The organism is Aeromonas sp. sif0611 (genome assembly GCF_019218845.1).
GTDB classification, from domain to species: Bacteria; Pseudomonadota; Gammaproteobacteria; order Enterobacterales; family Aeromonadaceae; genus Aeromonas; species Aeromonas media.
The window spans coordinates 112243-225269 of the sequence record NZ_JAHUWU010000006.1 but is presented as its reverse complement, the minus strand read 5'-3'; the positions used below and the strand labels follow the sequence as shown (position 1 = coordinate 225269).

At 60.9% G+C, this 113027-nt stretch carries 109 protein-coding genes and 7 tRNA genes (1 of these 116 running past the window's edge); 52 read left to right on the top strand and 64 right to left on the bottom strand.

Features of this window, described 5'->3' with window-relative positions:
* Both KW824_RS15830 and brnQ read left to right on the top strand, forming a co-directional pair.
* Positions 1 to 256, top strand: the 3' end of a protein-coding gene (locus KW824_RS15830) for a tRNA1(Val) (adenine(37)-N6)-methyltransferase (protein ID WP_218410284.1). Its footprint begins 455 nt before the window's first position; the window shows 256 of its 711 coding nt (coding positions 456-711); the start codon falls outside the window, past its left edge; its stop codon occupies positions 254 to 256.
* Positions 257 to 492: 236 nt separating this feature from the next.
* Complete coding sequence (gene brnQ, locus KW824_RS15825; protein ID WP_042649820.1) at positions 493 to 1755, top strand: branched-chain amino acid transport system II carrier protein; 1263 nt, start codon at positions 493 to 495, stop codon at positions 1753 to 1755.
* 88 nt (positions 1756 to 1843) lie between these two features.
* Here brnQ and KW824_RS15820 read toward each other — a convergent pair whose 3' ends face one another.
* The 3 genes from KW824_RS15820 to zur are packed head-to-tail and all read right to left on the bottom strand — an operon-like array spanning position 1844 to position 2986.
* Positions 1844 to 2071, bottom strand: a complete 228-nt coding sequence (locus tag KW824_RS15820; protein ID WP_218410283.1) for a hypothetical protein — start codon at positions 2069 to 2071, stop codon at positions 1844 to 1846.
* Between the two features lie 5 nt (positions 2072 to 2076).
* Complete coding sequence (locus tag KW824_RS15815; RefSeq protein WP_005332255.1) at positions 2077 to 2538, bottom strand: chemotaxis protein CheX; 462 nt, start codon at positions 2536 to 2538, stop codon at positions 2077 to 2079.
* Positions 2528 to 2986, bottom strand: coding sequence for a zinc uptake transcriptional repressor Zur (gene zur, locus KW824_RS15810; protein WP_041206428.1), 459 nt, complete (start codon positions 2984 to 2986; stop codon positions 2528 to 2530). Before zur ends, KW824_RS15815 begins: the two co-directional genes overlap by 11 nt.
* A gap of 136 nt (positions 2987 to 3122) precedes the next feature.
* On the opposite strand from zur, the gene dusA reads away from it, so the two are divergent.
* The gene (gene dusA, locus KW824_RS15805; protein ID WP_218410282.1) at positions 3123 to 4109 is read left to right on the top strand and encodes a tRNA dihydrouridine(20/20a) synthase DusA; all 987 of its coding nucleotides are present in this window, start codon (positions 3123 to 3125) and stop codon (positions 4107 to 4109) included.
* 2 nt (positions 4110 to 4111) lie between these two features.
* Entirely contained in the window at positions 4112 to 4261 is a 150-nt protein-coding gene (locus KW824_RS15800; RefSeq protein ID WP_005332250.1) for a hypothetical protein, read from the top strand.
* Positions 4262 to 4336: 75 nt separating this feature from the next.
* On the opposite strand, the gene KW824_RS15795 is transcribed toward KW824_RS15800, so the two are convergent.
* Together KW824_RS15795 and hupA are read right to left on the bottom strand one after the other, a co-directional pair.
* The gene (locus KW824_RS15795; protein ID WP_005332247.1) at positions 4337 to 4762 is read right to left on the bottom strand and encodes a hypothetical protein; all 426 of its coding nucleotides are present in this window, start codon (positions 4760 to 4762) and stop codon (positions 4337 to 4339) included.
* Positions 4763 to 4875: 113 nt separating this feature from the next.
* Positions 4876 to 5148, bottom strand: coding sequence for a nucleoid-associated protein HU-alpha (hupA, locus tag KW824_RS15790; protein ID WP_005305063.1), 273 nt, complete (start codon positions 5146 to 5148; stop codon positions 4876 to 4878).
* A 338-nt stretch (positions 5149 to 5486) separates the two neighbouring features.
* On the opposite strand from hupA, the gene KW824_RS15785 reads away from it, so the two are divergent.
* Together KW824_RS15785 and KW824_RS15780 are read left to right on the top strand one after the other, a co-directional pair.
* Entirely contained in the window at positions 5487 to 5969 is a 483-nt protein-coding gene (locus KW824_RS15785; RefSeq protein WP_041206431.1) for an Rsd/AlgQ family anti-sigma factor, read from the top strand.
* A 102-nt stretch (positions 5970 to 6071) separates the two neighbouring features.
* The gene (locus tag KW824_RS15780) at positions 6072 to 6455 is read left to right on the top strand and encodes a PilZ domain-containing protein (protein WP_041207087.1); all 384 of its coding nucleotides are present in this window, start codon (positions 6072 to 6074) and stop codon (positions 6453 to 6455) included.
* A 57-nt stretch (positions 6456 to 6512) separates the two neighbouring features.
* On the opposite strand, the gene radA is transcribed toward KW824_RS15780, so the two are convergent.
* Positions 6513 to 7877, bottom strand: a complete 1365-nt coding sequence (gene radA, locus KW824_RS15775; RefSeq protein WP_043128928.1) for a DNA repair protein RadA — start codon at positions 7875 to 7877, stop codon at positions 6513 to 6515.
* A 100-nt stretch (positions 7878 to 7977) separates the two neighbouring features.
* Between radA and KW824_RS15770 the strand changes: the two genes are divergently transcribed.
* A complete protein-coding gene (locus KW824_RS15770) occupies positions 7978 to 10344 on the top strand; it encodes a PilZ domain-containing protein (RefSeq protein WP_218410281.1) in 2367 nt (788 codons plus the stop codon).
* A 58-nt stretch (positions 10345 to 10402) separates the two neighbouring features.
* On the opposite strand, the gene KW824_RS15765 is transcribed toward KW824_RS15770, so the two are convergent.
* Positions 10403 to 11308, bottom strand: a complete 906-nt coding sequence (locus tag KW824_RS15765) for an alpha/beta fold hydrolase (RefSeq protein WP_218410280.1) — start codon at positions 11306 to 11308, stop codon at positions 10403 to 10405.
* 28 nt (positions 11309 to 11336) lie between these two features.
* Positions 11337 to 12341 carry a phosphoserine phosphatase SerB gene (gene serB, locus KW824_RS15760; protein ID WP_218410279.1) on the bottom strand — a complete coding sequence of 335 codons (1005 nt, stop codon included), beginning with the start codon at positions 12339 to 12341 and terminating at the stop codon, positions 11337 to 11339.
* Between the two features lie 126 nt (positions 12342 to 12467).
* Between serB and KW824_RS15755 the strand changes: the two genes are divergently transcribed.
* The 3 genes from KW824_RS15755 (at position 12468) to KW824_RS15745 (ending at position 16227) form a co-directional block, all read left to right on the top strand.
* A complete protein-coding gene (locus KW824_RS15755; protein ID WP_041207088.1) occupies positions 12468 to 13106 on the top strand; it encodes an AhpA/YtjB family protein in 639 nt (212 codons plus the stop codon).
* A gap of 506 nt (positions 13107 to 13612) precedes the next feature.
* Entirely contained in the window at positions 13613 to 15286 is a 1674-nt protein-coding gene (locus KW824_RS15750) for a DUF3300 domain-containing protein (protein ID WP_218410278.1), read from the top strand.
* Complete coding sequence (locus KW824_RS15745; RefSeq protein WP_182786654.1) at positions 15286 to 16227, top strand: DUF2950 domain-containing protein; 942 nt, start codon at positions 15286 to 15288, stop codon at positions 16225 to 16227. The genes KW824_RS15750 and KW824_RS15745 overlap by 1 nt, the downstream gene beginning before the upstream one ends.
* 353 nt (positions 16228 to 16580) lie before the next feature.
* Here KW824_RS15745 and deoD read toward each other — a convergent pair whose 3' ends face one another.
* The 7 genes from deoD to KW824_RS15710 form a co-directional block, all read right to left on the bottom strand.
* Entirely contained in the window at positions 16581 to 17294 is a 714-nt protein-coding gene (gene deoD, locus KW824_RS15740; RefSeq protein WP_005332225.1) for a purine-nucleoside phosphorylase, read from the bottom strand.
* A gap of 77 nt (positions 17295 to 17371) precedes the next feature.
* Positions 17372 to 18580: a phosphopentomutase gene (locus KW824_RS15735; RefSeq protein ID WP_218410277.1), complete on the bottom strand. Its 1209-nt coding sequence runs from the start codon at positions 18578 to 18580 to the stop codon at positions 17372 to 17374.
* 14 nt (positions 18581 to 18594) lie between these two features.
* On the bottom strand, positions 18595 to 19926 hold the full coding sequence (gene deoA, locus KW824_RS15730; RefSeq protein ID WP_218410276.1) for a thymidine phosphorylase: 1332 nt from the start codon (positions 19924 to 19926) through the stop codon (positions 18595 to 18597).
* A gap of 109 nt (positions 19927 to 20035) precedes the next feature.
* Complete coding sequence (gene deoC / locus KW824_RS15725; RefSeq protein ID WP_017411234.1) at positions 20036 to 20809, bottom strand: deoxyribose-phosphate aldolase; 774 nt, start codon at positions 20807 to 20809, stop codon at positions 20036 to 20038.
* Positions 20810 to 21199: 390 nt separating this feature from the next.
* Entirely contained in the window at positions 21200 to 21370 is a 171-nt protein-coding gene (locus KW824_RS15720) for a XapX domain-containing protein (protein ID WP_005332215.1), read from the bottom strand.
* Positions 21371 to 21493: 123 nt separating this feature from the next.
* Positions 21494 to 22768 (bottom strand): NupC/NupG family nucleoside CNT transporter, encoded by a 1275-nt coding sequence (locus tag KW824_RS15715; RefSeq protein WP_042649780.1) that lies wholly within the window; start codon positions 22766 to 22768, stop codon positions 21494 to 21496.
* Positions 22769 to 22977: 209 nt separating this feature from the next.
* Positions 22978 to 23769, bottom strand: coding sequence for a TatD family hydrolase (locus KW824_RS15710; RefSeq protein ID WP_218410275.1), 792 nt, complete (start codon positions 23767 to 23769; stop codon positions 22978 to 22980).
* Between the two features lie 40 nt (positions 23770 to 23809).
* On the opposite strand from KW824_RS15710, the gene tppF reads away from it, so the two are divergent.
* Positions 23810 to 24415, top strand: a complete 606-nt coding sequence (tppF, locus tag KW824_RS15705) for a type IVa pilus pseudopilin TppF (protein WP_218410274.1) — start codon at positions 23810 to 23812, stop codon at positions 24413 to 24415.
* A gap of 224 nt (positions 24416 to 24639) precedes the next feature.
* Here tppF and KW824_RS15695 read toward each other — a convergent pair whose 3' ends face one another.
* The 4 genes from KW824_RS15695 to KW824_RS15680 form a co-directional block, all read right to left on the bottom strand.
* The gene (locus KW824_RS15695; protein ID WP_218410296.1) at positions 24640 to 25149 is read right to left on the bottom strand and encodes a GNAT family N-acetyltransferase; all 510 of its coding nucleotides are present in this window, start codon (positions 25147 to 25149) and stop codon (positions 24640 to 24642) included.
* A 122-nt stretch (positions 25150 to 25271) separates the two neighbouring features.
* A complete protein-coding gene (gene rlmD / locus KW824_RS15690) occupies positions 25272 to 26624 on the bottom strand; it encodes a 23S rRNA (uracil(1939)-C(5))-methyltransferase RlmD (RefSeq protein ID WP_218410272.1) in 1353 nt (450 codons plus the stop codon).
* A 234-nt stretch (positions 26625 to 26858) separates the two neighbouring features.
* Positions 26859 to 28286 (bottom strand): ammonium transporter, encoded by a 1428-nt coding sequence (gene amt / locus KW824_RS15685; RefSeq protein ID WP_043128917.1) that lies wholly within the window; start codon positions 28284 to 28286, stop codon positions 26859 to 26861.
* A 982-nt stretch (positions 28287 to 29268) separates the two neighbouring features.
* Positions 29269 to 29353 (bottom strand) — tRNA-Leu (locus KW824_RS15680).
* A gap of 142 nt (positions 29354 to 29495) precedes the next feature.
* On the opposite strand from KW824_RS15680, the gene KW824_RS15675 reads away from it, so the two are divergent.
* A complete protein-coding gene (locus KW824_RS15675; RefSeq protein ID WP_218410271.1) occupies positions 29496 to 30014 on the top strand; it encodes an RDD family protein in 519 nt (172 codons plus the stop codon).
* A gap of 83 nt (positions 30015 to 30097) precedes the next feature.
* On the opposite strand, the gene lptG is transcribed toward KW824_RS15675, so the two are convergent.
* Both lptG and lptF read right to left on the bottom strand, forming a co-directional pair.
* Entirely contained in the window at positions 30098 to 31168 is a 1071-nt protein-coding gene (gene lptG / locus KW824_RS15670) for an LPS export ABC transporter permease LptG (protein WP_041206454.1), read from the bottom strand.
* A 25-nt stretch (positions 31169 to 31193) separates the two neighbouring features.
* Entirely contained in the window at positions 31194 to 32306 is a 1113-nt protein-coding gene (gene lptF / locus KW824_RS15665) for an LPS export ABC transporter permease LptF (protein WP_005332438.1), read from the bottom strand.
* A gap of 172 nt (positions 32307 to 32478) precedes the next feature.
* On the opposite strand from lptF, the gene pepA reads away from it, so the two are divergent.
* The 6 genes from pepA (at position 32479) to pbpG (ending at position 40704) form a co-directional block, all read left to right on the top strand.
* A complete protein-coding gene (gene pepA / locus KW824_RS15660; RefSeq protein WP_025325630.1) occupies positions 32479 to 33990 on the top strand; it encodes a leucyl aminopeptidase in 1512 nt (503 codons plus the stop codon).
* A gap of 156 nt (positions 33991 to 34146) precedes the next feature.
* Positions 34147 to 34602, top strand: coding sequence for a DNA polymerase III subunit chi (locus KW824_RS15655; protein ID WP_041206456.1), 456 nt, complete (start codon positions 34147 to 34149; stop codon positions 34600 to 34602).
* 65 nt (positions 34603 to 34667) lie between these two features.
* Positions 34668 to 37520 (top strand): valine--tRNA ligase, encoded by a 2853-nt coding sequence (locus KW824_RS15650; protein WP_218410270.1) that lies wholly within the window; start codon positions 34668 to 34670, stop codon positions 37518 to 37520.
* Positions 37521 to 37763: 243 nt separating this feature from the next.
* Positions 37764 to 39056: a hemolysin family protein gene (locus tag KW824_RS15645; RefSeq protein WP_043128915.1), complete on the top strand. Its 1293-nt coding sequence runs from the start codon at positions 37764 to 37766 to the stop codon at positions 39054 to 39056.
* Positions 39057 to 39074: 18 nt separating this feature from the next.
* Positions 39075 to 39740 (top strand): DedA family protein, encoded by a 666-nt coding sequence (locus KW824_RS15640; RefSeq protein WP_005332433.1) that lies wholly within the window; start codon positions 39075 to 39077, stop codon positions 39738 to 39740.
* Positions 39741 to 39876: 136 nt separating this feature from the next.
* A complete protein-coding gene (gene pbpG, locus KW824_RS15635; protein WP_218410269.1) occupies positions 39877 to 40704 on the top strand; it encodes a D-alanyl-D-alanine endopeptidase in 828 nt (275 codons plus the stop codon).
* A 366-nt stretch (positions 40705 to 41070) separates the two neighbouring features.
* Here pbpG and KW824_RS15630 read toward each other — a convergent pair.
* From KW824_RS15630 to pncC, 12 genes are all read right to left on the bottom strand, one after another.
* Positions 41071 to 41147, bottom strand: a tRNA-Arg gene (locus KW824_RS15630).
* A gap of 25 nt (positions 41148 to 41172) precedes the next feature.
* Positions 41173 to 41249, bottom strand: a tRNA-Arg gene (locus tag KW824_RS15625).
* A 25-nt stretch (positions 41250 to 41274) separates the two neighbouring features.
* Positions 41275 to 41351, bottom strand: a tRNA-Arg gene (locus KW824_RS15620).
* Between the two features lie 26 nt (positions 41352 to 41377).
* Positions 41378 to 41454: transfer RNA gene (locus tag KW824_RS15615), tRNA-Arg, on the bottom strand.
* A gap of 98 nt (positions 41455 to 41552) precedes the next feature.
* Positions 41553 to 41629, bottom strand: a tRNA-Arg gene (locus KW824_RS15610).
* A 4-nt stretch (positions 41630 to 41633) separates the two neighbouring features.
* Positions 41634 to 41726, bottom strand: a tRNA-Ser gene (locus tag KW824_RS15605).
* A gap of 213 nt (positions 41727 to 41939) precedes the next feature.
* The gene (gene csrA, locus KW824_RS15600; RefSeq protein WP_005315760.1) at positions 41940 to 42128 is read right to left on the bottom strand and encodes a carbon storage regulator CsrA; all 189 of its coding nucleotides are present in this window, start codon (positions 42126 to 42128) and stop codon (positions 41940 to 41942) included.
* 93 nt (positions 42129 to 42221) lie between these two features.
* The gene (locus tag KW824_RS15595; protein WP_005332431.1) at positions 42222 to 43469 is read right to left on the bottom strand and encodes an aspartate kinase; all 1248 of its coding nucleotides are present in this window, start codon (positions 43467 to 43469) and stop codon (positions 42222 to 42224) included.
* Between the two features lie 16 nt (positions 43470 to 43485).
* Positions 43486 to 46110: an alanine--tRNA ligase gene (alaS, locus tag KW824_RS15590; protein WP_218410268.1), complete on the bottom strand. Its 2625-nt coding sequence runs from the start codon at positions 46108 to 46110 to the stop codon at positions 43486 to 43488.
* Positions 46111 to 46390: 280 nt separating this feature from the next.
* Positions 46391 to 46891 carry a regulatory protein RecX gene (locus KW824_RS15585; protein WP_218410295.1) on the bottom strand — a complete coding sequence of 167 codons (501 nt, stop codon included), beginning with the start codon at positions 46889 to 46891 and terminating at the stop codon, positions 46391 to 46393.
* 40 nt (positions 46892 to 46931) lie between these two features.
* Positions 46932 to 47993: a recombinase RecA gene (recA, locus tag KW824_RS15580; RefSeq protein WP_005324574.1), complete on the bottom strand. Its 1062-nt coding sequence runs from the start codon at positions 47991 to 47993 to the stop codon at positions 46932 to 46934.
* Positions 47994 to 48073: 80 nt separating this feature from the next.
* On the bottom strand, positions 48074 to 48565 hold the full coding sequence (gene pncC / locus KW824_RS15575; RefSeq protein WP_041207091.1) for a nicotinamide-nucleotide amidase: 492 nt from the start codon (positions 48563 to 48565) through the stop codon (positions 48074 to 48076).
* 245 nt (positions 48566 to 48810) lie between these two features.
* Here pncC and KW824_RS15570 point away from each other — a divergent pair, with 245 nt between their 5' ends.
* Together KW824_RS15570 and mutS are read left to right on the top strand one after the other, a co-directional pair.
* Complete coding sequence (locus tag KW824_RS15570) at positions 48811 to 49218, top strand: Spy/CpxP family protein refolding chaperone (RefSeq protein WP_042649970.1); 408 nt, start codon at positions 48811 to 48813, stop codon at positions 49216 to 49218.
* 257 nt (positions 49219 to 49475) lie between these two features.
* Complete coding sequence (mutS, locus tag KW824_RS15565; protein WP_218410267.1) at positions 49476 to 52046, top strand: DNA mismatch repair protein MutS; 2571 nt, start codon at positions 49476 to 49478, stop codon at positions 52044 to 52046.
* Positions 52047 to 52121: 75 nt separating this feature from the next.
* On the opposite strand, the gene KW824_RS15560 is transcribed toward mutS, so the two are convergent.
* Together KW824_RS15560 and KW824_RS15555 are read right to left on the bottom strand one after the other, a co-directional pair.
* Positions 52122 to 53720 (bottom strand): BCCT family transporter, encoded by a 1599-nt coding sequence (locus tag KW824_RS15560; RefSeq protein ID WP_171272729.1) that lies wholly within the window; start codon positions 53718 to 53720, stop codon positions 52122 to 52124.
* Positions 53721 to 53729: 9 nt separating this feature from the next.
* Positions 53730 to 54257 carry a hypothetical protein gene (locus KW824_RS15555; RefSeq protein ID WP_025325616.1) on the bottom strand — a complete coding sequence of 176 codons (528 nt, stop codon included), beginning with the start codon at positions 54255 to 54257 and terminating at the stop codon, positions 53730 to 53732.
* A gap of 163 nt (positions 54258 to 54420) precedes the next feature.
* On the opposite strand from KW824_RS15555, the gene KW824_RS15550 reads away from it, so the two are divergent.
* Positions 54421 to 54900 carry a MarR family winged helix-turn-helix transcriptional regulator gene (locus KW824_RS15550; protein WP_041207092.1) on the top strand — a complete coding sequence of 160 codons (480 nt, stop codon included), beginning with the start codon at positions 54421 to 54423 and terminating at the stop codon, positions 54898 to 54900.
* A 65-nt stretch (positions 54901 to 54965) separates the two neighbouring features.
* Here KW824_RS15550 and KW824_RS15545 read toward each other — a convergent pair whose 3' ends face one another.
* Complete coding sequence (locus KW824_RS15545) at positions 54966 to 55547, bottom strand: YjaG family protein (RefSeq protein WP_042649972.1); 582 nt, start codon at positions 55545 to 55547, stop codon at positions 54966 to 54968.
* A gap of 161 nt (positions 55548 to 55708) precedes the next feature.
* Here KW824_RS15545 and KW824_RS15540 point away from each other — a divergent pair, with 161 nt between their 5' ends.
* Positions 55709 to 56653 (top strand): D-2-hydroxyacid dehydrogenase, encoded by a 945-nt coding sequence (locus tag KW824_RS15540; protein ID WP_005324551.1) that lies wholly within the window; start codon positions 55709 to 55711, stop codon positions 56651 to 56653.
* 66 nt (positions 56654 to 56719) lie between these two features.
* On the opposite strand, the gene mepM is transcribed toward KW824_RS15540, so the two are convergent.
* Entirely contained in the window at positions 56720 to 58057 is a 1338-nt protein-coding gene (mepM, locus tag KW824_RS15535) for a murein DD-endopeptidase MepM (protein ID WP_042649974.1), read from the bottom strand.
* A gap of 270 nt (positions 58058 to 58327) precedes the next feature.
* Here mepM and KW824_RS15530 point away from each other — a divergent pair, with 270 nt between their 5' ends.
* Both KW824_RS15530 and KW824_RS15525 read left to right on the top strand, forming a co-directional pair.
* The gene (locus KW824_RS15530) at positions 58328 to 59626 is read left to right on the top strand and encodes a LapD/MoxY N-terminal periplasmic domain-containing protein (protein ID WP_218410266.1); all 1299 of its coding nucleotides are present in this window, start codon (positions 58328 to 58330) and stop codon (positions 59624 to 59626) included.
* The gene (locus KW824_RS15525) at positions 59623 to 60564 is read left to right on the top strand and encodes a TAXI family TRAP transporter solute-binding subunit (protein ID WP_218410265.1); all 942 of its coding nucleotides are present in this window, start codon (positions 59623 to 59625) and stop codon (positions 60562 to 60564) included. The genes KW824_RS15530 and KW824_RS15525 overlap by 4 nt, the downstream gene beginning before the upstream one ends.
* Here the strand turns inward: KW824_RS15525 and KW824_RS15520 are convergent.
* Both KW824_RS15520 and znuA read right to left on the bottom strand, forming a co-directional pair.
* Positions 60559 to 61233 (bottom strand): transglutaminase-like cysteine peptidase, encoded by a 675-nt coding sequence (locus tag KW824_RS15520; RefSeq protein WP_041206463.1) that lies wholly within the window; start codon positions 61231 to 61233, stop codon positions 60559 to 60561. The two genes, KW824_RS15525 and KW824_RS15520, sit on opposite strands and share 6 nt — an antisense overlap.
* A gap of 77 nt (positions 61234 to 61310) precedes the next feature.
* Positions 61311 to 62234 carry a zinc ABC transporter substrate-binding protein ZnuA gene (gene znuA, locus KW824_RS15515; protein WP_218410264.1) on the bottom strand — a complete coding sequence of 308 codons (924 nt, stop codon included), beginning with the start codon at positions 62232 to 62234 and terminating at the stop codon, positions 61311 to 61313.
* A gap of 94 nt (positions 62235 to 62328) precedes the next feature.
* On the opposite strand from znuA, the gene znuC reads away from it, so the two are divergent.
* Positions 62329 to 63093 (top strand): zinc ABC transporter ATP-binding protein ZnuC, encoded by a 765-nt coding sequence (gene znuC / locus KW824_RS15510; protein ID WP_171272732.1) that lies wholly within the window; start codon positions 62329 to 62331, stop codon positions 63091 to 63093.
* A gap of 20 nt (positions 63094 to 63113) precedes the next feature.
* Complete coding sequence (znuB, locus tag KW824_RS15505; protein ID WP_005331063.1) at positions 63114 to 63893, top strand: zinc ABC transporter permease subunit ZnuB; 780 nt, start codon at positions 63114 to 63116, stop codon at positions 63891 to 63893.
* Between the two features lie 107 nt (positions 63894 to 64000).
* Here znuB and KW824_RS15500 read toward each other — a convergent pair whose 3' ends face one another.
* The gene (locus KW824_RS15500; RefSeq protein WP_043133046.1) at positions 64001 to 64918 is read right to left on the bottom strand and encodes a LysR substrate-binding domain-containing protein; all 918 of its coding nucleotides are present in this window, start codon (positions 64916 to 64918) and stop codon (positions 64001 to 64003) included.
* Between the two features lie 91 nt (positions 64919 to 65009).
* On the opposite strand from KW824_RS15500, the gene KW824_RS15495 reads away from it, so the two are divergent.
* A complete protein-coding gene (locus tag KW824_RS15495; protein ID WP_171275368.1) occupies positions 65010 to 65867 on the top strand; it encodes a DMT family transporter in 858 nt (285 codons plus the stop codon).
* Here KW824_RS15495 and KW824_RS15490 read toward each other — a convergent pair.
* Positions 65838 to 66449 carry a uracil-DNA glycosylase family protein gene (locus KW824_RS15490; RefSeq protein ID WP_218410294.1) on the bottom strand — a complete coding sequence of 204 codons (612 nt, stop codon included), beginning with the start codon at positions 66447 to 66449 and terminating at the stop codon, positions 65838 to 65840. The genes KW824_RS15495 and KW824_RS15490 overlap by 30 nt on opposite strands.
* Positions 66450 to 66551: 102 nt before the next feature.
* Between KW824_RS15490 and rarD the strand changes: the two genes are divergently transcribed.
* Both rarD and KW824_RS15480 read left to right on the top strand, forming a co-directional pair.
* Positions 66552 to 67445 (top strand): EamA family transporter RarD, encoded by an 894-nt coding sequence (rarD, locus tag KW824_RS15485; RefSeq protein WP_218410263.1) that lies wholly within the window; start codon positions 66552 to 66554, stop codon positions 67443 to 67445.
* A complete protein-coding gene (locus KW824_RS15480; protein WP_218410262.1) occupies positions 67442 to 67786 on the top strand; it encodes a GIY-YIG nuclease family protein in 345 nt (114 codons plus the stop codon). The genes rarD and KW824_RS15480 overlap by 4 nt, the downstream gene beginning before the upstream one ends.
* A gap of 70 nt (positions 67787 to 67856) precedes the next feature.
* Here KW824_RS15480 and pspG read toward each other — a convergent pair whose 3' ends face one another.
* From pspG to KW824_RS15460, 4 genes are all read right to left on the bottom strand, one after another.
* Positions 67857 to 68075 carry an envelope stress response protein PspG gene (gene pspG / locus KW824_RS15475; RefSeq protein ID WP_005331057.1) on the bottom strand — a complete coding sequence of 73 codons (219 nt, stop codon included), beginning with the start codon at positions 68073 to 68075 and terminating at the stop codon, positions 67857 to 67859.
* Between the two features lie 48 nt (positions 68076 to 68123).
* Positions 68124 to 68330, bottom strand: coding sequence for a PspC domain-containing protein (locus KW824_RS15470; protein ID WP_042649985.1), 207 nt, complete (start codon positions 68328 to 68330; stop codon positions 68124 to 68126).
* A gap of 2 nt (positions 68331 to 68332) precedes the next feature.
* Positions 68333 to 68995 (bottom strand): phage shock protein PspA, encoded by a 663-nt coding sequence (gene pspA, locus KW824_RS15465; RefSeq protein WP_218410261.1) that lies wholly within the window; start codon positions 68993 to 68995, stop codon positions 68333 to 68335.
* 207 nt (positions 68996 to 69202) lie between these two features.
* On the bottom strand, positions 69203 to 69931 hold the full coding sequence (locus KW824_RS15460; RefSeq protein WP_042649987.1) for a 1-acylglycerol-3-phosphate O-acyltransferase: 729 nt from the start codon (positions 69929 to 69931) through the stop codon (positions 69203 to 69205).
* A 176-nt stretch (positions 69932 to 70107) separates the two neighbouring features.
* Between KW824_RS15460 and KW824_RS15455 the strand changes: the two genes are divergently transcribed.
* Genes KW824_RS15455 through KW824_RS15440 form a run of 4 tightly spaced genes read left to right on the top strand, consistent with a single transcriptional unit; the run spans position 70108 to position 73837 of the window.
* Positions 70108 to 70485 carry a hypothetical protein gene (locus KW824_RS15455; protein WP_043132532.1) on the top strand — a complete coding sequence of 126 codons (378 nt, stop codon included), beginning with the start codon at positions 70108 to 70110 and terminating at the stop codon, positions 70483 to 70485.
* Between the two features lie 50 nt (positions 70486 to 70535).
* Positions 70536 to 72578, top strand: a complete 2043-nt coding sequence (locus KW824_RS15450; RefSeq protein ID WP_218410260.1) for a protein-disulfide reductase DsbD — start codon at positions 70536 to 70538, stop codon at positions 72576 to 72578.
* Positions 72575 to 73306, top strand: coding sequence for a DsbA family protein (locus KW824_RS15445; RefSeq protein ID WP_171272739.1), 732 nt, complete (start codon positions 72575 to 72577; stop codon positions 73304 to 73306). The genes KW824_RS15450 and KW824_RS15445 overlap by 4 nt, the downstream gene beginning before the upstream one ends.
* Positions 73307 to 73309: 3 nt before the next feature.
* Positions 73310 to 73837 (top strand): protein disulfide oxidoreductase, encoded by a 528-nt coding sequence (locus KW824_RS15440; protein ID WP_042649991.1) that lies wholly within the window; start codon positions 73310 to 73312, stop codon positions 73835 to 73837.
* 85 nt (positions 73838 to 73922) lie between these two features.
* On the opposite strand, the gene KW824_RS15435 is transcribed toward KW824_RS15440, so the two are convergent.
* Positions 73923 to 74342, bottom strand: a complete 420-nt coding sequence (locus tag KW824_RS15435) for an EF-hand domain-containing protein (protein WP_218410259.1) — start codon at positions 74340 to 74342, stop codon at positions 73923 to 73925.
* Between the two features lie 361 nt (positions 74343 to 74703).
* Between KW824_RS15435 and KW824_RS15430 the strand changes: the two genes are divergently transcribed.
* Genes KW824_RS15430 through KW824_RS15415 form a run of 4 tightly spaced genes read left to right on the top strand, consistent with a single transcriptional unit; the run spans position 74704 to position 77216 of the window.
* Positions 74704 to 74988 (top strand): DnaJ domain-containing protein, encoded by a 285-nt coding sequence (locus KW824_RS15430; protein WP_025325592.1) that lies wholly within the window; start codon positions 74704 to 74706, stop codon positions 74986 to 74988.
* Between the two features lie 7 nt (positions 74989 to 74995).
* A complete protein-coding gene (locus KW824_RS15425; protein WP_218410258.1) occupies positions 74996 to 75526 on the top strand; it encodes a hypothetical protein in 531 nt (176 codons plus the stop codon).
* A gap of 12 nt (positions 75527 to 75538) precedes the next feature.
* Positions 75539 to 76303, top strand: a complete 765-nt coding sequence (locus KW824_RS15420) for a hypothetical protein (RefSeq protein ID WP_171272741.1) — start codon at positions 75539 to 75541, stop codon at positions 76301 to 76303.
* Positions 76304 to 76313: 10 nt separating this feature from the next.
* Entirely contained in the window at positions 76314 to 77216 is a 903-nt protein-coding gene (locus KW824_RS15415) for a hypothetical protein (protein ID WP_218410257.1), read from the top strand.
* A 251-nt stretch (positions 77217 to 77467) separates the two neighbouring features.
* Here KW824_RS15415 and KW824_RS15410 read toward each other — a convergent pair whose 3' ends face one another.
* The 3 genes from KW824_RS15410 to KW824_RS15400 are packed head-to-tail and all read right to left on the bottom strand — an operon-like array spanning position 77468 to position 79502.
* A complete protein-coding gene (locus KW824_RS15410; protein WP_268433699.1) occupies positions 77468 to 78031 on the bottom strand; it encodes a histidine phosphatase family protein in 564 nt (187 codons plus the stop codon).
* A gap of 4 nt (positions 78032 to 78035) precedes the next feature.
* Entirely contained in the window at positions 78036 to 79079 is a 1044-nt protein-coding gene (locus KW824_RS15405; RefSeq protein WP_218410256.1) for an SDR family oxidoreductase, read from the bottom strand.
* A 3-nt stretch (positions 79080 to 79082) separates the two neighbouring features.
* Positions 79083 to 79502, bottom strand: a complete 420-nt coding sequence (locus KW824_RS15400) for an ester cyclase (RefSeq protein WP_042649997.1) — start codon at positions 79500 to 79502, stop codon at positions 79083 to 79085.
* A 116-nt stretch (positions 79503 to 79618) separates the two neighbouring features.
* Here KW824_RS15400 and KW824_RS15395 point away from each other — a divergent pair, with 116 nt between their 5' ends.
* The 3 genes from KW824_RS15395 to KW824_RS15385 all read left to right on the top strand — a co-directional run bounded on the left by KW824_RS15395 (position 79619) and on the right by KW824_RS15385 (position 81598).
* A complete protein-coding gene (locus tag KW824_RS15395; protein WP_218410255.1) occupies positions 79619 to 80524 on the top strand; it encodes a LysR family transcriptional regulator in 906 nt (301 codons plus the stop codon).
* 386 nt (positions 80525 to 80910) lie between these two features.
* Positions 80911 to 81162: a hypothetical protein gene (locus tag KW824_RS15390; RefSeq protein WP_218410292.1), complete on the top strand. Its 252-nt coding sequence runs from the start codon at positions 80911 to 80913 to the stop codon at positions 81160 to 81162.
* Between the two features lie 61 nt (positions 81163 to 81223).
* Positions 81224 to 81598 (top strand): hypothetical protein, encoded by a 375-nt coding sequence (locus tag KW824_RS15385; protein ID WP_218410254.1) that lies wholly within the window; start codon positions 81224 to 81226, stop codon positions 81596 to 81598.
* Positions 81599 to 81707: 109 nt separating this feature from the next.
* Here KW824_RS15385 and KW824_RS15380 read toward each other — a convergent pair whose 3' ends face one another.
* Entirely contained in the window at positions 81708 to 81920 is a 213-nt protein-coding gene (locus tag KW824_RS15380; protein WP_218410253.1) for a hypothetical protein, read from the bottom strand.
* Positions 81921 to 82271: 351 nt separating this feature from the next.
* On the opposite strand from KW824_RS15380, the gene KW824_RS15375 reads away from it, so the two are divergent.
* On the top strand, positions 82272 to 83846 hold the full coding sequence (locus tag KW824_RS15375) for a DUF262 domain-containing protein (RefSeq protein ID WP_218410252.1): 1575 nt from the start codon (positions 82272 to 82274) through the stop codon (positions 83844 to 83846).
* A 58-nt stretch (positions 83847 to 83904) separates the two neighbouring features.
* On the opposite strand, the gene parC is transcribed toward KW824_RS15375, so the two are convergent.
* From parC to nudF, 8 genes are all read right to left on the bottom strand, one after another.
* Positions 83905 to 86199, bottom strand: a complete 2295-nt coding sequence (gene parC, locus KW824_RS15370; protein ID WP_218410251.1) for a DNA topoisomerase IV subunit A — start codon at positions 86197 to 86199, stop codon at positions 83905 to 83907.
* A gap of 81 nt (positions 86200 to 86280) precedes the next feature.
* A complete protein-coding gene (gene parE / locus KW824_RS15365; RefSeq protein ID WP_218410250.1) occupies positions 86281 to 88176 on the bottom strand; it encodes a DNA topoisomerase IV subunit B in 1896 nt (631 codons plus the stop codon).
* Positions 88177 to 88315: 139 nt separating this feature from the next.
* On the bottom strand, positions 88316 to 88711 hold the full coding sequence (locus tag KW824_RS15360; RefSeq protein WP_042649409.1) for a GFA family protein: 396 nt from the start codon (positions 88709 to 88711) through the stop codon (positions 88316 to 88318).
* 38 nt (positions 88712 to 88749) lie between these two features.
* Positions 88750 to 89373, bottom strand: a complete 624-nt coding sequence (locus KW824_RS15355; RefSeq protein ID WP_218410249.1) for an NUDIX hydrolase — start codon at positions 89371 to 89373, stop codon at positions 88750 to 88752.
* A gap of 2 nt (positions 89374 to 89375) precedes the next feature.
* A complete protein-coding gene (locus KW824_RS15350; protein ID WP_218410248.1) occupies positions 89376 to 89963 on the bottom strand; it encodes a YqiA/YcfP family alpha/beta fold hydrolase in 588 nt (195 codons plus the stop codon).
* Between the two features lie 13 nt (positions 89964 to 89976).
* Positions 89977 to 90795, bottom strand: coding sequence for a 3',5'-cyclic-AMP phosphodiesterase (cpdA, locus tag KW824_RS15345; protein ID WP_218410247.1), 819 nt, complete (start codon positions 90793 to 90795; stop codon positions 89977 to 89979).
* A gap of 28 nt (positions 90796 to 90823) precedes the next feature.
* Entirely contained in the window at positions 90824 to 91270 is a 447-nt protein-coding gene (locus tag KW824_RS15340; protein WP_041206485.1) for a DUF1249 domain-containing protein, read from the bottom strand.
* 51 nt (positions 91271 to 91321) lie between these two features.
* Positions 91322 to 91963 carry an ADP-ribose diphosphatase gene (gene nudF, locus KW824_RS15335; RefSeq protein WP_025325572.1) on the bottom strand — a complete coding sequence of 214 codons (642 nt, stop codon included), beginning with the start codon at positions 91961 to 91963 and terminating at the stop codon, positions 91322 to 91324.
* A 305-nt stretch (positions 91964 to 92268) separates the two neighbouring features.
* Here nudF and tolC point away from each other — a divergent pair, with 305 nt between their 5' ends.
* Positions 92269 to 93594: an outer membrane channel protein TolC gene (gene tolC, locus KW824_RS15330; RefSeq protein WP_042649405.1), complete on the top strand. Its 1326-nt coding sequence runs from the start codon at positions 92269 to 92271 to the stop codon at positions 93592 to 93594.
* Between the two features lie 99 nt (positions 93595 to 93693).
* Here the strand turns inward: tolC and hldE are convergent, their stop codons facing one another.
* On the bottom strand, positions 93694 to 95121 hold the full coding sequence (gene hldE / locus KW824_RS15325) for a bifunctional D-glycero-beta-D-manno-heptose-7-phosphate kinase/D-glycero-beta-D-manno-heptose 1-phosphate adenylyltransferase HldE (protein ID WP_218410246.1): 1428 nt from the start codon (positions 95119 to 95121) through the stop codon (positions 93694 to 93696).
* A 253-nt stretch (positions 95122 to 95374) separates the two neighbouring features.
* On the opposite strand from hldE, the gene lpxL reads away from it, so the two are divergent.
* Complete coding sequence (gene lpxL, locus KW824_RS15320; protein ID WP_218410245.1) at positions 95375 to 96298, top strand: LpxL/LpxP family Kdo(2)-lipid IV(A) lauroyl/palmitoleoyl acyltransferase; 924 nt, start codon at positions 95375 to 95377, stop codon at positions 96296 to 96298.
* A 134-nt stretch (positions 96299 to 96432) separates the two neighbouring features.
* Here the strand turns inward: lpxL and KW824_RS15315 are convergent, their stop codons facing one another.
* The 3 genes from KW824_RS15315 to KW824_RS15305 form a co-directional block, all read right to left on the bottom strand.
* On the bottom strand, positions 96433 to 98412 hold the full coding sequence (locus KW824_RS15315) for a bifunctional 2',3'-cyclic-nucleotide 2'-phosphodiesterase/3'-nucleotidase (RefSeq protein WP_218410291.1): 1980 nt from the start codon (positions 98410 to 98412) through the stop codon (positions 96433 to 96435).
* Between the two features lie 127 nt (positions 98413 to 98539).
* A complete protein-coding gene (gene lysE, locus KW824_RS15310; RefSeq protein WP_005324974.1) occupies positions 98540 to 99160 on the bottom strand; it encodes an L-lysine exporter in 621 nt (206 codons plus the stop codon).
* A gap of 262 nt (positions 99161 to 99422) precedes the next feature.
* Complete coding sequence (locus tag KW824_RS15305; protein ID WP_043132567.1) at positions 99423 to 100205, bottom strand: LuxR family transcriptional regulator; 783 nt, start codon at positions 100203 to 100205, stop codon at positions 99423 to 99425.
* Between the two features lie 64 nt (positions 100206 to 100269).
* On the opposite strand from KW824_RS15305, the gene KW824_RS15300 reads away from it, so the two are divergent.
* The 8 genes from KW824_RS15300 to KW824_RS15265 all read left to right on the top strand — a co-directional run bounded on the left by KW824_RS15300 (position 100270) and on the right by KW824_RS15265 (position 110786).
* Positions 100270 to 100896, top strand: coding sequence for an acyl-homoserine-lactone synthase (locus KW824_RS15300; RefSeq protein WP_139751750.1), 627 nt, complete (start codon positions 100270 to 100272; stop codon positions 100894 to 100896).
* 243 nt (positions 100897 to 101139) lie between these two features.
* Positions 101140 to 102039 (top strand): LysR family transcriptional regulator ArgP, encoded by a 900-nt coding sequence (locus KW824_RS15295; protein ID WP_218410244.1) that lies wholly within the window; start codon positions 101140 to 101142, stop codon positions 102037 to 102039.
* A gap of 86 nt (positions 102040 to 102125) precedes the next feature.
* Entirely contained in the window at positions 102126 to 104141 is a 2016-nt protein-coding gene (locus tag KW824_RS15290) for an exoribonuclease II (RefSeq protein WP_218410243.1), read from the top strand.
* 637 nt (positions 104142 to 104778) lie between these two features.
* A complete protein-coding gene (locus KW824_RS15285; RefSeq protein ID WP_218410242.1) occupies positions 104779 to 106707 on the top strand; it encodes a PTS mannitol transporter subunit IICBA in 1929 nt (642 codons plus the stop codon).
* A 37-nt stretch (positions 106708 to 106744) separates the two neighbouring features.
* Positions 106745 to 107890 carry a mannitol-1-phosphate 5-dehydrogenase gene (locus KW824_RS15280; RefSeq protein ID WP_218410241.1) on the top strand — a complete coding sequence of 382 codons (1146 nt, stop codon included), beginning with the start codon at positions 106745 to 106747 and terminating at the stop codon, positions 107888 to 107890.
* Between the two features lie 116 nt (positions 107891 to 108006).
* Entirely contained in the window at positions 108007 to 108528 is a 522-nt protein-coding gene (locus tag KW824_RS15275) for an MltR family transcriptional regulator (RefSeq protein WP_005332927.1), read from the top strand.
* A 132-nt stretch (positions 108529 to 108660) separates the two neighbouring features.
* Entirely contained in the window at positions 108661 to 110448 is a 1788-nt protein-coding gene (locus KW824_RS15270) for a sodium:proton antiporter (RefSeq protein WP_218410240.1), read from the top strand.
* 89 nt (positions 110449 to 110537) lie between these two features.
* On the top strand, positions 110538 to 110786 hold the full coding sequence (locus KW824_RS15265) for a hypothetical protein (protein ID WP_005332929.1): 249 nt from the start codon (positions 110538 to 110540) through the stop codon (positions 110784 to 110786).
* Positions 110787 to 110825: 39 nt separating this feature from the next.
* Here KW824_RS15265 and KW824_RS15260 read toward each other — a convergent pair whose 3' ends face one another.
* Positions 110826 to 111344, bottom strand: coding sequence for a mechanosensitive ion channel domain-containing protein (locus tag KW824_RS15260; protein WP_043132579.1), 519 nt, complete (start codon positions 111342 to 111344; stop codon positions 110826 to 110828).
* A 9-nt stretch (positions 111345 to 111353) separates the two neighbouring features.
* A complete protein-coding gene (zntB, locus tag KW824_RS15255; RefSeq protein ID WP_042649396.1) occupies positions 111354 to 112319 on the bottom strand; it encodes a zinc transporter ZntB in 966 nt (321 codons plus the stop codon).
* A 140-nt stretch (positions 112320 to 112459) separates the two neighbouring features.
* Here zntB and KW824_RS15250 point away from each other — a divergent pair, with 140 nt between their 5' ends.
* Complete coding sequence (locus KW824_RS15250; RefSeq protein WP_005332933.1) at positions 112460 to 112912, top strand: YaiI/YqxD family protein; 453 nt, start codon at positions 112460 to 112462, stop codon at positions 112910 to 112912.
* The last annotated feature ends 115 nt before the right edge of the window (positions 112913 to 113027 follow it).

Sequence of the window (113027 nt, the reverse complement as noted above, 5' to 3'; positions counted from 1 at the left end):
GGATGGACGGCTGGCACTGGTGCTGCCGACCGCCATGGCAGATGAAATTTTATGCATCTCGGCAGATTATGATCTGTACAGCCTTTGTTATACAGCTGTTATCACCAGGGAGGGGAAAGAGGCAAATCGCGTTTTATTGCTACTTGGCAGAGGATTAAGCAGGTGTGAGCAGGGTGAAATTGTGATCCATTCTACTGCTGGAGGCTATTCCGACAGATACATCCAACTAACCCACCCCTTCTATTTGAAGATGTAAATTTCGCCTTGAACTATTTTTTCACATCATTATGCTGACTATCAAACGAGCGCCCGCTCAAGACCAGCTCAAACCACTGGTGGCGATGAAAAAAGCAGCGGGGCTCCTTTTTTTTACCCCTGAACAACGCCGGTCACTGACCAATAAAAAACTATAACAAGCAATAGTTTACAAGACAGACGAGGTTGAACTTGACGAAATCACTCACATTGTCCGATGTACTCGGATTGGGCTTCATGACCTTCGCCTTCTATCTGGGCGCAGGCAACATCATCTTCCCGCCCCTGGCCGGTTACATGGCGGGTGAACACCTCTCCCTGGCCATGCTGGGCTTCCTGGTGACCGCCGTGGGCCTGCCCCTCATCACCATTCTCGCCGTCGCCAAGGCCGGTAATGGCTGGGCCGGCATGACCAAGTTGCTGCCCACCGGCATCGCCACCGCGCTGGCCGTCGCCATCTACATCATCATAGGCCCGGCCTTTGCCGCCCCCCGTACCGGCCTGGTAGCCTACGAGATGGGTCTCAAGCCCTTCCTCGGTGACATGGGTCAATCCGGACTGGCCGCCTACACCGTGGTCTTCTTCGGCGTGGCCATTCTGGTCTCCCTCAATCAGGGCAAGCTGATGGATGCCATCGGCAAATACCTGACCCCGGTACTGATGCTGCTGCTGCTGACTCTGGCCATCGGCGTCTTCGTCGCACCCCAGGGCTCCATGCCCGCCGCGTCAGGCGACTATCAGCACAGCCCCCTGGTGAAAGGGATCCTGGAAGGCTACAACACCATGGACACCCTGGCGTCCCTGATGTTTGGCGCCCTGATCGTCGATCTGCTGCGCAAGAAAGGCATCCACGACTACCAGAGCCAGTTCAAGTACCTGGCCATCGCGGGCATCATATCCGCCATCGGCCTGTCCGTGGTCTATGTCTCCCTGTTCCAGCTGGGTAACACCGCCGGCGGGGTCGCCACCGACATCAGCAATGGCGGCGCCATCGTCAACGCCTATGTCCTGAGCCTGTTCGGCCAGCCGGGTCAGTTCATTCTGGCAGCCATCATCACTCTGGCCTGTTTCACCACGGCCGTGGGCCTTATCTCCGCCTGCTCCGACTTCTTCCACAATCTCACCGGTATGAGCTACCAGAAGCTGGTCGTACTGCTGGGGGCCGTCTGTGCCGTGGTGGCCAACGTCGGTCTGAGCCAGCTCATCAGTCTCTCCATCCCGGTGCTGGTCGCCATCTATCCGGTTGCCGTGGCGCTGGTGCTGGTTACCTTCCTGAAGAGCTACTTCGGACGTCCTCGTCTGGTATTCCGCTCCGTCCTGCTGGTTGCCTTCCTGTTCGGCTGCCTGGACGGTCTGGGTGCGGCCGGCATGAAGATGGATGCGTTCGCCTTCCTGCCGCTGTTCGACAAGGGCCTGGCCTGGTTGCTGCCCACCCTGCTGGCCTGCGGCCTGGGCACCATGGTACGTGGTGGTGACAAGCTGGCTGCCGAAGCCGCCTGATCGTCACCCCAACAACATAAAAGAAGAGGCCAGCATTTGCTGGCCTCTTTCATTTGTGCAACGAGTGCATTGCAAGGTGGTTTCGTGTTCAGAGCACGGATGCCGGCTTGGGTTTGCCTGCCAGGCCGTACCAGTGGCTCTCGACCTGACCGGCATGCCAGCGCAGGGTGCCCCAGGGCTGCTCGCCCTGCCAGCGCGGGAAGTTGATCTGCACGCTGTTGTCTTCGTACTTGTAGAGGGAGGTGCTGATCTCGATATCCGACAGGATAAGCAGCACTCCCCCCCCGATGACACTCCATTTCAGCATCTTCCACATGGCGGTTACTCGAAGCAGATCTCTATGGTGGCGCGGCCATACTCGGAATCGAACGGCATCATGATCTTGGCACCATCGGCCCTGTGGGTAATGGTGTGGTTGGGGCCGGAGACGATGATGGGAGTCGCCATGTCGAACTCATAGCCCTTCTCCCCCAGCATGCGCTTGGCGCCGCCGGTCACCATGTTGGTGATCTCGCCCACCATGTCGGTCACCTCTTCATTGATGGTGGCCGGCGCCTCCCCCAGCATGCGGCGCATGATCTCCAGCGCCAGCCCCTTCTCGAAGCTGATGGAGAGCGACCCCCGGGTCTGTGGACCCACCATGCCGATGAGGCCGGAGACATCCCCCCGCGCCAGCTCATCCGTCTTGCGCTTGGGAGCACCGGGTTTGAGTTCCATCTGTGCCATGGTGGAGAGCACGTTGAGCAAAGAGAGCAGGAACGGGTTTACGAAATCAGCCTTCATCTTCACTTCCTACGGTGTCGGAGCAACGAGCACATTGGCCATGAGCCTCTATGGTCTTGTTGGTAATAGTAAAACCATGCAGATGAGCCTGCTCGGAAAAGGCGCTGTCGATGGCTGGATCATGCAGCTCCACCACCTCTTTGCAACGATCGCAGATCAGCAGTTGCATGGGATGGGCATGGTCAAAGTGACAGCAGAAGATGAAGGCATTGAGCGACTCCACCTTGTGAGCAAATCCCTGCTCGAGCAGAAAGTCGAGTGCCCGGTAGACGGTGGGGGGCTTGGCATGGGCCTCGGTCTGCTGCAACTGGGCCAGCAGATCATAGGCGCTGATGGCATTGCCATGGGCGGCAAGCAGCCGGAACACCTGGCGCCGGGTCGGGGTGAAACGGATGCCCCGCTGGTCGCAGAGACGTTCCGCTCGTTGTAGAAGTAGGTCTTGATTCATGATCACGCAGATACCCTGTCAATTAGCCGGATACTATCACAGGGCCTCGCTGGCGCGGCGACAAAATTCATTTTCTGAGGCTGTCTCACGTTGTGGTAGAATCCGGCCCCTTCTTTTGCCAACCCGGATGATTTTTATGCAGGCGCAGCGCTTCTCCATCGCCCCCATGCTGGACTGGACCGATCGGCATTGCCGTTATTTTCACCGTCTGATGACCCGCCAGACCCTGCTCTATACCGAGATGGTGACCACCGGCGCCATCATCCACGGCAAGGGAGATTATCTGGGCTACAGCGAGCAGGAACACCCGCTCGCCCTGCAGCTCGGTGGCAGCAACCCGGCGGATCTGGCCCGCTGTGCGAAGCTGGCCGAAGAGCGTGGCTATGACGAGATCAACCTCAACGTGGGTTGCCCGTCGGATCGCGTCCAGAATGGCCGCTTCGGCGCCTGTCTGATGGGGGAGCCCGCCCTAGTGGCCGATTGCGTCAAGGCGATGCGCGACGTGGTGAACATTCCGGTGACGGTCAAGACCCGTATCGGCATCGACGAGCAGGACTCCTACGAATTCTTGCAGGCCTTCATCGAGCAGGTGCGCGATGCCGGCTGCGAGACCTTTATCGTTCACGCCCGCAAGGCCTGGCTGAGTGGCCTGAGCCCGAAAGAGAACCGCGAGATCCCGCCGCTCGACTACCCGCGCGTCTATCAGGTCAAGCAGGACTATCCCGAGCTGACCATCGCCCTCAACGGCGGGGTCAATTCTCTCGAGCAGACCCTCGAACATCTGCAGCAGGTGGACGGGGTCATGATGGGGCGCGAGGCGTACCAGAACCCCTACCTCCTGGCCGAGGTCGACAACCGGGTATTCGGTCTGGGTGGCGAGGTGCCGAGCCCCCACGAGGTGGTGCGCATGATGCTGCCCTACATGGAGCTGGAGCTGGCCAAGGGCAACTACCTCTCCCACATGACCCGCCACATGCTGGGCCTGTTCCAGAACATGCAGGGAGCCCGTGCCTGGCGCCGTCACCTGAGCGAGAATGCCTGCAAACCGGGTGCAGGCATCCAGGTGGTGCTGGACGCCATGGCCAAGGTGCCGGAATTCGTCAGCGCCGAGTCGGTGGAGTAACCATGTATCGCTTCACCGGTTCCTGGCTGCACAAGGCGCTGGTACGCCTCTGCGCCGGCCTGCTCGCCATCCTCGGCATCAAGCTCAGCGTCTTCTATTTCATCGGGCTGCTGATCGTGCTTGGCCTGCACAGGGAGCAGTTGCTCGGCTGATCCCGCCAGCCACTCAGGCAAGAAAAAGCCGGAACAGCGATGTTCCGGCTTTTTTATCTGGATGATGGCGCCCGTTCACTCCTCCAGCGCCACAAACTGCAACTCCGGAGGGGAGGAGGTCAGCACGTCGGCGCAGTAATCCCAGGTCGAGATGCGATAGTGCTGCAAGTCTTCGTCCAGGTGCAGGCCATCGGACTCCTGATGGAACCAGCTGGCGAAACGGGACGGCGTGATCAGCTGGATCTGCTCCTCGATGACGTGGCTGTCCCGCCCTTCCGCCAGATCGCAATCTTCCATCACCCGCACGGCGAAGATATGGCGGAAACTGACCCGGCACAGCGGCTGCGGCGGCAGATCGATACTGCGGGCGCGGCCCAACATGACGGTCAGGGTGTCACTCCAGATATCCTGATGCAGTTCGGCCACAACCAGGCCGGGGGGAAGTTGGCGGGAGGGTGCCCAAGGCACGGCCACCTGCCGGATGGCATTCTTCTGTTCCATATCCACCTCACTACAGCGCATGCCATATCCTGAGTGTATCTGAAACAAATTTTAACGAAGATGGCAAGAAAAAACCCGGCATAAGCCGGGTTTCATTTGATTACTTTACGCGATTACTTGACGGCGTCTTTCAGCGCCTTGCCTGCCACAAAGGACGGCACATTGGCGGCTGCAATCTGGATCTCTTTGCCAGTCTGCGGGTTGCGACCGGTGCGGCCCGCGCGATGGTTGACCTTGAAGGTACCAAAACCCACCAACTGAACGGCATCGCCCTCTTTCAGGCTCTGGGTAATACCATTGATGATCTCTTCCAGAGCGACTTTGGCCTGAGCTTTGCTCAGGTCTGCTTTGGCGGCAATTGCATCGACAAGTTGAGCTTTGTTCATAACATTTCCTTTATGATCGGGCATTTAGCACCGGGCCACTCTATTCAAAAAAAAACACTCAGGCAAAGGCTTTATCAGCCGGATTGGCTTGAATGCTGGGGTTTTCATCAAGATCTGCGGAAATAGTCACATATCTCGTCCCCGCACCCTCCTGACTGGCGACACGGGACGAGAAACCGACGGAGACTTGTATGCAAACCCCCGCCTGATGTAACAATATCCCCACACTCCTATTGACGGTCAACAGGATTTTCCCTAGTTATAGGAGTGTCGTCAGTCGATGAGAATGACCGAAGGCCTGCAGCCATCGCGCTTCATGCCATGCCCATGGAGGGACTATGTTAACTGAACTGGAACAAACCAAGCGCGCGCTGGCAGGCAAGCACAGGGCAATCGATGACTGGCTGGATGCCAGGCAGGCATTGCTGGTCGAATACATGCGGCTGGCCGGGCTCATGCCCACCAAGTCCAAGCAGCGCTCCCTTCCCGGTCACGTCGAACTTCAGCGCTTCTGCGAGCAACTGGTCGACTACGTCAGCGCCGGTCATTTCGAGATCTACAACCACGTGGTCACCGCCTTCGAGCAAGCCAGCGGTGACAAGCTGGAGTTGGCCAAACGCATCTATCCCCATATTCGTGCCTGCACCGAGTTTGCCCTGGAGTTCAACGACAAATACAGCAATGCCGACGAGGCCCAGCTGTTGCAGCTCGATGAGGATCTGAATCAGCTGGGGCCCGTGCTGGAGGACAGGTTCAAGCAGGAAGACAGGCTGGTCAAGGCACTTCAGGTGGTCGAATCCCTCAGTCAACAGCGGGTCTGATGTCCAATATCGGAGCCAGTTCAACATCCTGATGCGCCGGCTACATTACACTCTGGGGCATGGATGGTTAGCACTGTGCTCGCACGCAGACCGGAGATGAACATGGCCGAGCGCCGCCACTTTACACGAGTCTTCTATTTGACCGCCGCCAAACTGACGCAGGGAGTACACCAGTGGCACACCCAACTGGTAGATGTATCCCTGCAGGGCGCCCTGCTGTTGAGGCCCGAGGATTGGGTCGGCAGCGATGACAAGGAGTACGAGATCTGCTTCATGCTCGGCGGCAGTGACATCGAGATCAGGATGCAAGTGGAGCTAACTCATGAGGCCAGCAAGAAGCTGGGCTTCTACTGCCACCACATCGACATCGACAGCGCCACCCACCTCAAGCGGATGATGGAGTTGAACATCGGGGAAGAGCAGCTGCTGTATCGCGAGCTGGAGCAGTTGCTGCAAGAACACAAGGAACACAATCCTCCCACCTGACTCACCATCGGTGAAAAAGGAGCGTCATACGCTCCTTTTTTGTTCTCTTTTGCGCTGTTACAAGGCCTCCAGGGCATCGGACAGCTTCTTGACCGGCACCACCTCCATCCCCTCGATGGGATGCTTGGGTGCGTTGGCATGAGGCACTATGGCACGGCGGAAACCGTGCTTGGCCGCCTCCTGCAACCGCTCCTGGCCAGAGGGTACAGGTCGGATCTCGCCAGACAGCCCCACCTCGCCGAATACCACCAGATCCTTGGGCAGGGCCTGATCCCGGAAGCTGGAGACCATGGCCAGCAACAGCGCCAGATCCGCACTGGTCTCCTCGACCTTGACCCCGCCAACCACATTGATGAAGACATCCTGATCCGCCATCTGCAACCCGCCGTGACGGTGCAGTACCGCCAGCAGCATGGCGAGACGGTTATGATCCATGCCCACCGCCACCCGGCGCGGATTGGAGAGCTGGGAGTAATCCACCAGCGCCTGCAACTCCACCAGCAGGGGGCGCGTCCCCTCCCAGATCACCATGACGATGGAGCCGGGTGCCTGCTCCTCGCCACGGCTCAGGAAGATGGCGGAGGGATTGCTCACCTCTTTCATCCCCTGCCCCGTCATGGCGAAGACACCGAGTTCGTTGACCGCACCGAAGCGGTTCTTGTGGGAGCGCAGGGTCCGAAAGCGCGAGTCGTGGGCACCGTCCAACAGCACGGAGCAGTCGACACAGTGCTCCAGCACCTTGGGACCGGCCAGGGTCCCGTCCTTGGTGACATGGCCCACCATGAAGATGGCGACATGATTCTGCTTGGCATAGCGGGTGAGCAGGGCCGCAGATTCGCGCACCTGGGAGACGGAGCCGGGGGATGACTGCACATCCGCCACATGCATCACCTGGATCGAGTCGATGACCATGATCTGCGGCTGCTCCTGCTGGGCAATGATGCAGATCTGCTCCACGCTGGTTTCCGACAGCATGCGCAGCTTGTCGGTGGGCAAGCCCAGCCGGCCGGCCCGCATCGCCACCTGTTGCAGCGACTCCTCCCCGGTCACATACAGGGTCTTCATCCGCTGTGCCAGACCACACATGGTCTGCAGCAGCAGGGTCGATTTGCCTGCCCCCGGGTTGCCACCAATGAGGATCGCCGAGCCCGGCACCACACCGCCGCCGAGCACCCGGTCCAGCTCCTTGAAGCCCGAACTGAAGCGGGGGATCTCGGTGGTCGCGACCTCGGCCAGGGTTTGCACCTGGCTGCCGATGGCACCGGCATAACCGGTGTAGCGGGCACTCTTTCCCGGTGTCGTGACGCCCAACCGGACCTCGGTGATGGTGTTCCACTCCTTGCACTCGCTGCATTGGCCTTGCCAGCGGGAGAAGTCGGCGCCACATTCGGAACAAACATAGGCGGTTTTGTTTTTGGCCATGGATAACTCGGGGACAGGATGAATTCCTGCTTGATATACTGGTTTGCGACCGACAGATCAAACCCAGAATCGGAAAAGTGACTTTCCGCGGCAGGAATACATGGATTCAGAACAACCACTCCACCTGATAGAACAACTGGTCCCCCTGCTCCGGGAAAAGGACTTCGACGAGATCTTCAACCGCCTGACCCAGAACGAGAATACCAACGGCCGTTTCCTGCTGAAGATGGAGCTCAAGCGCAAGTGCACTCCCTGCCGGCGCGTGATCGACATGCGCAACGAACTGGGGCCCCTCTGTCAGGTGCACGAGTTTGAGGGTGTCACCCACTTCATGCCCGCCGAGGCCATCGAGCAGTTCCAGTCCCAGTGCTACCTCTACCGGGACAGCTACACCCTGGGGGTCTACGAGGCGTTGCAAGCCTGGTGCAAACTCAATCAGGGGCGCAGCGAGAGCCTCTCCTTGCCCGTCAGCCCGTTCCGCCCCTTCGATGTCAATGCCATTCCCTTCGCCAGCCACTACGGCCGGCAGGAGGAGCGGATGCACTTCAGCTCACCCATGGTGCTCAAGCTGGCGAGCGGAGAGAAGCTGCAGGCCAAGAGTTCGGACATCTCTCTCGGCGGGATCCGGGTCTTGGTCCCCTATCTGCCCGACTACCAGACCGGCGATCACATCGAGGTCTTCTTCACCGGCCTGGAACGCGAGCACCCCACCCCCATGCTGCGCCAGTCGATCGACTATCAGATCCTGGGGAAGGAGCAGAAAGAGGGAAAATTCTGGCTGCGGCTGGTGAAGAGTGACGATCATCCCGCCTTCGATGCGTTCCTGCGCGATTTCATCGAGCGCAACCGCAGCCGCTATCGGGTCAGCGTCGACTACCTGCTGTCGGCTGCCATCATCAAGGGGTACGAACAGTTCTACCTGCCGCGCATGACCGGAATGCCGCTCTTCTTCGGCCAGGGTGCAACCCCTGGCCTCGAGATCGCCCTGCGTACCGAGAACAACCAGCACATCCTCGAGTACTGGCGCGACGCCAAGAACCGCGACATGCTCGCCAGCCTCTTCACGCCAGCGCGCATGCCGTCACTGTTGCCCGCCAAAGGGGGGCTTCGCGAAACCCTGATCTACAGCTTCACCCACTCGGTGCGCAGCCACCTCTACTTCTTCTCCGCTACCCGGGAAGAGCTTGAGCAGAGCGGGCTGACTGCCCTGTTCTTTCAGATAGGTGCCCGCCGCCCCAGCTGGCGTGTCTACAAATTCAGCCTGGAGGCCTGCACCCTGGCCGAGGCCGATCTCGACAGCCAGCCGGGAGGGGCGCACCAGTTGCAGGACATGTTGCTGCGCGAGCGGCTCGGCCAGCTGGGCTATGTGGGCATGCTGCAGGAGATCGGGCTCGACAACCAGCGCGGCGAGTTCTGGTTCGACAGCAGTCAGACGCACAACGCCAACGCCTTGCAACGCTTCGGCCACGACATCCATGCGATCCCCTTCGAGATAGAGACGCTGCACTATGTGCAACTGCGCAAGGAGGCCCGCTACGTCCACAAGACGGCGATCGTGATCCGCCACCAGGATCGCGCCTGGCTCGGCTGGACCCGCGACATCTCGACCCACGGCATGCAGATAGAGCTGGAGGAGCCGTTCTCTGGCGAGAAGGGGGACATCATCCAGGTCGCCCTGCCCCGCCTGCAGGATCTCGCCAAGAACATGGATCTGCAGCACCTCCCCTATCGGCTGGTCAGCCTCAACCTGAGTCGTACCGTGCTGCACCTGTGCATCGAGGGGACGGCAGAGCGCCACATCGGCCACCAGTTTTTCAGCCTGCTGATCGAGAGCAACCAGAACAAGCTCAAACCCACCAAGGAGCACAAACGCTATCGTGGCATGGCAAGGGCACTGCGCAACCTCTATACCCACCACCTGTTCAATACCCCTGTCTATGTGAACAAGCTCAACGGGCCACCCCGCCCCGCCGCGCTGGGGCTGGCGCCCAGACAGCGCAGCCTCGCCGGCCTGTTGCAGGCTTGCGCCGAACAAGAGAAACACCTGAACCTCTACCCCCTGTTCCAGGGAACGCTGCTCAAGACCCTGCTGCTCAACCCCCTGCGCACCATAGAGCGGGAAGACAAGCCGGAAGAGGAAGAGGTCTACATCGCCGGATTGCACACCAAGGGTGGCACTCCCCTGTTTCGCAGCCAGCTTGCCAGCAGTTTTGCATCGGTTGAGCAAAAGCGCCGTTTCATCGAGTTGGCTCGGCAGCAGGGTGAGTTCTATTCGGTGCTGGTCGGCATCTCCCGCACCGGCCGCCCCGACACCAGCTTCATCGCGGGCGAGCTGGACTACATCGCCAAGTTCGCCATTCACAAGGCCAAGAAACTGGAGGAAGAGCTGTGGAGCGTGGTGGGGGTGGGCGAGCTGACCGACACCACAGAGGCCACCCTGTTCCGGCTCGGCATCCCGGCGCTCTGACCCTGGCGGGACGAGCGCCATCCATGACAAGGGCGGCCATGTGGCCGCCCTTGTCATGTCAGGCCGCCTGCGGGTTGCGCAGCCAGGCCAGGATCTCGGGGAAGTGATCCTCCTGGGCCTGGGGGGCCGTCAGCATGTTGATGTGGTCGTAGTCGAGCCGGTTGCCGTTGTCCCGGCCGAGGCTGGTATGACGCGCGGCGGAGCCCATCTCGTCGCTGAAGCGGCGCACGTCGGTCGGGTGACCCAGCACCTTGTCCGCCTTGGCCGAGATCATCCAGAGCGGCGGCCAGTTGACCCTGGCTGCGGCCTCCCCGTAGGCGAAGCCATCGTGGGGATCCTGCCAGGGCCCGCATTTCACCCAGGGGATGGTCTCCTGCAGGTAACGCAAGGGTTCATCGTCCGCCCCAATCCGCAACCGGCGCGCGGCCAGAAAACCGCGGTTTCGTGCCAACCAGGGTGCCAGCCGGTTCCAGATTAGATCCACCTTCAACCAGCGCTCGGGGTTCTGTACCGAGACCCCCCGCTTGGTGCCGAAAAACACCAGACTGGCTATCTGGTCGGCCAGCTCCGGGAAGCGCACCAGGGTCGAGGCCATGATGACCCCGCCCCAGGAGTGGGCCATCCAGTGCACCCTGGCGCCGGCATGACGAGCAGCGACCCAATGTTGCAGGGCCGGCAGATCCTCGGTGATCAGCTCATGCTGGCCGTGGCCAGCCCGCTCGGCGATGGCCGGCGTGCTCTGGCCCCGCCCGCGCAGATCCGCCACATACACCTGATAACCGTGCCGCGCCAGGAAACAGGCCAGCCCCTTGCCGGATTCGGTGTAGAAGATGCGTCCGTTCTCGATGGCGCCGTGCACCATCAGGATGGGATCGGCATGCACGGCGACACCGGGCTGAATATGGCGCACATGCAGCCGATGCTCGCCACAGGGGACAAACAGGGATTGTTGCAACAGTTCCATCTTGTTCTTTGCTCCTCCTTGAACGGGTTCAACACCAGCGCCGGTCGCGGCAGGCCAGCGCGCCGAGCAGGCAGAGCACCCCTTCCAGATCATGGTGATTGAGGGTGGCGGCCGCCTGGGCACGTACCAATGGCTTGGCGTGGATGGCAATGCCGAGCCCGGCCACCCCCATCATCTTGAGATCGTTGGCGCCATCGCCGACCGCCACCGTCTGGGCTACGGGGAGCTCATGCTGCCGCGCCAGTTGCTGCAGCACCTCGGCCTTGACGGCGGCATCTACGATGCGCCCGCTCACCTTGCCGGTCAGCAGGCCTCCCTCCACCGCCAGCTCGTTGGCAAAGATGGCGTCCAGCCCGAGCGCCTGCTGTAGTTCGCCGGCGAAACGGGTAAAGCCGCCCGAGGCAATCGCCACTGTCCAGCCCGCCTGCTTGAGGGTGTCGACCATCAGCTGCAAGCCGGGCATCCAGGGCATGGCGGCCGCCACCTCATCGAGGATGGCGACAGGGGCACCCTCCAGCAGGGCGACCCGGTTGCGCAGGCTGTCGGCAAACTCCAGCTTGCCCTGCATGGCCGCCGCCGTCACGGCCGCCACCTGCTCCCCCACCCCGGCCAGACGGGCTATCTCGTCGATGCACTCGATCCGGATCGCGGTGGAATCCATGTCCATCACTAGCAGCCCGGGGAGCGCCAGGGTGGGCAAGGTGGCGAGATGGCAGGCATCTATGTCCCACTCCTGCCCCTTGAGGGCCAGCACCAGCTCGGGGGAGAAACGGCTGGCGCCGAGCAGCAGCAGGGGCACACCGGCCTGCTCCCCCACGGGATAGAGGCTGGCCTCGACCCCATGGTCTGCCAGCAGCGTCGCCACCTGTGTCAGGTGGCGGGCACCTAGCGCCTTGCCAAACAGCACCAGCCAGGCGCCGTCATGGGCACTGGCCGCGGGCAGCAGGGCCTCGGGGGTGAGCTGCCAGCAGGGAGCACCGCACAGAGCCTGGGACCAGTCGTGCGGGGAGCGGGGGAGTTGGGACAACAACATAAGAGAGACGCCTTCCTTGGAGATCATGGGGTTCATCATGCGGGCCCAGAGTAGCGTATTGCTTTTTGTACAGGCAAGCGCCAAGATCCCCCACCATTGTTCATTCACCGCAAGAGGCTCAGCGCTGTGCGTCATCTCCCCATCAAACGTGTTATCAGCCTGGCAGCAGGGATCCTGCTCGCCCTCTGGGTGCTGGCGCTGATGATCCACATGCAGGGAGCAAGCCAGGCCGCATTGCACAGCGCGGCGCGGGACAGAGCCCAGGCGCTGGTCGCCTACGCCGCCCGGGACATGCGGCGCTGGATCAAGGAGGACAAGGAGAGCGAGCTGGAGCGGCTGGCACAGGATCTCGCCGCCGAACCCGAGATCCTCGATGTCACACTTTATGATGCCCGTGGTATCCCGCTCGCCCAATCGGATCAAGCGGTACCTCTGGACAGCCTGCTGCCCATCGGCACCGACAACAAGTCACTGCCGGAGCAGGGCAAGGGGCGCACACAGTTCGTGCAGGAGATCCAGGAGGGTAACCTGACCCTGGGCTACCTGAGGATCACGTTGGAGGAGCAGACGCTGATCGCCGCGCAAGACACCCACCTCAAGGTGAGTCAGGAGAAACAGCGGCTGATGCTGCTGGTGATGCTGCTTGCCGGCCTGCTCATCTCCTACGGGGTGCGCCGCAACTACATGCGGGTACGCAAGCACAAGAAGAGATCGGTGCAGAGCCAGGCCTCCGCCGATCACGCCCCGCCGCCCGGCATCGAATAAGGCGCAGTTCGCAAAACGCGTTGCTCATGTTATTCCCCCCCAGCTGTTCGAGCTTCTGATCGAACAGAGTATCGAGACACTTGGCATCGCGTCATCGCTGAGGCGCTCGTTAACGAAGTGACGATCCACGATCACTTCATGCCGCAGTTGCTTGAGCAGCCTATCCAGCCATTTTCGCTGTATCGACATCCAACTGTGCTGCGCCTAGTTCTTCTCCATCCCCAAGTGCATTGATTGAATCTCGAGCCCACCGAAGGCGGTATCCCATAGCCCTTAACTTCTCAGGTCTGCCCACCTGACTTTGGTGACATCCTGGGGTTCAGGCGTAGCGTGAGACTGAAGCAAACGAATTTTTCACCCCTTTCCAGCCGGTTTGGGGTGTGATCTCGATTAGTGGTTTATGTTTTCGGTATGAGACGCCCGCATTGAATGCAATGAGAGACAACATTTGTAGACATCTTCAGGCAAGAGGCGCATCAGCCACTCCAGCAGAAGGAAACAAGGTCATGAAGCAACCCCTATTTCGCCATGGCGTGTTGGCGGCCGTGATTGCCCTCGGCACGGTATTGGCTGCCTGCAAGGAGGAGCCGCCTGCCGTCACGCAAAATGCTCAGCCCAGCGTGGCCTCTGCTGCCAACCCAACCAGTGCTGCCAGCTCTGCGGTCGCACCGCAAGGGCAGCCCGTTAACGCACCAGCATCGACATATACCCCGGAGGCGCTCGAAACCCTGCTTGCGCCCATAGCCCTTTACCCTGATGCGGTATTGGCTCAGGTGTTGGCCAGCGCCACCAATCCGCAAGAGGTGCTCGATGCCGGCAACTGGCTGGTCGCCCACCCCGATCTCAAAGGGAAAGAGCTGACCACCGCCATTGCGCCGCTGGGCTTTACTCCGCCGACCATGTCGCTGATGCACTTCCCGACCGTCATGGACATGATGTGCTTGAAGATGGAGTGGACGACCGAGCTGGGCAGTGCCTTCCTGGCTGATGAACCGGGCGTACTGGCAGCCGTTCAGCGCCTGCGTCAACAAGCGATGGAGGTGGGCAACCTAAAAGACTCGGAGCAGATGAAAGTGGCCAGGGATGAGCAGAACAATCAGCAGATCGTCACCATTGCGCCTGCCAACCCTGACGTCGTTTATGTCCCACAATACGACCCGAGCGCTGTCTATAGCCCGCCAGCTGCCGGGCCGGCCTCAGCGCCGGTGACCACGGAAACCACGACAACGACTGCGCCTGCGACAACGACCACGACAGTGGTGGAACATGACGACGATGATGAATACGACCGCGGTGATATGGTCTTGACGGGCTTGCTCGCCTTTGGTGCGGGCATGTTGGTCAACGAGGTCTTCAACGATGATGAAGGCGATTACTATTACCCGCGGTGGGGATCGGGTTATCCCGACGGTTATGTTCCCTATCGTTATAACCCCAACTATGGCAATGGTTTCCGTCCCGCCAATGGCTACAACCGTCCGGTCAACTATCAGCGGGGCTCCAACAACAAGATCTATATCAACGCCGAGGGGGACGATTACTTCAACAAGTTTGAGCGCGGCCCCAACAACTACCTGCGCCAGGCCGACAGCCCCATCACGGCGGCGCGCCCCCAGCGCGCTGAGCTGGCTACCCTGGAACAACGCTCGCTGAATAACGAGGCAGGGGGGGGGCGACGAGATGCTACACCGAAGGGGAGTTATGCGGGGGCCAATCGCCAACCAAAAAGCGAATACGCCGGCGCACCGCGCACCGTCAATGAGGTGAACAGAGAAGCTCGCGTCACCGCGCCGAAGGGAACCTATGCGGGAGCCAACCGCCAACCCAACAGCGACAATGCCAAGGTGACGCGCGACGTCAGACAGGCAAACAGGGAAGCAAATGTGGCCCAACGCACGCCGCGCCAGGGCGACTACGCAGGAGACAAGGTCAGGCGGCAGCAAATCACGCCACAGACCGCAGGAGCACGTGATCGCGGCTATGTCCAGCCACGCGCCACTCACAGCAAGAGCACAACACAGACGGCGACGCGCAGAGCACCTGCTGCCTCAAAGAGTGCCTTCCAAGGGGTACAGAATTCGGGTAGAACCGAGCGCGCCGCCAGCCAACGTGGGCGTGAAAGTGTGGCTAGCAGCGCGCGTGCCGGGCGCACCACTCAACCCAGACGGAGTACGCGATAATGAAGCGTTTGTTGAAATGGAGTTGGGCCCCCTCATGGGGTTTGGCCCTGCTGGCTCTGACCATTGCCTGCGACGCAAGCGCCATAGCACAGCGTACCTTCGCCACCCCGGATGAAGCGGTGCAGGCCCTGATCTCGGCCCTGGAGCGGAATGATGTCACCGCACTGACGCTGTTGCTCGGCGAAAATAGTGAGGAGGCCATCACCTCGGGGGATGAGGTGGCCGATGCCAATGATCGCACCGCCTTCGTCGCGAGCTTCAAGAGCAAGCACCAACTGATGGCCGAAGGTAAGGATAAAATGATACTGGTCGTGGGGGAGTCGGATTGGCCACTGCCCATCCCCCTCGTGGCCGCAGATGGCAAGTGGTATCTCGATGGTGCCGCCGGTGCCAAAGAGATCGCCTATCGCCGCATCGGTCGCAATGAGCTGGGGGCGATTGCTGTGTGCCGTGGCTTTATCGACGCGCAGATAGAATACGCCGCCATGGGGCATGATGGCCAAACTGCGGGGCTCTTTGCGGCAAAACTGCGTAGTGATGCAGGACAACAAAATGGACTCTATTGGCCTGTAGGCGAGGGGGAACCAGCAAGCCCGGCCGGAGAGGAAGTCGTCAGTGCCGCGGCAGAGGGCTACAAGACCGTGGTCGGTCAACGCACACCCTATCATGGCTACTACTACCGTATCCTGTATGCCCAGGGGGCCGCAGCCAACGGGGGGAGTAAAGAGTACTTTGTCGAAGGACAATTGAGAGACGGTGTCGCCCTGATCGCCTGGCCAGCCGATTATGCCAACAGCGGGGTGATGACCTTCATGGTGAATCACGAGGGGCGGGTTTACCAAAAGGATCTCGGCGCCGAAACGGCAACTGTCGTTGAGACGATCCAGCTGTTCGATCCCGACAAGAGCTGGTCGCTGGTGGTTAGCGAAGAGGGTGATTAGGGTTCTTTATCTACCACAGGATCCTGGCGACTAGCATGGCGAGCGCGGCGTGATTGAGATCACAGGAGGTGATGCGGGGCCAGCCGGTTCCGTCATCGGCCAACAGAAAGGACATCGTTGTCGATCTGCGGATCTGCCAACCCTTGCCTCACCTCTCGCTGGCCCACGCGATGTTCGGCATCAGAATGAAGCGCCGCTGAGTCAGAATATGCCGTCGTTTCATGGTGTTAATCTCGTGGTGGGCGACCAGAAAGGATAAACGACACACCCAGCCCTCTGGGCTTCCTTCTCCAATGAGGCATAAAAAACGGCGACCCAGGGTCGCCGTTTTGCATGGAGCCGAAGCCGCGGGATCAGTCGCCCAGCAGCACGGAGTCCAGTGCGATTTCGATCATGTCGTTGAAGGTCAGCTGACGCTCTTCGGAGGTGGTCTGTTCACCGGTACGGATGTGATCGGAGACGGTGCAGATGGTCAGTGCCTTGGCACCGTACTCTGCGGCCACGCCGTAGATACCGGCGGCTTCCATCTCGACACCCAGGATGCCGTATTTTTCCATCACGTCAAACATGGAAGGATCCGGGGTGTAGAACAGGTCGGCGGAGAAGATGTTGCCCACGCGCACGGCCACACCCTTGTTCTTGGCGGCTTGCACGGCATTGGCCACCAGACCGAAGTCGGCGATGGCCGCGAAGTCGTGATCCTTGAAGCGCAGGCGGTTGACCTTGGAGTCGGTGCAGGCACCCATGCCGATCACCACGTCACGCAGTTTCACGTCTTCACGCACGGCGCCGCAGGAGCCCACGCGGATCAGGGTCTTCACGCCATAGTCCTTGATGAGCTCGGTGGCGTAGATGGAGCAGGACGGGATGCCCATGCCGTGGCCCATGACGGAGATGCGACGGCCCTTGTAGGTGCCGGTGAAGCCGAGCATGCTGCGCACATCACACACCTGCTCGACGTTCTCCAGGAAGGTTTCGGCGATGTACTTGGCACGCAGGGGATCCCCTGGCATCAGCACGGTATCCGCAAAGGCGCCATCTTTCGCATTGATATGAGGAGTTGCCATTCTCTTGATTCCTTCACACTAGGTTGAGTTTTATTGTTTTATAAAATTGCCCGCCGCCGAAGTGGCGGGCGGGTAAGTTACAGGAAACTGGTGCCGTATTGCAGCTTGGGCAGACCGTGATAGGTCGCGATGCTCTGGCCGATGTCGGCGAAGGTCTCGCGACGGCCGACGGAACCGGCCTTGACCGGCTTGCCGTAGAACAGCACGGGGATGTATTCACGGGTGTGATCGGTGCCATTCCAGGTCGGATCGCAGCCATGGTCGGCGGTCAACACCACCACATCGCCATCTTGCAGTATCTCGAACAGCTCCGGCAGGCGGGAGTCGAAATACTCAAGCGCATCGGCATAGCCCTTGACGTCACGACGGTGGCCGTAGGAGGAGTCGAAGTCCACGAAGTTGGTGAAGACGATGGTGTTGTCACCAGCCGCTTTCACCTCTTCCAGGGTTCTGTCCCACAGCTCGGTCAGGCCGGTGCCCTTCACCTGCTTGGTGATGCCTTGCTGGGCATAGATGTCGGCGATCTTGCCGATGGAGACCACCTGGCCACCCGCATCCTTCATGTAGTCCAGCACGGTCGGCGCCGGCGGTAGCACGGAGTAATCGTGACGGTTGCCGGTGCGCTTGAAGTTGCCCTTGCCGCTGCCCACGAACGGACGTGCGATGACGCGGCCTATGTTGTAGGGCTCCAGCAGCTCACGCACTATGTGGCACAACTCATAGAGCTTCTCGAGGCCGTAGGTCTCTTCGTGGCAGGCAATCTGGAACACGGAGTCGGCAGAGGTGTAGAGAATAGGCTTGCCGGTACGCATATGCTCTTCGCCCAGGTCGTCCAGCACCTGGGTACCGGAGGCGTGGCAGTTACCGAGGTAGCCCGGCAGACCTGCCTTCTCGACGATGGCGTCCAGCAGCGCCTGCGGGAAGCTGTTGTGGTGATCGTGGAAGTAACCCCACTCGAACAGGACCGGCACACCGGCGATCTCCCAGTGGCCGGACGGGGTGTCCTTGCCGGAGGAGAGCTCCTGAGCGAAGCCGTAGGCACCGACTACCTCGATATCTTTCTTCAAGCCAGCCGGGAAGTAGCCGGAAGCCTGCTCCCCCGCGTGGCCCAGGCCCAGCTTGTTGAGGTTGGGCAGGTTGAGGGCGCCACGGCCTTCGATTTCACCGGCGGCGCAGGCCTTGGCGATATGGCCAAGGGTGTTGGCGCCCACATCTCCGAACTTCTCGGCATCGGCGGCAGCGCCAATACCGAAGGAGTCCATCATCAGAATAAAGGTACGTTTCATGGGTCTTCCCCTTGTTACAAATCGGCCAGACCGATGCGACGGTAAACCTCGGGCAGTGCCTGGGGTCGAGTGTCACCGATCTTGACGGCTGCCTGCACCATGCGGGCGGCCTCGGCAAATTGAGCTTCTGTCTGAGCGTGGATCAGCGCGAGCGGCTTGTCAGCCTCGACGCTCTGCCCCAGGCGGATAAAGTCGGTCAGACCGACCGCATAATCGAGTTTGTCCCCGGCAGCGCGGCGACCACCGCCCATGGCGACCACGGCCAGGCCCAGTTCGCGGGTATCCATGGCGGTCACGAAACCGGCCTGCGCGGCATACACGGGGCGCACTATGCCAGCCTTGGGCAAATAGCTGTCGTAACGCTCCATGAAGTCCGCCGGACCACCGAGGCCGGTCACCATACGACCGAAGATCTCGGCAGCCTTGCCGTTGTCCAGCACCGCCTGCAACTTGGCATGGGCGTCATGCTCGTCGCTGGCGAGGCCCGCGGAGATCAGCATCTCGGCACACAGCGCCAGGGTCACTTCGTGGATGCGCGGGTTGCGATACTCACCGGTCAGGTAGCGCACCGCTTCGCGCACTTCCACCGCGTTGCCAGCGCTGGAGGCCAGCACCTGGTTCATGTCGGTGAGCAGCGCAGAGGTGCGGCAGCCGGCACCGTTGGCCACCGCCACTATGCTCTTGGCCAGTTCCTCAGAGGCTTCAAACGTCGGCATAAAGGCGCCTGAGCCCACCTTGACGTCCATCACCAACGCTTCCAGCCCGGAGGCGAGCTTCTTGGAAAGGATGGAGCCGGTGATCATGGCGATGGATTCGACGGTGGCCGTGATGTCCCGTACCGCATAGATACGCTTGTCGGCCGGGGCGAGATCGCCGGTCTGACCTATGATGGCCACGCCGGCCTCTTTCACCACTTTCAGGAAGCGATCGTTGTCGACCGAGGTCTGGTAGCCGGGGATGGCATCCAGCTTGTCCAGGGTACCGCCGGTGTGCCCCAGGCCACGGCCGGAGATCATGGGCACGAAGCCACCGCAGGCGGCGACCATGGGACCGAGCATCAGGGAGACCACATCACCCACACCGCCGGTGGAGTGCTTGTCGACGATGGGGCCGCCCAGGTTCAGATGATCCCAGGTCAGCACCATGCCGGAGTCACGCATGGCACAGGTCAGGGCGACCCGCTCATCCATGGTCATGTCCTTGAAGTAGACCGCCATGGCCAGCGCCGCTATCTGCCCTTCGCCTATGGTGTTGTTGGTAATGCCCTGGACGAAGAATTGAATCTCTTGGGTACTGAGCGCTTCACCGTTGCGCTTCTTGCGAATGATTTCTTGAGGCAAAAACATCTTTCATTCCCTCCGCCATTGCTGGCGTTACACAAGCCTGAATCCTTGCCCGCACACCGCATGGTGGGGGCGAAACAGGGCGGACCAGGTCCGCCCTCTCATCAACCTATTAGTAACCGCTGGTGTTGGCCGGCTTGTCGCCATGCCCCAGTGTGGCCAGCAGGCTGGCCAGCAGGCTGGATGCACCAAAGCGGAAGGTGCGGGCGGATACCCAGTCCTTGCCCAGGATCTCTTCGGCCATGGCCAGGTACTGACCCGCCACGGCGGCGTCTTTCACACCACCGGCCGGCTTGAAGCCGACTTTCGGGTTCTTGGCCTTGATCACTTCCATCATGATGCGCGCCGCTTCCGGGGTCGCATTGACCGGCACCTTGCCGGTGGAGGTCTTGATGAAGTCGGCACCGGCGTCGATGGAGATCTCGGAGGCGCGACGGATCAGCGCCTCTTCTTTCAGTTCACCGGTTTCGATGATCACTTTCAGCAGGGCTTGGGTACCACAGGCTTCCTTACAAGCTTTGACCAGATCGAAGCCGACCTGTTCATTGCCAGCCATGAAGGCGCGGTACGGGAACACCACGTCCACTTCGTCGGCACCGTAGGCCACGGCGGCGCGGGTTTCGGCCACGGCGATCTCGATGTCGTCGTTGCCGTGCGGGAAGTTGGTCACGGTCGCAATGCGCACGTCGGCGGCGCCGATTTCACGCAGGGTCTTGCGAGCGATGGGGATGAAACGGGGATAGATGCAGACGGCGGCGGTCAGGCCGGCCGGTGACTTGGCCTTGCGGCACAGGTCGATCACCTTCTGATCGGTGTCGTCATCGTTCAGAGTGGTCAGGTCCATCAGGTTCAGGGCGCGCTGGGCGGCCAGTTTCAGATCAGTCATGCTATGTCTCCAAAGTCTCGATAAGTCCCCCCACCCACGATCAACCTCCAGCGAACACTCAGGATCGGCAAGAGAAGATCCCGGACGAACGGGATATGGAATTACAGCGCAAATGCACAGGCAATACGGCTGCAAATAAGGCAAGAGCCCTGTCACTTTCTTACAAAAGTGCGGACTTGGTTCCATGAAGACTTGAGAAAGGCCGACAACCGCAGACCCGACTTCCCAATCAATTCCATTTGACCGCCAACACCCACTTCATGTGGGCATTAGTCAATGCCAGCACCCTGCTGGCATCGCCTATTTCAGCCGAGATACCCCTTGTTTGCAAGCCGGATTTGCCAATTTCAGAGGTACCTCACACCCGGCAAATCCAGCACTGGTAGGTGCTTAAGAGAAGAAGCGGGTCAGGATCCAGGAGTAGGCAATCCCCCCCAGATAGACCCCCACAATCCCCATTACCCCGGACAGTACGGGAGGTGCCGGGATCGGCAACTTGAGGAAAGAAAACAACACGCCAACGATAAAGCCGGCAGCAATCGCCAGTAGCACTTCATTCATAAAACCTCCGATTTGACTCATTTTATTATTAGTCTAGAAAGGAAAACGGTTGTCACCGCCCCAAACGAGAACGCCACAGCTTTTCGCTGTGGCGCTCGTTTCAACTTGTCAGTCAGACAAGCATTACATGGCTGTCAGTGCCAGGAAGAAGCCTGCGATGGTGGCAGACATCAGGTTGGACAGAGAGCCGGCCAGTACGGCCTTCAGACCGAACTTGGCGATGGTGCCGCGACGGTTCGGTGCCATGGACCCCAGACCACCCAGCAGGATGGCAACGGAGGACAGGTTGGCGAAGCCGCACAGGGCGAAGGAGATGATGGCCTTGGTGTGGTCGGACATGGCCACGCCGTTGATCAGCACTTCATCCTTCAGGTAGGGGGCGAAGTTCAGGTAAGCCACGAACTCGTTCACCACCAGCTTCTGACCGATGAAGGAACCGGCCACGACAGCTTCGCTCCAGGGCACACCGATCAGGAAGGCCAGCGGGGAGAACAACCAGCCCAGCAGCAGCTCCAGGGAGAGCTCAGGCATGCCGAACCAGCCACCCACGCCGGAGAAGATGCCGTTGATCATGGCGATGAGGCCGATGAAGGCCAGCAGCATGGCACCCACGTTCAGGGCCAGCTGCAGACCGGCGGAGGCACCGGCAGCGGCGGCGTCGATCACGTTGGCAGGCTTGTCGTCCAGATCGCCATCGGCGGAGTTCTCGTCGTAGCTCGGGGTCTCGGTTTCCGGTACCAGCAGCTTGGCGAACAGCAGACCACCCGGGGCAGCCATGAAGGAGGCGGCGATCAGGTATTCCATCTTGACGCCCATGGAGGCGTAACCGGCCAGCACGGAGCCTGCAACGGAAGCCAGGCCACCACACATGACGGCGAACAGCTCGGAGTCGGTCATCTTGGAGATGAAGGGACGCACCACCAGCGGGGCTTCAGTCTGGCCGACGAAGATGTTGGCAGTGGCAGACAGGGATTCGGTACGGGAGGTACCCAGCACCTTCTGCAGACCACCACCCAGCAGCTTGATCACCCACTGCATGATGCCGAGGTAATAAAGAACCGCGATCAGGGAAGAGAAGAAGATGATGACTGGCAGGACACGGAAGGCGAAGATGAAACCACCGCCACCGAACACTTCGAACATCTTGTTGCTGACCAGACCACCGAACAGGAATTCGATGCCGTTCTGACCATAACCGATGACGCTGGAGACGGCGTTGGACACGCTCACCAGAATATCCCGGCCAACCGGGACATACAGCACGAAGGCACCCAGGCCTGCCTGAATGGCAAAGGCACCGCCCACGGTACGAATTTTGATTGCCTTGCGATTGCTGGAGAACAGCACCGCGATAAGGATGAGCGTCGCCATCCCCACCAGACCCATTATCAGATTCATTATTAACACTTCCTCTTTGGTAGCACCTGCCAGCTTGTTAACGTTTTGTGTATGAAAGCCGCTAATCAAGGGTGCGCATTATACTAATTACGGTGCGACAAAATAGAATACTGGTCACATTTTATAAGCCTGAAATGGGCTGAACGTCGTTTAATTAGACCGCAAACGATTTTTATGGGTCCTGTTTTTTATCACACCGGCATCAGTCGTTAATCCGCTGTTAAATTCATGGTCGCCCGCGGGAAAAGCAGCAGAGTGGATTCATGTAACACCGAAATAACATCCGCCAGCGGTTGCTGCCGTAATTGCGCCAACAGCAGGGCTATGGTCGGCAGGCTGGCCGGGGTGTTGATCTCCCCCTGGTGCCCCTGCAGCGGCATGTCGGGGGCATCGGTTTCCAGCAACAAGGCCTCCAGCGGCATGGCGCGGATCGCCTCCCGGGTCTTGTTGGCCCGCTCATAGCTGATGACCCCCCCGATCCCCAACCTGAAACCCAGTTGCCAGAACGCCTCGGCCTGATGCAGGGAGCCGCTGAAGGCGTGAATGACACCCCCTCGCGCCGGTTTGAAGCGCCGCAGGATCTTGGCCACCGTGTCGTTGGCCCGCACCGAGTGGACGATGAGGGGCAGATCATGAGCCATGGCCAGCCTCACTTGCGCCTCGAACAGCGCGAGTTGCCCCTCCTGGGGCACCTGGGTGCGCAAGTCCATCCCGCATTCGCCGATGGCCACCAGCCCCCTGGGCTTGCCCGCCAGCAGGGCCTCCAGCCTTGCCAGCGCCCCCTCCGTCTGGGCCCCCACATACCAGGGATGCACCCCCAGACCATAACGAATGCCTTGATGGTGCTCGGCCAGCGCCATCACGCGCCCCCAGTTTTCCTCTCCCACGGCGGGGATGATATACTCGCCCACCCCCAGCTGGCGCCACTGGGCCAGCAATGCCTCCCGATCGTCATCGAACACCGGAAAATCCAGGTGGCAGTGGGTGTCTATCAGTTCCATGTCGCGCTTACCTGTTTGTTGTACTCAATGGGTTGATTCCATGCCAAAACACCTTTCCCACGGTTTTACCCTGCTCGAACTGGTACTGGTCATCGTCGTGCTGGCCATCCTGGCGGTCACCGCCCTGCCCCGCTTCATCAATATCCAGGACGACGGGCTCAAGAGCAGCGTCTCGGCGACCGCGGGCGGTTTTGCCAGCGCCGTGCAACTCGCCCATGCTGGCTGGGCGGTCAAGGTGAAGGGAGAGCCGCTGGCACTCTATAACTTTAGCGGCATGGGCAAGCAGGATCTCGACATCAACAGCCACGGCTGGCCTGTGGGCACCAAGGAGGATCAGGGGCCCGATGCCGTCTTCCTCGGTGGCGACAGCGATCAGATCTCCGTCAGCAGCCGGGACGATTGCGAGAGCCTGTTCGGCGCCCTGCTCGATACCGATCTGACGGCGGCCGATGAACTCGATAAAGATTCAAAGAGTGACTACATCTCCCGGCTCATCCCGGCAGACGGGCAGGCTGATGGCAAGCTTCGCCACGACAACTGTCGCTATACCCTGCGCGACTCCATTGGCCGCTTCCCGGCCTACCCGGAGGGTCTCTCTTTCGACTACAACAGCATCAACGGCGCCGTGACGCGCAATTTTCAGTGAGGCCAGCCTCACCCTTGTCTGACGCTTTCTCGTCCTCATCATGTCGCACCGGCGCGCAGCAGCGCCGGTTCTCCGGAGTGAGTCCCCACTCCTGGCACCAGGCATCGTAGCGAGCCAGCCAACGCAGCAAAATCCCCTTCATGGGCCCTCCTCGTCTCTATTATTCTCCCGCTACAGCCTGCCCCAATCGCGCGCGCCGGACCAGCCTCACGGGCCCAGCGGCGTCATGGGGCCGTGAACGGCAACAGCAGCCCCATGCTGATCTCGTCGACATAGCCTTCGTCCAGCCGATACGCCTGCCGCCGCAGCCCCTCATCCATGAAACCGCACTTGCGATAAAGTGAATGAGCCACCTCGTTATGAGCCATCACCCCCAGCTCCAGTCTGCTGATGCCGCAATCCGGTGCACTCGCGATCAGGGTACGCAGCAGCCGCTCGCCCCAGCCCTGGCCGCGCGCACTCGACCGCAATCCCATCACCACCTGGGCGCAGTGCCGGTTGCGCGCCAGGCCGCCGCCGATGAGCACGGCAAACCCCTGCACCTCTCCGGCCAGCACCAGCAGCCACATGGCCTGACTGGGGACCGCCGCCATGGCCTCGAGCCGCTGGCGCTGCCCCTCGATATTTGAGGGTCGCTCCCCCACTTCATAGAGCATGAAGCCGGTCTCCCGATCCAGCTGCCCAAAGAAGTGATCCAGCGCAGCTGCATCCTCCACGTCCGCCAAACGAATCATCACCCCGCTCTCCCTGCCTGGTTGCCATGCCGGTCCACGGCCATAAAAAAACGACTCCATTTGGAGTCGTTTTTATCAGAGCCATCTGGCTAATGCCATGCCCTTATGGCGCAGCAGCCCGATCAGGCTTTCGCTGGCAGGCTCAGGCGGGCGACCGCTTCCACGTGCATGGAGTGCGGGAACATGTCCACCGGCTGCACCTCGTCCAGCACGAAGCCCTGCTTGACCAGCCAGGCGAGATCCCGGGCCAGGGTCTGGGGGTTGCAGGAGACATAGACCAGCCGGCGCGGCGCCATGGCGACCAGGGTCTGCAGCACCGCCTTGTCACAGCCCTTGCGGGGCGGATCCATCACCACCACATCGGCGGTCACGCCCTGGGCGTGCAGCTCGGGCATCAGTTGCTCGGCCTTGCCCACGTGGAATTCGGTGTGCTCTATGCCGTTGAGAGCTGCGTTGCGACGGGCATCGCTGATGGCGCTCTCCACCGACTCGATGCCCACCACCTTGGCGGCCTTGCCAGCCAGGAACAGGGAGATGGTGCCGATGCCGCAATAGATGTCGAACACCGTTTCGTTGCCGCTCAGCTCGCTGTATTCCAGCGCCTTGGAGTAGAGCACATCGGTCTGGCTCGGGTTGTTCTGGAAGAAGGAGAGCGGCGAGATCTCGAACGCGAGCTCGTGGATCTTGTCGCGGATCACCCCTTCCCCCAGCAGCACGCGGTTGCTCGTCCCCAGGATGCGGTTGGTGCGCTCGTCATTGATGTTCTGCACCAGGGTAGTGATGGGCAGATCCCTCAGGGCCGCCAGCAGTTCGGCCTCGAAGGGCAGCGTCTCGCCCAGGGTCACCAGCACCACCATCAGCTCGCCGCTCTTGAAACCCTTGCGGGTCATCAGGTTGCGCACGCAGCCGGTGTGGGCCACCTCGTCATAGGCGGCAATGTCGTGCTCGCGCATCCAGCCGCGCACCCGGGCATTGAGCTCCACGTGCAGGGAGTCCTGCACCGCGCAGTCGTCGGCGGTGATGAGATCGTGGGAGTGCTTGCGATAGAAGCCGATCTCGGCGCCGGCCTCGCTGCCACGCACGGCGTACTGCGCCTTGTTGCGGTAGGCGAAGGGGCTGTCCATGCCGAGGATGGGGTTGACCTGGGTCTCACCCAGCCCGACCTGATCCAGCGCGCTCTGCACCAGGGATTGTTTCAGCTTGAGCTGGGCCGGATAGGCCAGCGGGCGCACCTGACAGCCGCCGCACTCGGTGTTGGGGCAGAAATCGGGAACCCTGTCGGCGGACGGCTGGGTCAGCTCGACCAGCTTGCCGTGCAGGTAGTTCGGTTTGACCTCGGTCAACTCGACCAGCGCCTGCTCACCGGGCAGCAGACCCTCGACAAACAGGGGGCGATCGAACAGGCGACCCTTGCCATCCCCCTTGTCGGTCAGTTCCAGAATATCGATCTGATGTTGGTGTCCCACTAACGGCATGAGCGGCTCCGAAGGCATAGAAGAAAGGGTGGAAGCAGGGCGGACCCGGCTACCCGAAATAAAGGGTGGCAGAGTTTAGCGGAGATCCGGCCAAATTGCAGGCATAAAACGCCCCTTGAAGGAAATAACGGCAGGCAGGATCAGGGGGCTCTGGATAGGGGGCGCCTCATGGGTCACCATAAAAAAACCGCCGGGCAAGGCCGGCGGCAGGTGGTCAACGGGCGCCTGAGGGGATCACAGGCTGTAGGCTTTCTCCCCATGGCTGGTGACATCCAGCCCTTCCCGCTCGGCATCTTCCTTGACCCGCAGGCCAATCAGCAGATCCACCAGCTTGTAGGCCACGGCGGAGACCAGGGCAGTCCATGCCACAGTCACCAGCACACCGATGACCTGGATCTTGACCTGGGTCAGGATGGAGTAGCCCTCGGCCACCTGATTGGTCACATAGTCCCACACCCCGGTGCCACCCAGATCCGGGCTGGCGAACACCCCGGTCAGCACGGCCCCCAGGATACCGCACACTCCGTGCAGGCCGAACACGTCCAGGCTGTCATCGGCCCCCAGCAGGCGCTTGAGACCATGCACCCCCCACAGACCGGCCACACCGCTCAGCAGACCGATGATGAGGGCACCACCGACACCGACGAAACCGGCGGCAGGAGTGATGGCCACCAGGCCCGCTACCGCACCGGACACGGCGCCCAGCAGGGAGGGACGACCCTTCATCATCCATTCGGCCAAGGTCCAGGAGAGCGCGGCACCCGCCGGCGCCAACCAGGTGTTGACGAAGGCCAGGGCGGCCGTGCCGTTGGCTTCCAGCGCGGAGCCGGCGTTGAAGCCGAACCAGCCGAACCAGAGCAGGGCGGCGCCAATCATGGTCATGGTCAGGCTGTGGGGGGCCATGGGATCACGACCGTAGCCGACCCGCTTGCCGACCATGAAGGCACCGACCAGACCGGCCACCGCCGCGTTGATGTGCACTACTGTGCCGCCGGCAAAATCGAGGGCGCCATGCTGGAACAGATAACCTGCGGTAGCACCCGCAGCCTCGGCGGCGGCAGCATCCGTGTAAGCATCAGGACCGGCCCAGTACCACACCATGTGCGCCATCGGGATATAGGCGAAGGTGAACCAGATCACGGCGAACAGCAGCACGGCCGAGAACTTCATCCGCTCGGCGAAAGCACCGACAATGAGCCCGCAGGTAATGGCGGCAAAGGCCCCCTGGAACACCACATAGATGAACTCGCTGATCCCCACCCCTTTGCTGAAGGTAGCGGCAATAGACTCGGGGGTCACCCCGACCAGCAGCAGCTTGTCGAACGAACCGTAAAAGGCGCTCCCCTCGGTGAAGGTCAGTGAATAGCCGTAGATGACCCAGAGCACTGTGATCAGGCAGAACAGGGTGAACACCTGCATCAGCACGCTCAGCATGTTCTTGGCGCGCACCAGGCCACCGTAGAACAGGGCCAGCCCCGGGATGGACATCAGGATCACCAGGGCGGACGCCAGCATCAACCAGGTGTTGTCTCCCTTGTTGATGGTCACGGTCGCGGCAGCCTGCACCACCTCGGCCTGAGCGGCTACCTCTTCTGCCCAACCTGGGGTGGCCATGGTGGCGCTCAGCGCCAGCAGGCCAGTCACTACGAGTCTCTTGAACATACAGCCCTCTCCTTGTCGTCCCGGCACCCGGCCGGGTCCATTTCCTGATATGAATGTCAAACTTGGCCACTTGCACGCATCGTCACATCCAGCGTGCCACCCCCTCGGGCATGACTCGGCGGGCTCTTCATGGCGACCTGATTTATCTAAAGCATAAAGCAGGCCAGAAAATATAATTCTTTATTTTCAATTACTTGAATTTTATTGTGCGATCTGATGCACCATATTGGCGCATCCCGCCCACAATCAGGCAGGGAGGCGCACTTCGGCTGTGCAGTGCCGGGCGTTGCACCAGGATGGCACCTGGGCATACCAAACGGGAAAAATCCCGGGGCAACGGGGCCCGGCTGGCCCTAACGCTCATTTATTGAACAGATGGAAAACGCCTTTGCATGACGAAGTCACATGATGGCGTAGGTTGGGTATCATCCATCTGAGGGAGAGGATGGGAGCGCAGAGGGGGATTCACCGCCCGATCTGGTCTGAGCCCGATCTTCCTGACCATACCGGCGCGACCAGGTTTGCCCTGTCACCCGAACGAGGAGCCTATACCCTGTCTCGCCATGCCCAAACTCAAGGCGTTCGTGCCTGCCTGCGACGTCAACCTCTCCAGGCAGTGCTATCAGGTTCTCGGCTTCACCCTGGCTTCTGACGGCGAGGGGTGGCCTATTTCCATTTCGGAGAGGTGGGCTTTCCACGGCAGGACCATTACCACGAGGCGCTGGCCGAGCACTTCATGATGCTCATCCTGATGAAGGACGTGGCCGCCTGGTGGGCTCACGGAGAGGAAAGCCAGATCACCCCCGTTACGGCATCAGGGTCACGGAGATCGCCACCCAGCCGTGGCACATGAAGGAGTGCTGTCCCTACGACCTCTCAAGCGTGCTGTGACGGTTCGGCCAGAGCATCGATTGAGGGGCCGCGAGTGCTGAAAAACAAAAGGCCATCCGCGAGGATGGCCTTTTGTCATTGAATTAGTTGATGGTGCCCGGGGTCGGACTCGAACCGACACGTCTTGCAACGGCGGATTTTGAATCCGCTGCGTCTACCGATTTCGCCACCCGGGCAACTGCGAGGGATTATACGAATGGCGTTTTGGCATGCAAGGTGTTTTTCTTGCACGGCCACCGTTTGCTCAATTATTCAACGCCTTGCCGATGTTCGGCCAGTTACATAGAATGCCCGCATCATATTAATGGAATAATCATCATGGCCAAGCGCAAGACCCCCTCCTCTCTCCAGCCTCCCCCCCAGCACCTGCACCCTTCGGCCGGGCTGCTGCGGCGCCTGGGTGCCCTGCTCTATGACTACCTGGTGGTCATCGCCTTGCTGATCATCGCCGGTTTCATCGGCATGGGGGTGGCGCAACTGCTGCTGGCCACCGGCATGGCGACCGTGCCCGAGGGCAAGGATGCGGCCTGGCTGCTGACAAGTCCCCTCTACAGCGCCTGGCTCGCCCTGGTGATCTGCGGTTTCTACACCTGGTTCTGGACCCGCGCTGGCCAGACCATAGGTATGCGCGCCTGGCGCCTGCGCATCCAGAATCTGGACGGCAGCAACATTCGCATCACCCAGGCCCTGATCCGGCTCGCGACCTCGGCCTTCGGTCTCGGCAACCTGATGTGCGTGTTCAATCGTGCACGGCCCCGCGCCTTCCAGGACATCTGGGCCGAATGTGAAGTGGTGGTGCTGAGCAAGCAGGAGAACCTGGAGCAGCTGAACAAGTGACCCACCGAGTACGAGATGAGAAACAAGAAGGGCACCCACTGGGTGCCCTTCTTGTTTCTTGTCGTCTCACCCCACAGCCAGTGTCACTGCTTGCGGCTCAGGATATAGAAGGAGATGCCACCAAACAGCAGGCTGGGTGCAATGGCAGCCAGGATGGGCGGTACCGCATACACCAGGCTGACCGGGCCGAATACCCGATCGCTCACATAGACAGCGAAGCCGGTCATGATCCCCATCAGCATCCTGGCCCCCATGCTCACCGAGCGCAGCGGGCCGAAAATGAAGGAAGACGCAAGCAGTATCATGGCCACCACCGACAGCGGCGACAGCAGCTTGCGCCACATCTCCAGCTTGTAGCGTCCTGCGTCCTGCTTGTTGGCGTCCAGATAGCCGATGTAATCCCGCAGTCCCGAGATGGGCAGGTTTTCGGGATCAATGCTCACCACCCCCAGCTGCTTGGGAGTCAGCTCGGACTGCCACTGCATCTGGGCATGTTTCTCGTCCAGGATCTGCTTGGGATCGTCGAAGCGGGTGATGTGCACCTGCTTGAGCAGCCAGTGATGCTGCTCGAACACCCCTTCCTGCGCCTGGACCACGTCGATCAAGGCTCGGGACGGAGTAAAACGATACAGGGTGATACCGGTCAGGGCGCCGTCGTTGCGCACCCCGTTGATATTGACGAAGTTGTTGCCATCCCGCGCCCAGACACCGTAGGCCGAGACGGTGAGTCGCCCTTCCGACATGGCACCCGCCTTGATGTCATCTGCCATCCGCTTGGCGGCCGGGGCGACGTACTCGCCCATAAGACCTACCAGCAGCATCAGGGGGATCGCCGTCTTGAGCGCAGCCATCACGATGCTGATCTTGGAGCGACCCGATGCCTGCATCACCACCAGCTCGGAGCTGGTGGCGAGCTGACCCAGGCCGATGAGGCCACCCAGCAGGGCCGCCAGGGGGAAGAACAGCACCGCCTCCTTGGGCATGGAGAGCAGCACGAAATAGAGGGCGTTGAGCATGTCGTAGTTGCCCTCCCCCACGGCTTTCAACTGCTCCACATATTTGATGAGCGCCGCTAGCCCGACCAGGGTCAGTTCACACAGCAGGATCGACATGAAGATGACCCTGCCGATGTATCTATCGAGAATGCCGAACATCAACAGAAACTCCTATGTTGCAGCATCATGCTGATTTGCCTTTGAAAAAGTGGCCCTTGACCCCGTTCCACCAGCTGGTGCCCTGCAGGTTGAGCGGCACCCCGATCAGCAGCAGATAGACCAGCGGCACCAGGAACATGCCTGGCCAGTGAGGCAGACGCCCGCTGTCGATGGCTGAACGGGCGGCACTGAGCAGCAGGAAATAGGAGAGATAGAGCAGGATGGCCGGCAACAGCTTGGCGTAACGCCCCTGGCGGGGGTTGACCCGGGCCAGCGGCACCACCAGAACAGTGAGCACCAGGATGGAGAAGGGCAGCGACAGACGCCACTGCAGCTCGGCCATCAGCTGATTGTCCTGGGTACCCAGCAGCGCCATGGTCGGCTTGGCCGCCGCCTTGCGGTTGGAGCGCTCCATCTCCTGCTGACGGATCACCAGGCTGTATTCGCTGAACTCGGAGACCTGGAACTGCTTGCCGGTGAACTGACCTTCATAGCGGGAACCGTCCTTCAGAGTCAGCCATTGCAGGCCATTGCTGTCGGCGGTCACCTGTCCCTCGTTGGCCACCACCACGGAAGGGGGCGAACTCCCTTCGGCACGCTGCAGCACGAAGATCTTCTGCAACTCGGATCCCTTGTCGTTCAGATCCTGGATGTAGGCAACCAGGCGCCCCTTGTCGAGCTCCATGAAACGGCCGGCCTGCAGGAAGGAGATGCCAGGATCGGCCTTGAACTCATCGATCACCTGATACTCGCGCTCCTTGGCCTGGGGGGCGATCCAGCCGGTATTGAATGCGGCGACGGCTGCTGTCAGCAGAGCCAGCAGCAGGGCACTGCCCATCACGAAGCGGTGGCTGAAGCCTACCGCATGCATCACCGTCATCTCGCTTTCCGCATACAAACGACCGTGAGCAAACAGAATGGCTAAAAACAGACTGATAGGCAGCATCAACAGGGCCATATTCGGCAGGTTGAGCAGCAGCAGGGTGGAAACCAGGCGCGTCGGCACCTCACCATCGGCAGCATCGCCGATGATCTGGATAAATTGCTGGCTGACGAAGATAAGCAGCAGTACGAACAGCACCGCCAGCTGGGTTTTCAGGGTCTCCCTGAACAAATATCGGAAAACGATCACAGTCATTCCCAAGTAAACTTGTGTTTTTAGTCGAATGCCTGAAAAATAGGGCCCTATATTGGATTTTTACCAGTTTGAACTGCGGAGCCTGTGGCTGTTCGCTCCGCCTCTGATACCCCAACAAGCACCGCATTATTCAATAAATGGTGCCTTTTGTCTTTAGGATGTAGGAGATTCCATGGAGTTCAGTGTAAAGAGTGGCAGTCCTGAGAAGCAACGCAGCGCCTGCGTCGTGGTCGGCGTTTTTGAGCCTCGCCGCCTCTCTCCGGTTGCCGAACAGCTGGACAAGATCAGCGACGGCTACCTCAGCTCGCTGCTGCGCCGCGGCGATCTGGAAGGCAAACCAGGCCAGATGCTGTTGCTGCATCAAGTACCGGGCGTGCTCAGCGAGCGCGTGCTGCTGGTCGGGTGCGGCAAGGAGCGGGAACTCGACGAACGCCAGTACAAGCAGATCATCAACAAGACCATCACCACCCTGAACGAGACCGGGTCCATGGAAGCGGTCTGCTTCCTGACCGAGCTGCACGTCAAGGGCCGGGATACCTATTGGAAGGTGCGCCAGGCGGTGGAAACCACCAAGGCGGGCCTCTACAGCTTCGATCAATTCAAGACCAACAAGGCCGAACCGCGCCGTCCGCTGCGCAAGCTGGTATTCAACGTGCCGACGCGTCGGGAACTGACCATAGGCGAGCGCGCCATCACCCACGGCCTGGCCGTGGCGAAAGGGGTACGCATCTGCCGCGACGTGGCGAACATGCCGCCCAACGTCTGCAACCCGGCCTACCTCGCCTCCCAGGCCCGCCGTCTGGCGGATGCCTATGACAACATCACCACCAAGGTGATCGGCGAGCAAGAGATGGCCGAACTTGGCATGAACTCCTACCTGGCGGTGGCCCGCGGCTCCGAGAACGAAGCCATGATGGCCATCATCGAATACAAGGGCAACGCCGACGCCAAGCCCATCGTGCTGGTGGGCAAGGGGCTGACCTTCGATTCTGGCGGCATCTCCATCAAGCCGGCGGACGGCATGGACGAGATGAAGTACGACATGGGCGGCGCCGCCTCCGTGCTCGGCACCATGCACGCCCTGGCCCAGTTGCAGCTGCCCATCAACGTCATCGGCGTGCTGGCAGGCTGCGAGAACATGCCGGGTGGCAACGCCTATCGCCCGGGTGACATCCTCACCACCATGTCCGGCCAGACCGTCGAGGTGCTCAACACCGACGCCGAGGGTCGCCTGGTGCTGTGCGATGCCCTCACCTATGTGGACCGCTACGATCCCGAAACCGTGATCGATGTGGCGACCCTGACCGGCGCCTGCATCATCGCCCTGGGTCACCACACCTCGGGCCTGCTGGCCAACCACAACCCCTTGGCCCACGAGCTGCTGAACGCCTCCGAGCAGGCCGGCGATCGCGCTTGGCGCCTGCCGCTGTTCGACGAGTATCAGGAGCAGTTGGAGAGTCCGTTCGCGGACATGGCCAACATCGGGGGCCGCCCGGCCGGCACCATCACCGCCGCCGCCTTCCTGTCGCGCTTCACCAAGAAGTACAACTGGGCCCACCTGGATATCGCAGGGACCGCCTGGAAGAGCGGCAAGGATAAAGGCTCCACCGGTCGCCCCGTGCCGCTGCTGACCCAGTTCCTGCTCAATCGGGCAGGCGTGGCGGACGTCGAAGAGAAGGAGTAACCCCTCTCTTCAGATGCCCGCATCAGGGGAGTGGTACCACAAGGAAGAGGCTCGCCTCTTCCTTGTTTCATTGAGAGAATCCGGGAAGACCGTGCCTGGCACGGCGCCCCGCAGACGGCCAATCGCTGTCCGTCACAGCCAAACGGGACCAACCTGATGAGCCAAGTGACCTTTTACCTGATGAGTGAGCCTGACGACGCTCAGGCGTCTGCGGTCGAACGCCTCGCCTGCCAGCTGGCGGCCGATGGCTGGAGTGCTGGCCACCTCTATCTGTTTTGCAACGACGAGGCCCAGGCCCTGCGCCTGGACGAGCTGCTGTGGCAACTGCCGCCGGATCGTTTCGTGCCGCACCAGTTGCAGGGGGAGAGCGGCCAGGCCCCGGTGGAGATAGGCCATCAGCCACCGAAGCGGCGCTATGCCCGCCTCATCAACCTGGCCGAGCAGACACCTTTGTTTGCAGGACACTTCGCTCAAGTGGTAGATTTTGTCCCCACTGACGAAACGCAAAAGCAGCAAGCCCGCGAGCGCTACAAGCACTATCGCCAGGCGGGCCATGCCCTCGAGATGAGGGATCAGCCCGTCCTTGCCGCACCGGATCCGGCGCAGCCCTGACTGCGCCACCCTCGATCCACGACGACTCAACACCAGACTCCATCCATCCAGAATACGGCGAGACCATGGAAAAGACTTTTAATCACAACGCCATCGAACAGGCGCTCTATCAGCACTGGGAAGCCCAGGGTTACTTCAAGCCCCACGGCGACACCAGCAAAGACTCCTTCTGCATCATGATCCCGCCGCCGAACGTCACCGGCAGCCTGCACATGGGTCACGCCTTCCAGCAGACCCTGATGGATACCCTGATCCGCTACAACCGCATGCAGGGCAAGAACACCCTGTGGCAGGCGGGTACCGACCACGCCGGTATCGCCACCCAGATGGTGGTTGAGCGCAAGATCGCCGCCGAAGAGGGCAAGACCCGTCACGATTACGGCCGTGAAGCCTTCATCGACAAGATCTGGCAGTGGAAGGAAGAGTCCGGTGGCACCATCACCCGCCAGATGCGCCGCCTGGGCGACTCCGTGGACTGGGAGCGCGAGCGCTTCACCATGGATGAGGGTCTCTCCGCCGCCGTCCAAGAAGTGTTCGTCCGTCTCTACGAAGATGGCCTGATGTACCGCGGCAAGCGCCTGGTGAACTGGGATCCCAAGCTCAACACCGCCATCTCCGATCTGGAAGTGGAAAACCGCGAGATCAAGGGCCACATGTGGCACCTGCGCTACCCCCTGGCCAACGGCGCCAAGACAGCCGAGGGCCAGGATCACCTGATCGTCGCCACCACCCGTCCGGAGACCATGCTGGGTGACACCGCCGTCGCCGTGAACCCGGAAGACCCGCGCTACAAGGCGCTGATCGGCCAGCACATTCTGCTGCCACTGGTGAACCGCCTGATCCCCATCGTCGCCGATGAACACGCCGATATGGAGAAGGGCACCGGCTGCGTGAAGATCACCCCGGCCCACGACTTCAACGACAACGAAGTGGGCAAGCGCCACAACCTGCCAATGATCAACATCTTCACCCTAGACGCCCACGTGCGTGCCGAGGCCGAAGTGGTCGATACCAACGGCAACCCCAGCACCGCCTATGACGCCGCCCTGCCGAGCGAGTTTGCCGGCATGGAGCGCTTCGCCGCCCGCAAGGCGATTGTCGCCAAGCTGGACGAGCTGGGCCTCTTGGCCGAGATCAAGGATCACGTGCTGCAACAGCCCTACGGCGATCGCGGCGGCGTGCCCATCGAGCCGATGCTGACCGACCAGTGGTATGTGCGCGTGGCACCGATGGCCAAGACCGCCATCGAGGCGGTGGAAGATGGCCGTATCCAGTTCGTGCCGAAACAGTACGAAAACATGTACTTCTCCTGGATGCGCGACATTCAGGACTGGTGCGTCTCCCGTCAGCTGTGGTGGGGTCACCGCATCCCGGCCTGGTATGACGATGCCGGCAACGTCTACGTGGGCCGTGACGAGGCGGAAGTGCGTGCCAAGCACAGCATCCCGTCCGTAACCACCCTGCGTCAGGACGAAGACGTGCTCGACACCTGGTTCAGCTCCGCCCTGTGGACCTTCTCCACTCTGGGCTGGCCAAACAACACCGAGGCGCTCAAGACCTTCCACCCGACCGACGTGCTGATGAGCGGCTTCGACATCATCTTCTTCTGGATTGCCCGGATGATCATGATGACCATGCACTTCATCAAGGACGAAAACGGTCAGCCGCAAGTCCCGTTCAAAACCGTCTACATCACGGGCCTTATCCGTGACGAAGAAGGCCAGAAGATGTCCAAGTCCAAGGGCAACGTGCTGGACCCCCTCGACATGATCGACGGCATCTCCCTGGAAGATCTGCTGGAGAAGCGCACCGGCAACATGATGCAGCCGCAGATGGCCGAGAAGATTGGCAAGCGCACCGCCAAGCAGTTCCCGGAAGGGATCGAGGCCCACGGCACCGACGCCCTGCGCTTCACCCTGGCGGCGCTGGCCTCTACCGGTCGTGACATCAACTGGGACATGAAGCGCCTGGACGGCTACAACAACTTCTGCAACAAGCTGTGGAACGCCTCCCGTTATGTGCTGATGAACACCGAAGATCAGGACTGCGGCCTGCACGGCGGCGAGATGCAGTTCAGCCTGGCGGATCGCTGGATCCAGTCCCAGCTGCAGGTCGCCATCCGCGACTTCCGCACCGCGCTCGATACCTATCGCTTCGATATCGCGGCCGGCGTGCTGTACGAATTTATCTGGAACCAGTTCTGCGACTGGTATCTGGAGCTGACCAAGCCGGTGCTGGGCAAGGGCTCAGAGGCCGAGCAGCGCGCCACCCGTCACACCCTGGTCACTGTGCTGGAGACCCTGCTGCGTCTGGCGCACCCCATCATCCCCTTCATCACCGAGACCATCTGGAAGTCGGTGGCTCCGCTGACCGGCGTGCACGCCGACACCATCATGATTCAGGCTTTCCCGGAGTTCGATGCCGCCAAGGTAGACGACGCCGCCATGGCGGATCAGGAGTGGGTGAAGGAGTTTATCGTCGGCATCCGCAACATCCGCGCCGAGATGAACGTGGCTCCGAGCGTAGCCCTGAACGTGCTGCTCAAGTGCGATGGAAAGGACGCCCGGCGCGCCGGTGACAACGAGGCCTTCCTCAAGTCCCTGGCTCGTCTGGAATCTATCCGCGTGCTGGCGGACGATGAAGTCGCCCCCCTGTCGGTGAAGAAGCTGATCGGTGCTACCGAGCTGATGATCCCCATGGCGGGTCTCATCGACAAGGATGCCGAACTGGCCCGTCTGGCCAAAGAGGTGGCCCGTCTGGTGGGTGAATGCGGCCGTATCGAAGGCAAACTCGGCAACGAGGCCTTCGTCGCCAAGGCACCGGATGCCGTCATCGCCAAGGAGCGCGAGAAGCTGGAAGATTACCGCCTCCAGCTGACCAAGCTTGAGGCCCAGCAGGCCGAGATCGCCGCCCTCTAAGTGCCCCTCGCCAGTCCCAAAAGCCCCCGTCCACCGGGGGCTTTTCATTTTCCGCCCCCGGATGGCAAACCCGCGGCTATCATCCCGATGTCTGGATGACGACGAGTCCGTGATGGACGGATGCCCCGCAACCCAACGTTGAATTGAAAAATTCACGAGCCACATCACCTCCTTTCACAAGCGCATCGCCCACAAATTCATTACACTGCCAGCGATCTTTTCTACCGGGAGTGCTGCTGCAGTATGGAAATATTGATCCTGTTTGGATTGATTTTGCTCAATGGCGTCTTCGCCATGTCGGAAATCGCCATCGTCACCGCACGCAAGGCCCGTCTCAGCAAGATGGCAAGCGAGGGGAGCCGCTCTGCCGCCATCGCCCTCAAGCTGGGGGAGGATCCGACCCATTTCCTCTCCGCCGTCCAGATCGGCATCACCAGCATAGGCCTGCTCAACGGTATCTACGGTGAGTCACTGCTGGCCCAACCCTTCGCCCTCTGGCTGCAGGAGTGGGGTCTCTCCCCCAAGAGCAGCAGCCTGTTCGCCACCGTCATCGTCGTGGTGCTGGTGACCTACCTCTCCATCGTGGTGGGGGAACTGGTGCCCAAACGCCTCGGCCAGCTCAATGCCGAGCGCATCGCCTGCCTGGTGGCACGCCCCATGCTGTGGCTGGCGACCCTCACCCGTCCTTTCGTCTGGCTGCTGTCCGCCTCCACCAACGCCAGCCTGCGCCTGCTGCGAGTCGATCAGAGCAGCAGCAACAACGTCACCCAGGAGGAGATCCACGCCATCCTGGTAGAGGGCTCAGAGGCCGGCATCATCGAGGATCACGAACACACTATGTTGCGGAATGTGTTCCGCCTCGACGAGCGCAGCCTCTCCTCCCTGATGGTGCCCCGCAGCGACATCCGCTATCTGGATCTCTCCCTGCCGCTGGAGACCAACCTGCAGCGACTGGTGGAGTATCGCCACAGCTTCTTCCCGGTCTGTGACGGCAGCCTCTCTGACCTGGTGGGCATCCTCAACGTCAGCAAGGTGCTACACGCCTACATCAAGGGGGAGCCCATCGATCTGGCGGCCCTGACCCAGGATGGCAGCCTGCTGCCGGAGACCCTCAACGGCCTGGAGCTGCTCAACCACTTCCGCGCCCACGCCGAACACATGGTGCTGGTGGTGGACGAATATGGCGAGCTGCAGGGGCTGGTCACCCAGCAGGATCTGCTGGAGACCCTGGCGGGCGACTTCCAGCAGGAAGACGGGGAGAACAACTGGGCCTTCCAGCGTGCCGATGGCAGTTGGCTGCTCGACGGCCTGATCCCGCTGCCGGAATTGAAGGACTGTCTGGAGCTGGTTCGCCTGCCGGAAGAAGAAAAACATCACTATCACACCCTCGGAGGGCTTATCATGCTGCTCCTTGGCCGCCTTCCCCAGACCGGAGACCTGGTCACCCTGGAACAGTGGCAACTGGAAATCGTGGATATGGACGGCCTGCGCATCGACAAGGTGCTTGCCATGCCCTTGACCGACCAACCCAGCTAACCTGCGGAGTTTGCATGTATGGAGCAGTTTTACCACCTGGCTCACGCCTTCATTCATCAGGATCTGGCGACCCTGTCCGACCCCAAGATGGTCTTCATGGTCTACATAGTCCTGCTGACCTTCCTGGTGCTGGAAAATGGCTTCATCCCGACCGCCTTCCTGCCCGGTGACACCCTGCTGATCCTGACCGGCGTGCTCATCTATCAGGGGGTACTGCCGCTCGCAGTCATCCCGCTGCTGATCCTGGCGACCTTCTTCGGCACCTGGCTCGGTTACATGCAGGGGCGCTTCCTCGGCCACACCCAGATGTACCACAGGCTGATGTCCCATCTGGACGAGAAGCACAAGGAGAAGGTGCACTACCTGCTCAACAAGTACGGCATCATCACCCTGATCACCGCCCGCTACATCGCCTTCGTGCGCACCGCCTACCCCTACATCGTCGGCGCCAACGAGATACCCCAGGGTCGCTTCCTGGTGGTGAACCTCATCAGCTCCATCATGTGGATCTGCCCCCTGGTCGGGCTGGGTTACTACCTGAGTCACACCAAGCTGGCCGCGCAGTATGAGTCCCAGTTCCTCAGCATCATCCTCTGCCTGCCGCTGGTGCTGCTGGTGGGCGGCTTGATAGCGCTGGTCTGGCGCTGGCTGAGCAAACGCAAGGTCCACGTCTCAAGGGATTGAGACAAATCACAGGGGTCGCCGGCAGGCGGCCCTTTTTTATGGAAATAGTGGTGAATTCCGCCCTCCCGCTCTTGTAAAGCGAGGGCAAAAATGAGTGAATCTAGCGCCTTTTTTCGCTGTGGATGGAGTCGGTTGTATGGGGTGTCGGATTCGCGCAATCGCGCTGGTATGTGGATTGATGGGACTGCTCGGATCGCAGGCAGCCCTGGCGGCGCCCAACCCGGCCAAGCTGCAACTGAAATCGGGCAGTGCCCTGGTGATGGACATCAACACGGGCAAGACCCTCTACCAGAAAAACCCTGCCCAGGTGCGCCCCATCGCCTCCCTCACCAAGCTGATGACAGCCCTGGTGGTGCTGGATGCCCGCCAGAACCTGAATCAGACCCTGACCATAGATCAGAACGACAGGGACAACCTCAAGCACACCTACTCCCGGGTGCGCATGGGCACCAAGGTGACCCGCCGTGACGCCCTGCATCTGGCGCTGATGTCCTCCGAGAATCGCATGGCCTCTGCCCTCGGCCGCCACTATCCGGGTGGCCGCTCGGCTTTCATTCGCGCCATGAACAACAAGGCCAGGCAGCTCGGCATGCGCAACAGCCGTTTCTACGACTCCACCGGCCTGTCGACCCGCAACGTATCCACCGCCCGGGATCTCGCCAAGCTCATCGCCGCCGCCTATCGTCAGCCGCTTATCCGCCAGTTCACTCAGGACACCAACAAGGAGATGCGCTTCAGCACGCCCGCCTACAGCCTGATGTTCAACAACACCAACCCCCTGGTGAAGAACCCGGACTGGGACGTGCGCCTCTCCAAGACCGGCTACACCGACGAGGCGGGGCGCTGCCTGCTGATGCGTGCCAAGCCGGACCAGCAGGAGCTCGCCATCGTGCTGCTCAACTCAGTGGGCAAACGCACCCCCATCGGCGATGCGAACCGCATTCGCAAATGGCTGAAAAGCTGACCCTCTCCACGAAGACAAGAAAGGATGCCTAGGCATCCTTTTTGTTTGCCCGTCAAAGGCTGCTCTCGGCCGCCAGGGCGCTCAACGTCCAGAGCCTGGGCCCATTGGTGCCAACGAGCACAGAGCGTGCCTGCAGCAGCGCCAGTGAGTGACTGAAGGTGACATAGGGGGTGACAAGACGCCGAGTGGCAGGGTCTGATTGGAAGCAGAGGGAATATAGGGCGACGACGGAGAGCGGTGTGGCGGGAATAGCAGCGTCGTTCAATGCGGCGACACATCGATCGCCATCAGGGCAGCATAGCCCCACGACCGGGGGAATGCCGCCCATAAAAAAAACAGCCCCGACTAATGTCGAGGCTGTCTGTATGGTGCGCCCGAGAGGATTCGAACCTCTGACCACCTGGTTCGTAGCCAGGTACTCTATCCAGCTGAGCTACGGGCGCTCATCAACTTTTGGTACTGCTAAAATGGTGCGCCCGAGAGGATTCGAACCTCTGACCACCTGGTTCGTAGCCAGGTACTCTATCCAGCTGAGCTACGGGCGCTCACAAACTCTTGATACTGCTAAAATGGTGCGCCCGAGAGGATTCGAACCTCTGACCACCTGGTTCGTAGCCAGGTACTCTATCCAGCTGAGCTACGGGCGCTCATAAATCTTTGATTTCACTTTAAATGGTGCGCCCGAGAGGATTCGAACCTCTGACCACCTGGTTCGTAGCCAGGTACTCTATCCAGCTGAGCTACGGGCGCCCTGATTTAAAGCGATAAAAAAAGCTTACTCAACAGTAAGCCTTTTCTAGCGTACCGACCTGCTGACGGTCGATACATGACTCATCGTGAGTCTAATATGGTGCGCCCGAGAGGATTCGAACCTCTGACCACCTGGTTCGTAGCCAGGTACTCTATCCAGCTGAGCTACGGGCGCAAAATGGCGGAGAAGGGGGGATTCGAACCCCCGATGCGGGTATAAGCCGCATACTCCCTTAGCAGGGGAGCGCCTTCAGCCTCTCGGCCACCTCTCCGTTTGCGGGGCTGATAATACTTCACAGGGATTTTTAGTCAAACACTTTTTTGGAGAAAACAGCGTGTTCGCTCAGCATTTGGTCAAAGCGTGGAATATTCAAGCAATATCGACACTTACCCCCTGGTTTCGTGCCCTGCAAGGTGATTTGCAAAGCCCGGAAAAACAAAAGGCGACACCTGAGATGTCGCCTTGAGGCTGCCAATGGAATGGCTTAGAAATTCGGTTGGCCCGGTACTTTCTCGGCCTGTATCCGCATGTAGATCTCTTCGCGGTGTACGGAGACCTCTTTAGGTGCGTTCACACCAATACGAACCTGGTTACCCTTAACGCCCAGTACGGTGACAGTCACTTCGTCACCGATCATCAGGGTTTCCCCTACACGACGAGTCAAAATAAGCATTCGCTTGCTCCTGTATCCTGTTTTGTATTTATATCGATATGCGCCATTATCTTACAAAGATACCGATATGGTAAATGGTTGAAACTAAATCAATCAGGGATTGTTCCCCAAGGGCTGCTCATGAGGCTCATTATCCAGCCCGAACGCTGAGTGCAACGAACGCACGGCCAGCTCCAGGTACTTCTCGTCAATCACCACGGATATCTTGATTTCAGAAGTGGAGATCAACTGCATGTTGATCCCCTCCTCGCCCAATACCTTGAACATGGTGCGCGCGACGCCGGGATGATTCCACATGCCGACCCCGACGATGGAGACCTTGGCGATCTCCCCGTTACCCTGCACACAGGCGGCCCCCAACAGGGTGGCGGTCTCCTCCAGCAGGGCGCGGGCCCGGCGATAGTCATCGCGATTCACCGTGAAGGTGAAGTCGGCGGTGCCATCCCCCATGGTGTTCTGCACTATCATGTCGACATCTATGTTGGCGTCGCTGATCGGATTCAGGATCTGCGCGGCCACCGTAGGCCTGTCCGGCACACCCAGAATGGTCAGGCTGGCCTCGTTGCGGTTGAACGCAATGCCGGATACCAGGGGTGCTTCCATCCTCTCACCTCCATATGTGATTAAGGTTCCCTCTCCGTCGACAAAACTCGACAGCACCCGCAGCGGTACGCGGTACTTGCCCGCGAACTCCACCGAACGGATCTGCAGCACCTTGGCCCCCAGGCTCGCCATCTCCAGCATCTCCTCGAAGGTGATGGTGGAGAGGCGGCGTGCCTTGGGCTCGATGCGCGGATCCGTGGTATAGACCCCATCCACATCGGTAAAGATCTGGCATTCATCGGCCTTGATGGCGGCCGCCACTGCAACCGCCGTGGTGTCCGAACCACCTCGCCCCAGGGTGGTGATGGCGTTGTGCTCATCACGGCCCTGAAAGCCGGCGATCACCACCACCTTGCCCGCACCCAGCTCGGCCTGAACCTGCTCGGTGTCGATCTGGGTGATGCGCGCCTTGCCATGGGCGGAATCAGTGTGGATACGAACCTGATCACCGGTCATTGAGACCGCAGGACAACCCCGTTTGTTCAACGCGATGGCCAGCAGCGCTATGGTGACCTGTTCACCGGTCGAGACCAGCACATCCATCTCGCGCCGGTTGGCATCCGGATCCAGCTGCTGGGCCATGCCCAGCAACCGGTTTGTTTCGCCCGACATGGCGGAGACGACCACCACCACATCATGCCCCTGGGCGCGGCTCAGCTGAACGCGATCAGCCACCGCCTCGATCCGCTCCAGCGTGCCGACCGAGGTGCCGCCGTACTTCTGTACATAGAGTGCCACAGATCACCTCGCCCGTTTACAGGCGCTCTTCCAGCCAGGAGTGAACGGATTGCAGGGCCGCCGGCACCGCAGCAGGTTGGGTACCACCCGCCTGCGCCATGTCAGGACGACCACCACCCTTGCCACCCACCTGCTGGGCCACCAGATTGACCAGCTCACCGGCCTTCACCTTGGCGGTCAGATCGTTGGTCACACCGGCGATCAGGTTGACCTTGTCCTCGCTGCTGGTTGCCAGCAGCACGACACCGGACTTCATCTGATTCTTCAACTCGTCCAGCATGCCGCGCAGGGACTTGGGATCGGCACCTTCCAGCGCAGCAATCAGCACCTTCTGGCCATTGATCTCGATCACCTGACCCAGCAGGTCGCTGCCGGCCTGAGCCGCCAGCTTGGCCTTGAGCTGTTCCAGCTCGCGCTCCATCAGCTTTGCCTTGTCCATCATCTGGCGAACCTTGTCGGCGATGGAGAACTGATCCCCCTTCACCAGAGCTGCCGCCTCTTCGATCTGCTCGCCCAGCTGGTGCATGAAATCGATGGCACCTTTGCCGGTGACCGCTTCGATACGACGTACCCCTGCGGCGATGCCGCTCTCGGCGATGATCTTGAAGAAGCCGATGTCGCCGGTGCGCTTGGCATGAGTACCGCCGCACAGCTCGGTGGAGTAATCCCCCATACGCACGACGCGGACATCATCCTCATATTTCTCACCAAACAGGGCCATGGCGCCGGCGGACTTGGCGGCCTCCAGATCCATCAGCTCGGTGCTGACATCGTGGTTGGCACGGATCTGGGCATTGACCAGCTCCTCGACCCGGCGAATGGTCGCCATGGTCAGGCCTTCGAAGTGGGAGAAGTCGAAACGCATACGCTCCGCACCGACCAGGGAACCCTTCTGGGTCACATGGTCCCCCAACGCCTGGCGCAGGGCTGCGTGCAGCAGGTGAGTGACCGAGTGGTTCAGGGCGATGGCCTGACGGCGCTCGCCATCGACCACGGCTTCCACCTCGGCGCCCTTCTCCAGGGTGCCCAGTTCCAGATAACCTTTGTGAATGATGGCCTTGCCAGCTTTCTGGGTATCGGTCACGGCGAAGATGCCGTCATCCACTTTCAGAATGCCACTGTCGCCCACCTGACCACCGGATTCGGCGTAGAAGGGGGTCTCCGCCAACACCACCACAGCCTCTTCGCCGGCGATGAGACCATTCACCTCGACGCCATCCTTGTAGATGCCGACCACAGTCGTCTTTTCGCTGAGCTGCTTGTAACCGGTAAATGGGGTTTCGAAATCGAGTTTCAACACCTCGTTGTAGTTCACCCCGAAGCTGGAGGCTTCCTTGGCACGGGCGCGCTGCTTCTCCATCTCGGCCTTGAAGCCTTCCTCGTCGATACCGATCTCGCGCTCGCGTACCACGTCGGCGGTGAGATCCGCCGGGAAGCCATAGGTGTCATACAGCTTGAACACCACCTCGCCCGGAATGACCTTGGCATCGCCGAGGTTCGCCAGCACGTCTTCCAGCAGCAGCAGGCCGCGGTCCAGGGTGCGGACGAACTGTTCCTCCTCGATGCGCAGCACGCGCTCGACCAGCGGCAGCTGGGCGATGAGTTCGGCAGCCACGTCCTTCATCTGCACCGCCAGTTCGGCAGCCAGCTTGTAGAAGAAGATCTCGGTGGCCCCCAGCTTGCGGCCATGACGCACGGCGCGGCGGATGATGCGGCGCAGCACATAGCCGCGGCCTTCGTTGGAAGGCATGACGCCGTCAGCCACCAGGAAGGCGCAGGAGCGGATGTGGTCGGCGATGACGCGCAGGGACTGGTTGCTCAGATCCTCGGTGCCGACGATCTCGGCCGCCTTCTTGATCAGCGCCTGGAAGATGTCGATCTCGTAGTTGGAGTGCACACCCTGCATGATGGCGGAGATGCGCTCCAGACCCATGCCGGTGTCCACGGAAGGACGGGGCAGCGGCTCCATGGTGCCGTCGGCCTGACGGTTGAACTGCATGAAGACCACGTTCCAGATCTCGATGAAACGGTCGCCGTCTTCTTCCGGTGAGCCGGGAGGGCCACCCTGGATGTGATCGCCGTGGTCGTAGAAGATCTCGGTGCAGGGGCCGCACGGGCCGGTATCACCCATCTGCCAGAAGTTATCGGAGGCAAAAGCAGCGCCTTTGTTGTCACCGATGCGCACGATGCGCTCGACCGGCACACCGATCTCATTGGCCCAGATGTTGAAAGCTTCGTCGTCCGTTTCATAGACGGTTACCAACAGGCGCTCTTTGGGCAGCTTGAGGGTACCGGTCAGGAATTCCCAGGCAAAACGGATGGCGTCCTGCTTGAAGTAGTCACCGAAGCTGAAGTTGCCCAGCATCTCGAAGAAGGTGTGGTGACGAGCGGTATAGCCGACGTTTTCCAGGTCATTGTGCTTGCCGCCAGCCCGTACACAACGCTGGGCCGTGGTTGCACGGTTGTAGCCACGCTTGTCTGCGCCAAGGAACACGTCCTTGAACTGGTTCATCCCTGCGTTGGTGAACAGCAAGGTCGGATCGTTGTGCGGCACCAGCGAGCTGGAGGAGACAACCTGGTGCCCCTGAGAGCGGAAATACTCGAGGAACGCTGAGCGTAACTCTGACGTGGACATATACATGGAAAATCCTGCTTGATTCGGATACGGACTTTTAATCGCAATAATGTAAGTTTTCTGCGGGGTAAAGTAAAACGCGCGGGCCCGTCACGGGTGAAAAAGCCCCCAATGGACGGGGCTGCAGCAGAACACCTGACAAGCGCAGGCGGAAAGGGGAGTCGGCTGGGTGGCGGATCATGGCGCCATGGCCCTCAGGGGCAGGGTAAAACGGGGGAAATGCCCCTCCCATCTCACGCGCCGGAGGATCACGCCACCTGGCAGCACCATGGCCAGAACCAGCCCGTTATTCGTCCCCCTGCTGCATGGCAGAGATGGCGTAACGCGCCTGCTCCTGGGTAAAACCCCGCCCAAGCAAATACTTGAGCCATTTCATCCGCAGCTTGAAATCACCGAGATCGGCGACTCTGGCACGCCGCTCGAGCAGGACGAACGCCAGTTCGAACCAGTCCAGCTCGGGCTGGTCAAAGGCGGCGTCGATCTGCATATCATCCAGCCCCTTGCGGCGCAGATCGAAGCGGATCTTGATGGGACCATGCCCCTTGGCCGCACCGGCCCGCACCGCCATGGAGCCGTACCGATCGTCATTGACCCAGTTGTAGCCACGGCAATACTCGACAACGGCCTCGATCACCTCTTCATTGAAGCCCTGCAGCCGCAGCCGCTTGGCCAGCTCCGACTCGGCGCTCTCGCGGCGAGCCAGACTGCGCATGGCAAAGGCGCGGGCGGCAGCAAACCGTTCTTCAAAGGAGAGTTCAACGGGTTCGGGGGAAGATTCATCGACCATAAATGACAAGGCCGGGTATCAACCCGGCCTTCCTTGTTCCTTATTCGAACTCTTGTTCGCTTTCGTCTTCAAACTCTTCGGCGACCGCAGCCACCGGCTTCTCGACCGGCACGGCGCCAGAGAGCAGCAGCTCACGCAGGCGGGCTTCCACCTCGGCAGCCATCACCTTGTTCTCGGCGAACAGCTTCATCACGTTGGCCTTGCCCTGGCCGATCTTCTCGCCGTTGTAGCTGTACCAGGCGCCGGCCTTGTCGATCAGCTTGTGCTTGACGCCCAAGTCCACCAGTTCGCCCTCTTTGGAGATGCCGGCACCGTAGAAGATCTGGAACTCGGCCTGCTTGAAGGGCGGGGCCACCTTGTTCTTGACCACCTTGACGCGGGTCTCGTTACCGACCACTTCGTCACCTTCCTTGATGGCACCGATGCGACGGATATCCAGACGCACGGAGGCGTAGAACTTGAGCGCGTTACCACCCGTGGTGGTCTCGGGGCTGCCGAACATGACGCCGATCTTCATCCGGATCTGGTTGATGAAGATGCACAGGCAGTTGGCGTTCTTGATGTTGGCGGTCAGCTTGCGCAGGGCCTGGGACATCAGGCGGGCCTGCAGGCCGACGTGGGAATCCCCCATCTCGCCTTCGATTTCCGCTTTCGGCGTCAGGGCTGCCACCGAGTCGACGATGATGACGTCAACAGCGTTGGAGCGCACCAGCATGTCGCAGATCTCCAGCGCCTGCTCACCGGTATCCGGCTGGGAGATCAGCAGGTCGTCGACGTTGACCCCCAGCTTGGCGGCATAGATGGGATCCAGCGCGTGCTCCGCATCGACGAAGGCACAGGTCTTGCCTTTCTTCTGGGCTTCCGCGATCACCTGCAGGGTGAGAGTGGTTTTACCTGACGATTCCGGACCGTAAATCTCGACGATGCGACCGCACGGCAGACCACCGATGCCCAGCGCCACGTCCAGGGAAAGGGAGCCGGTGGAGATGGCTTCGATGTCCATGGTCTTGCTGTCGCCCAGACGCATGATGGAGCCTTTGCCAAACTGCTTTTCGATCTGGCCCAGCGCAGCCGCCAGTGCCTTCTGTTTGTTCTGATCCATGCCAATCTCCGCTGGGAATCGTGATGAAGAAGTGAAGTTGGGCTAAGTATACTGTTTATGCATACAGTATCAAGCCCAATTTATCTGAGCAGAGCCAGCAGTCCGGACAAGGCCTGCCTGACCGCCTGCTGGCGCACCTGATGGCGGTCGCCATCGAAACGGGCGAGCAGGGAGTGATGGCGGCCAGTGCGATCCGCCCAGGCAAACCAGACGGTGCCGACCGGCTTGTCGTCACTGCCACCACCAGGCCCGGCGATGCCGCTGATGGCGACGCAGATCCCGGCATCGGAACGGGCGAGGCCCCCTCTGGCCATCTCCAGCACCACGGCCTCGCTGACGGCGCCATGGCGCAGCAGGCTGTCGATGCTCACCCCCAGCATCTGCTGCTTGGCTTCGTTGGTATAGGTAACAAAGCCGCGATCGAACCAGCCTGAGCTGCCCGCAATATCCGTGATGGCCGTGGCGACCCCGCCCCCGGTACAGGACTCCGCCGTTGCGGCCAGCCAGCCTCGCGCCAGCAATGCCTCGCCGAGCTCCCGGGATAGACGGTCGATCTCTGCCTCAAGCCCCATCCTCATGCCCTCTCTGATCCCTTTCGGGGGAAACATGGGGGTCATTATGCAGTTGCCCCGAATCACGAGCAACCTACCCGGGAGCGGCTGCGTCAGCGACCGGCATGGCCCTGCCGAGCATTTGGCGCAAGCGCGCCACAGTGGCAAGTCACCCACGCTTAAGCTCCAGTACATGGGGGCTTCCTATAATCAGCAGGCACCGCCCTGTATGCGGTTTCTATCTTTTTGGATACTGGAGAAAGCAGATGAAGCATCAATTTAAAGTCGCCATGACTGCCCTGGCGATCTGTTTTGCCACCAATACCTTCGCCGCCGAGAGCGCCCCCGAGCTGCAGAGCGAAACCACCCTGGCGCAAGAGCTGAACCTCTCCAGCGCACAGGTTGAACAGATCAAGAGCCTGCGTGAGCAGGCGGCCAAAGAGCTCGGCGCGGTCAAGCTCGACGCCATCGGTCAGGACGTCATCATCAACATGATCAAGACTGGCAAGTGGGACGAGGCGGCCGCCAAGAAGCAGTTGCAAACCATCAGCAACGTGCAGGCCGAGGCCCGCTACTACCGTGCCCATTACCTGTTTGAAGTCAGCAAGGTGCTGACCCCGGAGCAGAAAACCAAGCTGCACGAGATGCTCAGTGGCAACGAAGCCATGTATTGAGAGACGGCTCCCGTTTCTGTGATGCCAATCCCCGCGCTGATGGCGGGGATCTTGTTTCCCCTTCCACGCCTTGCGCACAATGCCCCGCCCTCCCGACACGGCTTGTCACTCCCCTCCCACGCCAGTGAAACCCCAGGACAGCCTTCCCCAAAGCGAGATAACCCATCACCATCTCGGCCCGACCATGTAGAATGGCCACCAGATTCAGACCCATTACGGCAGACGCTTGCCCGCAAGAGCACCTTCTGGAATAGAACATGACAGCACAGCACCAAGCCACCAGCGCCAACCTGAGCGCCCACACCCCCATGATGCAGCAGTACCTTGGCCTCAAGGCCGAGAACCCGGAGATCCTGCTGTTCTACCGGATGGGCGACTTCTACGAGCTGTTCTACGACGATGCCCGCAAGGCCTCCCAACTGCTCGACATCTCCCTGACCAAGCGCGGCCAGTCGGCGGGCAGCCCCATCCCGATGGCAGGAGTGCCCTATCACGCCATCGAGGGGTATCTGGCCAAGCTGGTGCAGCTCGGTGAATCCGCCGCCATCTGCGAACAGGTGGGGGATCCCGCCACCAGCAAGGGGCCGGTGGAGCGCAAGGTCATTCGCATCATCACCCCGGGCACCGTCTCCGATGAGGCGCTGCTCAGCGAGCGGCAGGACAACCTGATCGCCGCCGTCTACCACGATGGCCGCCGCTTCGGTTACGGCACCCTGGACATCGGCTCCGGCCGCTTCTTCATCAACCAGTTCGATAAAGAAGAGACCCTGTTGGCGGAGCTGCAACGCACCAATCCGGCCGAGCTGCTCTATCCCGAATCGTTCGAGTTCCTGCACCATATCGAGGGTCGCCGCGGTCTGCGCCGCCGCCCGGAGTGGGAGTTTGAGCTGGGCACCGCCCGCAAGCTGCTCTGCCAGCAGTTCGGCACCCAGGATCTGGTGGGCTTTGGTGTCGACAAGAGCGAGACCGCCCTGTGCGCCGCCGGTTGCCTGATGCAGTACGTCAAGGACACCCAGCGTACCGCCCTGCCCCACATTCGCAGCGTGCGCCTCGAGCAGCCCGATCATGCGGTCATCATGGATGCCGCCACCCGCCGCAATCTGGAGCTGACCCAGAATCTGGCCGGTGGCTACGAAAATACCCTGGCCGAGGTGCTGGACCGCACCGCCACCCCCATGGGCAGCCGGCTGCTCAAGCGCTGGATCCACCAGCCGATCCGCGATCGGGTGATCCTCAAAGGTCGCCAGAGCACCATCAAGGAGCTCATCGAGCAGAACCTCTACGATGAGCTGGGCGGATTGCTGCGTCAGGTGGGTGATGTGGAGCGGGTGCTGGCCCGTCTCGCCCTGCGCTCGGCCCGTCCGCGCGACCTCACCCGCCTGCGGCAGGCGTTCGCCCAGTTGCCCGAATTGCAGCGCCTGCTGGCGGACAACGAGCACGAATCGGTGCAGCAGCTGGCCGAGCGCGCCAGCACCTTCCCTGAACTGCTCGACCTGCTGGAGCGCGCGGTGATGGAGGTGCCGCCGGTGCTGATCCGCGATGGCGGTGTCATCCGTGACGGCTTCAATCAGGAGCTGGACGAACTGCGGGATCTGGCCAACGGCGCCACCGCCAGCCTCGCCCGCATCGAAGAGCGGGAGAAGCTGCTGACCGGCATCAACACCCTCAAGGTGGGTTACAACAAGGTGCACGGCTTCTATATCGAGGTGAGCCGCGCCAACAGCCATCTGGTGCCGGCCCATTACATCCGCCGCCAGACCCTCAAGAACAACGAACGCTACATCATCGATGAGCTGAAGAAATACGAGGACAAGGTACTCACCGCCCAGGCTCAGGCACTGGCACTGGAGAAGCGCCTCTACGAAGAGTTGCTCGACACCCTGCTGCCCCACCTCGGCGATCTGCAGGAGTCCGCTGCCGCACTGGCAGAGCTGGACGTGCTGGCCAACCTGGCCGAACGTGCCGAGACCCTTGACTACCGCTGCCCCACCCTCATCGATGAGGATCAGATCCTGATCGAGGCGGGCCGCCATCCGGTGGTGGAGCAGGTGATGACAGACCCCTTTATCGCCAACCCGATCCGGCTGGAGCGGGAACGGCGGATGCTGATCATCACGGGTCCCAACATGGGCGGTAAATCCACCTATATGCGCCAGACCGCGCTCATCGTGCTGCTGGCCCATATCGGGGCCTTCGTGCCCGCCGACAGCGCCCGCATCGGCCCCATCGACCGCATCTTCACCCGCATCGGGGCATCGGACGATCTCGCCTCTGGCCGCTCCACCTTTATGGTGGAAATGACCGAGACCGCCAATATCCTCAACAACGCCACCGCCCGCAGTCTGGTGCTGATGGACGAGATTGGCCGCGGCACCAGCACCTACGACGGCCTGTCGCTGGCTTGGGCCTGCGCCGAACAGCTGGCGAGCAAGATTGGCGCCTACACCCTGTTTGCTACCCACTACTTCGAGCTGACCCGATTGCCGGAGCTGATGAGCGGACTGGCCAACGTCCATCTGGATGCGGTGGAGCACGGCGACACCATCGCCTTTATGCACGCGGTACAGGAAGGCGCAGCCAGCCGCTCCTACGGCCTGCAAGTCGCCGCATTGGCGGGGGTACCGAAATCGGTGATCCAGCAGGCTCGCCACAAACTGCACGAACTGGAAAGCGCCACCCCGGTCGTTGCCGGTGAAACCCGTCCGGCCCCGGTGGCTCTCGCCCCGCAACCCCATCCGGTGGTGGAAGAGCTGGAAGCGGTGCGTCCCGACGAGTTGACCCCCCGTCAGGCACTCGATCTGCTCTATCGCCTCAAGCAGATGCTGTAAGCATCCGCCGCCGCGCAAGCATGCAAAAGGGGAACCGCGAGGTTCCCCTTTTTTTTCCTGGTTGGCAGTGGGCCATCAGCCCGGGCCTATGCGATCCAGCAGGCTCAGATTGACCGAGCCGGGATGGCGCTTGAGCTTCTGCCGGTATTCGAACTGGTGCTGGCTCTCCTGCTTGAGCCCCTGCATCAGCGAATAGCACATGGCCAGCATGATCAGCGAGAAGGGCAGCGCGGCTATGATGCTGGCCGCCTGCAGGGCCGCCAGGCCGCCGGAAACCAGCAAGATGGCCGCCACCAGCCCCTGACCCAGTCCCCAGATGGCGCGGTGCAGCACGGGGGGATCCTGATCGCCGATGGAGAGCAGCGTCGTAATCACGAGCGTCCCCGAGTCGCTGGAGGTGATGAAGTAGGTGCAGATAAGCAGGGTCAGCACCCCCTTGGCAATCCAGCCGAAGGTCTCCCAGTGCATCAGTTCCACCGTCTTGTAGAGCGCCAGGGTCACGTCCTGATTGACTGCCGCCACCACGCCACCGCCGCCGAACAGCTCCAGATGCATGGCGGTACCGCCGAACACGGTGAGCCAGAACATGCCGAGCAGGGAGGGCACCAGCAGTACACCGAGCACGAACTCGCGAATGGTGCGCCCCTTGGAGATGCGGGCGATGAACATGCCGACGAAGGGGGCCCAGGCTATCCACCAGCCCCAGTAGAAGGCGGTCCAGCTCGATTGCCAGGCCGAGGTGCCGTTGGCTTCGGTGTTGGTCCAGAAGCTCAGTTTGACGATGTTCTGCAGGTAGTCGCCAATGTTCTGCACATAGGCGTTGAGGATGTAGGTGGTCGGTCCCAGCACCAGGAAGAGAGCGAGGATGAAGGCGCTGAGCCAGATGTTGAGCTCGGAGAGGATCTTCACCCCGCGCCCCACGCCGGAGATGGCCGACAGGGTGGCGATCAGACTGATGCCGCCGATGAGCCAGAGCTGGCTGTGTTGGGAGACTTCCATGCCGAACATCTGGTTGAGGCCGGTGTTCATCTGGGAGACGCCAAGCCCCAAGGAGGTCGCTACCCCGAACACGGTGCCGAACACCGCCAGCACGTCGGCGGCATGGCCCCAGAAGCCGTAGATCCGCTCGCCGAGAATGGGGTAGAGCACGGAGCGAATGGCCAGCGGCAACTTGCGGCGGTAGCTGAAGAAGGCCAGCGACAGACCGACGATCACATAGATGGCCCAGGGGTGCAGACCCCAGTGGAAGAAGGTGAGGCGCATGGCCATCTGGGCCGCTTCCGGCGTCATCCCTTCGGTGACGAAGGGGTTGCCCTGCAGGTGATACATGGGCTCGGCGATGCTCCAGAACACCAGGCCTATGCCCATGCCTGCGCTGAACAGCATGGAGAACCAGGCGAAGTAGCCGAACTCCGGTACCTGGTCGTCGTCGCCCAGTCGAATGCTGCCAAAACGGCTGAACATCAGATAGACGGCGAAGAACAGGAACAGGGCAACCACCAGAATATAGTACCACTTGAAGCCAGCAATGATGGTGTCCTTGGCGCCGGTGAACCAGGTTCCCGCGGTATCCGGGTCAAACACCCCGAACAACAGGAACAGGGTCACGACGGTCAGGGCCGTCATGGCCATGGTGGGATTGAGGCCTTTCAAAAGCCCTTTGGTTGCTCTCATCTGGCCTCCTTAGTCATTGTTGAAAAAATCTTCACCCACGTGATCCCCCGCACCACCGATGGCGCGATAGACCAGTCGACCCGCCACCCGCTCGCGGTGATCCACCAGGGTGACCGAAGGCTGGCCGTTCACGGCGTGACGCTTGCCGAGGAAGATGGCCATGGGCACCCCCAGACTGGAGACCCCGCTGGTGATCCAGAGCCGGTTGAAGTCATAGGAGCCGCCGATGAACTCGAGCTGGGCCAGACCATTGTCCAGACCGGCCAGGTAGAAGTTCATGGCGCTCTCGTCGGGGAAGAGGTGCACCAGCACATAGGCGTAGCGCAATTCGTTCACCAACTCCTTTAGACTGAAAGAACCTGTGTCGCTACAGGAGAGCGGCAGCTCACCATCATAGTGATGCACTTGCAGGTTGTTGGGATCCTCGTCATAGGCGGGCTGATAGCGAACGAAAGCCGAGGTATCTGGCAGTTCATAGCGGACCCTTACCACGCGAAGGTCGGCAACCAGGGACTTGATATCCAGGTCGTCATTCATGATGTCACTCCTCAAATATCGGGTTTAAATGCGGCAATTGTCCAATAACCTAACATAAAATTCATTAGAGCAGAAATGATTACACCAAAAACCATATTGACCTTGTTGTGGATTAGGCGGAGAATTTTGCGCCTCTCAACTGCCCTGCGATGACCCCGACTCCATGGAAAAACATGATGAAGTGCTGGTTGCTCTGCGCCAGATCATCCGTGCCATCGACATGCACTCCAAGCGCCTGATCAAGGAGGCCGGGCTGACCTCGCCGCAGCTCCTGCTGCTAAAGGGGATCAACGAGCTTGGCCAGATCTCCATGCGCCAGCTCGCCGATCACACCAACATGAGCCAGGCCACCGCGACCACCATCATGGACAGGCTCGAGAGCCGCCAGCTGGTGCAGCGCATTCGCAGCGAGACCGACAAACGCAAGGTGCATGCGACACTGACTGACGCGGGGCGCGCCCTGCTTGCCCAGGCCCCTACCCCGCTGCAGGAGAGCTTCATCCAGCGCTTCCAGGCCCTGGAGAACTGGGAACAGGGACTGCTGCTCTCCTCCCTGCAACGGATCTCTGCCATGATGAATGCCGACGGCATCGACGCGGCACCCGTGCTGAGTGTCAGGCCGCTCACCGAAGAGCGCGCCTGAACAAACGACGGCCATAAAAAAAGCTCCCGAATGGGAGCTTTTTTTATGGGAAGCGTGCGGCGAGATCACTCTTCCAGGCTGATGCCTATGTTGGAGACGCCGTCCTGGGCCGCGAAGGTGCGAATGGCCAGGATACGATCACTGTCGCGCTCATGGGCGACCCGCTTGAGCAACTCGACCTGGAACTCCAGCTCGGCTTCCATGTATTCATGCTCGTAGAGCTCTTCGTCACTGAGATCCCGCTCTTCCAGCATCTCGATGAAACCGGCCACGGTACCGACCGAGGCATGGCTGGCATCATTGGCCTCTTCACCCACCCGGCAGATCACCGAGTTGTAGGCGCAACCCAGCGCCACACAGGCATCCAGCGCCGGATAGGCACCGTAAGACTCAAATTTGCCAGGCTCGGGAATATAGACTTCAAACGCCTCCAGGATCGCTCCCAGATTGACGCGGGAACCTTTAACCGTCAGGTAATTCCACATCTGATCCAACGCGTGGCGAAATGCCTTCGCATCCCCGAAGCCGGAGGCCTGGGTAAACAGCGCATAGTTGGGATACATGCGCTCTGCCAGCGCCAGGGTGTAGACGGTCTGCTGCCAAGGTTGTAGCTCGGCCAGTCGCTTATAAAACTTGTCACCAAACACTGGAGTCGGATCCTTTGCAAAATGTGGGGCAGATTGTAGCCCACGAGGGGCGTGGCGAAAACGAAAAAGCGCCCTGGTCGACTATCTTGCCCGATCAACTGGGGTAAGATGAGGACAGACCCCTCCTCCTCCGTGCCGTAAACATGATAAGGAACAAGAGTATGAGTCAACGTACCCTGCTTCTGCTCAGCCAGGACAACAACCACTATGAACGCCTGCTCAAGGCCGCCCGCCTTCCTCATCTGCACATACTGCGGGCCGATAACCAGAGCGACGCCGAGAAGCTGATCGGTGATGCCCATATCCTGATGGCTGAGCCGGCACGGGCCAGACCCCTGCTGGCCAAAGCCGACAGGCTGAGCTGGCTCCAGTCCACCTACGCCGGGGTCGACGTGCTGCTGGATGCCAGCTGCCGCCGTGATTACCTGCTCACCAATGTGCGCGGCATCTTCGGGCCGCTGATGAGCGAGTATGTGTTCGGCCACCTGCTCAGCCTGTCGCGACAGTTGCCACTCTACCGCGAACAGCAGCAGCAGCGACTGTGGCAGAGCCATCCCTACCTGGGGCTCAAGGGACGCACCATGTTGATCCTGGGCACCGGCAGCATAGGTCAGCACATCGCACACACCGCCAAGCACTTCGGCATGCGAGTGCTCGGCATCAGCCACGGTGGCAATGAGCGCGCGGGCTTTGATCAGGTGTATCAGCTGCCGGCGCTGAACAAGATGCTGGCCCAGGCAGACGTCATCGTCAGCGTACTGCCGGCGACCCGCGAGACCCGCCATCTGTTCACCACCGATCGGTTCAATCACTGCAAACCGGGCGCCATTTTCTTCAACGTCGGCCGGGGCAATGCCGTCCATGAAGGCGACCTGCTGGCAGCATTGCACGGCGGCAAGCTTGGTACGGCTGTGCTGGATGTGTTCGAGCAGGAGCCCCTGCCCGCCGACAGCCCGCTCTGGCATCAGCCCAATCTCATCCTCACTCCCCACAACAGCGCCTACAGCTTCCCGGAAGATGTGGCCCAGATCTTCATACGCAACTACATCCGCTTCATCGACGGTCAACAGCTCGATGGCCGCATCGACTTCGACAAGGGCTACTGAGTCCAGGCCTCCAGCAAAAAGGCCCCGCCAGATTGGCAGGGCCTTTTGGTATCCGGAGAGAGGGGATTAACCCGCCTCCATCTCCTTGCGATAGCTCTTCACCTTGGCAAGGAACTGGCGCTTGTCTTTGCCGGAAAGCGGTTCCGCCATCGGCAGCTTGACCTTCATGGCATCCACCGGACGGTTGTTGAGCCGCACCTCATAGTGCAAATGAGCGCCGGTAGAGCGGCCCGTGTTGCCGGAGAGCGCTATCTTGTCTCCCATCTTCACCTTCTGGCCGGGTTTGACCAGCAGCTTGCTCAGATGCAGATAGCGAGTCATCAGGGTACGACCATGCTTGATCACCACATAGGTGCCCGCGAGGGGGTGACGGGTCGCCTTGAGCACAACACCGTCGCCGGTCGCCATCACGGGTGTCCCCACCGGCAGGGCGAAGTCAGTCCCCTCATGGGGGCGAACCTGACCGGTAATGGGATGGCGCCGGGCCGGGTTGAAGTTGGAGCTGACCCGATAGCGACTATGGGTCGGGTAACGGCGGAAACCTCGCTCCAGGCTGTTCGCCTGGCCGTCATAATAGTTGCCATCTTCCGACAGCCAGGCCGATACCGTCTTACCCTGGCTGAACACTTCCACTCCCAGCAGCTGGGTGTTGCCCGTGCTCTTGCCCTCGACCGTCTCCTGTCTCACCAACACCTTGAACTTGTCGCCTCTTTGCAGATCCTTGGCGAAATTCAGGCGCCACTGGAACAGGTTGGCAATTTTCTGAATGTGGTTGGCCGGGATCCCCGCGTTGCGGGCGCTGACGTAGAAGCTGCCATTGATGACGCCGTCATAACTCTTCTGCTGCCACTCAACCTCTTCATTGAGCATGTTGGCGCTGTAAGTGTCATCGGTTCGCTCCAGCACCAGGGTTTGCTTGATGTTCAGACGGATCTTCAGCTGCTGCAGTATGTTGTCCTGATCGATCAGCAACTCGATGGTCTGACCGGGCTTGAGGCGGGCCAGATTATTCTTGGCATCCGCATCCAGCACCTTGTAGAGGGTGGTGGTGGAGAGGCCGAGATTGTTGAAGATGGTGGTCAGATTCTCGCCGTTACGTACCCGATAATCCTGCCACTGGGGCGTGCCGTCGGCCGGAATGTCATCTTCCGGCGCCGCTGCTTCCACCAGTTCGTGGTCGGGGATGTCGTTGAAGTCGGTGTTGTCTTCGTTGGTTGCGGTACCAGTGGTGGCAATGGGCAACTCCAGACGCAATGGCCGCTCAAGGATGTCACCTGGAGCCGGCAATACGGCTACCGCTGACAGCGTCATGGCCGTGAGCAATAGCATGGCATAAAAATGTTTGCGGGGAACCGGGGGTTCCCAGTTGGCAGCCTGCGCTACCAAGGGACGGAGACGTTTCATCCGCTATCCTGTTATTAGATCTAAGGGTGGTAGTTGTGGGTCTGTTTTTATGATTTTTTATTATGAAAACCGAATATCTGGGTTTTAGACCCAAATACTTACAAAAAGTTCATCACGATATGCACGAAACTCACATTTTATGCATAACCTTCTCGCATGGGCAGAAATGATCGCCTTTTTCAGCCAATTTTTTCTATTTTTAAGAACCAAGTCCGGTTGCGTTCACCCCCGGGCGGCCAGATGTTGCAAAAACATTTCCAGGGAGTGGGTATGTCATTGGCAAGATTGTTAAATGTAATCATTCTAATCCTGTTCGCCATAGGTGCCATCCTGCTGCTCATGCTGGAGATCACCACGGTACGGCAATCCATCCTCGATCAGATGTCGGCCAACCTGGAGACGGCCATCACGGCACTCGGCCTGGTGCTGCAAGGTACCCTGCTCAACGACGACAAGGTGCTGGCGGAAACCATCGTCAACGCCATGTTCGATGGCGGTTTCGTCAGCTCGGTCACACTGCTGGATCCCGATGGCCAGTTGCTGTTCCAGAAAGTCTTCCACACGGCCCAGCAAAATATTCCCGTCTGGCTGCCGACTGTCGTCCACATGCCACCGGTCAAGGTCGAGCAGGAACTCACCGATGGCTGGCGCATTCTGGGCACCCTCACCCTCGAAGGACACGAAGGGTATGCCTACCAGCACCTCTGGAACGCCATCAGCCGCACCGGGCTGGCACTGCTCGCGGGTCTGCTGGTATTCACTCTGGTCATCACCTGGGTGTGCAACCGCCTGTTGCGCCCTCTCGAACAAGTCAGCCTGCAACTGGTGCAGATCCGCAAACGCCAGTTCAGCGGTACTCTGCCAACTCCATGGCTTCGTGAGCTGCAGGAGGTCGTGGCTTCCATCAATCAACTGGTCTCCGAGCGTAAACGAGATCTGCTGCAGCAAAGACTCAAGATCACCCAGCTCGGTAAACATGACAGCCTTCGGGCTCATCAGAAACTCACCGGGTTGACCGACATCGCCAACGGCATGTATCTGCAACACTTTTTCTCCACTCAAGGACACATCCGACTGTATAGCCGGTTGCTGCCCAAGACCCCCCCCACCACAGACAGCTCGCCGGATGAAATCCGGACGCTGATCCACGACTGGCTGACCCAGAAGACGGAAGGGATCCAGCTCCCCCTCAGCGTGCTCAATCATCCCGACTGGACACAGTTTTCATCCTCCTTGGCCAGCGCCAGGGGAAAAATTCTGGACTGGCGCTGGGATCTGACAAGCTTCCCTCCCATGGCTGAGGAGCGTCTGGGTGCACTTCAGGCTCTAGGGATCGAGATGGCATTCAGCAATGTGCCCATGAACAACGACAACCTGACAAAGCTCGACCCCATCAAGCCAGTCTTCATCAGTTGCCAGCTGACTCAGGCCCCCCTCTACTGGAACCTGCTTTCCCAGTGCCTGCATGCCTCCAGCTATACCCTGCTGGCAGAAGCCGGTGACATCAACGACGTGGACACCCTGCGCAGTTGGGGCATCGATGGCTATGCCAGCCAGGAGGCATCATGAAACTCCCCATCCTATTGCTTGCCCTGCTGTGGCAGCCCAGTCTGCACGCAGTATCCGTGACCATTGGCACGGGAGGAGAACAGGGCATCTATTACCAGGTCATCAAGGAATTCTGCCGGCTGGCTCACAAGAGCGACCCCACAGTGCAGTGCAAACCGCAGGCCAGTTCGGGCTCCATCGAAAATCTACGTCTGCTGCAAGCCGGAGAGATCCCCTACGCCCTCGTCCAGTCTGACTGGCTCTATCAGGCCAGTCAGGGCACGGGGCCATTTGCCAGGCAACCCCAGCCCGAATTGAGAACCCTCTTTGCCACCCATGCCGAGCCTTTCACCATAGTGGTGCGGGCCGATGGCGATATCACCACCCTGGAGCAACTCAAGCTGGCCCCCATCGACATGGGGCTGAAGAATTCGGGTACCCGTCAAACAGCATTGGCACTGTTCAGCGTGCTGGGGGCAAAGGAACAGGATCTCGATCTGAAGAGCGTGGCCAATCTATCCGAAGCCTTGTGCAGCAAACAGATCGATGCCTATGGACTGGTGATGGGTCACCCCAACCGGATCGTGCTGGAGACATCCAAGCGCTGTGCCATCCGTTTCATGTCCGTCGAGGGCGCAATCCGGGAGCAATTGTTGCAAGGCGTCAAATATTATCAGCGCAGTCAGATACCGGCCCGCATCTATCCCGGCAATCTGAAAGCCACCCCCACCTTTGCCATCGCCGCCACTCTGGTGACCAATGCCATCACGCCGGATAAGGATGTCTATCGCCTGACCAAGGCGATGCTGAGCCAGCAGACCAGCTTCAACGAGCAGACCTATGGCTATGCCAACCTGTTTCACAAGACGCGCAACAAAACAGGCCCGGTGCTCAGCGTCATTCAGCATCCGGGGGCAGCGAGGTATTTCGAGGAGTTGAAAGCCGCAGGCAAGCTATAGCTGGCGACGGGGAGCACGCAGATGCTCGCTGGAGAAGCGGCTCTGCATCGACGTCCACTGGGTCAGGCGATCGGCACTCCCGGCCAGGGTTCCCTCACGACGTGACTTCATGACCCAGATGCTCTTGGCATCGAAACTGTACACGGGTTGCAGATCATTTCGCTGGCTGCCGGGCAGGATACGACCGTTGATGTTGTCCAGCACCAAGGGATCGGACTTGGTCGTCGGGAAGTAGAGCGTCACCATGTGAAACTGGTTGTAGCGGATCGCCTTCACATAGGCCAGCCGCAGTTTCTTCTCGTCGACGCCGAGTTCCATCAGGGTGTAGTACTTGGAGATGCTGTAATCCTCGCAGTCCCCCCCCCTGGCCCCGATAAATTCCAGCGGATTGGCCCAGTAGTCCTCATCTCCCCATAGCCTGGGATCCTCGCTGTAGGTCAGATTGTTGAAGTAGTTGTTGACCAGTTCCAGCTTCTGCTGATCCGTCGTACCCGCCCTGGGGGTGAGCAGGCGTGAAAAGGCCTCGGCGCGCTGGATGGCCCGGGCACCATACACTTCCTGCATTTTGACCTTCAGCTCAGGGCTGGCAAGGTGCTCGGAGAGGCGGGAGGCCTGCACGTTGGCACTCAACACTACCAGCGTGCAGGTGGGGACAAGCAACCATCTCATAACTGACACTCCATATCAGACGCTGGAGGTCAGTATAGTTGGCCGCGGCTACCCCATCGGGCAAGCCTGGGGGTGACTCAACGGCACTGAGCGAAGGCGTCGGCCAGCTGTTGCATGAATTGCAGATAAGAATCAGGACCAAGCGGAACTCCCTCGCCCACTTCATCCAGCAACAGCACCTTGGCCCCGGTGTTGCGGGCAACCGACTCGATCACCGCTGGCGAGAATTGCGGCTCGGCATAGATGCAGCGTGCCTGCTTCTCTTCCAGCGCCTTGCGGATCTCTACCAGCGTCTTGGCGCCGGGACGACGCTCAGGACTCACAGTGAAGTGTCCCTTGGAACTCATGCCGTAGTGACGCTCCCAGTAGCCATAGGCCTCGTGGAACACGAAATAGCCTTTCTGGTTCACCGCCTTCATCTGCCCGGCGATCACCTCGTCCCTGGCGTCCACCTTGGCATCGAATGCGGCGAGGTTGGCGGCATAACGGGCCTGATTGGCCGGATCCTGCTTGCCAAGCTCGGTCGCGATCGCCCTGGCAATCACCTTGGCCTGGGTCGGACCCAGCCAGAGGTGGGGATCCACCCCCTCATGGTGATGTCCCTCATGCCCTTCATCATGATCACCGTGTGCTTGGGCCTCGTGTTCATGATCGTGGTCGTTGTGGCTCTCCTGAGTCACGTAGTTGAACAGGGGCATGCCCGGCACCTGAGTCAGGGTCAGCGCATGGGGGTGCTTTGCAAGAGGCTTTGTCATGAAACCTTCAAGCTCGGGGCCGACCCACACCACCAGATCGGCGTCGTTGATGCTGCGAATATCGGAAGGACGCAGGGAGAAGTCATGGGGAGAGGCGCCGGTTGGCAGCAAGACGTTGGGCTCACTCACGCCATCGGTGATGGCGGCCGCGATAAAACCAAGGGGCTTGATGGTGGTCAGCACCTCGAGGGCACGGACAGGCAGACTCACCGCCAGCAGGGCAGTGATCAGTGTAAGAATTCGCATAGATATCTCGTCAGGAAGTGAGTGTGTGATAATATAACAAACCAATACTGTTGTTATATTATAACCCTCACAGGCTGTAAACCCCGGAGCTGTCATGACCCAACTGGTGGAGCTGAAAGAGGTCTGTCTGTCGTTTGACGGACGGTCCGTGCTCGACAAGGTCTCCTTTACCCTGAACAAAGGCAAAATCACCACCCTGGTCGGCCCCAACGGGGCGGGCAAGAGCACCCTGAGCAAGCTGGTGCTGGGTTTGCTCAACCCGGACTCCGGCAAGATCATTCGCCGTCGCGATCTGCGGGTCGGCTATGTGCCGCAACGCCTCTATCTGGATCCCACGTTGCCGCTGACGGTGCGCCGCTTCCTGCAGCTCGGCAAGAACAGCCGCCTCTCCATCGAGGAAGCGCTGGAGCGGGTCGGCGCCCAGGAGCTCTTGGACAACCGGATGCAGAAACTCTCCGGCGGCGAGATGCAGCGGGTGCTGCTGGCCCGTGCCCTGCTGGTCAAGCCCGAGCTGCTGGTGCTGGACGAACCGGTCCAGGGGGTGGATATCACGGGCCAGATCGAGCTCTACGCCCTCATCAGCCAGTTGGCCGCCGAGTTCCACTGCGCCGTGCTGATGGTTTCCCACGATCTGCACCTGGTGATGGCCAGCACCCACGAGGTGATCTGCCTCAATCGCCACGTTTGCTGCCACGGCGAGCCGGAAAGCGTGGCCCGTCACCCCGAGTTTGCCCGCCTGTTCGGGCGCCCGGAGCGGGAGGTGCTGGCGGTCTACACCCACCATCACCACTGCGACGGTGAACACCATCATCATGAGCCGCAGGCCCCCGTCATCCGCCTGCCGTCTCGCAATCCATAAGCGCAGTTAAGGACATTCAAGTGGACAGCTTTCTGTTATATGCCCTCGCGGCCGGCCTCGGCATCGCCCTGCTGGCCGGGCCCCTCGGCAGCTTCGTGGTGTGGCGCAAGATGGCCTACTTTGGCGACACCCTCTCACATGCCTGCCTGTTCGGCATCGCGCTGGGTATTTTGCTGCAGGTGGATCTCACCCTGGCAGTGGTGGTCTGCTGCCTCGCCATGGCCATGCTGCTGGTGATCATGAGCCGCAACCAGCAGGTGGCGACCGATACCCTGCTCGGCATCCTGGCCCATAGCGCCCTGTCGCTCGGCCTGGTCACCTTGAGCTTCATGGACAACGTGCGGGTGGATCTGATGGCCTACCTGTTCGGCGACCTGCTCTCGGTGCAGCCCATGGATCTGCTCTGGATTTACGGCGGCGGAGCCCTGGTGCTGCTCACCCTGTGGCGGCTGTGGGATCCCCTGCTCTCCATGACCATCTCGGAGGAGCTGGCGCGGGTGGAAGGGGTGCGGGTCGACGTGCTGCGCTGCGTGCTGATGCTGTTGATTGGCCTGGTGATAGCGGTAGCGATGAAGTTCGTCGGGGCGCTCATCATCACATCCTTGCTGATCATCCCCGCCGCCACCGCCCGGCGCTTCAGCCAGACGCCGGAGCAGATGGCCGGCTTTGCCGCCTTGATCGGCTGTCTGGCGGTGCTGGGTGGGCTGACCCTCTCCTGGTACCAGGACACACCGGCGGGCCCTTCGGTCGTGGTCTGTGCCACCAGCCTCTTCATCCTGAGCCAGTTCAAACGAGCTTAAACACCAAAGCTCCTGATAACGGTGGGTTCTCCAACGTTATCAGGAGACTCCCAAGTACGGCACCTTGATCCAGGTCTGTACCACCAGCCTCTTTATCCCGAGCCAGGTCAAACACGTCTGAGGGGCTCGCTCTCCCCGGGACGCAGGCTCGCCTGCGCCTCCTGCCAGAGCCACTGTCGCAGCCGACTGATGGCGGGTTCATGGGCGCGCGAGCGTTTGCAAACGAAATAGAAGTTGTCGCCGGTTTCGAGGGCGTGCAGCGGCAATCGTACCAGACCGGGATCCTCCGGCTGCAACATGTAGTCGTTGATGAGCGCCACCCCCTGATCCCAGCTGGCGGCCTCCAACGCCAGCAGGATGTGGCTGAAGTGGTGCATCCTCGCCACGGGGGGGATGGTCAGCCCGCCCACCTCGGCCCAGCGCCGCCAGTCCTCCCCCTTCTCCTTGTAAATCGCCTGGATGGAGAGCAGCGGTAGTTGCCACAAGGCCGCAGGCCACTCTCCCTCCACCTGTTGCCACAGGCGCCGGCTGCACACCGGCATCAGCCGCTCCCGGTAAAGCAGATCGTGCAGGTAGCCGGGCCCCTCTGGGGAGACGGTGATGAAACCATCCGCCACCCGATCGGAGAGTTCGGGGTCCTCCGCCACCATCTCCAGACTCAGATCCAGTTCTGGGTAGAGCTGGCGCAGCCCGGCCAGCCTGGGGATCAGCCACTTCACCGCAAACGAGCTGTAGACCGCGAGCCGCACCCGCATCTCGCCGCCGCCGCGCAACTGCTCGCTGCTCTGGGCGATCTGGCCGAGCCCGGCGGAGATCCCCTCGAAATAAATCTCCCCCTGAGGCGTCAGCGACAACAGCCGACCCTGGCGCAACAGCAGCCGCTCCCCCAGAAAGTCCTCCAGCAGGCGGATCTGGTGGCTGACCGCGCTCTGGCTGACATTCAGCTCCAGGGCCGCGCGGGAGAAGCTGAGCAGGCGGGCAACCGCCTCGAAGTATTGAACGGCACGCAGGGGGGGCAGTTTCATTATCCAAAATTCTCATGCATGGTGACTTTTTATCATTTTACTGGATAACTAGGCGCGGGCTACCCTCACCTCATCTGAATCTGGAGGTGGTATGAACGCAGTCGGAATAGGCATCCTCTATCTGGTGCTGGGCAACATGGTGGCGGTCTTCTCCGATGCGCTGGTCAAGGTGCTGGAGCCGAGCCAGCCGGTGTTCCAGTTCGTCTTCTTCCGCCAGCTCTCCGCCGCCCTCCTGCTGGCGCCCTGGCTGCTCTGGTCCTGGCGGCGCAACCCGCCGGTAGCCATCAAGTGGCACCTGTTGCGGGCCCATATCTGGGCGGTCGGTGTCTGCCTGATGGTGGTCGCCCTCACCCGCTTGCCACTGGCCACCGCCAACGCCCTCTTCTATGCGGCCCCCCTGCTGATGGTGCCGCTGGCGGTGTGGCTAGCGGGGGAGGCACTGTCGCGCCAGAAGGTGCTGACGGCCATGCTCGGTTTCATCGGTGTGCTGATCGTGTTGCGCCCGACCGAGGTGAACTGGGCCGCCCTGGCGGCGCTCGGGGTGGCGCTCTCCATGGCGGTCAACAACCTGCTGATCAAGCGGATCCCGCTCAAGCAGCCCATCGCCCAGACCCTGTTCTTCACCAACGTGCTGAGCATGCCCTTCATTCTGGCGCTGGCGTGGTGGGAAGGGGGGTATTGGCAATGGCAGATGTGGTGGCCCGCCTTCGGCTCCTCTGCGCTGATCATGGTCTATGCGGGGCTGTGCGTGGTGGCCTATCGCAAGGCGGAGGCGAGCAAGATCGCCTCGGCGGAGTACACGGGCCTGCTGATGGCGGTCGCCATCGGGGTCTGGCTGTTCGACGAGCAGCCCGGTCTGCCGCTGCTACTGGGGTGCCTGTGCATCATACTGCCGCTGGTCGCCATGGCGCGCGGCAAGTCAAAACCGCTGGCAGAGCCGGCAGTCTGAATCAAAGCAGCAAGGGGCAACCCTCTGCTGCAGATGAGGGATCACCTCCTGCTCGAACCAGGGGTTCTTCTTGAGCCAGAAGGTGTTGCGCGGGGACGGATGCGGCAACGGCAACCAGGACGGGCCATAGTCAGCCCAGTTGCGTACCGTCTCGGTGAGCGAGTCCTTGCCCGCATCACGCAGGTAGTAGTGCTGGGCGTACTGGCCGATAAGCAGGGTCAGCTCTATGTTGGGCAACAGCATCAACACCTTGTCGTGCCAGGTGGGCGCACATTCTGGGCGCGGCGGCAGATCCCCCGACCTGCCCTTGCCGGGGTAGCAGAGCCCCATCGGCATGATGGCGATGCGGGACTCGTCGTAGAAGGTGGCCTTGTCCACCCCGAGCCAGTGGCGCAGCCGATCGCCGGAGGGATCATCCCAGGGGATGCCGCTGGCATGGACACGGGTACCGGGCGCCTGCCCGATGATCAGCAGGCGAGCGCGCTCGCTGCCGCGGATCACCGGCCTGGGCCCGAGCGGCAGGTGGGCCTCGCACAGGCGGCAGGCCCGGATCTGTTCAAACAGGATATCGAGTCGGTTCATGGTACCGATGGTAACAGACTTTCCGGCAGGATCCCGCTTGTGGAACCGGCGGCAGATACTTATCATGCGGCCACATTTGTTTAATTTAATAAACGGAAAGCGATGAAGAACTGGCTGGGCCCCGGTAGTGCGGCCCTCTCCTTCGTGCTCTGGGGCATGCTGCCCCTCTATTACCAGTTCATGCCCGAGATCAACATGTGGGAGCTGCTCTCCCACCGGGTGCTCTGGTCTGTTGTCCTGCTGGGCGGCCTCTTCCTGCTGCTCGGGGTACGGGTACCCTGGGCACGCCTGCACAGCGAGCCCCGCCAGCTCGGCCTCATCCTGCTGGCGGGCCCCATCATGTCCATCAGCTGGTGCATGTTCACCTGGTGCCTGACCACGGGCCAGGTGCTGACCACCAGCCTCGCCTTCTTCATGACGCCGCTGTTCAACATCGCCTTCGCCGTGCTCTTCCTCAAGGAGAGGCTCACCCCCCAGAAACATCTGGCGGTCGCCCTGGCCCTGGCGGGGCTGGCCTACATGCTGTTCTCCTACGGCGAGCTGCCCTGGTTCTCCCTCATCATGGGTGCCAACTTCGCCTTCTACGGTCTCATCAAGAAGAAGGTGCGCCACGATGCCGGTATCAGCCTCTATCTCGAGTCTCTGGTTCAACTTCCCGTCGCCCTGCTGATCCTCGGTTGGCTGGGCCTGCACGGCATGAGCCAGTTCATGGCCGGGGACTGGGCCGACAAGCTGCTGCTGATGGGCAGCGCCCCCGCGACCCTGCTGCCGGTAGGTCTGTTCTGTTACGCCGTGGCACGCACCCGCATGAGCACTGTGGGGCTGCTGCAATACATAGAGCCGAGCCTCGCCTTCCTGCTCGCCATCTTCTGGTTTGGGGAGATCCCGGATCCGGTGAAGTCGGTGGGCTTCGCCTTCGTCTGGGCCGGCCTGCTGGTGAGCCTGCTGCCCCTGCATCGGCTCAGGCGCGACCGGGTCCAGTGGAAAGAGTCGTGACGACGGACATCTGTACCGATAAACCTGCAACTAACTGGTTTATCTATCTGGTGCGCACCGGCGCGGGCTCGCTCTATGCGGGGATCAGCACGGATCCCGAGCGGCGACTGCGCCAGCACCAGAGCGGCAAGGGTGCCCGAGCGCTGCGTGGCAAGGGGCCGCTGACCCTGGTCTGGCGCCAGGGGGTGGCGGACAAGGGCGCGGCGCTGCGCCTCGAGTATCGCCTCAAGCAGCAGAGCAAGGCATTCAAGGAGCGCCTGGTGCTCGACCCCGGACTCTGGCACGACTGGAGCCAACCCTGGCTGAGCGCCGATACGGCCCCCATAGATCCATCCCCCTGAACCAGTCGCTCCCGCCATAAAAAAGGCCGCTGGGAGCAGCGGCCAAGGAAGGATCCGATAGCAGGGAGGCTTAACGGTAGGTGTTCGACTGCTTGCGCCTGTTGCTGAGCAACCAGCACACCGCCAGCACCAGCAGCAGCCAGGGCGCCAGCTTGATGATGAGGGCAAACATGCCGGCCAGGGCGCCAAACAGCACGAAGACCCCGCTCACCAGCAGCATGGCCAGCACGGTAAACCCGGTCAGCGCCATGGTCACCAGTACCAGCATCAAGACGATAAATTCCAGCATGTTGTGCTCCTCACAGGCTTGCAGTGGCCAGCGGGTCTGATCCGGGGATCAGTCCAGCCAGCGTTTCAATTCACGACGGGGCGGCATCACCAGCACCGCCAGCAGATAGAGAGCCAGGGCCAGGGGCGGCATCAGGATAAGCGCCAGCAAGGCCAGCACCCGCACCGTCACCCTCGAGATCCCAAGCCCCCTGGCCAGACCGGCACAGACCCCGGTCAGCTTGCGATGGGCCAGATCTTTGGGCCAGGGGCTCATGGTTATGCCTCCGCCTTCCGGCTTTTCAGGCGAGCCAGCTCGCGCTCAATCTCGTCGTTCAACTCCAGCTCGCGGAACTGGGCCTCCAGCGAGGGATTCTGCCCCAGAGTGGCTGCCTCCAGCTGGGCTTCCAGCTGATCGACCCGGCCCTGAAAGCCGTCGAAGCGGGCCATCAGCTCATGCATGCGCTGGTTGTCCACCTGGGCGCGGGCACGGATCCGGCTGTGGGCTGTCTGTTCGCGCAGGGTCAGCATCTTCTGCTTCTCGCGAGCCTCGGTCAGCTTGGTCGCCAGCCGCTCGCTGTCGGCGGTGAGCTGGGCCAGCACCTCGGCCACCCGGGCCTTGTCCTGCTCCAGTTGCTCGCACCTCTTGACCTCGGCCAGCTTCTCCGTGAGGGCGGCACGGGCCAGATCCTCACGTCCCTTCTGGATGGCGAGCTCGGCCTTGGCAGACCACTCCTGGATCTGGTGGCGCAGCGCCTGCTGATGGCGCTCCAGCTGTTTCTGTTCGGCAATGACGCGGGCGGCCTGGGTTCTCATCTCGATCTGCACCTGCTCCATCTCTTCGATCATCAGACGCAGCATCTTCTCCGGCTCTTCACTCTTGTCGAGCAGGCTGTGCAGGTTGGCATTGATCACGTCGGTCAGGCGGCTGAATACGCTCATGGTCTGGCTCCTTGTTGATGGGATGTCACTCTCGTCCCATGGCATTACAAGAGCCGTGCCAAGATGATTTATTGTTGTTTTACAGATAGATGGAGACTTGGCATTGCCATCTCAAGGCCATGAGTTGGTGAAAATTGCCAATGGCGTGGTGATTTTAACCAATAAAAAAGGGAGCCAGCGGCTCCCTTCATGCAGTTGGGTTCAACCTCAGGCGGCCGGGCGATGGCCCAGCTTGCCATCCAGCTCCGCCAGCTTGGCTTCCATCCTGGCCCGGCAGGTATCCGACAGATCGCGGATGCCGGCGGCGCCGTGCTCCTTGCTGCACAGGGGGGGCAGCATCTCCAGCAGCACCTCGCCGTTGTCCCAGCGGTTCAGGTCAACCTGACCGAAGTAGCTGGAGCAGACGATGGGCACCACGGGCACTTCGGCCTGGACGGCGGTGTGGAAGGCGCCGGCCTTGAACGGCAGCAGACCGCGGCCCTGGGAGCGGGTCCCTTCCGGGAACATCCAGATGGAGGTGCCGTGGTGCTTGATGCGATCCACCACCTGGCCTATGGTGCCGATGGCGCGGGAGCGGTTGGATCTGTCGATCAACACGTTGCCGGAGAGCCAGAAGATGAGGCCGAAGAAGGGCAGCCACAGCAGACTCTTCTTGCCCACCGCCACCACGCCGGGGCGCACGGCACCGGTCACGGTGAAGATGTCGAAATTGCTCTGGTGATTGCAGACATAGACGGCAGGCCCCACCGACTTGACCTCGTCCGGAATGGTGACCCGGACCTTGAGCCCGATGAGCGGGCAGACGGCATGGTACATGCGGGCGAAAACATAGACGTTGTTGGGGTGGCGCGGACGCACCAGACAGAGCAACAAACCAAACACGAACCAGAAGATGAGCAGCAGGGTAAGCAGCAGCACACGGGCAATTTTGAGCATCGAACACCTCGGAATTTGACTCGGCGCAGTATACTGGTCCCCCTTTTAGCGAACAAGCGTTCGCCAGACAGAACCGACCACCCCAGATGGAGCACGTGCTCTCATCGAATCCCGCTGGCTTGCTCGCGCCACCATTGATCGATAGGATATGCCCCATTCAACAGGGTAGGACGAGCATGATTTTGCGACAACGCGTGGCGACAAGACTCCTGCTGCTGGTCTGCATCCTGGTGCTCAACTGTGCGGCCCAGCCGCTGGCCAGATTGGCACAGCTCGACCAGGCCCTGAGTTGCCAGGCACTTCCCCTCCCCTCGTCCAGCGCCGATGCCGACGAGGGGCAAGCCTCGACGCCCCAGCCCAGCAGTTGCCAGCTCAACGGCAAGTGGCTCAGTGCCGCCAACCTGCTCTGCGCCGAGCAGATCTTCTTTGCCATTGCCTTCGTGATTGCCCTGCTGGCGCCCCTGTCGCGCCGCGCCCCTGCGCTTCCCCCTCCCATCAATATCTCGCCCCCCGAACGGCGACTGCACCTCACCCTCTGCGTCTGGCGGGAATGAGTCTGCGGCGGTTTTCTCCACCCTGACTTTCATTTTCAAGAGACAAACACATGTCAAACATCATCAAGACCGCCCTGTTGCTGAGCGGTCTGCTGTGGCAATCCTTTGGGTTGGCCAGCGACACCGGCTGGCTCACCAGCCCCCAGAACGATCACGCCAAGGTGCGGCTGCAAGCTGACACCCGGGATCCCGCCGCCCCACGGGTGCTGCTCAGCCTGCAGCTTGAATCCGGCTGGAAAACCTATTGGCAGAACCCGGGGGAAGGCGGCATAGCCCCCGAGATCCTCTGGGATAAGCCCGAGCCGGCGGCGCAGTGGCACTGGCCAGTGCCCAGGCGGTTCGACGTCAGCGGCATCTCGACCCAGGGCTATCAGGGGGACGTCAGCCTTCCCATCAGCCTCACCCGCAGCGGCGGCGAGGCGCTGACGGGTACCCTGCGCCTCTCGACTTGCAGCAACGTCTGCATCCTGACCGACTACCCCTTCACCCTGGCGCTGGACGGCGCTGCCCCTGACGGGTTCGACCTTGCCTATGCGAAGGCGATGAGCAAGCTGCCACAAACCCTGCCGGATACCGTCATCCTCAAAGCGGGTTATCAGCAAAACCAGCTGCAACTGACCGCCGACAATCCCCAGGGCTGGCAGGATCCCCAGGTCTTCCTCCAGCGCCTGGAGGGGGCCGAATTTGGCGAGCCCAGCCTGGAGGTCCAGGGCAACACCCTGATCGCCCGCATTCCGGTCAGCGATGGCTGGCAGGGGGATGCCCCCGATATCCGTCATCAGCGGCTCGGGTTGGTGCTGGCAAGCGGCGAGCAGGCCTGGCAGAGCGAGGTCAGCATAGGTGACCCCCTGACCCTGCCGAGCTGCGGCCAGTCGCTGCTCTGGTTGCTGGGAGCCGCGCTGCTGGGGGGCCTCATCCTCAACCTGATGCCCTGCGTGCTGCCGGTGCTGGCCCTCAAGCTGGGGTCGGTGCTGCAGCTCGAGAACCAGGAACGCCGCCCGGTGCGCCTGCAATTCCTGGCGGCCAGTGCCGGCATTCTGGTCTCCTTCTGGGCGCTGGCGCTGATGAGCACCCTGCTGCGCGCCACCCAGGGAGCGGTCGGCTGGGGCATACAGTTCCAGAGCGTCTGGTTTATCGGCTTCATGGTGGTGGTGACGGCGCTGTTCTGCGCCAACCTGCTGGGGCTGTTCGAGCTGCGGCTGCCGAGCAACCTCAATACCCGCCTGGCCACCAGCGGCAGCCAGGGGCTGGGGGGTCACTTCCTGCAGGGCTGCTTTGCCACCCTGCTGGCCACCCCCTGCTCAGCGCCCTTCCTCGGCACTGCGGTCGCCTTTGCGCTCGGGGCGCCGCTCGGCCAGCTCTGGCTCATCTTTACTGCGCTCGGTGTGGGCATGAGCCTGCCCTGGCTGCTGATCGCCGCCGTCCCCCGCCTGGCGCTCTGGCTACCGAAGCCGGGCCGCTGGATGGGGCGCCTGCGCACCCTGCTGGGCCTGATGATGCTGGGCTCCAGCCTCTGGCTGCTCAGCCTGCTCGGCAACCACGTTGGCCCCTTCTGGATGCTGATCCTGATGGCGCTGATGCTGGTCGCCCTGCTGCTGGCCGTGGTGTGGCGCCACGGCATACGCACGCTGACCCTGGTGCTGGCGCTGGGCTGCCTGCTTGGCGGGGCCATGCTGCTCGGTGGCGCCTTCACCCTGGACGGCAAGCCCCAGCAGGACAGGGTCGACTGGCAGCCGCTCTCGGAGCAGGCCATCGCGCTGGCGCTGGCTCAGAACAAGCGAGTCTTCGTCGATGTGACCGCCGACTGGTGCATCACCTGCAAAGCCAACAAATTCAACGTACTGCTGCGAGATGATGTGCAACAGGCCCTGAGCGCCCCCGATGTGGTGGCCCTGCGCGGGGACTGGAGTCGCCCCTCCAACACCATCGCCAGCTTCCTGCGCCAGCGCGGCAGCGTGGCCATTCCCTTCAACCAGATCTACGGGCCCGGCCTGACGGATGGCGAGATCCTCTCCCCCCTGCTGGACCGATCGACCCTGCTTGCCACCCTGTCGCAAGCCGGTATTGCCCCCTCTCAAGGAGAAACCAAATGAAACCGACCCTGCTCGCCCTGACCCTGCTGGGCACCTTGTTGACCCCGGCCCTGCACGCCGCCCCCTTCACCCCGGAGCAGGAGGCCCGCATCAAGGAGCTCATCCGCGAGACCCTGGTCCAGAACCCGAAGATCCTGGATGAAGCGGCCGAATCCTGGGAGAAACAGAACGCCGCGGATCAGGCGGCCCAGCTCGGCGACTTCATCAAGGGCAACCAGGACGTGCTGTTCAACAGTGCCACCAGCCCGCGCCTGGGGGCCAAGAACCCCAAGCTGACCCTGGTGCTCTTCACCGACTACAACTGCCCCTACTGCAAGCAGTTCGACCCCGCGGTGGCCAAGCTGCTCAAGGCCTATCCGAACGATCTGGGGTTGGTGATCAAGCTGCTGCCGTTCAAGGGGCAGACCTCCGCCAAGGCGGCCCAGTACAGCCTGACCCTGTGGCAGCAGGATCCGGCCCGCTTCCTCGCTCTGCACGACAAGCTGATGAGCAAGCAAGGCATGCTGACCGAGGCGGACATCAACAAGGCGCTGGCAGCCACCGGCAATGTGGCGCTCAAACCCGAGGGCAAGGCCACAGAGGAGCTGCGCAATAGTCTGCGTATCGGCACCTTGCTGGGGGTGCAGGGCACACCGGCGACCCTGATCGGCAATCAGCTGGTGCCGGGCGCCCTCCCCTACGAGCAGCTCGAACAGCTCGTGAAAACTGAACTGGCGAAACTGGGGTAACGAATGACCGAGACGGCAACCCCCAGACCCCGCTGGCGACGCTGGGGCAAGGAGGCGCTCTGGCTGCTGCTGTTTGCCCTGATCCTCTCGACCGTGCTGGATCTGTGGCGCAGCCCGGCGCTGCCGGAGGGCAGCCCGCTGCCAGTGCTGACCCTGCAAGATGGCACCCGGGCCGACCTGCAGGCCATGAGCCGGGAGCGGCCGCTGCTGATCTACTACTGGGCCAGCTGGTGCGCCGTCTGCCGCTTCACGACCCCGGCAGTGGAGCAGCTCTGGCAAGACGGCGAGAACGTGCTGACGGTGGCGCTGCGCTCCGGTGACAACACCAGACTGCAACAGGGCATGGCCAGAAAGGGGCTCAGCTTCCCGACTCACAACGATGAGCAGGGGACGCTCGCCGCCCGCTGGCAGGTAAACGTCACCCCCAGCTTCCTCATCCTCAAGGACGGCAAGGTGGTGAGCAGCACCACGGGCTGGAGCAGTCGCTGGGGCTTACAGCTACGGCTGCTGTGGGCCAGCTGGCTGGCTTGAGCCCCATCACAATGAGCAGAGCCCGGTATGACTACCGGGCTCTTTTTTCATCTTGAAGGTGGTTCCCTTCACTTAAGGCTCAGACCTATTGCGCCGGGGACATCATCCCCTGGCCGAGCCGGGCCTTGACGTTTGCCCGTTCGGCCTCGTCGATCACGCCGTCACCGTTCTTGTCCAGACGGGTGAAGAGGGTCTCATGGCGTTCCATGAACTGCGCCTTGGTCGTATCCTGCATCGGCTTCATGTTGCCCATCTTGCCCGGCATGGCCTTGCCCGATTGCTTCATCGCCTCTTGCATCTTGGCCATGGCGGCCTCTTTCTCGGCAACCGACAGGGTGCCATCACCGTTGCTGTCTTGCCGGGCGAAGCGCTGCTCGGCTCTTTCCATGAACTGGGCCTTGGTGATATCCCCCTTGAGCATCACCAGCGGCTCATCGAGACTCTCATCGGCGGCGATGGCGACACCGCCCAGCAGTACCAGAGGCAGAAGATAACGTTTGAACATGATGTCTATTCCTTGTGATGGCCCCGGCCTTGCCGGGTCCTGATGCCTATCCCCAGGGCAGGATCCTTGTCACATGCACGCCCGACGATGTGGTTCCAGCATGAGTACACTGTCGCCCGTCACGGATACCCTCTGTCAGTGTAGTCCCCATGCCGGGCCCTCCATGTCTGCAGGGCTGACAAGCCGCTCCGTGACGAGCGGGATCCGTGCCCGTCCCGGGCTGCCGTCATCTCGTGTCCTATTCATGGCGGTGGCCGGTAGTTTCCGTTAAAATGACGGGTTTTTACCGTGCCTGGTTCCCCCAAGCCCCATCAGGCGCCAGCATTGTGACTCTGATGATGCCAGTGATGCAGGATCTGCCATGAACAACTACTTTCGGGTGCTGGGCGTCAAGTCCAACGCCAGCGAAAACGACATCAAGAAAGCCTATCGACGGCTCTCGAACCAGTACCACCCCGACAAGTTGCACGGGGCGAGCGAAGAAGAGAAAGAGCAGGCAGCCATCAAGCTGCATCAGGTGAAGAAGGCCTACGAGGTACTTTCCGATCCCAAGGCGAGAGCCGCTTTCATCAAGGATTTCAACAACGTCATCGTGACCGATCCCGCTGCTGCCATGCAGGAGATGTGGGACCAATTCTACCCCTGAGGGCGCTATGCAAAAAAAATGGGACCAGGCGCGCATCAAAGCGCTGATGAGTGACGCGGGCGAGAACATCGAATCCTACCGGGATCAGGATCAGCCCAAGGCGCTCGAGCAGTTCACCAGCAAGATGAAGGCCCTGCTGCTGGCCGATATCAGCATGCTGGAGTTCATGCCCGAATACCTGCCGCTCGCCCTCTATGGCCGGGTACAGTTCCCGCCCAAGGCGAAACCGGAGTGGGCCAGGTGGCTCGCCGACGGCGTACAACCCTCATGGGACGCGTTTAAGGTATCGGTGGCGTTCAACAACGCCGATCTGCCGCTGGTCAAGGCGGTGCGGGCCCAGAGCGAAGAACAGTTGATCGAAGCCTGCGCCGTGCTCTATCTGCTGGACAATCCCCTGCCCCGCGGTGGCCGCCGTGCCGATGACGACTACGAGTTGCGGGACGAAGAAGAGGAAGACGGGGAAGATGCCGACGCCGACTATCATGGCGGCGAGGGTGAGGAAGACGATCAGGACATGTACGACGAAGTACGTTTCTAATTGGGGCAAGGCATGAGCAATAGTCTGATAGAAATTACCGCCATCGAGATCAAAGAGCTGGCCGTGGTCGAACCGAAACAGGCCAGCGAGAAGTTCGAGCTGATCGCCAAGACCATGTCCGACGAGCAGTTGGCCGAAGTGATTGAAAACATTGATATCGTCACCCTGACCCAGATCAACGGCCAGCACGACATCTCCTTCCCGTCCATTATCTCCGAGCTGATGACCCCGGAGCGGATCCGCGACATCGTCTGCCAGCAGCCGCTCTACTGGGAAGAGGCCATCAAGAACAATGCCGAAGAGCTGCAGCAGCACACCTTCGACTTCCTCAACTACCTGATCCGCACCCAGGACAGCGAGGCCAAGCAGCGCGAGATCCTGGAGTGCATCGCCGACGATCCCGCCGGGCTCTTCTACCTCGCCATCCCCTTCATCGAGTTCTATCGCGGCGATCGCTACGAGGATGAAGAGGGCTATCGCGACGCCCTGCACGCCGAAGAGGAAGATCTCGAGGAGTCCCTCGCCTACAGCGAGCGCCAGCAGAGCGAGGATGCCCACGACTACCCGCTGGATGACCCGAGAAGCCTCTTGATGCTCATTCGCGAGCAGGCTCCCGAGGTGGAGAAAGCGATCAAGTCGCTGCTGCGCAGCGAGAACGCCACCTGGGACGGCATCATCAACAAGTTCGCCAACGAGCTGGTGATGCAGGCCAAGGAGAAGAACCAGGTCAGCGACGAGTACGACGAAGTGGACGACATGTTCAGCTTCCTGGATTGAGGAGAGCCCTATGCAGCTAGTCATCCGCGAGGCCAACGAAGGCCCCTTCCTCACCCAGGTACTGCGTTTTGGCCGCGACAACGAACGCCTGAGCGACCAGCAGCTTGCCGCCATCAAGGGCAAGGCGGTGCTGATGAGCCTGAAGTTCGCCGACAAGTACTACAACAAGTACAAGATGCACCTGCTGGAGCAGGCCGCCCACGACGTCATCGGCGTGGTGAGCCTGGGGTTGCAGGAGCTCTCCGGGCGCGACAATGCCCGGGCGCTGGCCCTGCTGCAGGCGCCGGAGGGACCCATCAAGCCGTTCCAGAAGGGCTGGTCCATGCTGATCTCCGTCAGCCCCAGGCAGACGGGCAACAGCCTCTACGGTGACGTGGATGCCAGGCTGCTGGACAAGATCTCGAGCCCCCCCGACATCGAGGAGTGGCAAGGGTGGCAGGAGTACGAGAAGGCGCTGGCCGAGCACAACAAGGTCCGCCTGATGGGGCTCATCGACCAGCACTTCTTCGCCAGCGAGAGCGATCACCCCACCATGGAGGACAAGCTGGCCGAGGCCCTGCTCTACCGCATCCTCTGCGGCAAGGGCAGCGGCGCCGCGCCCCTCAAGGTGAAGCAGGATCTCAAGCGCAAACTGGCGCGGGAGATTGAACTCGACGAGGCCTGGTACGATACCGACTATCTCGCCGCCCAGCTTGCCCTGATGCTCGCCGAGCTGCCCGCCGACATGGCCGCCGCCCTGCGCCAGGAGCTGAGCCCGGGCTTCGTGCCGAACCTGCTGCACACCCTGGGGTTTGTGCGCCAGTATCAGCAACTGCAACGGGACAACGCCTCGCCGGAGAAGCTCGACAACATCGAGATGCGCGCCGGCCTCAGGCACCCCCTGCTCGGCTGGCCCCTCTACCACGACTTCTAGGGCACATTTTCACCGCCCACACCATAGTCCCACAACGCCCGGCTTGCCGGGCGTTGTGCCATCTGCCTGGCAGTAAGCAAGCACTGCCAATAGAACACGCCCCTATATAAGCACTAACGTACAACCAACCCAATTGTGAGGCGTCGAGCGCTCCTCTCGGAACGCTCGCAGGTCATTGCAACCATACCCGTATCGGCCCAGTCAGTTTCGAAGGGGGTCGCCGATCCCTGTATAACAGAAGCGCTCACCTCTTAAATACTGTCATTTTGATACACAGTCGCACTCCAATATTGGCTGCCGTTACCTGTTTGGCGAGTCCATCCATCTGCCTCCAGTTGTCTGGCGATCATTCGATTCATAAAGCCATGACCGAGCAGCAGCACCGGTCCTTCGCTGGCAAGGGATTGAAGTCGTTGAGCTGCAGTGCTGGCGCGCCTCTTCGCAGTGCCGACAGATTCGACTCCATGTGAGTAACCCCACAACCATAAGATTCGCAGGATAAACGCCCAGACAAACGGCGATAGCCGTGGCAGTCTCCAGTGGCCATAAGGCAGTGGCGCTTCACGAAATAGCCCGTCGACGAGGGCGGGTTTCAGGCCGAGAGCCTGAACTGAGGTCAGCGCACGAGGCAGGTTGCTCGAGACTATCACCTTGGCGGTGGTGGCGAGTTGCTTGCTGGCTTCCGGGACGGGGTGCTTGGTAATGTCGGAGCTGTCGTACTGCTCGATCCAATCTTTCATCTCGAGCGCTGACATTTTGTCGGTTGCGGCCAGCTTGGGCTGGCCGTGACGCATCAGGATTATTTTTCTGCTCACTGTCTTACTGTCCGTTTACGCCCTTGTCCTGATGTGTTCCAAACCAACCGTGATCACGGTACCACACCACTGTGTCGGTGATGGTTTGCTCCAACGCCCGGAAACGCAGATCAAGCTCTCGCTCACTCTTGCCGTGATCGAAGCAGGTGCGATCCTTCTCTCGTATCAACAGGCGCAACGTAGCCATGCTCAGCAGAATGGGCTTGCCAGTAACACGCGCGTAGATCTCCTGCACCGCCGCCAAGGCGTATAAAAAGGGCAGCGGTAGTTGTCGAACGGGTGTCTTGACGCCAGCGATGCGCCCAAGAACAGGTATCAGCTCACGCATTGTCATATGCCGGCCCGCAGCGAGATAGCGCTCACCCCGGCGCCCATACCTGGCTGCAGCGATCAGCGCCAATGCCACATCGCGGGCATCGACAACGGAGAAGCTACCGGGGATAAGTCCGGGCAATTTGCCGCGTACGACATCGTTGACCAACTGTCCCGAGGAGGTCGGGCCAATGTCGGCAGGACCCCACATCCAGCCAGGCAGGACCATGCAGGCATGCATCTCGGGATGGTTTTCCAGAAACGACAGGACGACACGGTCGGCGAGGATCTTGCTGCGGTAATAGTCATCCGCGTCAGCGTCGGCCCGCAGACAGCTTTCATCAATTGACGTGCCGGGTGCGCCGTCGAGCACGGCAATGGAAGACGTATGGATAAACCGTCTTATGCCAGCGCTGTAGGCCTGGCCAAGCAGGTTCCGTGTACCGGACACATTAATCTTGTCGAGCTCCTCCCAGTGACTGCCACCCTTGTAGCTGTCGCGAAAGTACGCTGCAGTGTGGAACACCGTATCACAGCCCTGTAGCGACGCAGCGAACGCGTCGACATCAGCCATGTCACCCACCACCAGTTCCACACCCGGCAGATCCTTGAACTGTTGTTCACCTTTGGCTCTTGAACGAACCAGGGCTTTGACTGCGTGACCACGAGCGACCAGTTCACGCACCAGGTTGTTGCCCAGCAAGCCGGTCGCGCCAGTGACAAATGTGTTATGCATGTATCACCCCTCACTCTGATCGGCTAACGGCATCAATACCACACGGTCGAAGAAAACTTCTTCACGTATGACCAAGCCGTCTCTGAAGGTGAGGTGTGCGGCGTAATACAAGGTAATGTGGCGCCCATGAGGTGGAATCACCCGGTCTGACAGCACTAATGGTGCCGTGAAGGTGCCGGTCAGGAAGACGATCAGTGCCAAACGATCGTCAGTGACAACAAATGGACTCAAGATCACTTTGGCATCGGGGAATGCTTCGAGTAGCGCGAGCTCTCGCTTGTGCATGGCCTCACGACCTGTTTGTATCCCTATGCCATCGAAGTAGCTAACGTCTTCGGAAACCAGTGCAAGCATCGCCTCCAGGTCTCGGCGATTAAAGGCGCTGGCGGCGCGTGCCGCATAGCCATTGGAACCAGTTGTCATACAGTCCATTCCATTCTTTTCGAGGGAGTGTAGATATACCGTTGACGCCGCTATCTAAAAACAGCGACTACTGCATAATGGCTTTGCAAATTTGCAGATCAGGCAAGATATGGAGCATGGCTTTGCAAGCAAACTGGGACGATCTTCGCCTGTTGTTGGCAGTCTCGCGACGTGGCAGCTTTCTTCAGGCTGGCCAATTGCTGGGGATCGCAGCCTCTACTGTGGCGCGACGGCTGACTCAGCTTGAAGGCGCACTGGGCGAGCCACTCGTCGAGCGGGGAGTTGAAGGATGCAGGTTGACCCCACGAGGCCAATCCCTCGTGGACGTTGCCCTGGCTGCAGAAGCAGGCTTGAGACGTCAAACCGTTACGGGCATATCTGATCCGCACACAGAGCTATCTGGCAATATCGTGGTCAGTGCAGGAGAGGGATTCTCGTCTTGCGTGCTGGAGGCCGCGAGTCGCTTCACCACTCTACATCCGCGATGCTCGGTGGAGTTGCTGGTCACAGCCGATTTTCACAAGATCGTCCGCGGTGCCGCAGACATTGCTGTACGCACGACTCATCTGGGCGAACCTTCGCTTATTTATCGCTTCATAGACAGGCTCGCTTATGGTGTCTTCGCCGATGCAGCTTATCTGAAGCGGTTTCCGGGGCTGACTCCAGCCACTGCGGTCAATATTGGCCTGCTTCCTCCGCTGGACATGTTGCCTCAAATGCGTGCGGCAAAGGCCGCAGGTCTGGACCACACGCCGATCAGCGTGAACTCGTTTTCGGTTCAGCTCGAATCGGTGAGGCGAGGTATGGGCGTGGCGGTGCTGCCCCGTATTCTGGCGAAGGATCTGATCGAATTGTTCCCGGAACTCCAGCTTCCAGATATGGAGGTCTATCTGGTGACCCGGCCACAGGTATTGAAACAGGCTCACATCAAATGTTTTTTTGTCATCCTGGAGAAGGTTCTCATTGAAGCCCTGTCCATGAAGAGTGTCGACGATCACCTCTTGGGAGTCGCGCCGAAATGAGTGCGTCATATACAGGAGATTTAGACTCAACCAATTGAAATAGATATAAAAATACTTCGTTTGTGATCTCGTTTATCGCCAAACAAAATCAACACGCGCGAAGCCTATGACCATTATCAATGCTGATGACTAACTCCTGGCTCCCGCCGTATCGAGCACATTGCCCGGCTGGCCGCTCTACCACGACTTCTAGGGCGCATTTTTACCGCTCACACCGTCGTCCCACAACGCCCGGCTTGCCGGGCGTTGGGCCATCTGCCGGGCAGTAGGCGCAGCCGGACTACCTCCTAAGCGTCATTGGCCCACAGTTTGTCAGGGATATAATGACTCCCCTATACGACCGCAGGGGAAGAGCCATGGGCAGAAAGCCGGACAGGATCACCGCGATGCAGCAGATCATCGACGCCGTGAAGCAAGAATTCCCGCTCTATCAGCCGGATACCTTCAAATGTGGACCAGACAACACCTGCATCGGCTGCCCCAAGAAGCTGATGGAGCTGGTGGACACCGACCTCTCCTACTGGCAATACCAGATCGAACGCGGCATCCCGCCCAGCTTCGACGAGATCCAGCGCTTCGGCAAGATGTGCAAGAACATCCGCCGGGCCCTGGTGCGCAACGGCCGCATCCCCGCCTGATTTCGCATACGCCTTGATCACCCATAGACGGCCCTCCGACGAAGGGGCCAAGGAGCAGACCATGACTCAGGAAAGGATCCAGACCCAATACCGACTCGGTAGCCCCTTCGCCAGCCAGGCCGAGCTGGCGCAGGCCATCGCCCTGGCCATAGAGGCCCACAAGCGGGACTTCTTCCCCCTGCTGGAGCGGCTGGTGGATGAGGGGAACCCCGGTGTCCACCTGAGCCAGGAGCACCCGCCTCGGGTGCTGGGCATCGAACTTGACCAGAGTGGTATCCAGGGGCTGGCCCACCTCGGCTACGAGTCCAACTTCTTCGAGGGTTGCCTTATCGTCGACAAATATGATCAGCACCAGATCGACCTGCCCTTTTGCCTCGAAGGGGATCAGCTGACGTTCGATATCGAGTTGCCCATCGCCTGGAATTTCAATAACTGAGGGGTTCGCGATCTCGCCTGGCATCATCACAAGAAAGGAGCCTTGCCGGCTCCTTTTTCAATGCTCCCCGCAGATGGCAGGCGAGGCGGTTGTAACCCCTTTGCCCGCGTCAGGTGAGATAGTAACGCCACGACCTGATCGGCTCGGCGTAGCCGACCCGGATGCAGAAGGGGGCAAGCTCGTGATTGGCCTGCTCCAGGCTGAGGGTCTGGTGGGCATCCTGCTGACACCACTGCACGAACTCGTCGCTGTTGAAGCTGTAGTGATCCCCGTGAAAGGCCCCGTGGGCCTCGATGAGCCCGATGGCTTTCTCCGTTTCCATATTTGGCCTCCTGGCACTGTGCTGTTCCTTTCAAGCTTAGCGAGTGGGGAGGAGTAGGGTCGATTAACGCAGCGTAATCGTCCGCACCATCGGCACCGTGGTGAGTGGAAAAGGGACAAGAAGAGAGGTTGCCTGCAAAACAGCTGCAGCCGGTGTTCGCGAACCTCTAATCACGCTTCACTAATCAGACTAACGATCCATCGTGCAGGGCCAATTTTGAGATGCAACACAATTGTTACGACAAAGGGTCATTTAAGTCTGTTAGAATAGCTTCCGTACTATTGCCGCTCAACCGTGTTACTTCGTGGGCTTAGTGCAACGGAGCTAAATCAATTAAGAAGGTCAATGCACATGGCATCATCTAGCAGAATCACTCCATCCAGCCCTCGACTCGCATCACTATTATCTGATGTAGAACGCGGAAATATTAAAATACCAGTTTTTCAACGTCAGTATATCTGGAATGATGAACAGATAATCAGCTTGCTTGACTCAATATACCGTGGATATCCCGTTGGCTCACTCCTAATGTGGTCCACCAAAGAAGAATTAAAGCATGAGCGGAATGTAGGTGGGTTCATGCTTCCAGAAACACCTGAAGATTATCCAGTAAACTATATTCTAGATGGTCAACAGAGACTGACGACACTTTATGGGGTCTTTCACTCGGATGGAAATACTTCCGATGCGGCACTAGCTGACAGATTCAACATTTGCTATATCCCAGATGAAGATGTTTTTGTTCATCATTCCGCCGCAGGCGGAAAAGAAAAAATACATTTACACACAATTCTTGATACAACTAAACTTTTAGTGGAGCTATCAAGGTTTAATGAAGATAATAGAGTGAAGATAGGGAAGCTAACCGAGTCATTTAAAGATTATGAATTCCCTATAGTTACAATTAGAGAGCGGAGCAATAAAGAAGTATGTAGCATCTTCCAGAGAATAAACTCCTCTGGAACACCACTAAGTAACTTAGAATTATTAACAGCTTGGACTTGGTCAGATCAGTTCGATCTTCGTCAAGAAATAGATAATCTATTAGATTTACTATCTGATAAAGGCTATGAAGAAATAGATCAGCCACTTCTAATGAGAATGCTGGCATCTCTCACATGCGGAACAATAGATTCAGATGACTTGGTCGATGTAAGCCCAGATGTTCTGGTCAAAGGGATGGAGACACTTAAAAGTGCTGTAATGTCAGCTGTAGACTTCCTTGAAGGGCAGCTAAAAATAAAAAATGTGATATTCCTTCCATTCCCAATTATGCTCATACCTATTGTTAATTTTTATGCTCTTATCAAACACCCCACTTCAGACCAATTGTCTCAGATAAGAAAATGGTTTTGGCAGTGCGCCCTCACACTACGATATAAAGCCGGGACTAATCGCTTAGTTTTAGAAGATTTAGGGAAAATAAAAAAGATATCAGAAGGAGATACACCTTTCGATTCTACTACACTAACAGTTAAACCTGATTTATTTAATAGCACTTGGAGAATTAACTCTACTGCTGCGAAGGCAGCCCTATGCTTAATGGCTCAGATGCGGCCGCGCTCATTTTTAACTGGCTCTGAAGTAGATTTAGGTAATGTTTTATCTGCTTATAACGCCAGACAATTTCACCACATATATCCAAAAGCATTTTTAGCTTCCCAAGGAATTACTTTCCATGAGGCTAATGTTATTGCCAACATATGTTTCCTAGCCGCCTCTGAAAATAATATAATTAGCGATAAAAACCCTAGCGATTACTTCAAAGATATTCCGCCCGCACATTTAAATGATATATTTCAGTCAGCATTAATACCTAGTAACGCACGAGTTGGAAATATGAAGTTCCAAGATTTCATAAATTCCAGAATAGAGCTCCTAAAAGAAAAAGCACAAAGACTGATAGATACTGGGTATATACAGTAACTGGTTTTAATCTCAGCGGTCATCATAATGAAGGGCGCTTTCGCGCCCTTTCTATTTATTAACCTTCCTGATTTTCCCCCGCAACCGGTTCTGCACCGGCGGCGGGTTCAATCTCGATGCGATCGACCCGCTGCAAACCACGGGGCAGCTTGGCGCCGCGGCGGCCGCGCTCGCCACGGTAGTAGTCAAGATCCGAAGGTTTGAGGGTCAGCTTGCGCTTGCCGGCAAACAGGGTGACATATTGCCCCTGCGGAATAATGGCGGCCATCACCATAAACTCTTCCCGTGCCTTCACCCGCGCCGATGGAATGCTGATCAGCTTGTTGCCCTTGCCCTTGCCGAGCACCGGCAGGGTGCTGAGCGGGAACAGCAGCATGCGCCCCTCGTTGGAGATGGCCATGCAGAGATCGGTCTCTGGCGAGCCAATCTTCTGGGGTGCCATCACCTGGCCACCTTCCGGCACGGTGAGCAGCGCCTTGCCGTTCTTGTTCTTGCCAATCAGGTCGTCATATTTGCAGACGAAGCCGTAACCGGCGTCGCTCGCGATCAGATACGGCTCCCCCTCGTTGCCCATCACCAGATGGCGCACCTCTTCCCCCGCCCCCAGGGCGAAGCGGCCGGTGAGCGGCTCCCCCTGACTGCGCGCAGATGGCAAGGTATGAGATTCAAGGGCGTAGGTTCTCCCCAGGGTGGAGAGGAACACCGCCTGCTGGTTGCTGCGCCCGCAGGCGTGGGCGAGATAGCCATCCCCCGCCTTGTAGGAGAGTCCGGCCACGTCCACGTCGTGGCCCTTGGCGGCACGCACCCAGCCCTTGTCGGAGAGGATGACGGTCACCGGCTCGCTCGGGGTCAGCTCCTTCTCGGTCAGGGCCACGGCGGTGGCGCGCTCCACCAGGGGGGTGCGGCGATCGTCGCCGTACTTCTCGGCATCCGCCAAGAGCTCTTTCTTGAGCAGGGTGTTGAGGCGACGCTCGGAGCCCAGAATGAGTTCCAGCTTGTCGCGCTCCTCGGCCAGCTCCTCCTGCTCGGCACGCAGCTTGAACTCTTCGAGCTTGGCCAGATGGCGCAGTTTGAGCTCGAGGATCGCCTCGGCCTGGGTCTCGCTGATGTTGAAGCGCTCCACCATCACCTTGCCCGGCTCATCCTCGGTGCGGATGATCTCGATCACCTCGTCGATGTTGAGGTAGGCAATCAGCAAGCCTTCGAGGATGTGCAGGCGGGCCAGCACCTTGTCGAGGCGATATTGCAGACGGCGACGCACCGTCTCGCGGCGAAAGACGATCCACTCGGAGAGGATCATCTTGAGGGTCTTCACCTGGGGTCTGTTGTCCAGCCCCAGGATGTTGAGGTTGACCCTATAGTTCTTCTCCAAGTCAGTGGTGGCGAACAGGTGGGCCATCAGCCCCTCCACATCCACCCGGTTGGAGCGGGGAATGATCACCAGACGGGTCGGGTTTTCATGGTCAGATTCGTCCCGCAGGTCGGTGACCATAGGCAATTTCTTCGCCACCATCTGGGCGGCGATCTGCTCCATGATCTTGGCACCTGAGGCCTGATGGGGCAGCGCCGTGATGACGATGTCGCCATCCTCCTCGCTCCACACCGCCCGCTGCTTGATGGAGCCCTTGCCGGTCTCGTAGATTTTGCGGATGTCGTCTCGCGGGGTGATGATCTCGGCGTTGGTCGGGTAATCCGGTCCCTGAATGTGCGCCATCAAGGCATCGAGCCCCGCATTGGGGTTGTCCAGCAGCTCGGCGCAGGCATAAGCCACTTCCCGCGCGTTGTGGGGCGGGATATCGGTCGCCATGCCCACAGCTATGCCGGTCACCCCGTTGAGCAGTATGTGGGGCAGGCGGGCGGGCAGCACCACGGGTTCCTTCATGGTGCCGTCGAAGTTCGGTGTCCACTCCACCGTGCCCTGGCCGAGCTCGGAGAGCAGCAGCTCGGAGAAGCGCGACAGCCGCGCCTCGGTATAACGCATGGCGGCGAAGGATTTGGGATCGTCCGGCGCCCCCCAGTTGCCCTGACCGTCCACCAGCGGGTAGCGGTAGGAGAAGGGCTGGGCCATCAGCACCATGGCTTCGTAACAGGCGCTGTCGCCATGGGGGTGGTACTTACCCAGCACGTCACCCACGGTACGGGCGGACTTCTTGTGCTTGGACAGCGCCGACAACCCCAGCTCGCTCATGGCGTAGATGATGCGCCGCTGCACGGGCTTGAGGCCGTCGCCGATATGCGGCAAGGCCCGATCCATGATGACGTACATGGAGTAGTTCAAGTAAGCCTGCTCGGTGAAGGCGCGCATGGGCTGGCGCTCTACCCCGTCCAGACTGAGCTCGATAGCATCACTCATGTGATTATCTCTTTCGGTTCGGGAGCCGCCCCTGGGCGACTCCGGCTGATACTTGCTGACCCGCGCGGGCCAGTCGACGGCTTAGATGATGGCGAGGTTGCCCTTCTCTTCCAGCCACTCGCGGCGATCCGGGGCACGCTTCTTGGCCAGCAACATGTCCATCAGTTGCAGGGTCTCATCCCCCTCCTCCATCTCGCCCATGGTGAGCTGCACCAGGCGGCGGGTGTTGGGGTCCATGGTGGTCTCCCGCAGCTGTTTCGGGTTCATCTCGCCCAGCCCCTTGAATCGGGTCACCATCACCTTGCCCTTCTTCTTCTCCGCCTCGACCCGTTGCAGCACGCCGTTCTTCTCGTCCTCGTCGAGGGCATAGAAGACCTCCTTGCCGATGTCGATCCGGTAGAGCGGCGGCATGGCGACGTAGACGTGGCCCTTGTTGACCAGGGTGCGGAAATGTTTCACGAAGAGGGCGCACAGCAGGGTGGCGATGTGCAGACCGTCCGAGTCCGCATCCGCGAGTATGCACACCTTGCCGTAGCGCAGGCCGCTGAGATCCTCGGAGTCCGGGTCTAGGCCGATGGCCACCGAGATGTCGTGCACCTCCTGGGAGGCGAGCACCTGACCGGCCTCCACCTCCCAGGTGTTCAGGATCTTGCCGCGCAGCGGCATGATGGCCTGAAACTCGCGATCCCGCGCCTGCTTGGCGCTGCCGCCCGCGGAGTCACCCTCCACCAGGAACAATTCGCCCTGCATGGGGTCGGCGCAGTTGCAGTCGGTGAGCTTGCCGGGCAGGGCCGGTCCCTGGGTAATCTTCTTGCGCACCACCGTCTTGGCGGCGCGCATCCGGCGCTGGGCGCTGCTGATGCAGATCTCGGCTATCTGCTCCGCCAGCTCGGTGTTGCTGTTCAGGTAGAGGCTGAAGGCATCCTTTACCACCCCCGACACGAAGGCCGAGCTCTGGCGGGACGACAGCCGCTCCTTGGTCTGACCGGCGAACTGGGGATCCTGCATCTTGACCGAGAGGATGTAGGCGCAGCGATCCCAGATGTCTTCCGGGGTGAGTTTCACCCCGCGAGGCAGCAGGTTGCGGAACTCGCAGAACTCGCGCATGGCGTCCAGCAGGCCCTGGCGCAGGCCGTTGACGTGAGTGCCGCCGAGCGCGGTAGGGATCAGGTTCACATAGGATTCGGCGAGGCATTCTCCCCCTTCCGGCAGCCAGCACAGGGCCCAGTCCACCGCCGATTGATCCGTGCTGAAGGCGCCGACGAAGGGCTGCTCCGGCAGGCAGGTGAACTGCTTGACCGCATCGATCAGGTAATCCTTGAGGCCATCCTCGTAGCACCATTCGAGCTTGATGCCGGTGTTCTTGTCGAGGAACTTGATGGTGAGGCCGGGGCAGAGCACGGCCTTGGCCTTGAGCAGGTGCTCCAGCTTGGAGACCGAGAAGCGCGGGGAGTCGAAATAGCTTGCCTGCGGCCAGAAGCGCACCCGGGTGCCGGTGTTGCGGCGCCCGCAGGTGCCGGTGATGGTCAGCTCCTGTACCTTGTCGCCTCGCTCGAAGGCGATGTCATAGACCTGGCCGTCCCGGCGTACCGTCACCTCGACCCGATCGGACAGGGCGTTCACTACCGAGATGCCCACCCCGTGCAGACCGCCGGAGAACTGGTAGTTCTTGTTGGAGAACTTGCCCCCCGCGTGCAGCTTGCAGAGGATCAGCTCCACCCCGGATACCCCTTCCTCCGGGTGGATGTCGACCGGCATGCCACGACCGTCGTCGATCACCTCGAGGGACTGATCTTCATACAGGGTCACCTCCAGGGTGCGGGCATGGCCCGCCAGCGCCTCGTCGACGCTGTTATCGATGACCTCCTGGCCGAGGTGATTGGGCCGGGTGGTGTCTGTGTACATGCCGGGGCGACGACGCACCGGTTCGAGGCCATTGAGGACCTCAATGGCATCCGCATTGTATTGAGTGGACATGGAGGGCCTTGCGAATTGACGTTTGGAGGGAATCTTAACTGCTCGGCGGGGGCAGAACAAACTCCCAGCACAGAAAGCTTGATCTGGACAGGTACCCTGCCATTTTTCGGGAAAGGGCCGGGCCGGAGCCGGCGTTGCTTTAACGATCGGCGGGATGATTGACCCCGTCCAGCACCGGCACCTCGCCGAGCGCGAAGGGGTTGACTCCCTCGAGGCAGGCGAGGTTGTAGCCGTACTCGGCCGGGTTGGAGCGGCGCTGATGGTGGGTGTAGATGCCGCAGACGCCGCAGAAGTAGTGCCTGGCGGTATGGGTGTTGAACTGGTAACAGCGAAGCTCGGCCTCTCCCTGCAGGATGCGGATGCCCGAGAGCGGCACCGAGGCGACAATGGCCCCCCGCCGCCGACAGAGCGAGCAGTCACAGCGGCGGGGATCCACCACCCCATGTGGCAGGCTGAGCTCCAGCACCACGGCGCCGCAATGACAGCTGGCCCTGTGTTTCCCCTGGATGAGGGTGTTGCCGATGCGCTTGATCATATGGCCTCCTTGCCACCGGGCTCAGCGTCCCGGGTGTGTCAGTCAAACAGGGTGTGGCGCCGCCCCTGCCGCACATGGTCGTGCAGGCTGCGCAGCTGGGACTCCACAACCCGGTGACGGGAGAGCTCGGGCAGGGCATCGATGGGGAAATAAGCCGCACCCTGGGTCTCGTCAGTCTCGGTGAGCAGCGATCCGCCCGTCACCTCGCACAGGAAGAAGGCCTTGTGGGCATGGGGCAGTTGCGGCGGATGGGGGTGCTTGAGCTTGTCGAACAAGGCCAGCAGTTGCACGGCCCGGCATTCGAGGCCGGTCTCTTCACTCACCTCGCGCACCACTGCGCCCGCCGGCGAGTCGCCGATGTCGCACCAGCCCCCCGGCAGGGTCCAGAGCCCGTCGCTGCACTCCTGCACCAGCAGCAGCCGGCCCGCGTCATCCAGGATCAACGCCCGCACATCCAGCTTGGGGGTGGGGTAGCCACTATCCAGGGCAATCCACTGGGCGATGGCCTCGGGCGCCAGCTCGCTCTGGCTGACAATGAGGGCGGTAGTGGCCGCTCTCAGCGCCTCGAAGCGGGCGATATCGAAGGGATCGTTGGAGTAGGTGAGTCCGGCCTGGGCCGTGGCCAGCACCTGTTCCAGAAAGGTGGCCAACGGCGGTTGCACGGCTAAAGCCCGAGGAAGTGAATGATCTGAGCCGGATAGCGTTCGAAGCCAACAAAGGCGTGGTTGCCACCGCACTCCAGCGACAGGCGGGCAAACTCGTATTCCCTCAATGCCTTGCGATAGTCGAGCACCTCATCTTCCTGCTGTTGCAGGATCCAGAGCCGTTCGGGGGCGGTTACCGGCACCGCCAGCGCCCGCAGCTCGTCCATGTGGGTTGGCAGCAACTCATAGCGTTCGTCGGTGTAGGGATTGACCTGGGGGCCGAGGTAGTCGCAGAGCAGTTCATGGGGGCGCACCGCCGGGTTGATCAGGGCCGCGCGGCAGCCATACAACTCACTGACTCTCGTTGCCATGAAGCCACCGAGGGAGCTGCCCACGGCACCGAGCCTGAGCTGGCCATCATGGCGAGCCCTGGCCTCGGCAATGACACGCTCTATGGCTTCCCAGGCCGCCGCCGGCGTATTGGGCTGGGCCGGGATGAGCACCTCGATGTCGGGCCTGTGTTCGGCGACCCAGGCAGCCATCTGCTGCGCCTTGGCGGAGCCCGGCGAGGAATTGAAACCATGCAGATAAAGGAGAACCGGGGTCATGGTGGCGGACTCCTCAATACCCGGTGGCATCGGGGTCGGGCACGAACTGTCCCACCGGCAGACGCCACACCTGGCTGGCAATGCGACCATCCGGATGCAGGGTGAGGTAGCGCCAGCCCGGACCGGACTCGTCCAGGGCGAAACCATCGGACAGCGGCTTGAACTGGATACAGGTGGAGGGGCTGGCGATCAGCCTCACCCCCTGGTGCACCTCGTCAAACTCCTGATGCACATGGCCGAACAAAATGGTTTTCTGCTGGGGGTGGCGGGCCAGCACGGCGAAGAGATCGTCGGCATTCTTGAGATTGTGCTGATCCAGCCAGGCGCAGCCCACCGGCACCGCCTGATGGTGCAGGGCGATGAGGGCGTGACGTTCGGGATGCTGGCGCAGCGCCTGATCCAGGGCCGCCAGCTGGTGATCGCCGAGCACACCATGGGGTTTGCCGCGCACCTGGGTATCGAGCAGGATCACCAGCCAGTGGTCCCCCACCAGTTGCTTGGCTTCGCTGATCCCGGCGGCGTGGAGGTACTCTGTCATCAGGGGGCCGTCGTCGTGGTTGCCGGGCAACCAGTAGATGGGGCGAGCCAGCGGCGCCATCATGGAAGCAAACCGCTGATAAGACTCCGGGCTGTGATCCTGGGAGAGATCCCCGGTGGCGAGGATCAGATCGAACGGATGCGCGTTGGCCTGCACCTGCTCCAGCACGGCAGCCAGGCTCTCTGCGGTTCGCACGGCCAGCAGTCGTCCCTCGGCACTGGCGAAGAGATGGGTATCGGTAATCTGTAACAGGCGCACACTGCCGTCCGGCGCCTGAGGTAGCTCTGTTTCCAAAATCACGCTTCTTTTTTATTGGGTTCGACTAGAGGATGTTGATCAGGCTGGTGCCATGTTTGAGACAAAATCTTAGCCAATCGGCCAGGAATAGATTTACCTGCTCTTTTTCATCCCTGTGATGCATTTTTTTATTGGGATAATCATAACGTGGTTGCAACATTGAAATCTGTTGCGCCGCACACACTTCCGCCATCCGCACGTCGTGATACAAACGAATCTCGATACGAGCCTGCAAGTAGCTCGGCAACTCGGGATTGTGCTGGGCCAGGATCACCTGGCTGGTGAAGCGGCTCTCCTCGGTGACGGTGAGCTGGAACTGCAGGCCGTTGCCTACCTGATAACGGCGTTCGGCCCCCACGGAACCACCGGGAGGCAACAGCTTCATCAGGGCCATGTAATTGACCTCGCAGGTACGCTGCAAGGACATCAAATCAGGCACATAGCGCTTCATCGGGCTCTGGACTAATGGCATATCGCAGCTCCATCAGTCACAACCCGCAGGCAATATTGAACGAACAACACCTTAGCGCCCCGCCAGCCAGCGGGCCTGCAGCTCGCCATGATTGAGGGCCAGCCATTGCAGGGCGATGACGGAGGCGGCATTGTCGATGCGGCCCTCTTTGAGCCAGGCGTAAGCCTGCTCGCGGCTCACCACATGGACCCGGATGTCTTCACCCTCTTCCGCCAGACCGTGGATCCCCGCCGCCTGGCTGGCATCCACCTCCCCCACATAGACCTCGATCCGCTCTGTGCTGCCACCCGGGCTCACCAGATAGCTGATGGCATGCTCGCAGCGACCCACCTCGATGCCCGCCTCTTCCACCGCCTCGCGGCGCACCACGGCCTCGGCGGTCTCCCCTTCATCTATGATGCCGGCCACCAGCTCCAGCAACCAGGGAGTCGGGCTGGTCTCGATGGCACCGATGCGGAACTGCTCCACCAGCACTATCTGGTCGCGCACGGGATCGTAGGGCAGCAGCGCGGCGGCGTGGCCTCGCTCGAACAGCTCGCGGACGATGGGCTCATTCCAGCCGCCGGCAAATAACCTGTGTTGCAGTCGATAGACGTTCACTTTGAAAAAGCCATTGTATCCCGATGATTTATCGATGATTTTCACATCATCACCGGAATAATGACTGGTTTGAGGCAAGGCTTGCTGTGACATACGAGACTCCTACCAGCTTGACTTGGCTTGGTTTGACCATAATATTCGGGGGCATGAATGAACATTCATTCACTCGCTCTCGCCGACGATGAGGGATGGATTTTAGCAGCCACAGGACATTTGGCTAGGCGCGTTGCCGAGAAAACTCGCCCTGACTCTTGACGTTTCTGTCGCTGGAAAAGAGACAGTTCGCAATGAAATCTGCTTATAGTAGAGTGGTTAAGCTGAAATCAAGCTTGGTCGATGACAATCCCCCCTCATCCAGCGGACAGCTTTGGGTTGATATATAAGGTTAAAACTATCATATGAAAAGAACACTCTTGTCAGTCATGGTGATGCTGGGTGTGAGCAGTGCCGCTCATGCCGAAAACCTGCTCGAAATCTACCAACAAGCCCAAGTCAAGGATACCCAACTGCTGGAATCCAAGGCCAAGCGAGACCAGGCTTTCGAGAAGATCAACGAATCCCGCGCAGCCCTGTTGCCACAGATCAATCTGGGTGCCGGCCTGAACTATCTGCAAAACAAGGACGATACCCAGACCAACAGTGGCGCCACCGGCTCAGTGACACTGGATCAGTCCATCTACCGTCGCAGCAACTGGGTCAACCTGGACCTGACCGAGAAGAGTGCCACCCAGTCCGACGTGAGCTACAACCTCGAGTACCAGAATCTGATGCTGCGTACCGCCCAGGCCTACTTCAATGTGCTCAAGGCGATGGACACCCTGGAATTTGTACGCGCCAACAAGGTCGCGGTGGAGCGTCAACTGGAACAGACTCAGCAGCGCTTCGAAGTGGGCCTGACCGCCATCACCGACGTGCATGAGGCCGAGGCCGAGCGCGATCAGGCGCTGGCAGACGAGATCAATGCCGAGAACACCCTGGACAACAGCTACGAGAGCCTGCGCGAGCTGACCGGCATCGATCATCGCCAACTGGACGTGCTCAACACCGAGCGTTTTGCCCCGCAGAAGACGCCGTTCAACTCTGACAAGTGGTTGGAGCTGGCACTGGACAAGAACCTGGAGCTGCACAACGCCCGCATCGGCAAGGACATCGCCAAGGAGCAGATCGACCTGGCCAAGACGGGTCACGAGCCGACCCTGGATCTGGGCGCCGGCCTCTCCGCCGGTTACAACGACTACAAGGACGAGATCCGCAACCCCGAGAGCAACAGCAATCAGGGCAATATCGGCCTGAACTTCAACCTGCCGCTCTACACCGGGGGTGCTACCACCTCCCAGGTCAAGCAGGCCCAGTTCAACTACGTGGCCGCCAGCGAGCAGCTGGAGCGCAGCTTCCGTTCGGTGCAGAGCACGGTGCGTTCTTCTTATAACAACGTGAACGCCAGCATCGGCTCGGTGCGTGCCTACGGCCAGTCCGTCATCTCCGCCGACAGCGCCCTCAAGGCAACCGAAGCCGGTTATGAAGTGGGTACCCGCACCATAGTCGACGTGCTGGACGCCACCCGCAAGCTGTACCAGGCCAAGCAGAAGCTCTCCGAGGCCCGCTACAACTACATCCTCAGCATCCTCTCCCTCAAGCAGGCCGCCGGCATACTGGAGCAGAAGGATCTGGAAGACGTGAACCAGGGCCTGATGCCCGCCGCCCAGGTCACCAAGAAGTCCTGAGCCGGATTCACGGCATGAAAAAAGGCGACCCCCGGGTCGCCTTTTTGCTGCCTGATTGCCGACTCCCGAGGGCACCGACAATGGTCACGTTAGTTCGCCTCAGCCGCGCTCGCGAATGGTCTTGATGATGTCGCTGGTGGAGCAGCCATCCTCGAAGTTCAGCACCTGCACCTCGCCGCCGTTGGCGGTCACTTCGGCATAACCGGCGATCTCTTCGGGCTTGTAGTCGCCCCCCTTGACCAGCAGATCCGGCAGGATTTCGGCGATCAGCCGCTGGGGCGTGTCCTCAGCGAAGGGCACCACCCAGTCCACGGCACCCAGCGCCGCCAGCACAGTCATACGGCGCTCGGTGGGGTTGACCGGACGGCCCGGCCCCTTGAGACGACGCACAGACTCATCGGTGTTCACCGCGACTATCAGGCGATCCCCCAGCTTGCCGGCATTGGCCAGGTAGGAGACATGGCCCGCGTGCAGGATGTCGAAGCAGCCGTTGGTCATCACCACCTTCTCGCCGCGCAGGCGGGCGGCCTGCACGGCCACCTTGAGCTGGGCCTCGGACATGACGCCAAAGCCGGTCTCCTGCTCGGTGTAGAGCGCGTTGGCCAGCTCCACCGGGCTCACAGTGGAGGTACCCAGTTTGCCCACCACTATGCCGGCGGCTGTGTTGGCCAGGGCGCAGGCCTCGTCCAGGCTCATGCCGGCGGCAAGGGATGTCGCCAGGGTGGAGATGACAGTGTCACCGGCACCGGTGACGTCATAGACTTCGTGAGCCTGGGCCGGCAGGTGCAGCTCCGGCTGCCCTTCGCGGATCAGGGTCATGCCATTCTCGGAACGGGTCACCAGCAGGGCGTCCAGCTCGAAGCGCTTGACCAGCTCCAGCCCCTTGGCGACCAGCTCCTCTTCGCTCTTCACCTTGCCCACCACGGCCTCGAATTCGGACATGTTGGGGGTCAGCAGGGTGGCGCCGTGATACTTCTCGAACTCCGTCCCCTTGGGATCCACCAGCACCGGGATGCCGGCGGCGCGGGCGCGGGCAATCATGCCAGGCACGTCGTTCAAGGCGCCCTTGCCGTAGTCGGAGAGGATCATCACGTCGGCCCCTGGCAGCGCCTGCTCCACCTTGCCCATCAGCAGGCTGGCGTCCACGTCGTGGAAGGCCTCTTCGAAATCGAGGCGCAGCAGTTGCTGGTTGCGGGACAGCACCCGCAGCTTGGTGATGGTCGGGTAGTCGGTCAGACGAACGAAATCACAGGCGACTTTGACCCCTGCCATCTGGCCGGCCAGGGCATCGGCGGCCTCATCCTGACCGGTCAGCCCGAGCAACACGGCCTGGGCACCCAGGGCGGCGGAGTTCAGGGCCACGTTGGCGGCGCCACCCGGGCGCTCCTCGATGTGCTCGACCTTGACCACGGGCACCGGCGCCTCCGGCGAGATCCGGCCGGTGGGGCCATGCCAATAGCGATCCAACATGACATCGCCAACGACCAGAACGCGGGCTTTCTCAAACTCGGGCAGGGTGATTTTCATCTGTATCGGCTCTCAAAACCTGAAAATTTCAGCGGGCGATTTTATCACACTCTTTTCCAGGACGTGAAAAAAGCACTGCCATGCCCGCCATGGCGCTCCCCACCTGACCCCTCTGACCAGGTGATGGCGATTCGCACCCGCCCCCGTTTTTCGGATAGAATCCCCAGATTGCGAGTGACAGCCTATCCACGGGCACCGATACCCCCGTGTCGGCTGGGCTCCCTTCCTTGCCTTTGTGAACAAGAGACTCTTCATGGCCCAAGAACATGCTCCCCGCCTCGAACCCCGTCTGTTCCATCCCCGTTACTGGGGCAGCTGGTTCGGCCTGTGCCTGCTGTGGCTGCTGGTGCTGCTGCCCTGGCGCAGCCAGATGTGGCTGGGTCGTCAGCTCGGCACCCTGGCCCGCAAGGTACTGAAATCCCGCATCAAGATTGCACGTCGCAACCTGGAGCTGGCGATGCCCGAGCTCAGCCGGGATCAGCGGGAAACCCTGCTCAAACAGAACTTCGAGAGCGTGGGCTGCGCCATCTTCGAGGTGGGCATGGCCTGGTTCTGGCCGGATTGGCGGATGCACCGCCTGATGAAGGTGGAGGGGGAAGAGCATGTCATCGACGCCATCGAGAAGGGTCAGGGCATGCTGCTGCTCTCCTGCCACTTCCTCACCCTTGAGCTCAACGCCCGCTGCTTCGGTTTGGTACGCCCCGGGGTCGGCGTCTATCGCCCCAACACCAATCCGGTGCTGGAGTACGCCCAGTACCACGGTCGCTGCGCCTCCAACAAGTACCTGGTGGATCGCATGGACGTGAAGGGGATGATCAAGGCACTGCGCAACGGCGACGCCCTCTGGTACGCGCCGGATCACGACTACGGCAGCCACGCCAGCGTCTTCGTGCCCTACTTCGCGGTGGAGCAGGCGGCCACCATCACGGGCACCGCCACCCTGGCCCGGGTCAAGAACACCGTCACCCTGCCCTGCTACAACATCCGCACCCAGGACGGCTACACCCTGCACATAGGGGCGCCGCTGGAAGACTACCCGAGCGGCGACGACCTGGCCGATGCCGCCCGCGCCAACCGAGAGATTGAAGCCGCCGTGCGCAAGGCCCCCGAGCAGTACATGTGGCTGCATCGCCGCTTCAAGACCCGCCCCAACCCTGAAGACGCAGGTTACTACTGAGAGGCATGCATTGCTCCCTCAAGACCCGCTCCGACCCAGAGGATCCCGGTGACTACTGAGATAACCCCCTTCGGTCAGGAATGAAAAAGCCCTCGCACTGCGAGGGCTTTTGTTATCTGCTTTTCACCACCGAATTACTGGCGGACCAAGCGGTAGATGGCGTAACCGGGGTGCTTGGCGTCATCCATCGGCAGGGTGGACTGGTACGCCAGATCCGCACCGGCCAGGGCCTTGGCCTCCTCACCCGGGGAAGAGTAGAGACGCACGTCAACGCCTGCGGGCAGCGCCTTCATGTGCCAGTTATTGTTGGCCGCCGGGCTGAAGCCAGCCGGATTCTCCGCAGACTGGGCCTTCAGGTACTGGGCGATGATCTCCCGTGTCTCGGAGGGATCTTCGTGCACTATGTTGCTGCCGTCGATGCCCGGGAAGTGACCGCCGCCGCTGGCGCGATAGTTGTTGGTCACCACGTAGAACTTCTGGGCCGGATCCATGGGCTGGCCATTGAAGGTGAGCCCGCTGATGCGCTGACCATCGCTGACCTTGAGCCCTTCCTTGCTGTAACGGGCCGGCTGGGTGATGTCCACCTCGTAGCTCACCCCGTCGATCACATCGAAGTTGTAGGTGGGGAAGCTTTCGTTCACCAGCCACTGCACCTCTGTCTTGCTGGCGTCGATCCGGTTGAACTGGCCGGCGCTCATCTCCAGCCACTCCTTGACCGTGGCCCCGTTCACCTCGACCACCTGCAGGGTGTTCGGGTAGATGTAGAGGTCGGAGACGTTGCGCAGGGAGATGTCGCCCTGAGCCACATAGGTGAAGTCATTGATGCCGTTGCGCCCGCCGCGGAAGGGGGCCGCCACCGACAGGATGGGGTAGGGCTCCTTGAGCAGACCGTCTTGTTGCAGTTGCTCGGCGTAGCGGCGCTGGGCATCGCTCACCAGTTGCACCGAAGGGTCGTCCTGCACCAGGGCGAAGAAGCTGTGGATGGGAGAGGTGATCTTGCCAAGCGGCTCATCCAGCCACTGGTTGGTGGCGTCGTGATCCGCCTGCACCAGATCCACCACCCGCTGATCCACGGCACTGCCTTCACTGGAGTCGATCTTGCGCAGGCTGGCCTGGCTCTGCTTCACCTGCCACTTGCCATCCACCTGCTCCAGCTTGAGATCGATGATGCCGAGGTGGTTGCCCCAGTAACCGGGCATCACGGTCGGGATACCGCTCAGGGTACCGGCCTGATTGTCCACCTCTGGCAAGTCAGGGAAATCACCCGGGAAGTTCTTGTGAGCATGACCCAGCATCAGGGCATCTATCCCCTTTACCTTGGCCAGATGCCAGGCGGAGTTTTCCATCATGGCCTCATAGCTGTTGGCGTTGATGCCGGTGTGGGCAACCACTACCACCAGATCGGCCCCCTTGGCGCGCAGCTCGGGCACATAGTGGTTGGCGGTCTCGACCATGTCGGCCACCACCACCTTGCCTTCCAGATGGCGTTTGTCCCACTGCAACACCTGTGTCGGCGTCAGACCCAGGATGCCCACCTTGACGGTCTGCAACTGGCCCTTGTCATCGGTGACCTGGCGCTCCAGCAGCAGGTAGGGGGTGAACTTGTTGCCACTCCAGTCAATCTGTCCCTTGGCGTCGCGCTTGAAGGCGCCCGCCTCGAACACGTTGGCGTTCACATAGGGGAATTCGGCCCCCGCCAGCACCTTGCCGAGGTAATCCAGCCCGTAGTTGAACTCGTGGTTGCCGAGGTTGCCCGCGTCATAGTCGAGCTCGTTCATGGCCTTGAACACCGGGTGGGCCTGCTTCTCGAGGTAGCCAGCACCGGACTGCTCGAAGATGTAGTCCGCCAGCGGCGTACCCTGGATCAGGTCACCGTTGTCGAGCAGCAGGTTGTTGGGATTTTCGGCGCGCGCGGCGCGGATCAGCAGGGCGGTACGGGAGAGGCCGAACTTGCGGTCTTCCTTGTTCTGGTAGTAGTCATACCCCAGCACGTTGGAGTGGATGTCGGAGGTCTGGATCAGGCGCAGAGAGACGGTCCCCGGCTGCGCCTTGCTGTCGTTTTCATTGCTGCAGGCAGTTAGCAGCACGATGGCGGCGATGGCCCCCAGCTTCATGGAGTTATTCACTGTATTTTCCCTTTTATTATGAGTAACGCTTTACCAGCGGCGGGAATTTAACAGACGAATATGTCAGCAGATGAAGCCGGGACTCATTTTTATGAAGCACGGCACAAAAATAGCCTTATGAGGCCATCCATGCCCCGCTGGCCAGCTTGACCGCCAGCACCAGCATGATGAGACCGACAACAAGATCAATGGCTTGCTGTACCCGGCCTCGGGCAAGCCAGGGGGAAAGCGCCGCCGCCCCGACCGCCAGCCCGTAAAACCAGACCAGGGAGGCCAGCATGGCTCCGGCCGCGAAGGCGGGCCGCAGATCCTCGGCAAACTGGCTGCCGAAGGAGCCGAGCAGCATCAGGGTATCCAGATAGACGTGGGGGTTGAGCAGGGTCACCCCCAGCGTCATGGCCAGCACGCTCTTGACCCCCATCAGCTGGGGAGAGTCCGCCAGGGCTGCCCCCTGCCCGCGCCAGGCACTGCCAAGGGATCGCACCCCGAACCAGCCGAGAAACAGCACACCGCCCCAGGTCAGCAGCGCCAGCCCGATGGGGCTGGCCGCCAGCAGGTTGGCACCGCCAAACACTCCTATGCCGATCAGCACGAGATCGCACAGGCAGCAGAGGGTCGCCGCCAGCAGATGGTGGTTGCGGTGAATGCCCCGGCTCAGCACGAAGGCGTTCTGGGCACCGATGGGGATGATCATGGCAAGGCCGAGGGTAAAGCCTTGCAGTGTGGTCGCGAACATGGACAAACCTTTGAGTGGGAGATCTGGCCGCACTATAAGGGGAGGCATGAAATCAGAGAAATTCATTCATTTTCTGATGCATTCAAAAAACTGATAAGGCGTGGCAAAAAACAACTTCTGGCAGGCTGTCAATTGCAGGATCTGACAATTGTGGGGCCACAGCCCCGCCCCGAGAATCGGCGGCAGGATGGGACGGCGCAGGACAGCGGTGATGGCGACAGAGGGGATGCCAGGCGACGAGCCGGTGCCGCCGGGCCTGTATTCACTGCAACAGTCTGGGGAAGTTGGTGACCACGACCTGCTCCAGATTCGGCAGCAGGATGCCACTGCTGACCCCCTTGGCGATGGCCTGGTAGCGATTCATCGACCCCGTCTTGCGGGTGACCTGGTTGAGGTGATAGTTCACGGTGCGCTCGGTGATCCCGAGGATGCAGGCGATCTCCCCCGATGTCTTCCCGTCGCTGGCCCAGAACAGGCACTCGGTCTCCCTGTCCGTCAGGGCCTCCTGGGGATCATCTTCCCTCATGCTCTGGCGCACTATCCGGATCGCCGCCTCGAAGATGTAGTTGGACATCCAGGAGAGAATGGGCGAGGACTCGAGCAGCAGGTCGCTGGACGCCCGCTCCCGGGTGATGAACGACAGTATGCCGTTCTCCCCCGCCGCCCCGTGCAGCGGAAACGAGATGCCGTTGCGCAGCCCGAACTCCGCCGCCAGCCCCATCACATCCATGCTCCCCTCTTGCAGGAAGCGCGCCTTCTCGTCCAGCCGGTTCCAGTAGATGGGCAGGGTCTGTGTGCGGGCGAGCTGGATGATGGGATCGCAGGCCAGCATGTTGTTCACCGTGTAGGCCTGCACCCAGGAGTCCGGGCACTGGTTGAACAACACCACCTTGGGCCTTTGCATCGACATGGGCAGGATGAGCGCAAAGCGATAGTAGTCGTAGCCCATTCCCAGGGTGAAGCGGCCGATCAGCTCGGCCAGCCGGTTTCCATCCGTTACCAGCGTGAAATGTTCCAGATACTCAAGCAGTTGGTCGCGTGTCATAGGCTAGCCTCCCCTGGCCAAGGCCTTGGATTATAGCGCCTAACCATGAAATGGAGAGACATGAATGCTTGTTTTCAAAGGAAAATTGAAAGAACACCCCAGATGGGAGGTCGAAAACGAGCTTTATCGCTTTCGCAAGCGAGTCTTCTCCGATCGGCTCGGCTGGGACGTGGAGTCCCACCGGGGTCTGGAGCGGGACAGCTTCGACAAACCCGATACCCACTGGGTGCTGATTGACGATGAGCAGGGTCTGTGCGGCTGTATCAGGCTGCTCAGCTGTGCCCAGGATTACATGCTGCCCAGCATCTTTCCCGGTGCCCTCGCCGGCGAACGGGCCCCTTGCGGCGCCGATGTCTGGGAGCTGACCCGCCTCGCCATCGATGCCGGCCGCGCGCCCATGCTCGACAACGGCATCAGCGAACTGACCTGCGTCATCTTTCGGGAGGTCCATGCCTTCGCCAGGGAGCAAGGGATCCGGGAGCTGGTCGCCGTGGTCAGCCTGCCGGTGGAGCGCATCTTCCGCCGCCTCGGCCTGCCCATCGAGCGCCTCGGTCACCGTCAGGCGGTGGATCTGGGGGCGGTACGCGGGGTCGGGATCCGCTTCCATCTGGACGAGCGCTTCGAACGTGCCGTCAACCGCCCACTGCGGGGGGAGTACGTACCGGCAGGAGAGCTGCTCGGCATGAGCTAACCCCATAAAAAAGTCCCGGGCTGACACCCGGGACCAAAACTCTCGCTATGGCCCGTTTCCACCCCATGCAAAAACGGACCAAGTGAGTATCTTATGAATCTCATCCTGTCGCTACTGTCACATCTCACAGTGACAGGCCCGGGATACCCCGCACGGGGCACCCGCCAGTGTCGGCCAGGTTGTCCTGCCGCCATCACTCCAGTAGCATCCTTGTTCAATCCCCTTCTCTGATAAGGAATGCTGATGAAGACGCTGGACTACAAGCTGTTGCTGGCGCTGGATGCCGTGATGCAGGAGCAGAACTTCGAGCGCGCCGCCCAGCGTCTGCACATCACCCAGTCCGCCATCTCCCAGCGCATCAAGCAGTTGGAGCAGCAGTTTGCAGAGCCGCTGATCATCCGCAGCCAGCCCTTGCAGGCCACCGCCCTCGGGCAGAAGCTGCTGGCCCACTACCGCCAGGTGCGTCAGCTCGAGCTGGAGCTGGCGGGGGAACTCTCCCCCAGCGAACCCCAGGCGCCGATCCGGATCAGCATAGCCGTCAACGCCGACAGCCTGGCCACCTGGTTTCTACCCGCCCTGGCGCCGCTGCTGGAGCAGTACCCCATAGAGCTGAACCTGCTGGTGGATGACGAGAGCCGCACCCTGGACCGGGTGCGTGAGGGCCAGGCGTTCGGCGCCGTCAGCCTGCAGCCTCAGGCACTGGCGGGCTGCTGCGTCGACGAGCTCGGCGAGATGCGCTACCTGCTGACCGCCAGCCCAGCCTTCGTGGCCCGCCACTTCCCGGATGGGCTAACGGCGGAGGCGCTGGCCAAGGCGCCGGCAGTGGCGTTTGATCAGCGCGACGACATGCATGTCAGCTTCATGGCCCGTCACTTCGCGCTGGCCCCCGGCGGTTACCCCTGCCACACGGTGCGCTCGTCGGAAGCCTTCGTCGCCATGGCGGAGCAGGGGTTGGCCTGCTGTCTCATCCCCGAGTTGCAGATCCGCCAGCAGCTGGCACAGGGGCTGCTGCTCGATCTCAGCCCGGACAATCACCTCATCGAGCGCCTCTACTGGCACCGCTGGGTGCTGGAGCGGGGGCTGCACAAACAGATCTCCCAACGCCTGATCGAGCAGGGGCGCCGGGCACTGCAACCCCGCTGAGCAGGCCATTCACCTTGGCTTTGGAGGGGTAAAAACGTATAGTGCTGGGCGATTCTTCATCAGGTCTCCACTCAGGTTCCTCACTTATGTTCCAAGACAATCCGCTGCTGGCCCAGCTCAAGCAACAAATCCGCGAAAACATCCCCAAGAAAGAGGGTGTGATTCGCGCCTCCGATCGGGGCTTCGGCTTCCTGGAGGTCGATGAGAAGACCAGCTATTTCGTGCCGCCTCCCTACATGAAGAAGGTGATGCACGGTGACCGGGTGAGCGCCCTGATCCGTACCGAGAAAGAGAAGGAAGTGGCCGAGCCGGATGCCCTGCTGGAGCAGGCCGTGGTCCGCTTCGTCGGCCGCGTCAAGATGTTCCGCGACCGTCTCAACGTGGTGCCTGATCACCCTCTCATCAAGGACGCCATCAAGGCCCGCGCCAAGAAGGGTCTGGACGAAAAGTCCTTCAAGGAAGGGGACTGGGTGGTGGCGACCCTCAAGCGCCACGCCCTGGTGGATGGCAACTTCTCCGCCGAGATCACCCAGCTCATCGCCGACAAGGATGATCACAACGTGCCCTGGTGGGTGGTGCTGGCACGCCACAGCTTGGCTCAAATAGAACCGGCGGACCTGCCGGAGTGGAAGGTGATCGAAGAGGAAGAGCTGCCCCGTCGCGATCTGACCCAGGTGCCCTTCTTCACCGTCGACGGCGCCAAGACCAAGGACATGGATGATGCCCTGGCCATCACCAAGCTGGACAACGGCTGGGAGCTGCTGGTCGCCATCGCCGACCCGACCGCCTATGTGGCCGAAGGCAGCGAGCTGGACCAGGAAGCCGCCAAGCGCGCCTTCACCGTCTACATGCCGGGCCGCAACGTGCCCATGATCCCGCGCACCCTCTCCGACGAGCTCTGCTCCCTGAAAGAGGGGGAGGAGCGCAACACCCTGTGCGCCCGCCTGCTGATCGCCGAGGACGGCCTGCTGCTGGAAGAGACCGAGTTCTTCGCCGCCCGCATCGTCTCCCACGCTCGTCTGAACTATGACGAGGTCTCCGACTGGGCAGAGCACGGCAAGGCGCTGGACATAGACGCAGGCGTCATGGCCCAGCTGCCCCTGATGAAGGCCATGACAGAAGCGCGTATCAAGTGGCGTACCGAGCACGCCCTGGTGTTCCCGGACCGCCCCGACTACGACTTCGAGCTGGGTGAGAACGGCGCCGTGCTGGCCATCCACGTGGAGCCCCGTCGCATCGCCAACCGGATGATCGAAGAGTCGATGATCGCCGCCAACATCTGCGCCGGTCGCGTATTGGGCAAGAGCGTCGGCTACGGCATCTTCAACGTCCACACCGGTTTTGACGAGGAGTCGCTCGACGGCGCCATCGATCTGCTCAAGAGCGCCGAGGCACCGTTCGAGAAGGAAGATATCGCCAGCCTGTCCGGCTTCTGTGCCCTGCGCCGCTGGATCGACAGCCTGGACACCCGCTGGCTGGACGGCAAGATCCGCCGCTTCCAGAGCTATGCCCTGATGTCCGCCGAGCCGGGTGCCCACTACGGCCTGGGGCTGGATGCCTACGCCACCTGGACCTCGCCTATCCGCAAATACGGCGACATGGTCAACCATCGTCTGCTCAAGGCCGTCATCGCCGGCAAGACCCCGGGGATGCGCCCAAGCCAGGAGCTGACCGAGCACCTGACTGAGTGTCGCCGCCTGCACCGCAGGGTGGAGCGTGACATCGGCGACTGGCTCTATGTCCGTTACCTCCAGGCCGCCGCTGGCACCGATCAGGTGTTCAACGCCGAGATCATCGACGTGATGCGGGCCGGCCTCAAGCTGCGCCTTCAGGAGAACGGCGCCGTGGTCTTCATGCCCGCTCGCCATATCCTGGACAACAAGGACAGGCTGGAGTGCAACTGGGACAACGGCCGCGTCTACCTGGACAAGACCGAGGTGGTCTATGAGCTTGGTCAGATCATCGAGGTGAAGCTGAGCGAGGCGGTGGAAGAGACCCGCTCCCTCATCGCCAAACCGGCGGTGGCTCTGGTGCCTGGCCCTGCACCGGTCGCCCCGGCCGTGGAAGAGACGTCGACCGAGGCTGACCCCAAGAGCGAATAAGCCTGCCCACCAGCCGCTGACCACCAAAAAGCCCGCATCTTGCGGGCTTTTTTTCACACACCTGTTCCTTGTAGTTAGCTTCCCCTGGCAGGGCACCCTGACACGCTGCTGGTTACGACCGTCGTCGGCTTGCCATTCCAGCTCGATGGCGTTCAACGCACGCATGAGAGGCTGATGCACCACCTCATGTGGCGAAAGCCTGAAAGTGGGTTACAAAATAGATCATTCATCGCTCATGACCATCAATATGGGCAATATCCATCGTCAGGACCCCGGGATTTCCCTCGTCACCACATGACTCATTTGAATGCAAAATTAATATTTGTGATTGAAATCACATTGACACAGCATTTGCGCAAACGCCAAATGGTGATATTCATCACAAAAATAACGGTGTTTTGACCAGAAAGATCGAAATGTAGCCGAAGCACAGCGTCCGAATGTGATCGGGATCTCTGTTGTTGAAGGGGGGGGATGGGGGTAAACGAGAGGTGCATCACAAGATGCCCCGTTTTCAGCCTAATTTGATCACAAGCTGGTAGATTGAAGTTGCTTAGACGACAGGGATGGGGGTTCGGCAAAACCCGTCATCCCAACTACCACTTTTAATCACACAGGCTTAAAACGGGGTCCCGACATGTTATCACCGGATACCAAAGTCAAGATACAGAATTTTGGACGCTTCCTGTCCAATATGGTCATGCCCAACATAGGCGCCTTCATCGCCTGGGGCTTCATTACCGCCCTCTTCATCCCCACCGGCTGGCTGCCAAACGAAACCTTGGCCAAGCTGGTCGGCCCCATGATCACCTACCTGCTGCCGCTGCTGATTGGCTATACCGGCGGCAAGCTGATGGGCGGTGAGCGGGGTGCCGTGGTCGGTGCCATCACCACCATGGGCGTCATCGTGGGGACCGACATCCCCATGTTCATGGGCGCCATGATGGTCGGCCCGCTGGGTGGCTGGGCCATCAAGCGCTTCGACAAGGCGATGGAGGGCCGGGTCAAGAGCGGCTTCGAGATGCTGGTCAACAACTTCTCCGCCGGGATCATCGGCATGCTGTGCGCCATCCTCGCCTTCTTCGTCATCGGTCCCTTCGTCAAGGTGCTCTCCGGCGCCCTGGCCGGCGGTGTCGACTTCCTGGTCGCCCACAGCCTGCTGCCGCTGACCTCCATCTTCGTCGAACCGGCCAAGATCCTCTTCCTCAACAACGCCATCAACCACGGCATCTTCTCGCCGCTGGGGATCCAGCAAGCCACCGAACAGGGTCGTTCCATCTTCTTCCTGATCGAAGCGAACCCGGGTCCGGGTCTGGGCGTGCTGCTGGCCTACATGGTGTTCGGTCGTGGCGCCGCCAAGCAGTCCGCCGCCGGTGCCTCCATCATTCACTTCTTCGGTGGCATCCACGAGATCTACTTCCCCTATGTGCTGATGAACCCGCGCCTCATCCTGGCGGTGATTGCCGGTGGCATGACCGGGGTCTTCACCCTGACCCTGTTCAACGCGGGTCTGGTCTCCCCCGCCTCACCGGGCTCCATCTTCGCCGTGCTGCTGATGACACCGAAAGCCTCCCTGATCGGGGTGCTGCTCTCCATCATCGCCTCGGCCACCGTCTCCTTCCTGGTCGCCGCCGTGTTCGTGCGTGCCCAGCAGCCGGAAGCCGACGAGGCCGACGCCCTGGGTGAAGCCACTCGCAAGATGAAGGCCATGAAGGGCGCCAAGCCCGAGACCACAGCGGCCAAGAAGCCGGGTGCCGAGCTGACCGCAGTGCGCAACATCGTGGTCGCCTGTGATGCGGGCATGGGTTCTAGCGCCATGGGCGCCGGCATGCTGCGCAAGCGGGTGCTGGCTGCCGGTCTCGACATCAGCGTCACCAACCGTGCCATCAACAACTTGGACGATCAGGTGGATCTGGTCATCACCCACAAGGATCTCACCGACCGTGCCCGTCGCCATGCACCGCATGCGCAGCACATCTCCCTCTCCAACTTCCTCGACAACACCCTCTATCAGGAGCTGGTGCAAAACCTCAGCCTGGCCAACGCGGCCAACGACGACGTGGCCAACCCGCAACTGCTGGTGGCGGCCAACGACGACAGTTACGAGCCGCAGGCAGCCGAGGTCTTCACCCTGAGCCTGCAGGACGTGCACCTGGGCCTCAAGGCCGACAACAAGGAGGCTGCCATCCGGGCTGCCGGCAAGCTGCTGGCGGAGCGGGGCTACGTGGCGCCGGATTACGTCAACGCCATGCTGGAGCGCGAGCAACTGGTCTCCACCTACCTCGGCGAGTCCATCGCCGTCCCCCACGGCACCATAGCCGCCAAGGAACACGTGAAGCGTACCGGCATCGTCATCTGCCAGTACCCGGCCGGGGTCGCCTTTGGCGAGGACGCCGATGAAGTGGCACGCCTGGTGATCGGCATCGCCGCCCGCAATGACGAACACATGCAGGTCATAACCCGTCTGACCAATGCACTGGATGAACCCGGTCTCATCGACCGGCTGGCCAGTACTCAGGATCCCCAGGAGTTCCTGGATCTGCTGGGCGCCGAACAGGCCGCGTAATCATCCTTCATCGTCTTTGGTTGTAGAGGTTAAAATCATGAAAACATTGCATTTTGGTGCCGGCAATATCGGTCGTGGCTTCATCGGAAAACTGCTGGCGGACGCCAGCCATCAGGTCACCTTCGCCGACGTCAACGAAACCCTGATCGACCAGCTCAATCACCGCCAGGAGTACAAGGTGCACGTGGTAGGCACGGATCAGAAGCTGGATGTGGTACGCAACGTGGCCGCGGTCAGCTCCGCCGGACACGAGGTGATCGCCCGCATCATCACCGCCGATCTGGTCACCACTGCGGTCGGGCCCAACATCCTGGACAAGATTGCCAGCACCCTGGCCAAGGGGCTGCAGGCCCGTTTCGATGCCGGCAACCTGACCCCTCTCAACGTCATCGCCTGCGAGAACATGGTGCGCGGCACCAGCCACCTCAAGCAGGAGGTACTCAAGTACCTGCCGGTCGCGTATCATGCCACCCTCGACAACTGCGTCGGCTTCGTCGACTCGGCGGTGGATCGCATCGTTCCCCCTGCCGCGGCCAACGATGATCCGCTGGAGGTGACGGTGGAGAGCTTCAGCGAGTGGATCGTCGACCAGACCCAGTTCAAGGGCGAGTTGCCCCAGGTGGCGGGCATGGAGCCCACCGACAACCTGATGGCCTTCGTCGAGCGCAAGCTGTTCACCCTCAACACCGGGCACATCGTCACCGCCTACCTCGGCAAGCTGAGGGGCTACCGCACCGTGCGCGAGGCGATCGAGGATCCGGTGATCCGCAGCAAGGTGCGCCGCGCCATGGAGGAGAGCGGAGCCGTGCTGGTGAAACGCTACGGCTTCGATCAGCGCCTACACGCCGCCTACATCGAGAAGATCCTGTCCCGCTTCGCCAACCCCTATCTGGTGGATGAAATCGACCGGGTCGGCCGTCAGCCACTGCGCAAGCTGGCGGCGGGGGACAGACTGGTGAAGCCGCTGCTCGGCACCCTGGAGTACGGCCTGCCCAGCGATCACTTGCAGGAGGGCATCGCCGCGGCGCTGCTCTATCGCAACGATGATGATCCCCAGGCGGTGGAATTGCAGGCCCTGCTGGCAGAGCTGGGCCCTGCCAGGACCCTGGCCCGGGTGACCGGGCTGGAGGAAGAGAGCGAGATCGTGCGCGCCATCGTCGCCCGTTATGACAATTTGAAGTGACCCCATGGGGCCTAAGGGCCAACCGCCATCACACGGCGAAATGGTCACTATGCCCCATATGATAAAAACCGGGAGAGAGCCTGGCTCTCTCCCAGTCAGCCGGACCCTGAACACCTATGACCACACACCAGGAAGATGATGTACTGGAGCGACTGAACGAGCAGGATGGCCCCCGTGGCTTCTTTCTCGAGGTCGTGACCATCCTGGAAGAGGCGGTCGACTCCCTGATGCGGCGCGCGTTCCGCCAGGAGGAGTATGCCGTCAAATACGCCATCGAGCCCCTGCTCAACCAGAGCGGCCCCCTCGGCCAGTTGGAGGTGCGCCTCAAGCTCATCTTCGCCCTCGGCCTCATCTCCCTCGAGCGCTATCAGGATCTCGAAGCCTACCTGAAGATCCGCGATTTTCTGGTACGCGACCCCAAGGATTACCGTTTCAGCGACAAGCCGATCCGCGACCTGCTAGGCCGCCTGCATGCCATCCATCAGACCAGCATGATGCCGCAGGATCCCCCGGCCAATGAGGAGGACTGGCCCCTCTATCAAATGCAGCTCAACCGGCTCGATCAGATGGTGCGCTCCGCACTGGTGCTGGCGGTGACCGACTGCGTCACCGAACTCCACAAAGAGAGCCCCATCTGATCAGGCCAGTCCGCTAAGGATCCGGCCAGGCATCCGGGACCCCGGCCTCCCCGAGGCCACCTCTACCAGGTGTCAATTTGCTCTCCTTCCCCGCTACACTAGGTCCAACCCCATCACCCACTCGAGGTTGGCATGATTGCACTCTCCCTGGCCGGGATCGCCCTGATCTCGCTGCTGGCACAGTGGCTCGCCTGGTCACTGCGCGTCCCCGCCATCCTGTTCCTGCTGCTGAGCGGCCTCTTGCTCGGCCCGATGACGGGCATGCTAGACCCCGACGCCCTGCTCGGAGAGCTGCTGTTTCCGCTGGTGTCGCTCTCGGTCGCCATCATCTTGTTCGAAGGGGCGCTGACCCTGCACCTGACCGAACTCAAGGGGATAGGCAAGGTGGTGCGCAACCTCTGCTCCACCGGCATGCTGGTCAGCTTCGCCGTCATCGGCGCCGCCAGTTACTGGCTGCTGGGCCTGGACTGGCGGGTCGCCATGGTGCTCGGCGCCGTGCTGGTGGTGACCGGCCCGACCGTGGTCGCCCCCATGCTAAACGTGATCAGGCCGGTGCGGGAGGTGGACAAGATCCTGCGCTGGGAGGGGATCGTTATCGATCCCATCGGTGCCCTGTTTGCGGTATTGGTGTTCGAGGCGGTGCGCCTCGGCAGCCAGGGGGATCTCATCGATCACACCCTGCTGGCCCTGGCCAAGACGGTGGGGGTCGGCTCCCTCATCGGGGTGGCAGCCGGCTGGATCACCACCCTGATCATGCGCAAGGACTGGCTGCCGGTCAGCCTGCACAAGTTCGGGGTGCTGGCGCTGGTGCTGGTCACCTTCACCCTGTCGGACTGGCTCAGCCACGAATCCGGCCTGCTGGCGGTCACCGTGTTTGGCATCTGGCTCGCCAACCAGGAGGGGCTGGATCTGGAGGAGGTGCTGGCCTTCAAGGAGGATCTCGCCGTCATTCTCATCTCTTCCCTGTTCATTCTGCTGGCGGCCCGCCTCGATCTGGCGCAGCTCTGGCAACTCGGCCCCATGGTGCTGGTGCTGCTCTGCGTGGTGCAGTTCGTGGCCCGTCCGCTCTGCATCCTGGTCTCGACCCTGGGATCGGATCTCCCCTGGCGCGCCCGGGCCCTGCTCGGCTGGATAGCCCCCCGGGGCATAGTGGCGGCGGCGGTCAGCGCCTCCTTCGCCATCAGCATGCACGAGGCCGGCATTGAAGATGCCGACAAGCTGGTGCCCCTGGTGTTTGCCGTCATCATCTTCACCGTGGTGTTGCAGAGCCTGACGGCGACCCCATTGGCTAGACTGCTCGGCATGCGCCAGAGCGCTCCCGACACCTGGCTGCTGATCGGCGCCAATTCGGTGGCTCGTGCCATAGGCCGGGCGCTGGCGGATCAGGGCATCCCGGTCCATCTCTCCGATCCGGCCTGGGAACATTGCAAGCTGGCCCGCATGAGCGGCTTGCCCTGCTACTTTGGCAATCCGCAATCGGAACACGCCGAGCTGCACCTGCCCCTCACCAGCATACATACGGTGCTGGCGCTTTCACCCAACCGTCACAACAACGCCCTCGGGGTGCTGCACTTTGCCCACTTGTACGGGGAGGATAAGGTCCACTCCCTGCGCTCCAGCGAGCAGCACGGCAAGGCGAACCGGGAGAGCGCCACCTTCCGCGCACGCCAGGATCTGTTCGGGCCAGAGATGAATTTCGCCCGCCTGAGCGGCCTGCTGAACCGGGGCGGCCAGATCAGGGCGACCCGGCTCAGCGACGCCTTTGACTGGAGCCAGTATCAGGACGCCAATCCCGGCGCCATTCCCCTGTTCATCGTCGATGCCAGGGGGAAACCCCGGGTCGTCACCGGTCCCGTTGTCCCCCTGGCAGGGGAACTGCTGATCGCCCTGCAGCCGCCACGGGAGCCCCAGGCGGCTTGATGCGCCATCCGGCGAGCCGGCTCTCGGCACCTGCAATCACCGCGGGCGACTAGACTTGAGGGTGGCGCCATGAGTCACAGGAGGATGTCATGACAGTCAGCGAATTGCGTGCGTTTCATCAGCAGCACAGGTTCAAGGAGGCGGAGATCATGCATGACATCATCTCCCCCGGCTGGGTAGTGGAGTTTCGGGGTCAGGACGGCCATCTCTACATGATGACGGACACCCTGGGTTGCCCGATGAGTTTCTCCTCAACCGAGGAGGCCCGCGACCATATCCACCTCGTGGCCGATTGCCCCATCCAGGTAGAGCACCTCTATCGCTTCTTCGAGCGTTGAGACAGATGCCAGCAAAAAGGCTCCCGAGGGAGCCTTTTCTCATTCCGGCTGCAGTGGCTCGGCGTCCTTGCTCTCCAGCCGCCTGACCGGCTTTTGCAGGATCAGATTGGCCGGGTAGGTCACCAGATCGCCGTTGTCATCCCGCACCCTCAGGTAGAACAGGCCTATCTCGGTGATGACGCCGGTGACTGAGTCATCCTTGTCGAGGATGCGGATCCGGTCGCCTATCTTGTAGGGGAAGGCGAAGAAGATGGTGATGCTGGCGGTGATGTTGGAGAGGATCGACCACTGGGCCACCATGGCAACACCGAGCACGGCGAAGAAGGAAGACGCGAGCACCACCAGCCGGGAGAAGTCGAGCCCCCACACCCCCGCCAGGATCAGCAGGGTGGCGCAGCCGAGCAGGAAGTGGAACACATGCTCCACGTAGAGCACCCGGTTTTCGCTCACCTGCCGGCTCTGGCCGAGCGCCATCAGGCTCTTGTGAATGAGGCCGCGGATCAGGGTGTGTCCCAGCAACAGCAGCAGGGTCACGCCAAAGGATTCCCATGTCGTCATGTGCGTTCCTTACCACCAGCGTCGATATTTGAGCCAGACCGCCAGCCCAGTCGCCAGCGCCAGCAGGGAGCCGCAGAAGACCCAGAAGGCAGTCGGGCTCTCGGCACCGGGAATGCCACCCAGGTTGATGCCAAACAGGCCGGTCAGGAAGCTGGCCGGCAGGAACATCAGCGCCATCACCGACATCTGGTAGGCACGGCGGTTGGTGGCCTCTGCCGTCAGGTTGTTGATCTCGTCCGCCAGCACGGCGGAGCGAGCCACCCCGGCATCCAGATCGTCCAGCCAGCGACGCAACCGGTCGGCGATGTCGAGCAGACGACGGCGGTCATCCTCATCCAGCCAGCTGAGCTTCTCGTTGGCGAGGCGCGCCACCAGATCCCGCTGAGGAGAGAGGTAACGACGGATCATGATGAGTTGCTTGCGGATCCGTGCCAGCCGGCCGTTGGCGGGCAGTTCACGCATCAGCACTATCTCTTCCAGTTCCAGGATCTGATCGTGCAGCTCCTCGACAAACTCCCCCGCCCTATCGGTCAGGGCATCACAGATCTCCACCAGCCAGTCGGCGCTAGAGATGGCGCCGCCCCCCAGCACCAACTGCTGGAAGACATCTTTTTCCGACAATAGGGAGCGACGGCGACTGCTGAGAATGAAATCCGGGGTGATGTAGATGCGCAGCGCCACCATCTCTTCTGGCCTGTGATCCTTGTTGTGATTGATGCCACGCAGGATCAGCAGCACAGTCTCCCCCATCCGCACCAGCTTGGGTCTGTTGCTCTGGCCGAGCAGGGATTCGCGCGCGGCGTCATTGAGCAAGGGCGTCTGCAACAGCCAGCGCGCCGACTCTGGATTGCCGTAATCCAGATGCACCCAGCTGGGCTGCGCCGCCGGGATCTCGCTGCCTGCGGCCAGCGGGGTCATCCCCCCCTTGCCATCCAGGGTCAGGCCATAAATTACGTCACTGGGCACCCGATCCATCTCGTTTCCTTCTCGTTTCATGCTCAGGCCCCAGCTTACACGAAAGCGGGGGCCGACTCAGCTCCGCACCGGGAAGGGTACGTCTGTGCTACCATGTCCGTTCTCGTGTTATGCCCGTTTCAACTACAGGAAACCATGCCATGCCCATCTGGGTCGATGCCGATGCCTGCCCCATTCCGGTCAAGGAGATCCTCTACCGCGCCGCCCACCGCGCCCAAGTCGTCACCACCCTGGTGGCCAATCAGGGGCTGCGGGTTCCCCCCTCCCCCTTCATCAAGACCCAGCAGGTGGAGAAGGGATTCGATGTGGCGGATCATGTCATTGCCCAGCAGGTGCAGCCCGGCGATCTGGTGATCACCGGCGACATTCCGCTTGCCTCCTGGGTCATCGATGCCGGCGGCGAGGCGCTCAATCCCCGTGGCGAGATCTACACCCGCGAGACCATCCAGGCCCGGCTCGGCATGCGCAACTTCATGGAAGAGCTGCGCTCGGCCGGGGTGCAGACCGGCGGCCCGGCCCCCTTCAACGCCGCTGACAAACAGCGCTTCGCCAATGCCCTCGACAAATGGCTGCTCAAGGGCAAGCTCAGCTGATGCCTCTCCCCGGCTTGCCGCAGGGGAGGCTCATTCATTTCCCTTTTCGCTTAATTTTTTCTTAAGGCTTGTGGACTAACCTTGTGGCTGTTGACCCAACCACCCCAAGGAGTAC

Excerpts from the sequence above, each read along its gene's own strand:
- brnQ (WP_042649820.1), top strand. The coding sequence starts at position 493 with ATGACCTTCGCCTTCTATCTGGGCGCAGGCAACATCATCTTCCCGCCC.
- KW824_RS15820 (WP_218410283.1), bottom strand. The coding sequence starts at position 2,071 with ATGTGGAAGATGCTGAAATGGAGTGTCATCGGGGGGGGAGTGCTGCTT.
- KW824_RS15815 (WP_005332255.1), bottom strand. The coding sequence starts at position 2,538 with ATGAAGGCTGATTTCGTAAACCCGTTCCTGCTCTCTTTGCTCAACGTG.
- zur (WP_041206428.1), bottom strand. The coding sequence starts at position 2,986 with ATGAATCAAGACCTACTTCTACAACGAGCGGAACGTCTCTGCGACCAG.
- dusA (WP_218410282.1), top strand. The coding sequence starts at position 3,123 with ATGCAGGCGCAGCGCTTCTCCATCGCCCCCATGCTGGACTGGACCGAT.
- KW824_RS15800 (WP_005332250.1), top strand. The coding sequence starts at position 4,112 with ATGTATCGCTTCACCGGTTCCTGGCTGCACAAGGCGCTGGTACGCCTC.
- KW824_RS15795 (WP_005332247.1), bottom strand. The coding sequence starts at position 4,762 with ATGGAACAGAAGAATGCCATCCGGCAGGTGGCCGTGCCTTGGGCACCC.
- hupA (WP_005305063.1), bottom strand. The coding sequence starts at position 5,148 with ATGAACAAAGCTCAACTTGTCGATGCAATTGCCGCCAAAGCAGACCTG.
- KW824_RS15785 (WP_041206431.1), top strand. The coding sequence starts at position 5,487 with ATGTTAACTGAACTGGAACAAACCAAGCGCGCGCTGGCAGGCAAGCAC.
- KW824_RS15780 (WP_041207087.1), top strand. The coding sequence starts at position 6,072 with ATGGCCGAGCGCCGCCACTTTACACGAGTCTTCTATTTGACCGCCGCC.
- radA (WP_043128928.1), bottom strand. The coding sequence starts at position 7,877 with ATGGCCAAAAACAAAACCGCCTATGTTTGTTCCGAATGTGGCGCCGAC.
- KW824_RS15770 (WP_218410281.1), top strand. The coding sequence starts at position 7,978 with ATGGATTCAGAACAACCACTCCACCTGATAGAACAACTGGTCCCCCTG.
- KW824_RS15765 (WP_218410280.1), bottom strand. The coding sequence starts at position 11,308 with ATGGAACTGTTGCAACAATCCCTGTTTGTCCCCTGTGGCGAGCATCGG.
- serB (WP_218410279.1), bottom strand. The coding sequence starts at position 12,341 with ATGTTGTTGTCCCAACTCCCCCGCTCCCCGCACGACTGGTCCCAGGCT.
- KW824_RS15750 (WP_218410278.1), top strand. The coding sequence starts at position 13,613 with ATGAAGCAACCCCTATTTCGCCATGGCGTGTTGGCGGCCGTGATTGCC.
- KW824_RS15745 (WP_182786654.1), top strand. The coding sequence starts at position 15,286 with ATGAAGCGTTTGTTGAAATGGAGTTGGGCCCCCTCATGGGGTTTGGCC.
- deoD (WP_005332225.1), bottom strand. The coding sequence starts at position 17,294 with ATGGCAACTCCTCATATCAATGCGAAAGATGGCGCCTTTGCGGATACC.
- KW824_RS15735 (WP_218410277.1), bottom strand. The coding sequence starts at position 18,580 with ATGAAACGTACCTTTATTCTGATGATGGACTCCTTCGGTATTGGCGCT.
- deoA (WP_218410276.1), bottom strand. The coding sequence starts at position 19,926 with ATGTTTTTGCCTCAAGAAATCATTCGCAAGAAGCGCAACGGTGAAGCG.
- deoC (WP_017411234.1), bottom strand. The coding sequence starts at position 20,809 with ATGACTGATCTGAAACTGGCCGCCCAGCGCGCCCTGAACCTGATGGAC.
- KW824_RS15720 (WP_005332215.1), bottom strand. The coding sequence starts at position 21,370 with ATGAATGAAGTGCTACTGGCGATTGCTGCCGGCTTTATCGTTGGCGTG.
- KW824_RS15715 (WP_042649780.1), bottom strand. The coding sequence starts at position 22,768 with ATGAATCTGATAATGGGTCTGGTGGGGATGGCGACGCTCATCCTTATC.
- KW824_RS15710 (WP_218410275.1), bottom strand. The coding sequence starts at position 23,769 with ATGGAACTGATAGACACCCACTGCCACCTGGATTTTCCGGTGTTCGAT.
- tppF (WP_218410274.1), top strand. The coding sequence starts at position 23,810 with ATGCCAAAACACCTTTCCCACGGTTTTACCCTGCTCGAACTGGTACTG.
- KW824_RS15695 (WP_218410296.1), bottom strand. The coding sequence starts at position 25,149 with ATGATTCGTTTGGCGGACGTGGAGGATGCAGCTGCGCTGGATCACTTC.
- rlmD (WP_218410272.1), bottom strand. The coding sequence starts at position 26,624 with ATGCCGTTAGTGGGACACCAACATCAGATCGATATTCTGGAACTGACC.
- amt (WP_043128917.1), bottom strand. The coding sequence starts at position 28,286 with ATGTTCAAGAGACTCGTAGTGACTGGCCTGCTGGCGCTGAGCGCCACC.
- KW824_RS15675 (WP_218410271.1), top strand. The coding sequence starts at position 29,496 with ATGGCCAAGCGCAAGACCCCCTCCTCTCTCCAGCCTCCCCCCCAGCAC.
- lptG (WP_041206454.1), bottom strand. The coding sequence starts at position 31,168 with ATGTTCGGCATTCTCGATAGATACATCGGCAGGGTCATCTTCATGTCG.
- lptF (WP_005332438.1), bottom strand. The coding sequence starts at position 32,306 with ATGACTGTGATCGTTTTCCGATATTTGTTCAGGGAGACCCTGAAAACC.
- pepA (WP_025325630.1), top strand. The coding sequence starts at position 32,479 with ATGGAGTTCAGTGTAAAGAGTGGCAGTCCTGAGAAGCAACGCAGCGCC.
- KW824_RS15655 (WP_041206456.1), top strand. The coding sequence starts at position 34,147 with ATGAGCCAAGTGACCTTTTACCTGATGAGTGAGCCTGACGACGCTCAG.
- KW824_RS15650 (WP_218410270.1), top strand. The coding sequence starts at position 34,668 with ATGGAAAAGACTTTTAATCACAACGCCATCGAACAGGCGCTCTATCAG.
- KW824_RS15645 (WP_043128915.1), top strand. The coding sequence starts at position 37,764 with ATGGAAATATTGATCCTGTTTGGATTGATTTTGCTCAATGGCGTCTTC.
- KW824_RS15640 (WP_005332433.1), top strand. The coding sequence starts at position 39,075 with ATGGAGCAGTTTTACCACCTGGCTCACGCCTTCATTCATCAGGATCTG.
- pbpG (WP_218410269.1), top strand. The coding sequence starts at position 39,877 with ATGGGGTGTCGGATTCGCGCAATCGCGCTGGTATGTGGATTGATGGGA.
- csrA (WP_005315760.1), bottom strand. The coding sequence starts at position 42,128 with ATGCTTATTTTGACTCGTCGTGTAGGGGAAACCCTGATGATCGGTGAC.
- alaS (WP_218410268.1), bottom strand. The coding sequence starts at position 46,110 with ATGTATATGTCCACGTCAGAGTTACGCTCAGCGTTCCTCGAGTATTTC.
- KW824_RS15585 (WP_218410295.1), bottom strand. The coding sequence starts at position 46,891 with ATGGTCGATGAATCTTCCCCCGAACCCGTTGAACTCTCCTTTGAAGAA.
- recA (WP_005324574.1), bottom strand. The coding sequence starts at position 47,993 with ATGGATCAGAACAAACAGAAGGCACTGGCGGCTGCGCTGGGCCAGATC.
- pncC (WP_041207091.1), bottom strand. The coding sequence starts at position 48,565 with ATGGGGCTTGAGGCAGAGATCGACCGTCTATCCCGGGAGCTCGGCGAG.
- KW824_RS15570 (WP_042649970.1), top strand. The coding sequence starts at position 48,811 with ATGAAGCATCAATTTAAAGTCGCCATGACTGCCCTGGCGATCTGTTTT.
- mutS (WP_218410267.1), top strand. The coding sequence starts at position 49,476 with ATGACAGCACAGCACCAAGCCACCAGCGCCAACCTGAGCGCCCACACC.
- KW824_RS15560 (WP_171272729.1), bottom strand. The coding sequence starts at position 53,720 with ATGAGAGCAACCAAAGGGCTTTTGAAAGGCCTCAATCCCACCATGGCC.
- KW824_RS15555 (WP_025325616.1), bottom strand. The coding sequence starts at position 54,257 with ATGAATGACGACCTGGATATCAAGTCCCTGGTTGCCGACCTTCGCGTG.
- KW824_RS15550 (WP_041207092.1), top strand. The coding sequence starts at position 54,421 with ATGGAAAAACATGATGAAGTGCTGGTTGCTCTGCGCCAGATCATCCGT.
- KW824_RS15540 (WP_005324551.1), top strand. The coding sequence starts at position 55,709 with ATGAGTCAACGTACCCTGCTTCTGCTCAGCCAGGACAACAACCACTAT.
- mepM (WP_042649974.1), bottom strand. The coding sequence starts at position 58,057 with ATGAAACGTCTCCGTCCCTTGGTAGCGCAGGCTGCCAACTGGGAACCC.
- KW824_RS15530 (WP_218410266.1), top strand. The coding sequence starts at position 58,328 with ATGTCATTGGCAAGATTGTTAAATGTAATCATTCTAATCCTGTTCGCC.
- KW824_RS15525 (WP_218410265.1), top strand. The coding sequence starts at position 59,623 with ATGAAACTCCCCATCCTATTGCTTGCCCTGCTGTGGCAGCCCAGTCTG.
- KW824_RS15520 (WP_041206463.1), bottom strand. The coding sequence starts at position 61,233 with ATGAGATGGTTGCTTGTCCCCACCTGCACGCTGGTAGTGTTGAGTGCC.
- znuA (WP_218410264.1), bottom strand. The coding sequence starts at position 62,234 with ATGCGAATTCTTACACTGATCACTGCCCTGCTGGCGGTGAGTCTGCCT.
- znuC (WP_171272732.1), top strand. The coding sequence starts at position 62,329 with ATGACCCAACTGGTGGAGCTGAAAGAGGTCTGTCTGTCGTTTGACGGA.
- KW824_RS15500 (WP_043133046.1), bottom strand. The coding sequence starts at position 64,918 with ATGAAACTGCCCCCCCTGCGTGCCGTTCAATACTTCGAGGCGGTTGCC.
- KW824_RS15495 (WP_171275368.1), top strand. The coding sequence starts at position 65,010 with ATGAACGCAGTCGGAATAGGCATCCTCTATCTGGTGCTGGGCAACATG.
- KW824_RS15490 (WP_218410294.1), bottom strand. The coding sequence starts at position 66,449 with ATGAACCGACTCGATATCCTGTTTGAACAGATCCGGGCCTGCCGCCTG.
- rarD (WP_218410263.1), top strand. The coding sequence starts at position 66,552 with ATGAAGAACTGGCTGGGCCCCGGTAGTGCGGCCCTCTCCTTCGTGCTC.
- pspG (WP_005331057.1), bottom strand. The coding sequence starts at position 68,075 with ATGCTGGAATTTATCGTCTTGATGCTGGTACTGGTGACCATGGCGCTG.
- KW824_RS15470 (WP_042649985.1), bottom strand. The coding sequence starts at position 68,330 with ATGAGCCCCTGGCCCAAAGATCTGGCCCATCGCAAGCTGACCGGGGTC.
- pspA (WP_218410261.1), bottom strand. The coding sequence starts at position 68,995 with ATGAGCGTATTCAGCCGCCTGACCGACGTGATCAATGCCAACCTGCAC.
- KW824_RS15460 (WP_042649987.1), bottom strand. The coding sequence starts at position 69,931 with ATGCTCAAAATTGCCCGTGTGCTGCTGCTTACCCTGCTGCTCATCTTC.
- KW824_RS15455 (WP_043132532.1), top strand. The coding sequence starts at position 70,108 with ATGATTTTGCGACAACGCGTGGCGACAAGACTCCTGCTGCTGGTCTGC.
- KW824_RS15450 (WP_218410260.1), top strand. The coding sequence starts at position 70,536 with ATGTCAAACATCATCAAGACCGCCCTGTTGCTGAGCGGTCTGCTGTGG.
- KW824_RS15445 (WP_171272739.1), top strand. The coding sequence starts at position 72,575 with ATGAAACCGACCCTGCTCGCCCTGACCCTGCTGGGCACCTTGTTGACC.
- KW824_RS15440 (WP_042649991.1), top strand. The coding sequence starts at position 73,310 with ATGACCGAGACGGCAACCCCCAGACCCCGCTGGCGACGCTGGGGCAAG.
- KW824_RS15435 (WP_218410259.1), bottom strand. The coding sequence starts at position 74,342 with ATGTTCAAACGTTATCTTCTGCCTCTGGTACTGCTGGGCGGTGTCGCC.
- KW824_RS15430 (WP_025325592.1), top strand. The coding sequence starts at position 74,704 with ATGAACAACTACTTTCGGGTGCTGGGCGTCAAGTCCAACGCCAGCGAA.
- KW824_RS15425 (WP_218410258.1), top strand. The coding sequence starts at position 74,996 with ATGCAAAAAAAATGGGACCAGGCGCGCATCAAAGCGCTGATGAGTGAC.
- KW824_RS15420 (WP_171272741.1), top strand. The coding sequence starts at position 75,539 with ATGAGCAATAGTCTGATAGAAATTACCGCCATCGAGATCAAAGAGCTG.
- KW824_RS15415 (WP_218410257.1), top strand. The coding sequence starts at position 76,314 with ATGCAGCTAGTCATCCGCGAGGCCAACGAAGGCCCCTTCCTCACCCAG.
- KW824_RS15405 (WP_218410256.1), bottom strand. The coding sequence starts at position 79,079 with ATGCATAACACATTTGTCACTGGCGCGACCGGCTTGCTGGGCAACAAC.
- KW824_RS15400 (WP_042649997.1), bottom strand. The coding sequence starts at position 79,502 with ATGACAACTGGTTCCAATGGCTATGCGGCACGCGCCGCCAGCGCCTTT.
- KW824_RS15395 (WP_218410255.1), top strand. The coding sequence starts at position 79,619 with ATGGCTTTGCAAGCAAACTGGGACGATCTTCGCCTGTTGTTGGCAGTC.
- KW824_RS15390 (WP_218410292.1), top strand. The coding sequence starts at position 80,911 with ATGCAGCAGATCATCGACGCCGTGAAGCAAGAATTCCCGCTCTATCAG.
- KW824_RS15385 (WP_218410254.1), top strand. The coding sequence starts at position 81,224 with ATGACTCAGGAAAGGATCCAGACCCAATACCGACTCGGTAGCCCCTTC.
- KW824_RS15380 (WP_218410253.1), bottom strand. The coding sequence starts at position 81,920 with ATGGAAACGGAGAAAGCCATCGGGCTCATCGAGGCCCACGGGGCCTTT.
- KW824_RS15375 (WP_218410252.1), top strand. The coding sequence starts at position 82,272 with ATGGCATCATCTAGCAGAATCACTCCATCCAGCCCTCGACTCGCATCA.
- parC (WP_218410251.1), bottom strand. The coding sequence starts at position 86,199 with ATGAGTGATGCTATCGAGCTCAGTCTGGACGGGGTAGAGCGCCAGCCC.
- parE (WP_218410250.1), bottom strand. The coding sequence starts at position 88,176 with ATGTCCACTCAATACAATGCGGATGCCATTGAGGTCCTCAATGGCCTC.
- KW824_RS15360 (WP_042649409.1), bottom strand. The coding sequence starts at position 88,711 with ATGATCAAGCGCATCGGCAACACCCTCATCCAGGGGAAACACAGGGCC.
- KW824_RS15350 (WP_218410248.1), bottom strand. The coding sequence starts at position 89,963 with ATGACCCCGGTTCTCCTTTATCTGCATGGTTTCAATTCCTCGCCGGGC.
- KW824_RS15340 (WP_041206485.1), bottom strand. The coding sequence starts at position 91,270 with ATGCCATTAGTCCAGAGCCCGATGAAGCGCTATGTGCCTGATTTGATG.
- nudF (WP_025325572.1), bottom strand. The coding sequence starts at position 91,963 with ATGTCACAGCAAGCCTTGCCTCAAACCAGTCATTATTCCGGTGATGAT.
- tolC (WP_042649405.1), top strand. The coding sequence starts at position 92,269 with ATGAAAAGAACACTCTTGTCAGTCATGGTGATGCTGGGTGTGAGCAGT.
- hldE (WP_218410246.1), bottom strand. The coding sequence starts at position 95,121 with ATGAAAATCACCCTGCCCGAGTTTGAGAAAGCCCGCGTTCTGGTCGTT.
- lpxL (WP_218410245.1), top strand. The coding sequence starts at position 95,375 with ATGGCCCAAGAACATGCTCCCCGCCTCGAACCCCGTCTGTTCCATCCC.
- KW824_RS15315 (WP_218410291.1), bottom strand. The coding sequence starts at position 98,412 with ATGAAGCTGGGGGCCATCGCCGCCATCGTGCTGCTAACTGCCTGCAGC.
- lysE (WP_005324974.1), bottom strand. The coding sequence starts at position 99,160 with ATGTTCGCGACCACACTGCAAGGCTTTACCCTCGGCCTTGCCATGATC.
- KW824_RS15305 (WP_043132567.1), bottom strand. The coding sequence starts at position 100,205 with ATGACACGCGACCAACTGCTTGAGTATCTGGAACATTTCACGCTGGTA.
- KW824_RS15300 (WP_139751750.1), top strand. The coding sequence starts at position 100,270 with ATGCTTGTTTTCAAAGGAAAATTGAAAGAACACCCCAGATGGGAGGTC.
- KW824_RS15295 (WP_218410244.1), top strand. The coding sequence starts at position 101,140 with ATGAAGACGCTGGACTACAAGCTGTTGCTGGCGCTGGATGCCGTGATG.
- KW824_RS15290 (WP_218410243.1), top strand. The coding sequence starts at position 102,126 with ATGTTCCAAGACAATCCGCTGCTGGCCCAGCTCAAGCAACAAATCCGC.
- KW824_RS15285 (WP_218410242.1), top strand. The coding sequence starts at position 104,779 with ATGTTATCACCGGATACCAAAGTCAAGATACAGAATTTTGGACGCTTC.
- KW824_RS15280 (WP_218410241.1), top strand. The coding sequence starts at position 106,745 with ATGAAAACATTGCATTTTGGTGCCGGCAATATCGGTCGTGGCTTCATC.
- KW824_RS15275 (WP_005332927.1), top strand. The coding sequence starts at position 108,007 with ATGACCACACACCAGGAAGATGATGTACTGGAGCGACTGAACGAGCAG.
- KW824_RS15270 (WP_218410240.1), top strand. The coding sequence starts at position 108,661 with ATGATTGCACTCTCCCTGGCCGGGATCGCCCTGATCTCGCTGCTGGCA.
- KW824_RS15265 (WP_005332929.1), top strand. The coding sequence starts at position 110,538 with ATGACAGTCAGCGAATTGCGTGCGTTTCATCAGCAGCACAGGTTCAAG.
- KW824_RS15260 (WP_043132579.1), bottom strand. The coding sequence starts at position 111,344 with ATGACGACATGGGAATCCTTTGGCGTGACCCTGCTGCTGTTGCTGGGA.
- zntB (WP_042649396.1), bottom strand. The coding sequence starts at position 112,319 with ATGGATCGGGTGCCCAGTGACGTAATTTATGGCCTGACCCTGGATGGC.
- KW824_RS15250 (WP_005332933.1), top strand. The coding sequence starts at position 112,460 with ATGCCCATCTGGGTCGATGCCGATGCCTGCCCCATTCCGGTCAAGGAG.